We start from the raw sequence: 114,775 nt of genomic DNA on the forward strand, positions 1-114,775 counted from the left end.
CCCGTAAGGGGCGCGGGGAACTGCGCGACCAGCCCCCACCGGCCCGCAGCAAACGAACCGCGGTGCGCCACGCAAAAGGGCGGGGCCCCGGATGAAAATCCGGGGCCCCGCCCTGAACGCCGCCGACGCCTAAGGCGTACTAAAGGCCGTCAGTTGTCGTCCTCGTCGATCAGGAACCCACGCATCGGCGAGGGAGCCTGACCCATCGGGGACGGGCCCTGCGGCCGGACCGGAGCCATGGGCTGGGTCATGGCCGGGGACATCTGCTGCTGGCCGCCGTAGGACGGAGCAGCCGGGCCGGGGCCACCCATGCCCTGGTTGCCGCCGTACGACTGGGCGCCTGCGCCGGCCGGAGCCATCGAGGGCGCCGGGGACGGCGGCAGGGAGGCCGTGGCCGGAGTGCGCGGCGGGGCCAGCGAGTCGTCGGCCTGGGTCTCCAGCTGACGCAGCTGCGACTCCAGGTAGGACTTCAGACGGGTGCGGTACTCGCGCTCGAAGCCGCGCAGATCCTCGACCTTGCGCTCCAGCGTGGCGCGGGCGGACTCCAGGGAGCCCATCGCGACGCGGTGCTTCTCCTGCGCGTCCCGCTCAAGCGCGTCGGCCTTGGCGCGGGCGTCACGCTCCAGGCCCTCGGCGCGGCTGCGGGCCTCGCCGACGATCTTGTTGGCCTCGGAACGGGCCTCGGCGATCGCCTGGTCGGCGGTCTGCTGGGCCAGCGAGAGAACACGCGCGGCGCTGTCGCCACCGGGACCCTGACCGGGGCCGCCCATCTGCGGGGGGCCACCCATGGGACCGCCCATCGGGCCGCCCATCTGCTGCATCTGACCCTGCATCTGCTGACCGGGCATCTGCTGCATCTGGCCGGGCATGCCGCCCTGGCCCATCTGACCCTGCATCGGGCCCTGGCCCATGGGGCCACCCATCTGACCCTGCATCGGGTTCTGACCCATGGGGCCCTGACCCATCGGGCCGGGACCCTGCGGGCCGCCCTGGCCACCGGGGCCGGGGGGCAACTGCGGCGCACCGCTGGGCAGCTGGGGCGGGCCGCCCATGGGGCCGCCCATCTGCTGCTGCGGCGGGCCCGATATGCCGGCGGGCACCGGGCCGCCCGGTCCTCGCATCCCCTGCTGGGGCATTCCCTGCTGAGGCATGCCTTGCTGGGGCATGCCCTGTTGCTGCATGCCCTGCTGCTGATCCTGTTCCGGAGGCTTGCGCATGCCCTGCTGCTGGTTCTGCGCGGCTGCGCGCGTGGCAGCGGCCAGCTTGGCGCGCAGATCCTCGTTCTCGCGGAGCAGGCGGGTCAGTTCGGCTTCGACCTCGTCGAGGAAGGCATCGACCTCGTCCTCGTCATAGCCTTCTCGGAGGCGGACGGTCGTGAACTGCTTGTTCCGCACATCCTCGGGGGTCAACGGCATCTCTTCACCTCAACGTAGTCATCGGCAGTCGGCAAGACCGTATCGTCCACACTCACCCCGCGAGATTGGTCACGACGGTGATCAGGATGTAGACGATGATCATCAGTACGAAGAAGGACAGGTCAAGTGCCACGCCCCCGAGACGCAGCGGCGGGATGAACCGCCGCAGAAGCTTGAGCGGTGGATCAGTGACAGTGTAAGTGGCCTCAAGAACGACCACCATCGCCTTGCCAGGTTGCCAGGAGCGGGCGAACTGGAAGACGTAGTCCATGACCAACCGGAAGATCAGCACGATGAGGAAACACATCAGCGCGACATAAAGCACTTGCAAAACCACGCTCATGATCCGTGCTTCCCTCTCCCCTGTTCGGTACTGCTGTCTGGCCTTGCGTATCAGCTCTGGTTGAAGAACCCGCCCTCTGCGATGCGGGCCTTGTCCTCCGCCGTGACATCGACGTTAGCAGGCGACAACAGGAACACCTTCTGCGTCACCCGCTCGATGCTGCCGTGAAGACCAAACACCAAACCGGCCGCAAAGTCGACAAGTCGCTTCGCATCTGTGTCATCCATCTCAGTGAGATTCATGATCACCGGCGTGCCCTCACGGAAGTGTTCCCCGATGGTACGGGCCTCGTTGTAGGTCCGGGGGTGGAGTGTGGTGATCCGGTAAGGCTCTCGTTCCGACACGACCTTGGGCATGATCACCGGTGCGTTCTTCTCCATGCTTTGACGTTCTTGTGTGATGGACGCCACGGGCGCGATCCGCGCCGGACGCCCGGATTCCGCGCCCAACGAAGCGGAATGCGGCACCGGATCACGCGGTGCGGACGGCTGCACCACTCGTACCGATTCGTCCCTTTGGGACTGATGAGGCTGGTGGGACTGGTGCGAACCGTGCTGCTGGTGCGAGGGCTCACGCCGCCGCAGGTCGCGCTCGGGCTCCGGGTCCAGTTCGGGTTCGAAGTCGTCATCGGGGTCGAATCCCCGGCCGTCGTACCCATCGTCCTCCACGAGGCCGAGGTAGACCGCCATCTTGCGCATCGCGCCGGCCATGCTCCGAGTCCTCCGCTCTGTGGTGGATCGACTGACGAATGCCAAGTGCCCGCGATCCACGAGGTCGTTATGACCGCCCATCGGCGGTAATGACCATATTTTCTGCTGTGGTCCGACTTCCTGGCGACGTTACCCGAGCCTGGGACGGACTCCGAGTACCGCACTGCCGACGCGCACATGTGTCGCCCCGGCTGCCACGGCCTGTTCGAGGTCCGCACTCATCCCTGCGGACACCATGTTCGCAGCCGGATGCGTGCGGCGCATAGCAGTCGACAAATCCATCAGCCGCTCGAACGCCGCCAGTTCACGTCCCGCGTACGGTCCGGTCAGTGGTGCGACGGTCATCAGACCGTCGAGCCGGAGCCCCTCGGCCCCGGCGACGAGGTCGGCCAACTCCCCGATCCCGCCCGGTCCCACGCCTCCACGCTCCCCTCGCCCGCTCTCCTCCGCGTCGAGCGCTACCTGGATCAGACAGCCCACCTCGCGCCCCGCCCGTACGGCCTCCTTCGACAGCCCGGAGACCAGCCGGTCACGGTCGACGGACTGCACGACTGAGGCGTAACCGACCACGGAACGCACCTTGTTGGTCTGCAACTGGCCCACGAAATGCCAGGTGAGCGGCAGATCCGCGCACGCCTCGGCCTTGGGTGCCGCGTCCTGGTCCCGGTTCTCGGCCACATGACGCACACCCAGCTCGCACAGAATCCGCACATCGCTCGCGGGGTAGGTCTTGGTGACGACGATCAGCGTCACCTCCTCGCGCTTGCGGCCCGCCGCGGAGCAGGCCGTCGCGATCCGTTCCTCGACCACCGCCAGATTCGCGGCGAGTTCGTCCCTGCGTTCCGTCATGTCCTATCAGTCCAGCCAGACATAGCCTGCGAGCCGCCCGGTCGTGCGGTCGCGGCGGTACGAGAAGTGGTCGGCGGACTCCCGCGTGCACACCGGCGACTGCTCCCGGTCGCGCACCCCGAGCCGCTCCAACTGCGCGTGCACCCCTGCGGCCACGTCGACCGCCGGGGTGCCCCAGCTGGTCTCCGCGTACGCCGCCGGTTCGACGGCGGCGACCTCGGCGCGCATCTCCTCCGGCACTTCGTAGCACCGTCCGCAGACGGCGGGGCCGGTGCGGGCGACGATCCGGGCGGGGTCGGCGCCGAGCGATTCCATGGCGTCCACGGCGGCGGGGACGATTCCGGCGACCATACCGGGCCGGCCCGCGTGGGCCGCGGCGACCACCCCGGCCACCGGGTCGGCCAGCAGGACCGGTACGCAGTCGGCGGTGAGGACGGCGAGCGCGAGACCGCGAGTGGCGGTCACCAGGCCGTCCACGGGCGGGGTGAGACGGGTGGTCCACGGTCCGTCGACCTCGGCGACGTCGTTGCCGTGCACCTGGTTCATCCAGACCACCCGGTCCGGGTCGAGACCCAGGGACTTGGCGGCCAGTTCACGATTCGTACGGACGGCGGCCGGGTCGTCGCCGACCGCTCCGCCGAGATTGAGCCCCTCGTACGGAACGGCGCTCACCCCGCCCCACCGGTCGGTGAAGGCGAAGTGCGCGCCGCTCGCGTCGCTCGTTCCGGAGCGCTGTCCTATCACTTCAGGAAGTCCGGCACGTCCAGCTCCTCGGCCGCGCTGTCCGAGTAGGACCGGGACGGCGGGACCGGAGGGGAGACCGGGAGTTCGTTGACCGGCTCCGGGGCGGGTGCCGGGGTCTCCTTCGGCGTGACGCTGCCGAGCGAGCCGAACGACGGACGGCTCTCCGCGGACCGTACCGGCGTGGGTTCGTCGCGCTTGGCGCCGGCCGAGCCGAGGATGTTGTCGCGCTTGGCCGGGGGCTGGCCCCCGTCGAAGCCGGCCGCGATGACCGTCACCCGGACCTCGTCACCGAGGGCGTCGTCGATGACGGCGCCGAAGATGATGTTGGCCTCCGGGTGTGCGGCCTCGCTGACCAGTTGGGCGGCCTCGTTGATCTCGAACAGGCCGAGGTCGGAGCCGCCGGAGATGGAGAGCAGGACGCCCCGGGCGCCGTCGATGGAGGCTTCGAGGAGCGGCGAGGAGATCGCCATCTCGGCAGCCGCCACCGCGCGGTCGTCGCCACGGGCCGAACCGATGCCCATGAGGGCCGAACCCGCCTCGGACATCACGGACTTGACGTCCGCGAAGTCGAGGTTGATCAGACCGGGGGTGGTGATGAGGTCGGTGATGCCCTGGACACCGGAGAGCAGGACCTGGTCCGCCGACTTGAAGGCGTCGAGGACCGAGACCTGGCGGTCCGAGATGGACAGCAGGCGGTCGTTGGGGATGACGATGAGGGTGTCGACCTCTTCGCGGAGTTCGGCGATGCCGTCCTCGGCCTGGTTGGCCCTGCGCCGGCCCTCGAAGGTGAACGGGCGGGTGACCACGCCGATCGTGAGGGCGCCCAGGGAGCGGGCGATGTTGGCCACGACGGGCGCGCCGCCGGTGCCGGTGCCGCCACCCTCGCCGGCCGTCACGAAGACCATGTCGGCCCCCTTGAGGACCTCCTCGATCTCCTCGCGGTGGTCCTCTGCCGCCTTGCGGCCGACGGCCGGGTTGGCTCCGGCGCCGAGTCCGCGGGTGAGTTCGCGGCCGACGTCGAGCTTGACGTCGGCGTCGCTCATCAACAGCGCCTGCGCGTCGGTGTTGATGGCGATGAACTCGACGCCCTTCAGACCGACCTCGATCATCCGGTTGATGGCATTGACACCACCGCCGCCGACACCGATGACTTTGATGACTGCGAGGTAGTTCTGCGGTGCTGCCACGTCGAAGGCCTCTCGCCTCGAGTTACGTGTCGCCGCCTCGCGGTGCCGCGAACCGACAACTCATGCCGAAGTGGGACGGTCCGAACGCCGACCCGAACCCTAACGTTGAAGTTTAGGGTTACCAGTGTGTCTGTTCCTTGGACTCTTCCGAACAGGACACTAAGTCGACAAGTGGCGCACGTTCAACGAACACGCCGAACCTCCCGTTTTTCTTTTCACCCTATGTGATCAGGCATAGCCATGCCCAACCAGGGTGCTGGCCTGCGCGGATGTGCGTCAACTCCCTGATGACGCAGGGGCGGTGGGAACGCTCACGTCGAAGTGCCGCGCCCCTGGAGCCGCTTTCATGAGAGCCGTGAGGGCCCGCGCCTTCGCATCGCCCTGCTCACCGCTCCCCCACGCGACGGTCCGGCCGTCGCCCAACTCCAGCGAGATGGAGTCGTACGAACGGACCTTGACGGCCCTGGTGAGGCGCGCGACGGTACTCGGCAGGTCGCCCGCCACCCGCACCGCCTCCCGCGTCAGCCGGTCGCTGCCGAAACGGCGCAGACTCGCGGTCTGCGAACCGGTCCGGGACAGCGTCAATTCCAATGCGGGTACACCTTCCGGGGCGCGTGAAACCGTCGCGAATCGCACGCCTTTCGCGTCCACTTCGACATACTTGCTCCCATTCCCGGAGCTTTTGACAATCAGGACAGGGGTACGTTCGACCACTTTCAGCCCGATTCCGTGCGGCCAGGATCGAGTGACCTCAACCGAGTCAATTCGGTGCAATTTCCTGAGCAGTCGGGACTCAATGGCACCGGTGTCGACGGAAACGAGCGGATCCCCGACCGGCACGTCGGCGGCCTCGCGCACCTGTGCCTGCGTCAGAACCCCGGTCCCCGACACCGATACGCGCTCCACGCGCGTCCACCGGGACCCGTAGAGCACCCACAGGACGCCCCCGAGGAGGACGAGCAGGGCGAGGGCCAGGATGACGATCGTACGAACCCTGCGCGGCCCCAACCGCCGGAGAAGGCCCGGCAGGCGGGGCGGGCCGGAGGTGTCCTGCTGTCGTTCGCCGCGTTCGGCAGTCGTCGCTCCGGCCACTGGCCCCTGGCCCGCCTTCCCTCGTCTCGCCTATCGGTGGCGTGAGGCGATCGCCTCGTACACCATGCCGACGAGCAGGTCGTCGGCGTCCCGGCGGCCGAACTCGCTTGCCGCGCGGGACATCTCGTACAGCCGGTGCGGGTCGGCGAGCACGGGCAGGACCTGGCGCTGCACCCACTCGGGCGTCAGGTCCGCGTCGTCGACCAGGAGTCCACCGCCGGCCTTGACCACCGGCTGGGCGTTCAGCCGCTGTTCGCCGTTGCCGATGGGCAGCGGGACGTAGGCGGCCGGGAGTCCGACGGCGGAGAGTTCGGCGACGGTCATCGCGCCCGCGCGGCACAGCATCATGTCGGCCGCGGCGTACGCGAGGTCCATCCGGTCCACGTACGGTACCGGGATGTAGGGGGGCATTCCCGGCATCTGGTGGACCTGCGGCAGTTCGTTCTTCGGGCCGACCGCGTGCAGCACCTGGATGCCGGCCTGCTGGAGGTACGGCGCGACCCGCTCGATCACCTCGTTGAGGTGCCGGGCGCCCTGCGAGCCGCCCGAGACCAGCAGCGTCGGCAGGCTCGGGTCGAGCCCGAACGCGGCGCGCGCCTCGGGGCGTACGGCGGCCCGGTCCAGGGTGGCGATGGAGCGGCGCAGCGGGATGCCGATGTAGCGGGCGTCCCGGAGCTTGCTGTCCGGGGTGGAGACGGCGACCTGGGCGGCGTACCGCGAGCCGATCTTGTTGGCGAGGCCGGGGCGGGCGTTGGCCTCGTGGACGACGATCGGCACGCCCAGGCGCTTGGCGGCGAGGTAGCCGGGCAGGGCCACATAGCCGCCGAAGCCGACGACGCAGTCGGCCTTGGTGCGCTCCAGGATCTGCTCGGCGGCCTTGATCGTGCCGCGCAGCCGCCCGGGGACGGTGATCAGTTCGGGGGTGGGCTTGCGTGGCAGGGGGACCGCGGGGATCAGCGCCAGGTCATAGCCCCGCTCGGGAACGAGCCGGGTCTCCAGACCGCGTTCCGTGCCCAGGGCCGTGATCCCCACGGTGGGATCAGCCCTGCGCAGGGCGTCCGCGAGGGCGAGCGCGGGCTCGATGTGGCCGGCGGTCCCCCCACCGGCGAGTACGACATGCACCGAAATTCACCGCTCTCCGGACGAACGCGCCGCCGAGGCACGCCGTCGCATCGTGTTCCATCTCCGGGGGCTCCGATCGGACACCGGACCCCCAGCCCCCCGCTTTCTACCAAAGCGGGGTTGCCGCAACGAAAGCGCCGCCCGCGCACCCGGTTCGTCACGTGCGAAGGCGATCAGCAGTCCGATGGCGAACATGGTCGGAAGCAGGGCGGAACCCCCGTAGGAGAACAGCGGGAGCGGGACACCGGCGATCGGCAGCAGGCCGAGCACCGCACCGATGTTGACCACCGCCTGAGCGGTGATCCACGTCGTCACGCCTCCCGCGGCGTACCTCACGAAGGGGTCCTCCGTGCGTCCGGCCACGCGGATACCCGCATAGCCTAGAGCCGCGAAGAGGGCGAGCACCGACAGCGTCCCCGCCAGGCCCAGTTCCTCACCGGTGACGGCGAAGATGAAGTCGGTGTGCGCTTCGGGGAGTTGCCCCCATTTTTCCACACTGGCGCCGAGGCCCGAACCGAACAGGCCACCGGAGGCGAGCGCGTAGATCCCGTGCACGGCCTGCCAGCAGGAGGTGGCCCCGGTGCCCGGCTCGGTGGCGCCGATGCACTGGAAGCGGGCCATGCGGTTGGGGCTGGTCTTGATGAGGACGAGCCCGATGAACGCGGCGACGGACAGCACCCCCACGAACAGCCGCGTGGGCGCCCCGGCCAGCCACAGCAGCCCGAACAGGACGGCGGTGAGGATGATCGCCGTCCCCATGTCGCCGCCGAGCATGATCAGGCCGAGCAGCATGAACGTCACCGGGACGAGCGGCACCAGCATGTGCTTCCACTGCGTGAGCAGCCGCTTGTCCTCCTTGCGGGCGATCAGGTCGGCGCCCCACAGCACCAGGGCGAGCTTGCCGAACTCGCTCGGCTGGATCAGGAAGGAGCCGCCCAGCGAGATCCAGTTCTGGTTGCCGTTGATGGACACCCCTATCCCCGGCACCTGTACGAGGACCATCATGAAGACGGACCCGGCGAGGATCGGATAGGCGAGCGCCCGGTGCAGCTTCACCGGCATCCGGGAGGCGGCGAACAGCAGCACACCGCCGATCGTGGCGGCCAGCAACTGTTTGCGGAAGAAGAACGTCCCGGGCTTGGACAGCTGAAGCGCGGTGATCTGAGAGGCCGAGTAGACCATCACCAGCCCGAGCACGGTGATCAGCAGCGACCCACCAAGAATCACGTAGTAGGCGGTCAACGGCCGATCCCAGGCCCGCTGCAACCGCCTGCGGAGGCTGCGTACGGGATTGTCGCGGGGCGGGCGGGGGGCGGCAGGCCGCCGAACCCGAACGGCCCGCTGAACGGGCGCCCGACCGGTACGACTACTGGCCATCAGACCCTCCCGCACGACTGATGAAGGGCGCGCGGAGCGCCCCCTTCAGGGGCGCGGGGCTGTGTCCGATCTGCGGCTCCGCCGCGGGGCGCGACGCGACCGAGAGTGGCGCGCAGCGCCCTCGAAGGGGCGCGGGGAACTGCGCGACCAGCCCCCACCGGCCCGCAGCAAACGAACCGCCGATGATTCCCGAGCCACATCCCCGTCACGCGTCCCTCCAAGAGCGACCGAAGACACCGCGGCCGAAGACCGACCGTCAGGTCCCCGCCCCGAGTTCGCGAACCGCCTGCGCGAACGCGTCACCGCGCTTGTTGTAGTTGGCGAACATGTCCATGGAGGCACAGGCCGGAGCCAGCAGCACCGTGTCGCCCGCCGCGGCCAGCCGCCGGGCCTCCTGAACAGCCGCGAGCATCGCCCCAGTGTCGGTCCGGTCGAGGTCGACGACGGGTACTTCCGGCGCGTGTCGCGCGAGGGCTTCGCCGATCAGCGCACGGTCGGCGCCGATCAGCACCACCCCGCGAAGTCGCTTTGCCGACTTGGCGACCAGTTCGTCGAAGGTCGCGCCCTTGGCGAGCCCGCCCGCGATCCACACGATCGACTCGTACGCCGCCAAGGAGGCCTCGGCCGCGTGCGTGTTGGTCGCCTTGGAGTCGTCGACGTACGCGACCCCGTCCACATCGGCCACGTGCGCGATACGGTGGGCGTCCGGGGTGAAGGCCCGCAGTCCGTCCCGTACGGCCGCCGCAGGCACCCCGTAGGCCCGTGCGAGGGCAGCCGCGGCAAGGGCGTTGGCGATGTTGTGCGGGGCCGGCGGATTGACGTCCGCGACCTCGGCCAGTTCCTGGGCGTTCTGCTGCCGGTTCTCGACGAAGGCGCGGTCGACCAGGATGCCGTCCACGACGCCGAGTTGGGACGGCCCGGGCGCGCCGAGCGTGAACCCGATCGCTCGGCAGCCCTCCTCGACGTCCGCGCCGCGCACCAGGTCCTCGGTGGACGGTTTGTCGGTGGCATCCACGTTGTAGACACAGGCGACCCGATTGCCCTCGTAGATACGGCCCTTGTCGGCGGCGTACGCCTCCATGGAGCCGTGCCAGTCGAGGTGGTCGGGGGCGAGGTTCAGGACGGCGGCGGAGTGGGCGCGCAAGGAGGGCGCCCAGTGGAGCTGGTAGCTGGAGAGTTCCACGGCCAGGACGTCGTACGTCTCCTCGCCGAGGACCACGTCGATGATCGGCGTGCCGATGTTGCCGACGGCGGCCGTACGCAGGCCCGCCGCGCGCAGGATCGAGGCGAGCATCTGGGTCGTGGTCGTCTTGCCGTTGGTGCCGGTGATCGCCAGCCAGGGAGCGGCGTCCGGGCCGCGCAGCCGCCAGGCGATCTCCACGTCACCGACGACGTCCACGCCCGCCTCGGCCGCCGCCGCGAAGAGCGGTGAACTCGGCTTCCAGCCGGGCGAGGTGACGACGAGTCCGGTGCCCTCGGGCAGCGTCTCCGCGTCGCCGAGGCGGACCTCGATGCCCTCCAGGGCTGCGGCGCGTTCCCGGTGGGCCTCGGAGTCGCCGCCGTCCACGACGGTGACGGAGGCGCCGAGGGTGGTCAGGGCGCGGGCGGCGCTGATGCCGCTCACGCCGAGTCCGGCGACGGTGACACGCACGCCGTTCCAGTCGCTGCCCTGACCGGATGTCACTTGTCGGCCGCCCATCCCGCGTAGAAGATGCCCAGTCCGACGATCACGCAGATGCCCTGGATGATCCAGAAGCGGACCACGATGAGCACTTCGGACCAGCCCTTGAGCTCGAAGTGGTGCTGGAGTGGCGCCATCCGGAAGACCCGCTTGCCGGTCATCTTGAACGAGCCGACCTGGATGACCACCGACATGGTGATCAGCACGAACAGGCCGCCGAGGAGCGCGAGGAGCAGCTCCGTACGGGAGCAGATCGCGAGACCGGCAAGTGCGCCGCCCAGGGCCAGCGAACCGGTGTCGCCCATGAAGATCTTGGCGGGTGACGTGTTCCACCACAGGAAGCCGAGACAGGCACCCATCAGCGCCGAGGAGACGACGGCGAGGTCCAGTGGATCTCGTACCTCGTAACAGGCGGACGGGTTGGTCAGGGTCTGCGCGTTGGCGCAGGACTCCTGGAACTGCCAGACGCCGATGAACGTGTAGGCGCCGAAGACCAGGACGGAGGCGCCGGTGGCGAGGCCGTCCAGACCGTCCGTCAGGTTCACGCCGTTCGACATCGCGAGGATCATGAAGAGCGCCCAGACGACGAACAGCACCGGGCCGATCGACCAGCCGAAGTCCTGGACGAAGGAGAGCTTCGTCGAGGCCGGCGTGTTGCCGCGGTTGTCCGCGAACTGGAGCGAGAGCACCGCGAAGGCGATACCGCCGGTCAGCTGACCGGCCATCTTCGCCTTGGCCCGCAGACCGAGCGAGCGCCGCTTCACGATCTTGATGTAGTCGTCCAGGAAGCCGACCAGGCCCATGCCGCCCATCAGACCGAGCACGAGCAGCCCGGAGAAGGTCGGCGGCTTGCCGGTGATCACCTTGGACAGGAAGTACGCGACGATCGTCGCCAGGATGAAGGCGATACCGCCCATGGTCGGCGTACCGCGCTTGGCGTGGTGCTCGCGCGGGCCGTCGTCACGGATGTACTGGCCGTAGCCCTTGCGCGCCAGCAGCTTGATCAGCAGCGGGGTGCCGACCAGCGTCAGGAACATCCCGATGACGCCCGAGAACAGGATCTGGTTCATCATCGGGCGGCGACCTCACCCTCGACGCCGCCGACGAGCAGCGCCTGCGCCACCCGTTCGAGCCCGACCGACCGGGACGCCTTCACGAGCACGACATCCCCTGGGCGCAGCTCGCTGCGCAACAGGTCGACAGCCGCCTGTGCGTCGGACACGTGCACCGACTCCTCACCCCACGAACCCTCGTTATATGCGCCCAGTTGGAGCCAGGACGCTTCCCTGCCCCCGACCGCGACGAGCTTGCCGACATTGAGCCGGACGGCGAGCCGTCCGACCGCGTCGTGCTCGGCGAGCGCCTCGTCCCCGAGCTCGGCCATCTTGCCGAGCACCGCCCACGTACGACCCCCCTTTGCCCGTGAGGCTGTACCCATGGCAGCAAGCGCGCGCAAAGCCGCTCTCATGGACTCGGGGTTCGCGTTGTAGGCGTCGTTGACGATCGTCACGCCGTCCGGGCGCTCGGTGACCTCCATCCGCCAGCGGGAGAGGGAGCCCGCCTCGGAGAGCGCGGTGGCGATCTCGTCTGCGGACATGCCCAGCTCATGGGCGACGGCGGCGGCGGCGAGCGCGTTCGACACGTGATGCTCACCGTACAGGCGCATGGTCACGTCGCTTGCACCGGAGGGTGTGTGGAGCCTGAAGCGGGGCTGTCCCCTGTCCGTGAGTCGTACGTTCTCGGCGCGTACGTCCGCTTCGCCGGACTCTCCGAAGAAGATCACCTTCGCCTTCGTCCGAGCCGCCATGGCCCGTACGAGGGGGTCGTCGGCGTTGAGGATCGCGGTGCCGCCGTCCGCCGCCGAGGGCAGCGCCTCGACGAGTTCGCCCTTCGCTTGTGCGATCTGCTCGCGTCCGCCGAACTCGCCGATGTGGGCGGTGCCGACGTTGATGACGAGGCCGACCTTCGGGGGCGTCAGATCGGTCAGGTAGCGGATGTGACCGATTCCGCGGGCGCCCATCTCCAGGACCAGGAACCTGGTCTCCTCGGTGGCGCTGAGCGCGGTCAGCGGCAGCCCGATCTCGTTGTTGAGGGAGCCGGGCGTGTAGACCGTCGGCGCCTTGTGCTGGAGCACCTGGGCGATCAGGTCCTTGGTGCTGGTCTTGCCCGCGGAGCCGGTGAGGGCCACGAGGGTCGCGCCGAGCTTTCGGACCACGTGCCGGGCGAGGGCGCCCAGCGCCCGCTGCACGTCGTCCACGACGATCGCGGGCACGCCGACCTGACGGGACGCCAGTACGGCGACCGCGCCCGCCTCGACGACCTGGGCCGCGAAGTCGTGGCCGTCGACGTGCTCACCGGCGAAGGCGACGAAGAGGCTGCCGGGCTCCACCTCACGGGAGTCCCTGACGACCTGTCCGGTGACCTGGACCGACGGATCCGGTATGTCGTACGTCTGCCCGCCGACGACTTCTGCGATCTCGGCGAGAGAGAGGGCGATCACAAGTTCATCCCTGAGTCTTCTGGATGGCTTCTCGAAGCACCTGGCGGTCGTCGAACGGACGGACCACCCCGGCGATGTCCTGGCCCTGCTCATGGCCCTTGCCCGCGACCAGCACGGTGTCCCCGGGCCGTGCGCGGGCCACGGCGGCGGCGATGGCCGCGGCTCGGTCCTCGAACACCTGGACCTCACCGCGCTCGTGCGCCGGCACGGAGGCCGCGCCCTGGAGCATCGTCGCGAGGATCGCGAGGGGGTCCTCGGAGCGGGGGTTGTCGGACGTGAGTACGGCGGTGTCGGCGAGCCGGGCCGCGGCGGCGCCCATCGGCTCGCGCTTGGTCTTGTCCCGGTCGCCGCCGCAGCCGAGCACCACGTGCAGTCGGCCCTCGGTGACCTTGCGGAGAGCCCGCAGGACCGACTCGACGGCGTCCGTCTTGTGCGCGTAGTCGACGACCGCGAGATACGGCTGGCCGACGTCCACCCGCTCAAGACGGCCCGGCACTCCCGGCACGGTGGCGATGCCGTCGGCGGCGGCCTGCGGGTCGAGCCCGGCCTCGGCGAGGGCGACGATCGCGGCGAGGGTGTTGGCGACGTTGAAGGTACCCGCGAGCGGCGACCGGGCGCGGATCCGCTGCTCCTTGGGGCCGACCGCCGTGAACGTCGAGTCCATCGGGCCGATCCGGACGTCGTCGGCGCGCCAGTCGGCGTCCGGGTGCCCCTCGGCGGAGAAGGTGACGACCGGTACGGCGGCCTCCTGGGCGAGCCGTCGACCGTAGGCGTCGTCGAGGTTGACGACCCCGAGTTTGCTGCGTCCGGGAGTGAACAGCGCCGCCTTGGCCTGGAAGTAGTCCTCCATGCCGGAGTGGAACTCCATGTGTTCCGGGCTGAGGTTGTTGAACACGGCGATGTCGAAGACGCAGCCGTCGACCCGGCCGAGGACCAGCGCGTGGCTGGAGACCTCCATGGCGACCGCCTCGACCCCGCGCTCGCGCATCACCGCGAACAGAGCCTGGAGGTCGGTGGCTTCGGGCGTGGTGCGCTCGGACTTGATGCGCTCGTCGCCGATGCGCGTCTCGACCGTGCCGATCAGTCCGGTGGCCCGGTCCGTCTTCAGACCGCCCTCGACGAGGTAGGCGGTGGTGGTCTTGCCGGAGGTGCCGGTGATGCCGATCTGGAGCAGGTCGCGCCCCGGACGGCCGTAGATCGTGGTCGCCAGTTCGCCCATCCGCGCGCGCGGGTCGTCGACCACCAGCACCGGGAGCCCGGTGGCGGCGGCGCGCTCGGCGCCCGTCGGGTCGGTCAGCACGGCGGCTGCGCCGAGGCCGGCCGCCTGCGTGACGAAGTCGGCGCCGTGCAGCCGGGCGCCCGGGAGGGCGGCGTACAGATCGCCGGGGCGGACGGCGCGCGAGTCGTGGGTGATCCCCGTGATCCCCGTGGCCCCGGTGTCCTCCGGGGTCCGGGGCTGTGGGGCACCCAGCTGTCCGGCCAGTTCCGCGAGGGGTGTGGCGGACACGTGAACCGGCCTCGGCGGTCCTGGATATGTCACAGGAACGCCCTTCTGGGTGGATTGGTACTGATCGGCGTTTGGCACGGCGGTGAGCGTACCGGGCGCACCCCCGGACGAGCGAAGTGAGGGCGCGGCCGGGGCGTGCGCCGGGGCGCTGCGCCCCGCGTCGGGAGAGTCTGTGGTCACTAGCGGTTTCCTGGCTGGTTTCCGTGCTGATCAGGGTGTGAAGGTCACGGGGAGATTCGCGGCCTTGCCCCCGGTGGGCGGTACCTGAAGGGTCTTCAGGGCGAACTCCATGACCTCCTTGTAGATGGGGCCACAGATCTGGCCGCCGAAGTAACTGCCCTTGGTGGCGTTCTGGATGGCGCAGTAGACAGTGATGCGGGGGCTGTCGGCGGGCGCGAACCCGGCGAACGACGAGGTGTAGCCGTGGTAGCGGCCGGTGGCCGGATCCACGCGGTTGGCCGTACCCGTCTTGCCCGCCACGCGGTAGCCGGGGATGCGCGCCTTGGTGCCGGTGCCCTCCTCGTCGTCCACGACGGACTCCAGCATCCTGGCGAGGGTCTTCGCCGTCTTCTCACTGACGACCCGGGTCTTCTTGGGCTCGGCGGCGGGGGTGAACCGGCCGTCGGCGCCCTTGGTGCCCCGGATCAGGCTCGGCTCCACGCGGACGCCGCCATTGGCGATCGTCGAGTAGACGGAGGCCGCCTGGAGCGCGTTGAGGGAGACGCCCTGGCCGAAAGGAATCGTGAACTGCTGCGAGGTCGACCAATCGCCGGGCGGCGCGAGGATGCCCTTGGTCTCGCCGGGGAAGTCGATCCCGGTGTAGCTGCCGAGGCCGAACTTGCGCAGGTAGGAGTAGAGGACCTGGTTGGACTGCGCCTGTGTCTTGCCCAGCTGGCCGGTGGCGAGGATGGTGCCGATGTTGCTGGACTTGGCGAGCACGCCGTTGAGCGTGAGGTACCAGGTCGGGTGGTCGATGTCGTCCTTGAAGAGCCGGTCACCCCGGTGCAGCCGGTTGGGCACGACGACATGCGTCGCGGGCGTGGCGACGTTTTCTTCGAGTACGGCGGCCATCGACATGACCTTGGCGGTGGAACCGGGCTCGTAGGCGTCCTGGAGGGCCGCGTTGCCGAGCGCGTCCGGGCTCGCCTGGGTGAGGTCGTTGGGGTCGAAGCCGGGCGAGTTGGCCATGGCCAGGATCTGTCCGGTCCGGGTGTCCTGCACTATCACGTACCCGCGGTCCGCCTTCGACTCCTTCACCTGCTCGGTGATGGCGTTCTGCGCGGCCCACTGGATGTCGCGGTCGATGGTCAGTTCGACGTCGGTACCGGGCACCGCGGGCGTCTCGGTGGAATCGGCGGTGGGCACCTGCCGTCCCCCTGACTGCGCGTACCGGATCTTGCCGTCCTGCCCGGCCAGTTCGCCGTTCAGCTGCTGTTCGAGGCCGCCGCCGCCCTTGCCGTCGGCGCTGACCCAGCCCAGCAGTCCGGCGGCGAGCCCGCCGTTCGGATAGACGCGCTTGCTCGCGGGCACGGCCAGCACACCGGCGAGGACGTTCACGGTGTCCGGGTCGGTTCCGGACTTGGCGGCCAGGGTCGACTTCAGGTCCTTGATCTGCGTCCACACCTGGGGGGTCTGGCGGTGCGCGAGCAGCGTGTAGCGCGTGTTCGGCGTCTTGAGCTTCTTGGCGACGGCGTCCGCGTCCTGCCCGAGGATCGGCGCGAGAAGAGCGGCGGCCTGCTCGGGGGCGTCGGCCAGTTTCGTGGTCTTCGGCGTGAACATCGTCGGGTCGGCGGTGATGTCGTACGCGTCCACGCTGGTCGCCAGTTCGACGCCGTTGCGGTCGGTGATCTCGCCGCGCTCGGCGGCCAGGGTGCGGCCGACGTACCGGTTCTGCTCGGCCTTGGCGGCGTACACGCTCGCGTCGACGGCCTGCACCTGGAGCAGCCGTACGACGAAGGCGGTCAGCACCAGGGCCAGCGCGAGGCTGACCATGCGCAGCCGGGGCCGGGGGCTGCCGAGCCGGATGACCTTGGGCCCGCCCGGGCGGGGGGCCGCGGGGCGGCGGGCGGGGCGGGCGCCGGGGCCCGGACGCCGGTCGGCGCCGGGGCGGGCGGACCTGGCCGGGGCGGGCACGCGGCGGCGCGGGGGTTCCCTGTCGGACACTTCCGTCACCTGCCGGGGGTCGTGGAGGGGAGGGTGGGGGTGGCTACGGGGACCTGCGCGGGGGACGCCGACGCGGAGAGGGTCGGCGAGGGCGTAGGCGTCGGCCCAGAGGTCGGAGTGGCGGTCGGCGTGGGCGTGGGCGTCGGCGTAGAGGTGGGCACCGGCTCGGGCACGATCGCCTCGGGCGGGACCACCTCGGGGATCCGCAGCGCCGCCTGCTCCGCCGGCCCCGGGACGCCTTTGACCGTGCCGTCGGGGTTCAGGAAGGCCGGGTCGCCGCCGGGCACCATGCCGAGTTCCCTGGCCCGGCGCTGGAGGGCGTCGGGCGCCGCGTAGGCGTCCACGTCCCGCTGGAGGGCCTGTTCCTCGTCGGTGAGGCTCTTGGTGTCCTTCTGGAGGTCGTCGAGACGGAACCCGCCTTCGCTGAGCGCGGAGTTCAGCACAAGGAGCCCGATGAGCCCGCCGCCCAGCAGAAAGACGACGAGCAGGACGAAGGGGGTACGGGCGGCCTGCCCCGGCCCTGTGGGAAAGAGCCGGGCGAGCCGGGCGGCCCGGCCCTTGAGTTCGGGATTCCTGCTCACTCGACCCTCCCCGCGATGTCCACGCCGGTCATCGCGGCCGGCCTGCTTCTCTGCTGGGGGTCCGGGGATCGTCCCCCTGGACGATGCAGTCACCCGTCGTCCCCTCCGTACACCTCACTCGGCGTCCTCCCTGATGCGCTGGGCCCCGCGCAGTCGCGCCGGGGCGGCTCGCCGGTTCTCGGCGACCTCTTCCTCGGTGGGAAGTTCGGCACCACGGGTGAGCAGCTTGAGCCGCGGCTGGTAGCGCTCGGGCACGACGGGCAGTCCGGGGGGCGCTGTGTTGGCGGCGCCGGCCGCGAACACCTGCTTGACCAGCCGGTCTTCGAGCGAGTGGTACGACAGGACGGCGATCCGCCCGCCGACGGCGAGCGCCTTCACCGCGGCCGGGATCGCCCGTTCCAGGACGGTCAGTTCACCGTTGACCTCGATGCGCAGTGCCTGGAAGGTGCGCTTGGCGGGGTTGCCGCCGGTGCGCTTGGCGGCCTGCGGCAGCGAGTCGCGGATCAGTTCGACCAGCCGGGCGCTGTTGCTGAACGGCTCCTTGGCGCGCTCGCGCACGACCGCGGAGACGATCCGCTTGGCCTGCTTCTCCTCGCCGTACGCCCGCAGGATCCGGACGAGTTCGCCGGCGGGGTAGGTGTTGAGGACCTCGGCGGCGCTGATCCCGGTCGTCTGGTCCATGCGCATGTCGAGCGGCGCGTCCTGGGCGTAGGCGAACCCGCGGTCGGCCTCGTCGAGTTGCATGGAGGAGACCCCGAGGTCGAAGAGGATCCCGTCGACCTTCGGCAGGCCCAGGCGGTCGAGTACCTCGGGCAGCTCGTCGTACACCGCGTGCACCAGCTCGGCCCGTTCGCCGAAGGGGGCGAGCCGCTCCCCCGAGAGGCGCAGTGCCTCCTTGTCGCGGTCGAGGGCGACCAGCCGGGCCTCGGGGAAGCGGGCGAGCAGCGCCTCGCTGTGGCCGCCGAGGCCGAGGGTGCAGTCGACGACGACCGCTCCGGGCCGCTCCAGTGCGGGGGCCAACAGGTCCAGGCACCGCTGGAGCATCACCGGGACGTGTCGACTCTGGCTCAAGGGGCCCTCTCAGGTCCGGCACGGCCAGCCATACGTACGCGCCGCGCACGCGGGAAATCAAACTTCGCGTCACTTTAGTCCACGGTGACTGCCGGTCAATCAACCGGCCCTGCGCGTCGCGGCACCCCGTGCGCCGAAGCCGTAAATCGTCAGCAATCACCCGTACGGGTACACTCGCACCACCCGTGTGGGTTACCTCACAACAACACTCATTGATGTTCTTTGTCCCCTCTCACAGCGGGCCCGGAAGAGCCGTGACCAGTACCGTCATGGTTATGACGACTTCTGCATCAGTTCCCACCGGACCCGAAGGCGCCATATCCACCGAGGGCACCGTCATCGACCGTCTCGTCGAGGCCAACGAGCGCTATGCCGCCGCCTTCACCGACCCAGGGATGGACGCCCGTCCGGTGCTCCGGGTGGCGGTCGTGGCCTGCATGGACGCCCGTCTCGACCTGCACGACGCGCTCGGTCTTGAGCTGGGCGACTGCCACACCATCCGCAACGCGGGCGGTGCGGTGACCGACGACGTGATCCGCTCCCTGACCATCAGCCAGCGAGCGCTCGGCACCCGCAGCGTCATCCTCATCCACCACACCGGCTGCGGCCTGGAGTCCCTCACCGAGGACTTCCGGCACGAGCTGGAGGTCGAGGTCGGGCAGCGGCCGGCGTGGGCGGTGGAGGCCTTCCGGGACGTCGACCAGGACGTACGCCAGTCGATGCAGCGCGTGCGCACCAACCCGTTCCTGCTGCACACCGACGACGTCCGCGGCTTCGTCTTCGACGTGAAGTCCGGCCTGCTGCGTGAGATCGACCCCGCGTAACCGAACCGGAACGCGCATCCTTACGTATGTCTCTACGAAATTTACCCTGCACTTCAGGGCCGAAAAGGCTGGAAAACCAGACATAGCCTTGCCAGTTATCCACAGGCGAGTGACACGAACCGGTAACGGCAACAAGAATGCGGGTGTGACGTCACGCGGAACTTCTCCCGCGTGCCGTCCGTGTTTCGGGGTGGGCCGGTCCGCATCGCAGAGGGTCGGCCCGGAGAAAGAACGGGCCTAGGAGGGCCGTGTGACGACCTATGACGATCGAGCGAGCCTCACTGATCTGACCGCCACTGTGGAGCGAGTCCGCAGTTCGGTGGAGGGAGTGATCGAGGGCAAGCCTGAGGTCGTACGGCTTTCGCTGACCGTGCTGCTCGCCGAGGGGCATCTTCTGATCGAGGATGTCCCGGGCGTCGGCAAGACCATGCTGGCGAAGACGCTGGCCAAGTCCATCGACTGTTCCGTGCGGCGCATTCAGTTCACGCCGGACCTGCTGCCCTCGGACATCACGGGTGTGTCCATCTGGGACCAGCAGCGCCGCGACTTCGAGTTCAAACCGGGGGCGATCTTCGCGCAGATCGTGATCGGCGACGAGATCAACCGTGCCTCGCCGAAGACCCAGTCCGCGCTGCTGGAGTCCATGGAGGAACGCCAGGTCACCATTGACGGGACGACCTACGAACTGCCCAGCCCCTTCATGGTGGTGGCCACCCAGAACCCGGTCGAGATGGAGGGCACCTACCCGCTCCCCGAGGCACAGCGCGACCGCTTCATGGCCCGCGTCTCCATCGGCTACCCGAGCCCGGAGGCCGAACTCCAGATGCTGGACGTGCACGGCGGTGTCTCACCGCTGGACGACCTCCAGCCGGTGGCCCACGCGCACGACATCGTGAAGCTGGTCGAGGCCGTCCGCAACGTCCACGTCGCGGATTCGGTCCGGCGGTACGCCGTGGACCTGGTCGGCGCCACGCGCAACCACCCCGACCTCAGACTCGGCGCCTCGCCGCGCGCGACACTGCATCTGCTGCGCGCCGCGAAGGCGTCCGCCGCCCTGAGCGGCCGGGAGTACGCGCTGCCGGACGACGTCCAGGCCCTCGCCGTGGCCGTCCTGGCCCACCGACTGCTGCCCACCGCCCAGGCCCAGCTGAACCGCCGGACGTCCGAGCAGGTCGTCCAGGAGATCCTCCAGCGCACCGCGGTGCCCGCGGCACCCCAGCAGCAGAGCGGCTTCGGCATGGGCCGCTCGGCGCCCGACTTCGGCCAGCAGCCGCCCCGGAGGCTTGGATGAGCGCAGGGGCGCCGGGGCACCCGGAGGACGACGACAAGGGTGACAAGGGCGGGGTGCGCACGGCGCTGGCCGGTCTCACCACCCGTGGTCGCTCCTTCCTGGCCGCCGGAGTCGCCGCCGCCATCTGCGCGTACGTCCTGGGGCAGAGCGATCTGCTCCGGGTGGGCCTGCTGCTCTCCGTACTGCCGCTGGTCTGCGCGACCGTCCTGTACCGCACGCGCTACCGGGTGGCGGGCAGCCGCAGGCTCTCCCCCGCGCGCGTGCCCGCCGCCGAGGAGGCCCGGGTCCATCTCCGCATGGACAACGTCTCGCGGCTGCCCACGGGCCTGCTGATGCTCCAGGACCGGGTGCCGTACGTGCTCGGTCCGCGCCCCCGGTTCGTCCTGGACCGGGTGGAGGCGGGCGGGCGCCGCGAGGTGTCCTACCGCGTCCGCTCCGACCTGCGGGGCCGCTATCCGCTGGGCCCGCTCCAGCTGCGGCTGACCGACCCGTTCGGCATGTGCGAGCTGACCCGCTCCTTCTCGACGTACGACACCCTGACGGTCATCCCGCGCGTGGAGGCCCTGCCGTCGGTGCGGCTGACCGGCGAGGCCAAGGGGTACGGCGAGGGACGGCAGCGCTCGCTGGCACTGGCCGGCGAGGACGACGTGATCCCGCGCGGGTACCGCTACGGCGACGACCTGCGCCGCGTGCACTGGCGCTCCACCGCCCGCTACGGCGAGCTGATGGTGCGCCGCGAGGAGCAGCCGCAGCGCGCCCGCTGCACGGTGCTCCTCGACACCCGGGGCATCGCCTATCTGGGCGCGGGCCCGGACTCGGCCTTCGAGTGGGCGGTCTCGGGTGCCGCGTCCGTCCTGGTCCACATGCTCGAACGGGGCTTTTCCGTACGGCTGTTGACGGACACGGGCAACTCCGTGCCCGGCGAGGGCGGTGAGGGTTTCGCGGGCGCCAGCCAGGAGTCTGCGGACGCGGCCGGACTGATGATGGACACGCTCGCGGTGATCGACCACTCGGACGGCATGGACATCTCCCGCGCCTACGACGTGCTGCGCGGCGGCGGTGAGGGGCTGCTGATGGCGTTCTTCGGCGACCTCGACGAGGAGCAGGCCCAGGTGGCCGCGAAGATGCGCCAGCGCAGCGGCGGAGCGGTCGCCTTCGTGCTGGACAGTGAGACCTGGGTGCGCGAACCCAACGATGTACCGGGTCCGGAGGACCCGGGCGAGGAGTCGCTGCGGATGCTGCGCGAGGCGGGCTGGACGGCGGTGCGGGTGCCGCGAGGGGCCGCGATGAGCGACCTGTGGCGCCAGGCGGACCGGGAGCGTTCCGGTCTGGGTGTCGTCGGTGGCGGGGAGGTGCGGTGATGAGCGGGCGCGCACGACTGGCGCTGTGCGCCTGGGTGGCGACCATGCTGGCGGCCTGTGCCCTGCTGCCGCTGGTCGAGGACGTGAGCTGGCTGCTACAGGTGGCCTTCCTGCTGGGCGTGCAGACGGTCGTCGGCGCGGGGGCCCGGCGGGTTCCGCTGGCCTGGCCGCTGACGGTGGCGGCGCAGCTTCTCGTCACGCTCGTCCTGATGACCCTGGTCTTCGTCCGGGAGCAGGCCTTCTTCGGCCTGATTCCCGGCCCCGACGCCTTCCAGCAGTTCGGCACGCTGCTCCAGACCGGCGCGGACGACGTCGGGCGGTACGCCATCCCGGCGCCGCTGTCCGACGGCATACGCCTGATGCTGGTCGGCGGTGTCCTGCTGATCGGGCTCATGGTGGACACCCTCGCGGTGACGTTCAGGGCCGCGGCTCCGGCCGGCCTGCCGCTGCTCGCGCTGTACTCGGTCGCGGCCGGACTGGCCGACGGCGGTGGCGCCTGGGTGTGGTTCCTGCTGGCCGCCGCGGGCTATCTGATGCTGCTGCTGGCCGAGGGCCGGGACCGGCTGTCCCAGTGGGGCCGGGTCTTCGGCGGCGCCCCGCGCTCACCGGGCGAGCAGTCGTCCGGCGGTGCGATCGCCCCCGTGCGCACGGGACGGCGGATCGGCGCGGTCGCGCTGGGCGTCGCCCTGGTGGTGCCGCTGGCGCTGCCCTCGCTCGACGGCGGCCTGCTGGACGCCACCGGGACCGGTGTGGGCCCGGGCAGCGGAGGCGGCGGCACGATCTCCGCCGTGAACCCGCTGGTGTCGCTGCGCGACAGCCTGAACGTGGACGAGGACCGCCAGGTCATGTCCGTGCGCAACAGCACCGAGGACACCCAGGACCTGTATCTGCGGATCGTTTCGCTCGACTCCTTCGACGGCACCGCGTGGAAGCCGTCCCAGCGGCAGATCAAGGATGTGCCGGACACGTTCCCGACCCCGCTCGGCCTCAGCGCGGACGTGCGGCGCACCGAGATCACGACCACCATCTCGGCGGCGGACTGGTACGCCCAGGACTGGCTGCCGATGCCGTACCCCGCGACCGGGGTGAAGATCGACGGCAGCTGGCGCTTCGAGCCGGTGGGCCGCACCCTCGTCGGTGACCACGGCCAGAACACGCGCGGTGTGCGGTACACGGTGACGAGCCTGGACGTGCAGCCGACCGCGGAGCAGCTCGCCGAGGCGCCGGAGCCGGACCCGGCGCTGGTGCGCGAGTTCACGCAGGTTCCGGAGTCGCTGCCGGCGATCGTGGCGCGCACCGCGCGCGAGGTCACCGCCGGTTCGACGAACGCCTATGAGCAGGCGGTCAAGCTCCAGGACTACTTCTCGGTGAGCGGCGGCTTCCGCTACGACACCCAGGTGCAGGTCGGCAGCGGCTCCAACGCGATCGCGCGGTTCCTGAGGGACAAGGAGGGCTTCTGCGTCCACTTCTCCTTCGCGATGGCCTCGATGGCCCGCACGCTGGGCATTCCGGCCCGGGTCGCGGTGGGCTTCGCGCCGGGCACGCCGGAGCCGGACGGCACGGTGTCGGTGGGGCTGCGCGACGCGCACGCCTGGCCGGAGCTGTACTTCGAGGGCGTCGGCTGGACCCGTTTCGAGCCGACCCCGACCCGGGGTTCGGTGCCCGAGTACACGCAGTCCCAGGCGCCGGGCAGCACCATCCCGGACCCGGAACTGCCCTCCCAGAACGCCTCCGTGGCGCCCTCCGACTCGGCCTCGGCGAACGAGACCTGCACGGCGGCGCAGCGGCGGCTGGACGGTGGGTGCGCGAGCGAGTCCGCTGAGGTGGCGCTGAGCCAGGGCGACGACAGCGGCTGGTGGTCGGCCGCTCTGGGCTGGACGCTGGGCGCGCTGGCCCTGGTGGGTCTGCTGCTGTTGCCGATGCTGTGGCGGCTGCGGATCCGGGCCGTACGGCTCGGGGCGCACGGCCGCAGTGAGGCCGACGCGGCGGTCCACGCCCTGTCGGCCTGGCAGGAACTGACCGACACCGCCTGGGACTTCGGCATCAGTCCGGAGGAGTCCCAGACACCCCGCAAGGCGGCTGCCCGGATCGTGCGTCTCGGCGAGCTCGATCCACCGGCGGCGGAGGCGGTGCACCGGGTCGCGGACGCCGTGGAACAGGTCCTGTACGCGCCGAGTCCACGCCCGACGGCGGGCCTCGCGGAGGATGTGCGCCGGGTGACCGAGGCCCTGCGCACCACGGTGAGCCGGGGCACGCGACTGCGCGCGATGTTCGCCCCGCGTTCGACCGTACGAGTGGTGTGGGCGCTGTCGGCACATCTGACGGCGCTCAGCGAGCGTGCGTCGGCGGCCAGGCCGAACCTGCGCAAGCCGTGGGGTCAGCACAGCTGACGGCACGACGGCCGGAAATGGCCGGTGGCCCGAAACCTCTGGGGTTTCGGGCCACCGGCCATTTCTCACGTCTCGCGGTCGGTCGTGATCGACGCCGGGATCAGCGCCCCCAAGGGCTACTGGCCACCCTGCTGTTCGTCACGGCGCCGCTGCCAGCGCTCTTCGATGCGGTCCATCATGGAGCGCCGCTGCCGACCCTGTCGGCGAGCGTGCGGGGCTCCGGGGGCGGCGGCACCCGCGGCGGGCTGTTCACCCGGCTTGGGGGCCTTGCGCCAACCTGTCACGGCCAGGACCGCACAGCCCAGCATGACGAGGAACCCCACCACGCTGACCCAAATCTGCTGTGCGACCATTCCGGCCATGAGGAGCGCGATACCCACGAGGAATCCAGCGACCGCCTGGTACACCCGTCGCCGGGTGTACGTGCGCAGCCCGCTTCCCTCAAGCGCTGTCGCGAACTTGGGGTCTTCGGCGTACAGCGCTCGCTCCATCTGCTCAAGCATTCGCTGCTCGTGCTCCGAGAGCGGCACGGAGTCCTCCTCATCGTGCAGTCGCCGGGGCGACCGGGGGTCCCCTTCAGGATAGGCAGGGAATCGCCCCCGTGAAACCCGCCCCTCTACGCCAATTGGCAACCGGAATCCGCCATGGCCGTCCCGGTTCGCTGAAGCGTTCATTCCCCAGCAACCGGCCCGTCATGCCGAGCGGTCTCCCTCGATCATACGGCTCCGGGCGCCCGATCGGGGGGCCTGTGGCGTACTCCATGTGCGGCCGAGCCCCTGATCAGCGGTCCGCCGCCGGAGGGGGCTCAGGCCTCGGCGGCACCCGACGTCTCGCCGAGCACGTGAAGCTGCGTGGCCACGGAGTGGAACGCGGCCTGTTCGGCCGCCGCTGCCTCCAGTTTCAGCAGGGCGTCCAGGGCCCCGGGCTCGGTGTCCACGAGGACGCCGGGCACCAGGTCGGCGAAGATCCGCACGCCGTGCACGGCGCCCACGCTCAGGCCCGCGCCCTCGACGAGCGCGGTGAGCTGTTCGGCGGTGAAACGGTGGGGTACGGGGTCACCCTCGCCCCAGCGGCCGTTCGGGTCGTCGAGCGCCCGCGTGGCCTCCTTGAAGTGCCCGGCGAGGGCCCGCGCGAGCACGGCGCCGCCGAGGCCCGCGGCGAGCAGGCTGAGGACGCCCTCGGAGCGCAGGGCGGCCACCACGTTGCGGACGCCCTCCGCGGGGTCGTCCACGTACTCCAGGACGCCGTGGCAGAGCACCGCGTCGTAGCCGCCGCGCTCGACCACGTCGAAGAGGCCGTGGGCGTCGCCCTGGACGCCCCGGACGCGGTCGGCGACGCCGGCCTCGGCGGCCCGGCGCTCCAGCGCGAAGAGCGCGTTGGGGCTGGGGTCGACGACGGTGACCCGGTGGCCGAGGCGGGCGACGGGCACCGCGAAGTTCCCGCTGCCGCCCCCGGTGTCGAGGACGTCCAGCGACTCGCGCCCCGTGGTTTTGACCTGCCGCTCCAGGGCGTCCTGAAGGACGTCCCAGACCACGGCTGTACGGAGAGAAGCGCGGGGGCGCATCGGGTCCGACACGGCAGTTGACTCCTCGGCGCGGCACCGCCACGTGTGCGGCGGAGCGAAACGGGGCGCCTTCCCGGCCCCGGTGGGCTGCGGAAAGGCTGCGGCTTCCCCACCCTATTGCCTCCGGTGACATACCCGGTCATCCGTCTCAGCCCGCGTCCGGGACGTCCCGCTCCCCGCCCTGTGGGCGGCCCGACTCCGGGGGCATGTCCGGGTCCTGGCGGGGCTGTGGCAGCACCGGCTGGAGGACGAGCATCCGCTCGACCAGGCGCAGGAACATCGCCACATCGCGTATCAGGTCGTCGGCGTCGCGGTTGCTGGCCGCGCCCTGGATGCCCGCCTCGGCGCGGGCCCGGCGACGGGCGCCTGAGGCGAACAGCACGCTCCACTCGGCGAGTTCGGGCGCTATCTCCGGGAGCACCTCCCAGGCGCTGCGGATGCGTGCGCGGCGCCTGGAGGTGGGTTCGGGGCGGCCCCGGGCGGCGAGCACAGCGGCGGCGGTGCGCAGGGCGGCGAGGTGGGCGGTGGCGTACCGCTCGTTCGCAGTCTCCAGGACGGCCGCCTCCTCGAGTCCGGCGCGAGCCTGGGCTAGCAGGTCGAGGGCGGCGGGCGGGGCCGTGGCCCGGCGGAGCACCGGGTGTACGTCGCCCGCCGGTCCGGTCAGTGAGGGGGCAGGGCCGGGGGCGCGGCGCCGACGGGCGGCGGCTGCGTTCGAGCTGGCCATGACGAACCTCCTGTCGTCTGTGTGACGGCACGTCCCGACGGGAGGTGCCGTATGTGCCCATCGTGAGGTATGCCACTGACAATCCGTTCTGACCTGGTCTTTTGCTTCGATCGAAGGTTCAGGTTAGCTTTTGCACTGACCAGTCAGTGCAAAAATGTCGGTGAAAAATCTGGGGGAGCTGTGGACGGTCCGCACGGCCTCGGGGTGAGCACCCGGGGCTTCGGACTCAAGGGGCCTCGCGGCTGGGCGTTCCGTGAGGTGTCCTTCGACTCGGAGCCGGGCTCGCTGATCGCAGTGGAGGGGCCGTCCGGGTCCGGGCGTACCTGCCTGCTGCTCGCGCTCACGGGCCGGATGAGGGCCACCGAGGGGTCGGCCGCGATCGGGGACTGGAGCCTGCCCAAGCAGTTGGCGGCGGTGCGTCGTGCGAGCGCGCTCGCGCACGTCCCCGGTGTCACCGACCTCGACCCCGCCCTCACGGTCGGGGAGCACCTGCAGGAACGGGCGCTGCTGGAGCGCCGGTTCGGCGGTTCCCTGCGGGGGCTGCTGCGGCCACGGGCGGAACGGGTGGCCGGGGCGAGGCTGCGCGTCGACGCCGCGCTGACGGCCGCCGGTCTCGACCGCGAGGCCCTGCCCAAGGGCTCCCGGACCGCCGTACGCGATCTGGAGCGGCTGGAGGCGCTGCGGCTGTCCGTGGCGCTGGCGCTGGTCGGCGGGCCGCGGCTGCTGGGGGTGGACGACACTGATCTGAAGCTGTCGGACGCCGAACGGGCCGAGGTGTGGGCGCTGTTGCGGTCCCTCGCCGAGGCCGGGACGACCGTCGTGGCGGTGTGCAGCGAGGCTCCCGAAGGGGCGGTCGTCATGTCGACGGCGCCGTACGGGAAGCCGACGGAGACTCACGAGAAGGAGACGGTGGATGCGCTCCCCGCGACTGGCCGCGCTTGAGCTGAGGCGTTTCGGCCGGGGCAGGCTCCCGCGCGCGGCCCTGGCCTCGCTCCTGTTGCTGCCGCTGCTGTACGGCGCCCTGTACCTGTGGTCCTTCTGGGACCCGTACGGCAGGCTCGACCGGATCCCCGTGGCGCTCGTGAACGACGACAAGGGGGCGAGCGTCAGCGGGAAGAAGCTCGCCGCCGGTGCCGACATCGTCAAGGGGCTGCGCGACAGCGACACCTTCGAATGGCACGAGGTGAGCGCGGCCGAGGCCCGGGAGGGCGTCGAGGACGGCACGTACTACCTGTCGCTGACCATGCCGGCCGACTTCAGCTCGCGGATCGCGTCGAGTTCGGGCGACTCCCCGGAGACGGGCGCGCTCCAGGTGCGGACGAACGACGCCAACAACTACATCGTCGGGCAGATCTCCCGGACGGTGTTCGGCGAGGTGCGTACGGCCGCCTCCACGAAGGCGTCGCGGTCGTTCCTGGACCGGATCTTCGTCTCGTTCTCCGACATCCACGGGGAGACCGTGAAGGCCGCCGAGGGCGCCGACACGCTCACGGGTGGCATCGACAAGGCCGAGCAGGGGTCCAAGGACCTCGCCGACGGGCTGAAGGACGCCGAGACGGGCAGCGGCAAGCTGGTCACGGGGCTGAAGAAGCTCGACACCGGGGCGGGCGATCTGGCCGACGGTTCGCGGCAGGTCGCGGCGGGCACACAGACGCTCGCCGACAAGGTCGACGGGGTCGCGGACCGGCTGGGGCCCTTCCTCAGGGACAACGAGAAGACCATTGGGGACACCGCTCAGCTCGTCGCCGACTCGGCCGGTACGGTCCGGCGCAACCTCGGCACCCTGGTGAAGGCCGCCCCGGCCGCCGCCAAGGGCGCCCACGCGGCCTCCGACACCCTGGACGGGGTCTACAGGGCGCGTTGTGTGACCGCGGTGCTGCCCGACGCCGCATGCACCGACCTGAAGAAGGCCCGGCAGGCCGCGGCGGACGTGGCGACGGTCGCCGACGACGTCGACACGCTGATCGCCGACCAGAACGGCGATCTGGACAGACTTGACCAGCACCTCGCCACGCTCCAGAAGCAGGCCCAGGCGCTCGCCGACCGTGCCCCGCGCCTCTCCGAGGACCTCGACGACGCCGTCCGCAAGGTCGACGAGCTGAACGAGGGGGCCGCGCAGGTCGCTGCAGGAGCGAGGAAGCTGCACACCGGGCTCTCCACCGCCAAGGCCGGCGCGGTCGCCCTGGACACGGGCGTCGGCGACCTCAAGGCGGGCGCGGACACGCTCTCCGGAGGCATGTTCAAGCTCGTCGACGGCTCCGGGAAGCTCGCCGGCGGGCTGCACGACGGCGCCGCGCAGATCCCCGACTACGACCGCCAGGACCGCGACGCGCGCACCGAGGTGATGTCCGACCCGGTCCAGCTCGCCTCCCAGGACCTGCACAAGGCGCCCAACTACGGCACCGGGTTCGCCCCGTACTTCATCCCGCTGTCCCTGTGGGTGGGCGCGATGGTCGCCTACATGCTGATCCCGCCGCTCAACCGGCGGGCGCTCGCCACGGGCGCCTCGGCCTGGCGCATCACGCTGGCGGGCTGGCTGCCGGTGGCCGCCCTGGGCGTGCTCCAGACCGTGGCCCTGATGTCCGTACTGCACTGGGCGATCGGCCTGGAGATGGTGCGGGCGGCCGGGACGGTGGGCTTCCTGTTCCTGGTCACGGCGTGCTTCGCGGCGATCGTCCAATGGCTGAACGCGCGCTTCGGGGCGGCGGGCCGGATCCTCGTACTCGCCTTCCTGATGCTCCAGTTGACGTCCGCGGGCGGCACCTATCCCGTGCAGACCAGCCCGGACTTCTTCAACGCGGTCCATCCCTTCATGCCGATGAGTCACGTCGTCGAGGCGCTGCGCAGGCTCATCACGGGCGGTGGGCTCGGCCCGGTGTGGCAGGCGTGTGCCGTGCTGGCCGCGTTCACGGCGGGCGCCCTGGCGCTGACCGCCGTGTCGGCCCGGCGCAGGCAGGTGTGGACCCTGGACCGGCTGCGCCCGGAGCTGAGCCTGTGACGTCTCGTCAGCGTGGGCCCGGTGTTCCTGTGAGAATCAGGGCCATGGAACGCAGCAGCACCCCGTCGGGCGGCAGTACGCGCCGCGAGGCCACCCGGCAGAAGCTCTACGAGGCCGCCGTCACGCTCATCGCCGAACAGGGCTTCTCCGCCACCACGGTGGACGAGATCGCCGAGCGGGCCGGGGTCGCCAAGGGCACGGTCTACTACAACTTCGCGAGCAAGTCCGTCCTCTTCGAGGAGTTGCTGCGGCACGGCGTGGAACTCCTCACCGCCTCCCTTCGGGAGGCAGCGGAGCAGACCGCGCGGGACGGCGGCACCAAGGTCGACGCCCTGGACGCGATGATCCGGGCCGGGCTGGTCTTCATCAGCCGCTACCCGTCCTTCACCCAGCTCTACGTGGCCGAGCTGTGGCGCACCAACCGGAGCTGGCAGTCGACCCTGATGGTGGTCAGACAGCAGGCGGTGGCGGTCGTCGAGGGCGTCCTGCGCGAGGCGGTGGCGGGCGGCGAGCTGAGCGACGAGATCGATGTCCCGCTGACCGCGGCGGCCCTGGTCGGCATGGTCCTGGTCGCCGCCCTGGACTGGCAGTCCTTCCAGCCGGAACGCTCCCTGGACGACGTCCACTCGGCACTGTCCCGGCTCCTCCAGGGACGGGTGGGCGGCAACCGCTGAGCGAGCGGGTCCGGGCGCACAGGAAAGCGCCGGTCCGCTGTGGCCGCGTCCCCCGCGGGCCACCTCGAACCGGCGCTTCCTTCCTGCTCCCCCGTTTTCCCCGTTCCCCCGTGTTTCCCCCGTTGGTCCCCGTGCGGTCGCTTCCCCGGGTCCCCCGGTGTCTCGCTCCCGCCGACGGATCGGCGGAAGGAGCGGTCCAGGGCGCCGGCACCGTTCCGCCGCCCCGTGTCGGCGGTACCGGAGCCGTGCCCCTTTCCGTGTCTCCACTCTCTCGTTCCCGCAGGTCGCGGCCCATCCGTGCGCGTACTCATCTCTCTGCCTAGGTACGTGTACTCAGCACTGCGCACTCAGCCCCAGGACGCGCCGTTGCCGACTGGTTACGATCGCGGACGTGTCCGTACTCCCTTTGGTCTTCACGAGCGGCTGGGCCAGCGGCATCAACGCGTACGCGGTGGTGCTGCTCCTCGGTGTCTTCGGCGCGACCGGGCTGACGGACGAGGTCCCCGAGTCGCTGCAGCGCCCCGAGGTGCTCGTCGCGGCGGGCGTGCTGTTCCTGTGCGAGGCGGTCGCCGACAAGATCCCGTACGTGGACTCGATGTGGGACGCGGTGCACACCGTGATCCGGCCGGTCTCCGGGGCCGTCGTCGGGGCGCTGCTGGCCGGGCAGAGCGGTTCGCTGTCCGATCTGGCGGCGGGCGCGATCGGCGGTTCGACGGCGCTGGCCAGCCACGCGGTCAAGGCCGGGACGCGGATGGCGGTCAACACCTCGCCGGAGCCCTTCAGCAACGTGATCGTGAGCTTCGCCGAGGATCTCGGGGTCGGCGGCATCGTGACGTTCGCGATGTTCCAGCCGGAGGCGGCGGCGATCATCGCGGGCACGCTGCTGCTCGCCGGGCTGGTCCTGCTGTTCTTCCTGGTCTCCCGGATCAGACGGTTCCTGCGGCGCCGGGCCCAACGACGCGAGGAGCGGCGGCTGGCGGCCCGGACCGGGCGGCCACCGGGCTGAGCCGGGTCACCCAAATCGCCGCAAACGACCTGGTCACAGCCCCGCGGCCGGATTGTCAGTGGGGGCCGATAAAGTCCCTGGCATGGCACGGATTGCGGTGATCGGCGCCGGCATGGGCGCGATGGCGGCCGCTGCCCGGCTGGCCGTCGCGGGCCACCGGGTGGCGGTGTACGAGCGTGGGGAGACGTACGGCGGAGCGGTGCGCCGCTTCGAGCGCGACGGCTTCTCGTTCGACACGGGTCCGGGGCTGTTCACGCTGCCCGCGGTCTACCGCGACCTGTTCGTCAAGACCGGCAAGCAGCCCCTGGAGGACTGCGTCGAGCTGGTCCAGGTCGACCCGTCCTCGCGACACGTCTTCCCGGACGGCACGGCGGTCTCCCTGCCGAACGCGTCCCGCGCGGGCGTCGTCCAGGCCCTGGACGCGGCTCTCGGGGCCGGGACGGGCGACCGCTGGGGCAGCTTCCTGGTCAGGGCGCGCGATGCCTGGGACCGCACCCGCAGACCGCTCCTGGAGGAGCCCCTGTGGGACGAGTGGCATGTGCTGGGCGGGCGCGAGCCCTATCCGGCGGTCCCCCAGAAGCGGCTGCTGCGCAGCACCCGCAGGGCCGGCACGCTCGCCGAGGTCGGCGCCTGGGAGCTGCGCGACCCGCGTCTGGCAGCCCTCCTGGAGAGCCACGCCCTGGAGTTCGGCCTCGATCCCCGGGACACCCCGGCGAGCGCGGCCGTACTGCCGTACATGGAGCACGCCTTCGGCACCTGGTATGTCCGGGGCGGCATCCGGGAGTTGGCGCGTGCCGTGTACGAGCGGTGCGTGGACCGGCGGGTCGAGTTCGTCTTCGGCGCCGAGGTCACGGGCATCGTCGAGAAGGACGGCCGGGCGGCGGGGGTCGTTCTGGCCGACGGCACGGTGACAGAGGCGGACCATGTCGTCGCGGGGGTGGATCCCGTACGGCTGAAGGGGCTGACGGAGCATGCGCTCGACGAGGAGGGCGATGTGATGTCCGACACGTCGACGCCGTCGCCGGGGACGTTCACCGTGCTGCTGGCCCTGCGCGGGGCCTGTGAGGCGGGTACGGCGCATCGCACGGTCGTGCACACGCCCGGCCGCGAGGCCGAGTTGGACTGGGTGAGCGGGGAGGGACCCGGACCGGTGTCCCCCACGGTCACCGTGCTGCGGCCCGACGATCCGGCTCAGCTCGACTGGGAGCACGAGTCCGTGGTCCTGACGGCGGTGGCACCGCCCAAGGGCGACTGGACGGCGGACGGTTCGGCGGAACGCTTCGCGGAACTGATGATCGACGCGGCGGGGACGGCCGTCCCCGGGCTGCGCGAACGCGTCCTGTGGCGGGAGATACGGACGCCCGGCCGGAGCGGTGACGAGACGGGCGCCTTCTGCGGGGGCGTTCCGGCGCCGTCCCTCGCGAGCGGAAAGGGCGACTTCCTGCATCCCGCCAACAGCACCCGGCTGCCGGGGCTGTACCGCGTGGGCGGCTGGTCTCACCCCGGGGGCGGACTGCCGCACGCGGGGATGTCGGGCGCGCTGGTGGCGGGGCTGATCGTGGAGGGACCGGACTTCATGGGCTCGCAGTGAGCCCATGAACACGCCCCGGCGGGGCAGCCCTCGGCGGGGCGGCGGTCCTCAGAAGCGGTACTGCTGCTCGTCGTACCCGTTCCCGTGCGTCTGCCCGTTGCCGTTGTCCTGGCCGTTGCCGTTGTCCTGGTAGTACTGCTGCTCCGGCGGGAGTTCGCCGCCGAACATCGGGTCGTCGGTGTTGCGCTGCTGCGGGACCCAGACGCCGTTCCCCGGGGTCTCGCCGTAGCCCTGCTGGGCGTACTGGTCCTGGCCGTAGCCCTGCTGGCCGTACTGCTGCTGGTCGTAGCCCGCGTCGTACGAGGTGCCGCCGTAGCCCTGGCCGATGTACGGGTCGGAGTAGGCGGCGTACTGCTGCTGGCCCGAGGCGTCGTAGCCGTACTGCTGCTGGTCGTAGCCGGTGTAGCCGTCGTACCCGTAGTTCTGGTCGGTGCCCTGGGCCGCCGTCGCGTACGACTGGTCCTGGCCCGCGCCCGCGTAGGACTGGTCCTGGCCGGCCGCCGCCGCGTAGGCCGCGTCGCTGTATATGCCGTACGAGCCGGTGTCGTCGGGGAGGGGCTGCGGTTCGTAGACGGCCGCGCTGTCGGCCGCCATGGGCCGGTCGGAGCGGGCGGGGGTGAAGACGTCGTCCCGGTCGTAGTCGCGGTCGAAGTCCTCGGCCTGGCGGTACGTTCCGGCACCGGTGTCGTAGGCGTCGTTCCCGAAGCCGTCGGCGGGGGTGCCCGCGAAGTCCGTGTCGGCGCCGTTGCCCGGTCCGTACGCGCCCTCGGACGCTTCGAGGTCGGAGACCTCCAGGCTCGGGTCCTTGTACTCCCCGTCGCCACGGTCCTTGCCCTTGCCGAAGCGCGCGAGGAAGCCCGGGCGGCCCGCGACCGCCCAGCCCGCCGAGAAGCCGCTGCGGAACGACAGGGTGACGTAGGTCTGCCCGACCGCGAAGGCCGCGGCGCCCAGACCGATGACCAACACGTTCGGGATGAGCACGCCGAGGACCACGCCGAGGAAACCGACGAAGGCCAGCAGTCGCCAGCGCAGCCGCGCCTTGTACTGCAACAGCACTTCGCCGAGCAGCCACAGCGCGACGACGCCGAACGCGATGTAGAGGACCGTCCAGCCCATGTACGCCCCTCTCCCAGTGGCCGCTACGCAGTGTGTCGTACGCCGGTGCGGCCGGTCTAGGCCCGCTGTGGGTGGTGCAGACCCAGGTTCTCGTAGATTTCCAGCGATGCCGTGGAGTTGTTCAGCGTAATGAAGTGCAGTCCGGGGATTCCCTCGGCCAGCAGTCGCGCGCAGAACTCCGTGGCGAACTCGATGCCAATGGAGCGTACAGCCGCCGCGTCGTCTTTGGCTGTGAGGATCCGCTCTTTCAGGGCCGAGGGGATCGCCGCGTTGCTGAGCTGCGGCAACCGCTCCAGCATCCGCACGCTGGTCACGGGCATGACCTCGGGGATGACGGGGGTCGGGCAGCCCGCCGCCGCGACCGCGTCTCGCAGCCGCAGATACGACTCCGGGTGGAAGAACATCTGGGTGATCGCGTAGTCGGCGCCGGCCCGGCACTTGTCGACGAAGTGCGTGACGTCCGTCTCCCGGTCCGGCGAGCGCGGGTGTGTCTCGGGGAAGGCCGCGACACCTACGCAGAAGTCGCCCGACTCCTTGATGAGGCGCACGAGTTCGGCGGCGTACGTCAGACCGCTCGGGTGCGGTACCCACTCGGCCATCGGGTCGCCTGGCGGGTCGCCGCGCACGGCCAGGATGTTGCGGATGCCCGCGTCGGCGTACTGGCCGATGATGTTGCGCAGTTCGGCGATGGAGTGGTTGACCGCGGTGAGGTGGGCGACCGGGGTGAGCGTCGTGTCGGAGACGATCTGCTGGGTCTCCTTGACCGTGCCCGCGCGGGTCGACCCGCCTGCGCCGTACGTCACGGACACGAAGTCCGGGGCGACCGCCTCGACCCTCCTGAGCGCGTTCCACAGGTTCCGCTCGCCCTTGGGTGTTTTCGGCGCCGAGAACTCGAAGGAAAACGTGGTCTTGCCGGACGCGAGCATGTCACGCACCGTGCGCGCGTGGTCAGTCCTGGTGGACGCGGTTCCGAGGGCCATACCCGCAGGTTAGTCAGGGGGCGGCGGTCCCCCAACCGGATGGCGGAAATTTGCCCGGATTGTCGACCTGTTGTCCACCCCTCGGACACCCCTACACCCCTCGGACGCCCCTACAACGAACGCAGGCGCTTGGCGAACTCGGCCGCCGCCGCACCCGGGTCGTCGGCCTCCGCTATCGCCCGTACGACGACGACCCGGCGGGCGCCCGCCGTCAGCACCTCGTCCAGATTGCCCAGGTCGATGCCGCCGATGGCGAACCAGGGGCGCTCGGTGGCGAGCCCGGCCGTGTACCGGACCAGGTCGAGGCCGGGGGCGTGGCGGCCCGGCTTGGTGGGGGTCGGCCAGCAGGGGCCCGTACAGAAGTAGTCGACGCCCTCCTGGACGGCGGCTGCGGCGGCCTCGGACTCGGCGTGCGTGGAGCGGCCGACGATGGTGTCCTCGCCCAGGATCGCGCGGGCCGCCGGGACGGGCAGGTCGCCCTGGCCGAGGTGGAGGACGTCGGCACGGGCGGCGTGGGCGACGTCCGCGCGGTCGTTCACCGCGAGGAGCCTGCCGTGTCGCGCGCAGGCGTCGGCGAAGACCTGGAGGTGGTCCAGCTCCTCGGCGGCCTCCATGCCCTTGTCGCGCAGTTGCACGATGTCGACCCCGCCGGCCAGGACGGCGTCCAGGAACTCGGCGAGGTCGCCCTGGCGGCGGCGGGCGTCGGTGCAGAGGTAGACCCGGGCGTCGGCGAGCCGCGCGCGGGCGGTGCCGGCGTCGGCGGTCGCCCCGGGCACGGTGTCGGTCGTCTCGGGCATACGTGTGTCCCCCATGGGCGCGCCCCGGGGGTTCTCCCCGGGCGCGCCCCTGTGTGGCGGCGTGCGGACCCTGCCCGCGCGCCGAACGGCTGGTCGGATCAGACGGCGAGCGCCTGGGCGCGACGCTTCACCTCCGTGCCGCGATTCTCGCTGAGCGCCTGCGCGGGGGTGCCGGGCAGGCTGGGGTCGGGAGTGAAGAGCCACTCCAGCATCTCTTCGTCGGAGAAGCCGTCGTCCCGCAGGAGCGTCAGGGTGCCGGTGAGGCCCTTGACGACCTTCTGCTCGACCCCGTCGATGAAGGCGGCGGGTACGTGCAGCGCGCGGTTCTCACCACGGCGTACGGCGATCACTTGGCCCTCCTTGACCAGCTGCCGGACGCGTGTCACCTCGATGTCGAGGATTTCCGCGATGTCGGGCAGCGTGAGCCAGGCGGGGACGAGAGCATCGATCTTTGCGTCAATCTCGGTCACGGGACAAGCCTGCCATCCCGCACTGACAGTCGGAAGCCAGACCCCTCCGACCTGTGCCGATCCGGTGCCGCTGAGCCCCCGTCACGCTATGCCGTGGCCGCCTTCAGGGGCCGGGACGGGTCCGTCAGCGCCTCGGCGTCCATCAGGGCGCCCGCCTCGATCAGCCGGCGGCCCTGGGCCAGGTCCCGGGGGCGGCCCACGGCCAGCAGGGCGACCAGTCGGCCCTCCAGCAGCCAGCAGACCGTCCAGGCGGGGCCGGCCGGGTCGCCGCGCCACAGGGTGGTGTCGGCGGACCCGTGGTGGCCGACGTACTGGACGAAGCGGCCGAACTGCTCCGACCAGAAGTACGGGACCGGGTCGTAGACCTCCGGAGACTCCCCGATGATGTTCGCGGCGACCGTGCGGGGTCCCTGGAGGGCGTTGTCCCAGTGGTGGACCAGAAGGCGCCGGCCGTACCTTCCCGAAGGGAAGGAGGCGCAGTCGCCGACCGCGTAGACGTCCGCCGCGGAGGTGCGCAGGTGGTCGTCGGCGACGACCTCCCGGTGGTCCCCCAGGGCGATCCCCGAGTCCGCCAGCCAGGCCGTGGCCGGGCGGGCCCCGATACCGACGACGACGGCACCCGCGGGCAGCCGCGAGCCGTCGTCGAGCACCACCGCGCCGGGCTCGACGCGCGCCACGCGCGCGCGGGTGCGCAGCGAGGCGCCGCTGTCGGCGTACCAGGCGGCCATCGGCGCGGCCACCTCGGCGGGCAGGGCGCCCGCGAGCGGCCGGTCGGCGGCCTCGACGACGGTGACCGCGCAGCCGGCCTCGCGCGCGGCCGTGGCGAACTCGGCGCCGATCCAGCCGGCCCCGACGACCACGATGTCGTGCTGGCGCGCGAGTACGGGCCGCAGCCGTTCGGCGTCGTCGAGGGTGCGCAGCAGATGCACTCCGGGTACGCCCTCGGTGCCCGGCAGCCGGATCGGTTCGGCGCCGGTCGCGAGGACCAGGGCGTCGTACGGGACGGGCCCCTCGGCGGTGTCCAGTTCGTGTACGCCGGGGCGGACGCCCAACACCTCGCGCCCGAGCAGCAGTTCGATGCCGAGGGCCTCGAAGTCGATGTCGAAGGCGGAGCCCTCCGCCTTGCCGAGCAGCACCGCCTTGGACAGCGGCGGCCGGTCGTACGGCTGATGGGGTTCGGCGCCGATCAGGGTGACGGTGCCGGTGAACCCCTGCTCGCGCAGGGCGACCGCGGTCTGCACCCCGGCCATGCCCGCGCCCACGACGACCACGCGCCGCGGCTGCGGCACGCCCCGCGTGCCCTGTGCCTGCGTCTGCTCGCTCACCCGATCACCATAGACAACTGACAAATTGTCAGTCAGTGGGCGCGGTCGGTGACCTACTGCACACCCACCCGCTCGACCTGCTCCACCACGCTCGTCCCGCTGCCCGGCTGCGACTCCCACTCCCAGGTCTCCGCCAACCGCAGCCGTCCGTCCGGCAGTTCGAGCACCTCGGACACGCAGTGACCCGAGGACGTCGTCCCGTCCCGCTTCAGCTGCACGTACCGGAAGTCGAGACGGTCGCCGTCCCGCGTCCCCACGAGATGGCCGCGTACGACGTCGCCGCCCGCGTACTCGGCCCAGATCTCGCCGTCCTTCTCGTGGTAGGTGAAGCGGGTCCGGGTGCCGACCTGGCCCGGGGCCTGGTCTTCGACCGGGGCGAGGACGAGACCGTCGAGCGAGCGGGGCATGGGCGGAGGCTCCCTTACGTGGGTGTCGGACCGCGGGCTAGGGTGGCCAGCGTAAGCACTCGCGGGAGCCCGGACGCACCGGGCTGAGAGGGAGGCTGGCGGCCTCCGACCGTACGAACCTGATCCGGGTCATGCCGGCGAAGGGAGGGGCTGGACGCCCATGTCGCGTACACACACCTCGGACGTCGTTGTCGTCGGAGGCGGGATCATCGGGCTGGTGACGGCCTGGCGGGCCGCGCAGCGCGGGCTCGCCACGACCGTCGTGGATCCCGCGCCGGGCGGCGGGGCCGCGCAGGTGGCGGCCGGGATGCTGGCCGCCGTCACGGAGCTGCACCACGGCGAACAGACCCTGCTGGGGCTGAACCTGGAGTCGGCCCGCCGCTATCCGGACTTCGTCGCCGAACTCACCGAGCTGACCGGCCACGACCTCGGCTACCGCCGCTGCGGCACGCTCGCCGTCGCACTCGACGCCGACGACCGCGCCGAGCTGCGCGAACTGCACTCCCTGCAACGGCGTTCGAGCCTGGAGTCGGAGTGGCTCTCGGGGCGCGAATGCCGGCGCCTGGAGCCGATGCTCGCGCCGGGCGTGCGCGGGGGGCTGCGGGTGGACGGCGACCACCAGATCGATCCGCGGCGGCTGGCCGGGGCGCTGGTGGACGCGTGCGAGCGGGCCGGGGTGGTGCTGCGCCGGACCTGGGCCGAGCGGCTCGACGTACGGCGGGGGCGGGCCGTGTCGGTGACGGACTCGGACGGCGACGAACTGGCCGCCGGTTCGATCGTGCTGGCCGGGGGCAGCCTCAGCGGGCGGCTCGCGGGGGTCCCTGAGGCCGTTCTGCCGCCCGTACGGCCCGTGAAGGGGCAGGTGCTGAGGCTCACCGTGCCGGAGCGGTACGCGCCGTTCCTGAGCCGTACCGTGCGGGCCGTGGTGCGCGGCAGCCAGGTCTATCTGGTGCCGCGCGAGAACGGCGAGCTGGTCGTCGGGGCGACGAGCGAGGAGCTGGGCTGGGACACGACGGTCACAGCGGGCGGCGTGTACGAGCTGCTGCGCGACGCCCATGAACTGGTCCCCGGGATCACCGAGTTGCCGCTGACGGAGACGCGGGCCGGTTTGCGCCCCGGGTCCCCGGACAACGCCCCGCTGCTCGGCCCGACCGCGCTGGAGGGGCTGCTGCTGGCGACCGGGCACTTCCGGAACGGTGTGCTGCTGACGCCGGTCACGGGAGACGCGATGGCGGCGGTTCTGGCGACCGGTGAACTGCCGGACGAGGCACGGGCCTTCACGCCCCGGCGGTTCGACGCCGTACGCAGGGAACGTATGGAGCAGCTCGTATGAATGTTCTGGTCAACGGTCGGCCGCGCGAGGTCTCCCCGGGTACCGCGCTCGACGTCCTCGTGAAGTCCCTCACCGCGACGCCCTCCGGAGTGGCCGCCGCGCTCAACGAAACCGTCGTCCCGCGCGCGCGGTGGTCGTCGACCCGCCTCTCCGAGGGAGACCGCGTCGAGGTCCTCACCGCCGTCCAAGGAGGCTGAACCATGGCCGACGATCCCTTTGTCCTCGGTGGTACGTCATTCACGTCCCGGCTGATCATGGGTACGGGGGGTGCGCCCAGCCTCGATGTGCTGGAGCGGGCGCTGGTGGCCTCCGGCACGGAACTGACGACGGTCGCGATGCGGCGCGTCGACCCCTCGGTGCACGGGTCCGTGCTGTCGGTGCTGGAGCGGCTCGGCATCCAGGTGCTGCCCAACACGGCGGGGTGTTTCACCGCCGGGGAGGCCGTGCTGACGGCTCGGCTGGCCCGGGAGGCGCTCGGTACGTCTCTGGTGAAGCTGGAGGTCATCGCCGACGAGCGGACGCTGCTGCCGGATCCGATTGAGTTGCTGGACGCGGCGGAGGTGTTGGTCGAGGACGGGTTCACTGTGCTGCCTTACACGAATGACGACCCTGTGCTGGCTCGGAAGCTGGAGGACGTGGGGTGTGCCGCCGTCATGCCGCTCGGGTCGCCCATCGGGTCCGGGTTGGGGATTCGCAACCCGCACAACTTTCAGCTGATCGTGGAGCACGCGCGTGTGCCGGTGATTCTGGATGCGGGGGCCGGTACCGCGTCCGATGTGGCGTTGGCGATGGAGTTGGGGTGTGCGGGGGTGATGCTGGCGTCGGCTGTTACTCGGGCCCAGTCGCCGGTGCTGATGGCGGAGGGGATGCGGTACGGGGTTTCCGCGGGGCGGTTGGCCTACCTGGCGGGTCGGATTCCTCGGCGTCATTTTGCTGCGGCTTCGTCTCCTGTGGCTGGGCTCGCCTCGTTGGATCCTGAGCGGCCTGCCTTTTAGGCGCCCCGGGTTTCACTCCCGTTTGTTTTCCCGCCCGCACCACCCGTTTCCAGCCCGTTAACCAGTGGAACTCTCCTGTGGGGGTTCTCGCCATCGGCGGCTGCGGGTGGGGTTCGGCGGCAGCCGGCTGCTTTCCGACCGTGCGATCTGCGTCACAGGTCGGCTTCAGTCCCGCTGCTTTCCCGGCCGAAACCGTGGGCTTGTCAGCGGCGGCTCGTACACTCACCTGCGTGGATACGACCCTTCAGGACCCTCTCGTCGGGCAGGTGCTCGACGGCCGCTATCGCGTGGACGCGCGGATCGCGGTCGGCGGGATGGCCACGGTCTACCGGGCCGTGGACACCCGTCTCGACCGCGTGCTCGCCCTCAAGGTGATGCATCCGGGGCTCGCGGCCGACGTGTCCTTCGTCGAGCGGTTCATCCGGGAAGCGAAGTCCGTGGCCCGGCTCGCCCACCCCAATGTCGTGCAGGTCTTCGACCAGGGCGCCGACGGGTCGTACGTCTATCTCGCCATGGAGTACGTCGCCGGGTGCACCCTGCGTGACGTGCTGCGCGAGCGCGGCGCGCTCCAGCCGAGGGCCGCGCTCGACATCCTGGAGCCCGTGCTCGCCGCGCTCGGCGCCGCCCACCGCGCCGGGTTCGTGCACCGCGACATGAAGCCCGAGAACGTCCTGATAGGGGACGACGGGCGGGTCAAGGTCGCCGACTTCGGGCTCGTGCGGGCCGTGGACACCGTGACGAACACCACGGGTGCCGTCCTCGGCACCGTCTCCTACCTCGCCCCCGAGCAGATCGAGAGCGGCACCACCGACCCCCGGGTCGATGTGTACGCCTGCGGCATCGTCCTCTACGAGATGCTGACCGGCGACCAGCCGCACTACGGCGACTCCCCCGCGCTGGTGCTCTACAAGCACCTGCACGAGGACGTGCCGCCGCCGTCGGCCCTCGTACCGGGACTGGCCTTCGAGCTGGACGAGCTGGTCGCCCTGGCGACCGCGCGCAACGCCGACATCCGCCCGTACGACGCCGTGGCGCTGCTCGCGCAGGTCCTGGAGACGCGCGGCTCGCTCGGCGCCGAGCAGCTGGACGCCGTACCGCCGCAGGCCGTCGCCTCGGGGCACGACAACGCCGAGGACCTGACGAGCGTCATCCCGCGCGCGCTGTCCGCGCAGCGACCCCTGTCCGTACAGCGGCCTCTGCCCGTCAACGAGGACGAACCGCCCGTCGACGAACGGCGGTTCAACCGGACCAGCCGGCTGGAGTCCGTGGCCACCGCTCCCCCGGCGTCCGCCCCGCCCTCCCGGCGGGCCCCGCGGAACCGGAAGCGGCGGGCGCCGCTCGCCATCCTCGTCGCCCTGCTGCTCGTCCTCGGTGTGGGCGCGGGCGTCTGGTACATCAACTCCGGGCAGTTCACTCAGGTCCCGGCGGTGCTGGCGCAGACCGAGGAACAGGCCAAGGCTCGGCTGGCGAACGCCGGGCTCGACCTCGGCGATGTCGAGACGGCCTACAGCGACACCGTGAAGCGTGGCACCGTCATCAGCACTGACCCTGACGTCGGCGCCCGCATACGGAACAACGACTCCGTGGACCTCACCGTCTCCCTGGGGCCGGAGACCGTGGCGGTGCCCCAGCTGGCCGGCTACCGCCTCGACAAGGCCAGGGCGCAGCTGAAGCGAACCGGTCTGGAGGCGGGCAGGGTCACCCGGGAGTTCAGCGAGGACGTGCCCCGGGGGTCCGTGATCAGCACGGACCCGGATCCCGGGACCGAACGGCGCGCGGGTTCCGCGGTCGCCCTCGTCGTCAGCAAGGGCAGCCCGGTGGAGGTCGCCGACGTCACCGGCGCGACCCTCGCCGACGCGCAGGCCGAGCTGGAGGAGGCCGGGCTCAAGGTCAAGGTCGCCACCGGAACCGTCACCTCGGACGAGTTCGAGCAGGGGCAGGTCGCCGTCCAGTCACCGGCGGGCGGCGCCGAGGCGGCCGAGGGCGACACGGTCACGCTGACGATCTCCAAGGGCCCCGAGATGATCGAGGTCCCGGATGTCGTGGGCGACAGCGTCGCCGACGCCAAGGCGGCTCTGGAAGGCGCCGGGTTCCAGGTCGACGAGGACCGGGGGCTGCTCGGGCTCTTCGGCGACACCGTGAAGAAGCAGTCCGTGGACGGCGGCGACACCGCCGCCAAGGGGTCGACCATCACCATCACGATCCGCTGACCCCGTCGGACAGTGACGGGCAACGACATCGGCATCGGCATCCGCCGACGGGAAACGGAACGCCGCGTGACACCCTGACAGGGTGACCAGCAAGCAGCTCCGCAACCCCGTCGGCGGCCATGTTCCCGTGGCCGGCGGTCTCCACTCCGTCGGCCTGTCCTACGCCCGCGACCTCCTGGCCGAGACCGTCCAGGTCTTCGTCGCCAACCCGCGCGGCTGGGCGACGCCGGTCGGCAATCCCCGCCAGGACGAGGAGTTCCGCGCGGCCTGCGCCGAGGCGTCGATCCCGGCGTACGTCCATGCCCCGTACCTGATCAACTTCGGCTCGCACACCGAGGCGACCGTCGAGCGGTCGGTGGAGTCGCTGCGGCACTCGCTGCGGCGCGGGCGGGAGATCGGCGCGCTGGGCGTGGTGGTGCACACCGGGAGCGCGACCGGCGGACGGGAGCGGTCCGTGGCCCTCCAGCAGGTACGGGAGCATCTGCTGCCGCTGCTCGACGAGCTGACCCACGACGACGACCCGTATCTGCTCCTTGAGTCGACCGCCGGGCAGGGCTCCTCCCTCTGCTCGCGCACCTGGGACTTCGGGCCGTACTTCGAGGCGCTCGACGCCCATCCGAAGCTCGGCGTCTGTCTCGACACCTGCCACATCTTCGCGGCCGGGCACGATCTGACCGGGCCCAGCGGTATGCACCAGACCCTCGACCTGCTCGTCGACACGGTCGGCGAGGGGCGGCTGAAGCTGATCCACGCCAACGACTCCAAGGACGTCGTCGGCGCGCACAAGGACCGGCACGCGAACATCGGCGCCGGTCACATCGGCGAGGACCCGTTCCGCGCGCTGATGACCCACCCCGCGACCGAGGGCGTGCCGCTGATCATCGAGACGCCCGGCGGCAAGGAGGGGCACGCGGCGGACGTGGAGCGGCTGAAGAAGCTCCGGGAATACCCCTAGGGGGTATACGGTTGGCGAGTGCAGGACGAGGCCCACGACACCGTGAGACCGTGACACCCGGGGGTTCCCATGGAGCACGAGACACACGCACACCACCAGCACTCACAGCACCACGCACCGGCCGCCACCTGGTCCGTGGCCGTCCAGGCCACCCTGCACTGCCTCACCGGCTGCGCCATCGGCGAGGTGCTCGGCATGGTCATCGGCACGGCCTTCGGCTGGGGCAACGTACCGACACTGATCCTGGCGATCACCCTCGCGTTCTTCTTCGGGTACGCGCTCACCCTGCGCGGTGTCCTGAAGGCGGGCGTCGGATTCCGTACAGCCGTCCGGGTCGCGCTCGCCGCCGACACCCTCTCCATCGCCGTGATGGAACTGGTCGACAACGGCGTGATCACGCTGTGGCCGGGAGCGATGGACGCCCAGTTGGACGATCTGCTGTTCTGGGGCGCACTGGCGATCTCACTGGCCGTCGCCTTCGTGATCACCACACCGGTCAACAAGTGGACGATCGGCCGCGGCAAGGGCCACGCGGTCGTGCACCAGTACCACCACTGACCCCGCCAACGATCCTTATAGCTCGGGGCCGTCCCCGGGCTCCTCCTGGTACGAGTAGCGCTGTTCGCGCCACGGGTCGCCGACGTTGTGATAGCCGCGCTCCTCCCAGAAGCCGCGGCGGTCGGCGGTCATGTACTCGACGCCGCGCACCCACTTGGGGCCCTTCCAGGCGTACAGATGGGGCACCACCAGGCGGAGCGGGAAGCCGTGTTCCGCGGTGAGGAGTTCGCCGTCCTTGTGGGTGGCGAAGATCGTGCCGTCGGACGCGAAGTCGGCCAGTCGGAGGTTTGAACTGAAGCCGTATTCCGCCCAGACCATGACGTGCGTGACCTCGGGCGCCGGCGGTGCGGCTTCGAGGATCGTCCGGGCCGGAATCCCGCCCCACTCGGCACCGAGCATGCTGAACTTCGTGACGCAGTGCAGATCGGCCACGACGGAGCTGTACGGCAGGGCCGTGAACTCCTCGTGGTTCCAGCAGCGCTTCTCGCCGTCGGCGGTGGCGCCGAAGACCCTGAACTCCCAGCGCTCGGAGCGGAATTTGGGCACCGGGCCGTAATGGGTGACCGGCCAGCCGCGTTGCACTCGCTGCCCCGGCGGCAATTCGGGCTGCGCCGCACCCCCTGAATCGCGCTCTCCCGATTCACGTTCCACCGGCTGACCCATGACTCCATCCTGACAGACCAGGCAGAGTGCGCATGACCAGGCCTGTCCAGACCTGCACGGATTCCAACAAGTCCGGATAACTTGGACTAAGCATGCCCTAACTTACTAAGTACGCACTTACTGGACGATCTTCGGCGGCGGTGCAATCATTCGGCGGCAACCTCCCCAGTTCCCCCCGCTTGGAAGGAGCCTCTGCGATGCAGGGCGACCCCGAGGTCATCGAATTCCTCAACGAGCAGCTCACCGCCGAACTCACGGCTATCAACCAGTACTTCCTGCACGCGAAGATGCAGGAGAACTTCGGCTGGACGAAGCTCGCGAAGTACACGCGGCACGAGTCGATCGACGAGATGAAGCACGCGGAGATCCTCACCGACCGGATCCTGTTCCTGGAGGGCCTGCCGAACTACCAGCGGCTCTTCCATGTGCGGGTGGGCCAGACCCTCACGGAGATGTTCCAGGCCGACCGGCAGGTCGAGGTCGAGGCCATCGACCGCCTCAAGCGCGGTATCGAGGTCATGCGCGGCAAGGGCGACATCACGTCCGCGAACATCTTCGAGTCGATCCTCGCGGACGAGGAGCACCACATCGACTACCTGGACACCCAGCTGGAACTGGTGGAGAAGCTCGGCGAGGCGCTGTACATCGCGCAGCTGATCGAGCAGCCGGAGAGCTGAGAACCGATCCCCGAGCCTCAGGGCTCAAGGCTCAGGCGGCCTCGTCCAGTTGTTCGGCCAGGACCGGCTGCCCCTCGTCCACGAGCCCACGGGTCGGGTACGCACCCCTGCCCAGCAGCGCCTGGATGCGTCGTACGCACGAGCCGCAGTCGGTGCCCGCCTTGCAGGCCGACGCGATCTGGCGGGGGGTGCAGGCGCCGTCCGCCGCGTGCTTCTTCACTTGCGCCTCGGTCACTCCGAAGCAGTTGCAGACGTACACGCGGGTCACCTCCCGACGGGGTCCAGGTCGTGCCGTACCGATGGACTGAATGCCCGTTTAATCGGTGAGGCTAACCTAACCTTACCCGGCTCGTAGGTGCCCGAAAAGTGGTCTGGGGCGCGGATCGTATGTGATCCGCGCCCCACGCCACACTCCTGTAACAGGCGAAAAGCCTGGTGATCTGCTACTGGTCCCGGTACATCTCCGCGACGAGGAACGCCAGGTCCAGCGACTGGCTGCGGTTCAGCCGGGGGTCGCAGGCCGTCTCGTAGCGGTGGTGAAGGTCGTCGACGAAGATCTCGTCGCCGCCGCCCACGCACTCGGTGACGTCGTCGCCCGTCAGCTCCACATGGATACCGCCGGGGTGCGTGCCCAGCTCCTTGTGGACCTCGAAGAAGCCCTTCACCTCGTCGAGCACGTCGTCGAAGCGGCGGGTCTTGTGACCGGAGGCAGCCTCGAAGGTGTTGCCGTGCATCGGGTCGGTCACCCAGGCGACCGTCGCGCCCGACGCCGTGACCTTCTCGACCAGCTCGGGCAGCTTGTCCCGGACCTTGTCGGCGCCCATGCGGACGATGAAGGTCAGCCGGCCCGGCTCACGGTCGGGGTCGAGGCGCTCGATGTACTGCAGCGCCTCCTCGGCCGTCGTCGTCGGGCCGAGCTTGATGCCGATCGGGTTGCGGACCTGGGAGGCGAACTCGATGTGCGCGCCGTCCAGCTGCCGGGTGCGCTCACCGATCCACACCATGTGCGCCGAGACGTCGTACAGCCGTCCGGTGCGGGAGTCGACGCGGGTCAGCGCCGACTCGTAGTCCAGGAGCAGCGCCTCGTGCGAGGAGTAGAACTCGACCGTCTGGAACTCGGCCGGGTCCGTCCCGCAGGCGCGCATGAAGTTCAGCGCGTTGTCGATCTCGCGGGCCAGCTGCTCGTACCGCTGGCCGGACGGGGACGACTTCACGAAGTCCTGGTTCCAGGCGTGCACCTGGCGCAGGTCGGCGTAACCGCCGGTGGTGAAGGCGCGGACCAGGTTGAGCGTGGAGGCGGACGCGTTGTACATCCGCTTCAGGCGCTCGGGGTCCGGGATCCGGGACGCCTCGTCGAAGTCGAAGCCGTTGACCGAGTCACCGCGGTACGTCGGCAGGGTGACGCCGTCGCGGGTCTCGGTGCCCTTGGAGCGCGGCTTGGAGTACTGGCCGGCGATCCGGCCGACCTTCACGACCGGCACGGAGGCCGCGTACGTGAGGACGGCGCCCATCTGGAGGAGGGTCTTCAGCTTGGCGCGGATGTGCTCCGCACCGACGGCGTCGAAGGACTCGGCGCAGTCGCCGCCCTGGAGCAGGAACGCCTCTCCCTTGGCGACGGCCGCCATCCGGGCGCGCAGCTGGTCGCACTCCCCCGCGAAAACAAGCGGGGGATACGACTCCAGCTCCGCAACGACTGCGCGCAGAGCCTCGGTGTCGGGGTACTCGGGCTGCTGCGCCGCGGGCAGGTCTCGCCAGGTGTTGCCAGCGCTCGCGCTGGTCTTAGCGTTCACGGTCACGGCCCCAACATTACGGGGTCGTGTCGGGCGTCCATCCGCCTGCTCATCAAGTGAGACGGGGTTCGCTCGTTCGGGTCCGGTGGGCGGAATGGCCGGTCCGTGCGCCGGTTCGCATCTCGTGTGTCACCCGTGGTGTATGGTCCGTCGCATGTTCGCGCACTCGACCCAGATCCAGAACTGGTGGTGGACCGCTCACCCGGCGGCCCACTGACTGCGCACGAACGCAAGTCTTCGCGAAGGCCGCCCGAGGGGCGGCCTTCGGTGTTTCCGCGGACTTCCGCACCGGGCCGTTCCTCTCACTCGACTGACGATGGATGAGGAACGAGGAACCATGCGACTCGACCGGCTCCTGCACGACACCCGCCCGTTCGCCCTGCTCCGCCGTCGCACACCCGGCCACGATCACGACGTCGTCGAACTGCTGCTCGGCCCGGTGACCACGTACGACCGGCTCGCCGACATCCCCGACGAGGGCCTCGCCCTCATCCCCTTCCGCCAGATCCGCGAGCGCGGCTTCGACGTCCGCGACGACGGCACCCCGCTCGCGGTGCTCACGCCCGAGGAGACGTACGAACTCCCGCTGGAGGAGGCGCTGGACCAGCTTCCCGCGCATGACGTGCGGGTCGAGGGTGGTGGCTTCGATGTCGACGACGAGGAGTACGCGGACATCGTGGGGCGGGTGCTGCGGGAGGAGATCGGGCGCGGCGAGGGCGCGAACTTCGTCATCCGGCGGACGTACGAGGGTGAGATCCCGGGGTTCGGGCGCGCCGACGCTCTCGCGCTGTTCCGGCGGCTGCTGGTCGGGGAGCGGGGCGCGTACTGGACGTTCGTCGTGCACACCGGGGAGCGGACGCTCGTCGGGGCCAGCCCCGAGGTACACGTGCGGATGTCCGGCGGGACGGTGGTCATGAACCCGATCAGCGGAACGTACCGCTATCCGGCCGAGGGGCCCACCCCCGAGCATCTGCTCTCCTTCCTCGCCGACGGCAAGGAGATCGAGGAGCTGTCGATGGTCGTCGACGAGGAGCTCAAGATGATGTGCACCGTCGGTGACATGGGCGGGGTGGTGGTCGGGCCCCGGCTGAAGGAGATGGCCCATCTCGCGCACACGGAGTACGAGTTGCGGGGGCGGTCCTCGCTGGATGTGCGGGAGGTGCTGAAGGAGACCATGTTCGCGGCGACCGTCACCGGCTCGCCCGTCCAGAACGCCTGCCGGGTCATCGAGCGGTATGAGCCCCTCGGGCGGGACGGTGTTGGACGCGGCTACTACGCGGGGGCGTTGGCGCTGGTCGGGCGGGATGTGGGCGGGGCCCAGACCCTCGACTCGCCGATCCTCATCCGGACCGCCGACATCGCGCCGGACGGACGGCTGCGGGTGCCGGTCGGCGCCACGCTCGTCCGTGGCTCGGACCCGGCGGGCGAGGTCGCCGAGACCCACGCCAAGGCGGCCGGGGTACTGGCGGCGCTGGGGGTCGTACCGGGGCGGGCCCGGGAGACGGGCGTACGTCCGATGCTCGCGGACGATCCACGGGTGCGGGCGGCGCTGGACGGGCGGCGGGCGTCGCTGGCGCCGTTCTGGCTGCGGATGCAGGAGCGGACCGAGGAACTCACCGGGCACGCACTGGTCGTCGACGCGGAGGACACCTTCACGGCGATGCTCGCGCACGTCCTGCGCTCGTCGGGCCTCGATGTGACCGTGCGGCGGTACGACGAACCAGGGCTGCGGGAGGCCGTCGTACGGCACGAGGGGCCGTTGGTGCTCGGGCCCGGCCCCGGTGATCCGGGCGATCCGGCCGATCCGAAGATGCGGATTCTGCGCGAACTGACCGCCGAGGTGCTCCGCGATCATCGGCACGGGGTCCTCGGTGTCTGTCTCGGGCACGAGCTGATCGCGATGGAGCTGGGGCTGGAGATCGTACGAAAGGAAGTGCCCTACCAGGGCGCGCAGACGGAGATCGATCTGTTCGGGCGGACGGAGACCGTCGGCTTCTACAACAGCTTCGTGGCGCACTGCGACGACGAGGCGGCGGCGGAGCTGGCGGCGCATGGGGTTGAGGTCAGCCGGAGTGAGGGTGGGGAGGTGCATGCGGTACGGGGTCCCGGGTTCGCGGGCGTTCAGTTCCATCCGGAGTCGGTGCTGACGCTGAACGGGGTCAGTGTCGTACGGGAGTTGGTGGCGAGGGTTCAGTCCCTGCGTGCGCGGTAGTTCTCGACTGCGGCGCCGTCGTGGCTTGTCGCGCAGTTCCCCGCGCCCCTGAAAAGCAGGGGCTGCGCGACCAGCCCCCACCAACCGTCAGCCGAAGAACACACCCACCTCCTCGTACAGCTTCATGTCGACCGTCTTCAGCTTCGCCGTCGCCTCCGCGATCGGAACGCGGACGATGTCCGTGCCGCGCAAAGCGACCATCTTGCCGAAGTCGCCGTCGCGGACCGCGTCGATGGCGTGCAGGCCGAAGCGGGTGGCGAGCCAGCGGTCGAAGGCGCTGGGGGTGCCGCCGCGCTGGACGTGGCCCAGCACCGTGGTGCGGGCCTCCTTGCCCGTCCGTTTCTCGATCTCCTTGGCCAGCCATTCGCCGACGCCGGAGAGGCGGACGTGCCCGAAAGGGTCGAGGGACTGGTCCTTGAGGACCATGTCGCCGTCCTTCGGCATCGCCCCCTCGGAGACGACCACGATCGGGGCGTACGAGGCCCTGAACCGTGAGGTCACCCAGGCGCAGACCTGGTCGACGTCGAAGCGGTGTTCGGGGATGAGGATGACGTTGGCGCCGCCCGCGAGCCCGGAGTGGATCGCTATCCAGCCCGCGTGGCGGCCCATCACCTCGCAGACGAGGACGCGCATGTGCGACTCGGCGGTGGTGTGCAGCCGGTCGATCGCCTCCGTCGCGATGCCGACCGCGGTGTCGAAGCCGAAGGTGTAGTCGGTGGCGGACAGGTCGTTGTCGATGGTCTTCGGTACGGCGACGACGGGCACCCCGTGTTCGTCGGTGAGGCGGGCCGCGACTCCGAGGGTGTCCTCGCCGCCGATCGCGATGAGCGCGTCGACGCCCTGCTCGGCGAGGTTCTCCCGGATGCGGGCGATGCCGTTCTCCTGCTTCAGCGGATTGGTGCGGGAGGAGCCGAGGATGGTGCCGCCGCGCGGGAGGATGCCGCGTACGGCCGGGATGTCGAGGCGCATGCTGACGCCCTCCAGTGGACCTCGCCAGCCGTCCCGGAAGCCGACGAAGTCGTAGTCGTACTCCTGTACGCCCTTGCGGACGACGGCCCGGATGACGGCGTTGAGCCCGGGGCAGTCGCCGCCTCCGGTCAGTACTCCGACGCGCATGGAAATATCCCTTCGCCGCGGATGTCCGACGAAGGATCAGTGTGACGTGCGTCTCACGCCACGTCGAGGCTCCTCACGCGACGTACGGGCTCCTCGCTCGTCGTCGCGTCACTCGTGGTCGCGTCACTCGTCGTCGAGGCCGCGCTGTATCGCGTAGCGCACCAGTTCCACCCGGTTGTGCAGTTGGAGCTTGCCGAGGGTGTTCTGGACGTGGTTCTGGACCGTGCGGTGGGAGATGACCAGGCGTTCGGCGATCTGCTTGTAGCTGAGGCCCTTGGCCACCAGCCGCAGCACCTCCGTCTCGCGGTCGGTGAGTTGCGGGGCCTTGGGTTCGTCGGCGCCCGCGGCCGGAGCCGGTTCGGAGGCCAGTCGGCGGTACTCGCCGAGGACCAGACCGGCCAGCCCCGGGGTGAAGACCGGGTCGCCGACCGCCGTACGGCGCACCGCGTCGATCAGTTCCTCGGTCGAGGCCGACTTCAGCAGATAGCCGGTGGCGCCCGACTTCACCGCCTCCAGTACGTCGGCGTGCTCGCCGCTCGCCGAGAGGACCAGGACGCGCAGGGCGGGGTTGGCGCCGACCAGCTCCTTGCAGACCTGGACGCCGGGTTTGGCGGGCAGGTTCAGGTCGAGCACGAGGACGTCGGGCACGACGGCCCGGGCCCGGCGTACGGCCTGCTCGCCGTCGCCCGCCGTGGCGACCACGTCGAACCCGGACTCGGCGAGGTCGCGGGCGACCGCGTCCCGCCACATGGGGTGGTCGTCCACCACCATCACGCGGAGCCGCCCCTGTGTCTCTTCCCCGCTCACGTTCCCGCTCTCGTTGCCCGTGTCCGTCATCGCTTCTCCGCCTTCCCCCGTGCCGGCCTGCTGTCCTTCGGTACCGTCAGTTCGACCTCCGTGCCCTGACCCGGCACCGAGATCAGCTCGGCGCCGCCGCCGAGGTCGCGCAGCCGGCCGCGGATCGACTGGGCCACGCCGAGCCGCCCCTCGCCCTCGGCCTGCGCGAGCCGCCCCTCCGGGATGCCGGGCCCGTCGTCGCGCACGGTCACGACGACCGAGTCCGGCTCGTCCTCGACCAGGATCCAGGCCCGGGCACCCTCCCCGGCATGCTTGCGTACGTTGTCCAGCGCGGCGCCGACCGCGGCGGCCAGCTCCTTGGCGGCGGCCCGGGCGAGCGGCACGGGAGCACCGGGCTCGGAGAGAGTGATCGTCGAGGTGGCGTACTGGACGAGCAGGGTGCGCAGATCGACCGGGTCCGGCGAGTCCGGGTCGGAATCCGGCTCCCCCGCCAGGTGTACGAGGGTGCCTGGCGCCCCAAGTCCCGTGTGGTCCGGCGTCCTTGGCCCCGACACGAGGCCGCCGGAGACCAGGGCGCGCAGCGCGACCTCCTGCTCGCCGGCCATCCGGCCCAGTTCCCCCGCCTCGCCGCCGAGCACGGCGCCGCGCCGCTGCACCATCGCCAGTACCTGGAGGACGCTGTCGTGGATGTCCCGGGCGAGCCGCTCCCGTTCGCGGGTGGCGGCCTCGATCTCCAGGGCGCGGGCGAGGGTGCGCTCGGAGGCGCGGGCGACCTCGACGACGTACCCGATGGCGATGGAGGCGACCCACACCAGGACCACGTTGTGGACGGTGTCCCGGGCGGGGCTGCCTCGCTCGACCAGGTTCGTGACGGCGACCAGCGTCGAGGCGAAGGCCGCCCAGCGCCAGCCGCCCTTGATGGCGAAGGCCAGCACGGAACCGGCCGTCCATATCGACGGCATCGTCGGACCGCCCGAGGCGACGCGCTCGTGTGCGTCGGCGACGGGCGTGAGGAGGATGCCGGTGAGCGCGACGGTGAGGTCGGCGGTGAGGAAGCGCTTGGTGCAGCTGGCCGCGTTGGCCACCTTGGGGAGGGTCGCGAGGGTCCAGACGAACAGCACGGAGAAGTAGGCGACGGCCACCCAGGGCCGGGCGAACCCCTCGTAGGAGTTGGCGAAGAGCCCGATCGCGTACAGCATCGTCAGGATGCGGTACCCGGTGAGCGCACGCCACAGCGGCTGCTCGACCGACATCCGCATGACGCGCGGACTCGCGGTTTTCTGACGTACGGCCATCTTCCCCACCCCCCGAACCGGACCGACGCTCCTAGGAGCCGGCCCGTTCCCTCTCCAGGCGTTCTCTCTCCAGACGTTCTCTCTCCAGCGCCTTCTGCGCCCGCTTCTCCGCCTGCTTCTCGGCCTTCGCCGCGTCCGCGATCTGGCGCTTGGCGGCCGACGCGTAGATGTCGACGTACTCCTGGCCGGAGAGCTTCATGATCTCGTACATGACCTCGTCGGTCACGGCGCGCAGCACGAAGCGGTCGTGTTCCATGCCGTGGTACCGGCTGAAGTCGAGCGGCTCACCGATGCGGATGCCCGGGCGCATCAGCTTGGGCATCACCTTGCCCGGCGGCTGGATCTTCTCGGTGTCGATCATCGCGACCGGGATCACCGGCGCCCCGGTGGCGAGCGCCACGCGCGCGAGGCCGCCGGGTTTGCCCCGGTAGAGGCGGCCGTCGGGCGAGCGCGTGCCCTCCGGGTAGATACCGAACAGCTCACCGCGCTCGATGACCTCGACCCCGCTCCTGATCGCGGCCTCGCCGGCGCCGCGTGCCCCGGAGCGGTCCACCGGGAGCTGGCCGACGCCCTTGAAGAAGGCGGCGGTCATCCGGCCCTTGAGGCCGGGCGTCGTGAAGTACTCGGCCTTCGCGATGAAGGTGACCTTGCGGTCGAGGACCGCGGGGAGGAAGAACGAGTCGGAGAAGGACAGGTGATTGCTCGCCAGGATCGCCGGGCCGTCGGCCGGAACGTTCTCCAGGCCTTCCACCCAGGGCCTGAAGGCAAGCTTCAGCGGCACCCCGACGGAAACCTTCATCGCGCCGTACAACAACCGAGTTCCTCCTGTGTCTGTCGATCAGACCTTAACCCGCAGCACCGTCAAAGAACCCGACGGCCCTGGTCGGTGTCAGTGCGGTCGCGTACGGTGAAGTACGCCTCGGAGCCTCGGGGCTTCCTCGTGTGATCACCCGCCCCAGTCACCCTTCCCATGAACAGGAGACCGATGGTGCCGGTCCTTCCTGGAGCCGAGCCGTACCGCCATGAGGGCGGGGAGGTCGGAGTCCTCCTCTGTCACGGTTTCACCGGTTCCCCGCAGTCGCTGCGCCCCTGGGCGGAGTACCTCGCCGAGCGCGGACTGACCGTCTCGCTGCCGCTGCTGCCCGGGCACGGCACGCGCTGGGAGGACATGCAGCTCACCGGCTGGCAGGACTGGTACGCGGAGGTGGACCGCGAGCTGCGCGCCCTGCTGGAGCGCTGCACCCAGGTGTTCGTCTTCGGCCTGTCGATGGGCGGCGCCCTGACCCTGCGGCTCGCCGCGCGTTACGGCGACCGGATCAGCGGCATCGTGGTCGTCAACCCGGCGAACAAGGTGCACGGCCTTGCCGCGTACGCCCTTCCGGTACTGCGTCATGTCGTGCCCTCGGTGCCCGGCATCGTGAGCGACATAAAGAAGGAGGGCGCCGAGGAGGTCGGCTACCCCAGGGTCCCGCTGCACGCGGCGCACTCGATGCGACAGTTCTACCGCCTGGTGGACGGTGAACTGCCGCAGGTCACCCAGCCGGTGCTGCTCCTGCACAGCCCGCAGGACCATGTGGTGCCGCCGGCCGACTCGGCCCGGATCCTGAGCCGCGTTTCGTCGACGGACGTGACGGAGATCCTGCTGGAACAGAGCTACCACGTCGCGACGTTGGACCATGATGCGGAGCGGATCTTCGAGGAGAGCCACGCGTTCGTCCTCCGGCTCGCACCCGCGGCCGGCAAGGAAGCCACGGACTCGGGCGAGGACTCGGGGGACGTACAGGTGCCGCACCAGAGCCGGCAGGGAGACCAAGTGGGGCAGCAGGAAGGGACGGCCACGGGTGGCTGAGCACGACTCCGACCGCGAGCCGGAGGAGAAGGGTGTGCCCTTCGACGAGGCCGCGGCGTGGGCCGCGATTGTGGAGGCGTACGGCGACGAGCCGCCGGACCCGCCCGGCGCCAAGCCGTTCAAGTCGGTCGAGGATCTGGCGCTGCTCGAATCGGACACGAACGACGAGACCGGTGACTCCGGCGACCCCGACCCCAAGGGCAACGCCGACAAGGTGGCCAAGGGCGACGGGCAGCCCCCGAAGCCGCTGGGCAGCTCCGTCGCCTTCGCCCCCGGCGTCGGCGGGGGTGGCCCGCGCGACTACACGGCGCCGGACTCGACGGAGGACGACTTCGACGATGACGACGAGGGCCACTTCGTCCCGCCGGAGCCGCCGCCGCTGCCCGCCGCCGACACGACCGCCCGGTTCGCCTGGCTGGCGGTGCTCGGCGGCCCGTTCCTGCTGCTGCTCGCCGTCCTGCTGGGCTGGGACATGACCTGGTGGCTGACGACGCTGGGCATCGGCGGGTTCCTCGGCGGGTTCGCGACGCTGGTGATGCGGATGAAGGGCGACGAGGACGACGAGGAGGATCCGGGGCGGGGGGCTGTGGTCTGACGACCACCATCGTCCACTTCAGGATGCTGGGACTCTGAGGGCGGCCAGGACCGGTAGATGGTCCGTGGCCGCCCTCAGGTCTGTCTCCGTCACGCCTGGGAGGCCCGTCGGCACCCCGCAGCCCAGTACCTCGATGCCCGGTGTGGCCAGGATCGCGTCGATCCGTTGGTGCGGGTCGGTGGGCGTCGACGTGTACTCCGTGCCCCAGGGGGCCGTGGCCCAGCAGTCCTGGAGGCCGGTGGCCAGGCGCTGGAAGCTGCGGCCTGCGGGGCGTTCGTTGAGGTCGCCGCCCGCGACCGCGTGCGGCACGTCCAGTGCGGCGAGCCGGTCGAGGAGCATGCCCGACTGCTCGTACCGCTCGTCCTTCTGCAGGCTGAGGTGACAGCTCAGTACGCCGAGCCGGGCGCTCCCGAAACGGACGACCGCCGTCGCGAAGCCTCGGCGGTGCCGGCCGGGGGTGAGGGGGAGGAGGACGTCCTCGGTGCGTTCGACTGTCGCGCGCAGGGAGCAGAGGAGGGCGGGGCCGGCGGCGGTGGCGCCGCCGGAGAGGAGTACCTGGCCGGAGGCCGCTGCTAGTCGTGCCAGTTTTTTGCGCCAGCGGAAGAAGCGGGGCGCTTCTTGGATGAGGACGAGGTCGGGGGTGCAGGCGGTGATGACTCGGGTGAGGGCGGTGGTGTCGTCTCGCATCGAGCGGATGTTGTAGGTGAGGACTCGGATGACGGCGGAACCGTCGGGGTTTGTGTGGGGGGTGGGGAGCGGGGGGTTCGTCGCCATGCGGGTCAAGATACGGGCGGGCGTTGGTGGGGTGATCGGGAACTCGCCGTGGGTTGTGCGGTAGTTGGCCGCGTGACGGCCGGTGGGGCTTCTCGCGCAGTTCCCCGCGCCCCTAAAAAAACAAGACCGCTCGCCGTCCCCTGCGAGGGAACGGCGAGCAGCCACAGCCATGGGCCTGTTTACATGATCGGGTCTGGTTCTCTCGCCAGGTCTGCCGCGCCCACCATGCCTGCCTTGTTGCCCAGTTGGGCGGCGATGACGTCGGCGACGGGGCGCCAGTTGCCGCCTACCAGCCAGCGTTTGTAGGACTTGCGGATGGGGTCGAGGACCAGTTCGCCCTCGTCCGAGAGGCCGCCGCCGACGATGAAGGCGGACGGGTCGAAGAGGGAGGCCAGGTCGGCGAGGCCGGCGCCGGCCCAGCGGGCCAGTTCGCGGTAGGAGTCGACCGCGACGGCGTCGCCCTGTCTCGCGGCCATCGAGATGTGCTTGCCCTCGATGCCGTCCGGGGTGCCGTCGCCGAGGGAGAGGAGCACCTCGGCGTTCTCGGGGGTCGCGTTGGCGCGCTGCTTCGCGTACCGGACGAGAGCGCGCCCCGACGCGTACTGCTCCCAGCAGCCCTGGCTGCCGCAGCCGCACTGCAGGCCGTCCGGAACCACCCGGATGTGGCCGAACTCGGCGGCCACGCCGAAGTGGCCGCGGCGCAGCTTGTTGCCGATGATGATGCCGCCGCCGAGGCCGGTGCCCAGGGTGATGCAGATGACGTTGCGGTGGCCCTTGCCCGCCCCGAACCTGTACTCGCCCCACGCCGCCGCGTTCGCGTCGTTCTCGACGACGACCGGCAGACCCACGCGGGCCTCGACCTTGTCCTTCAGCGGTTCCTGGCGCCAGTCGATGTTGGGCGCGAAGTAGACCGTGGAACGCTGGCGGTTCACGTATCCGGCTGCGCCGATGCCGACGCCCACGATCTCGTGCCCGGCGCGCGCGCCCTCGACGGCGGCGGCGATGGCATCCACGATGCCCTCGGGCGTACCCGGGGTCGGCACCTTGTGGGTCGAGAGGATGTTGCCTTCCTCATCGACCACACCGGCCGCGATCTTCGTGCCGCCGATATCGACGCCGATGGTGAGTCCCATGAATCCCTCAGTTTCGGTCGAGCCCCGCTACGGCCAACCGTACCCGAGCCCCTGTCGCCGGGTGCCCGTCGTCCGCACGGTGGGCGGGCCCGGCGGGAGGGCGACGGGGACCCGTCGAGGGGGGTGTCAGTCCAGGTCGATGCGCTCGCCGGAGCCGGTGCCCTCGCCCCGGTCCTCGCCCCGGTCCTTCGCGCCGTCGGTCTCCCGGGACGTCCAGCGGCGTTCCTGGGACACGACGGCCGAGCGGTAGGCGGCGAGCAGTTCGTTGCCGGCGGCGGCCAGATGGTCGAAGACGTCCGGATTGCGTTCGATCACCGGTTCGACGGCGGCCTTGGCCTGCTGGACGACCTGCTGCACCACCTGCTGGGCGGTGCCCTGGGCGACCGCGCCGAGCAGCGGTGACTGCAGGGACGACAGCTTGTCCGAGACGGCGTCGACGAGCTTGCGCAGTTCCTCGGCGGCGGAGCCGGGGGGCGGGCCGTACCGGGCCCGGCGGCGCGCCTTCTCCGCTTCGAGGTCCTCGGCGCATGCCTTCGCCCAGGCGTCGGCGTCGGTGGCGGGCGTCTCGTACGGTGCCTCGTCGGCCGCGTCCCCCTGAGCGACGTCGGGTGTGGGGCGCTCTTCGCTCATGGCGGACTCCTGACTACGGTTCGTCTCTCCGACGGTACCCGAACGGGTGCGGACGGTTCACCGTGTCTGCGGCCACAGATCCGGGTCCGGCGCGAAACGGATCATCAGCTCGCCGTCGCGCAGGGCGGCGCCGGCCACCGTGCAGCGGCGCAGTGCCGAGGGCAGCGGAACGATACGGCGGAACGGGCCGACGGTGAGGACGAGATCGTCGCCGCGCCGGACCAGGTCGAGGTCGTCGCGTATCGCGCCGGGCAGCGGGATGTGCCAGACGAGCACACCGTCGTCGGCGAGACGGTCGGTGACGGGCCACTCGACGGTGGCGGGGGTCCGGTTGACGCCGGGGGCGCGGAGCGCGGCCAGGTCGTCGGTGCCACGCGGGTCGCGCCCGAGGTGCGGGACCTGCTGGAGAGGGAGGGCGTACGTCTCCGGCCAGTCCTCCAGGGCCTTGCGCTGCTGGGCGGTGACGGAGGCGAGCCAGGGGTCGATGGAGGGTTCCGGCAGGACGCGGTTGGCGATCAGCGTGTCCGCGCGCAGGCCGCGCAGGGCGATTCCGGTGGTGGCGGCGCGTACGGCGTCGGTGCCGGCCGGGCCGGGTTCGGCGACCAGTCGTACGACGGTGTCCGGGTCCTCGACGACCGCGGTGACGGCGGCCAGTTCCACGTCCCAGCGGGCGGCGGCGTCGTACAGCCACTCCGCGGGCATCGGGACGCCGGCGAGGCGGCCGAGTACGGGGCGCAGGGCGCGGGCGGCCTGGCGTTCGGCCGGGAGGAGGCGGCGCAGATAGCGGCGGAGTTCGTCGGGGAGCGTGAGGAGGGCGAGTGCCTGCGGGGTGGGCGGGAGGTCGACGACCAGGAGGCCGTACGCCTCGGAGAGCGCGGCGTCGCGCAGGGCGCGCAGGAGGGCGAGTTCCTCGGCGCCGGGGAGGGGGGTGAGTTCCTCGGGGTCGAGCCGGGAGGCACCGAGGAAGTCGAGGACGTTCGCGGCACGTTCCTGGAAGGCGGTGAGGTCGGCGCGGAAGCGGTCGGCTGCGTCGGGGCGCCAGGCGGTGAGGTGGGGGGTGCCTGGTACGGAGACGGGGTTGGGGCCGGTCTGGATGCCGAGGGCGGCGCCGAGGGTGTCGGTGCGGTCGGTGCTGAGGACGAGGGTGGGGGTGCCGTCGCGCGCCGCGGTCAGTGCGGTGGCCGCGGCGAGGGTGGTGCGGCCGGAGCCGCCTGGGCCCGTAAGGAGGATGGTGCGCATGAGGGTGAACGGTATCTCGCCCCCGCCGCCCTTACCCGTCCCATCCCCTGGGGGCTGCGCCCCCAGACCCCCCTATCGGCCTGAACGGCCTCGTCCTCAAACGCCGGACGGGCTGGATGGTGCCGGCCGGGGCTTGATCTTTTAGCCCGTCCGGCGTTTGAGGACGAGGCCGTTCAGGCCGAAAGGGGGGTCTGGGGGCGCAGCCCCCAGAAGGATGGGACGGGTAGGGGCGGCGGGGGCGAGAAAAACGACTACCTACCGCCCAGCTCCACCGCCACCAGCTCCGCAATCTGCACCGCGTTCAGCGCAGCGCCCTTCCTCAGGTTGTCGTTCGAGACGAAGAACGCCAGCCCGTTCTCCGACGTCTCGTCCACGCGGATGCGGCCCACGAAGGACGGGTCCTGGCCCGCCGCCTGGAGCGGGGTCGGGATGTCCGACAACACCACACCCGGCGCCGAGGACAGCAGCTCCGTCGCCCGCTCCACCGACAGCGGACGCGCGAACCGCGCGTTCACCTGGAGGGAGTGGCCCGAGAAGACAGGAACCCGCACACACGTGCCCGACACCTTCAGCCCCGGGATCTCCAGGATCTTCCGGGACTCGTTCCGAAGCTTCTGCTCCTCGTCCGTCTCGAACGAACCGTCGTCCACCACACTGCCCGCCAGCGGCACGACATTGAACGCGATCGGCCGCTTGTACACCTGCGGCTCGGGGAAGTCGACCGCCGAACCGTCGTGCGTCAGCTTCTCCGCGTCGGCGACCACCTTCTGCGCCTGCCCGTGCAGCTCCGCCACACCGGCCACCCCCGACCCGGACACCGCCTGGTAGGTCGCGACGACCAGCGCTTCGAGCCCCGCCTCCGCGTGCAGTGGACGAAGGGCCGGCATCGCGGCCATCGTCGTGCAGTTCGGGTTGGCGATGATGCCCTTGGGGCGGTCGGCGATCGCGTGCGGGTTCACCTCGGAGACGACCAGGGGGACCTCCGGGTCCCGGCGCCACGCCGACGAGTTGTCGATCACGACAGCGCCCTGCGCGGCGACCTTCTCCGCCAGCGCCTTGGAGGTCGCGCCGCCCGCCGAGAACAGCACGATGTCGAGGCCGGTGTAGTCGGCGGTCGCCGCGTCCTCCACCGTCACACCGTCGAGGACCGAGCCTGCCGAGCGGGCGGAGGCGAACAGGCGCAGCTCGGTGACCGGGAACTCGCGCTCGACGAGGATCCTGCGCATGACCGTGCCGACCTGACCGGTGGCTCCGACGATTCCGACCCTCACGGCGACTCCTTCTGTATTGCGTGACCGGGGCATTTCCATCATGCGTCCCCTACAGGGCACCCTGTCCAATTCTTTGCCGGGCACGCCCGAGGAATGGGACGGGACACGAGCGGCGGTGGCTTGCGATCCTCCCGCCACACCCCTCCTGAGCTGGAGAAACCCGCCCGAGGGGGACAGCCGGGCGGAAGCTGTACGGGCCGGGCCGACTGGAACCGGGCGGGACCGGGGTCTCGCTTCGATAACGGTGTGACGTAGGTCTCCGCTGTGGCCGAACGTTCTGGGCGCCCTCGGCGTCGTAGGAGAAACGCGGCGAGGGGGAGGGTGCTGTGCTGCGCAGAAAGGCCCGGCGCGTCCAGGAGGACGAACACGGCGACCCGCTGGATCCGGTGCAGGAGCGCCGGGTCCGGGCGGTGCTCGCGCTCGGCGGCGTGCCGCAGGCGGACCTGCTGGACGGGGTACAGCAGGTACGTCTGCGGCTGCTGGAGCGGACCGCGAGCGGGCGTGAGGCGCCGCGTGACGTCTCGGCGTGGGTGGCGGTCGTGGCCTCCAACCTCGCCATGGACTGGCACCGGGCCAAGCGCCGCCAGGAACGGCTGGGGGAGCGGCTCGCCTCCCTGCGCCAGCCGGTGGCCCACCCCTCCGGCGAGGAGACGAGCCTGCTCTCCCTCGCCGTCGCCCGGGGGCTGGACGAACTGCCCGACCCCCAGCGTCAGGTACTGGTCCTGCGCTTCTACGCCGATCTGCCGGTGCGCGGGATCGCCGAGGAGCTGGGCATCCCGGAGGGCACGGTCAAGAGCAGGCTGCACGCGGCGGTACGGGCACTGCGCACCCGCCTGCACGAGGACGAGGTGGTGTGACGTGGCCGCCGAACACGACGGCGTGGATGCCCTGATGGCCGCGCTGACCGACGATCCGCTGCCCGAAGGGGCCCTCACGGACGCCGACTTCATGGCCGAGCACTGGTCGGCGGCGGCCGATGTGGCCCTGCTGCGCGAGCAGTTGGGGATCATCGGAGGCGCGCTGGCGACGACGCGGGAGCATACGGAGACGGAATCGGCGGCTGTGCGCAAGCCCGCCCCGGCCCGGGTTCTCGTACGGGAATGGCGGTACTGGCGTCCGCTGCGCACCCTCGCCCTCGGTGTCGCCGCCGTGACCGCCGCGGGGTCTCTGGTCACGGGCGCGGGGTGGCTCCTGTCGCAGGCCGGACGCGGGACCGGCGACTCCTCGCAGTCGGCCGTCGACGGCGGAAGGGACACGAGCGCCGCCGACGGGGGCGCCAAGGCCACCGAGGGCGTCCCGCACGCCACGAGTGGCCTGGACAGGGCGGAATACGTCGCCTGCGCCCGCCTGGTCGTCGAGGGCACGGTCACCGCCGTCACCCCCGAGACCGGCACCGGCCAGGACCGGATCACCCTGCGCGTGACCCACTACTACAAGCCGGACAAGGGCCCCGCCGAGGTGACGTACATGATGGACCGGGACGCACGCCCCCGGCCGGTCGTGGGCGGCCCCATGCTGGTCACCATCCTGAAGGGCACCCAGGCTCCCGCCCTCTGGGACACCGATGAGAGGCAGATCGCCGCCGAGCGGGCCTCGATCACGGCCGCGCTGCCGAAATCGCGCACCCTCCAGTGCGACTGAGCCACGAGTGAACCGGGAGAAGGCGAGAGAAGGGCGGGCGCCCGGTACCTGGTACCGGGCGCCCGCCCCCATCACCTCACCGTAGGAACTACGGCGTGACCTTCTCGATCTTCACGTTGCCGATGCCGGCCACCGTGCCGTGCGCGTTCACCAGGGACACCTGGCCGAAGAACTCACGGCCCTCCGGTGCGACCGCCGAGGCGACGATGTTGCCGGAGACGGTCGTCGAGGCGCCCGTGCCGAGCTTCACCGGGGTGTCGGCGACCTGGATGGAGCCCAGGGCGGACGAGTAGAAGACGTCCTGGTAGTCGTACGCGGTCGTGCCGGCCGGGATCGCGTAGCCGACGACCTGGACGGTGTACGTACCGGCGGCGGGCGAGGCGATGGAGACCGCCTCCTCCGAGTCGCCGTCGGCGGAGAGGGCGACCTCGTTGCCGTCCGCGTCGTACACGTACAGGTCGAGGTCCGCGGCCGTGTCCGAGACATTGCCGATGGAGACGTCCAGGGAGGCGGCGCCCTCGGGCACCTCGACCGTGGTGGTCTGGACGGCCAGGTCCTCGATGGTCGGACGGGCGTTCAGGGCCGAGCCGAGCGGGCCGCCGGCCAGCTTGCCGTCGACCGCGGCGAGGTTGTTCGTCACCTTCCAGGAGGCGGCGATCGGGGTACCGACCTTGGCCTCGGGAACGGTCACGACGTCCGGGTCGAAGGTGGCGCCCAGGACGGTGGCGTCCAGCTTGTACGGGTTGTCGAGCAGCGGCGACGTACGGCGCGACTCGACCTCGACCTCCCAGACACCGGGCTGCGGGTTCGGGTACGAACGCACGTCGGGCGCGCAGCCGTTGGTGTTCGGGTAGTTGCTGTAGCAGTACGGCGTGCCCGTGTCCTCGACCGGGACACCGTACGGGTGGATCGAGATGAACCGGGTCTGGCTGGTGGCGGCCAGGCCGCTGATCGCGACCTCAAGGGTCGTGGCGCCCTCGGGCACGGTCACGAAGTAGGACTGGGTGCTGTTGCGCTGCACCGAACCCGACGCGGAGAACGTGTACTTGAGCGGCTTCGAGACCACGACCGTGGTCAGGATCTGCTTGTCGACGCCCTCGGTCTTCGGGTCGTCGACCTCAAGGATGGCGCTCTTGATGCCGGCCGTGGCCGACTTCGCGGCGACCTTGACGGTGACCGGCTTGTTCAGCTCCAGCTTGACCTCGTCGGAGCCGACGATCTTGAAGGTGTCACCGGCGTTGTTCTCGAAGTGCAGCTCGTGCCGGACCGCCTTCGCGGGACCGGACGTACGCGTCACGGTGATCTCGTACGACTTCTTGACGCCGGCCTTGAGGCCGCCCTCGCGGTCGTACAGGCCGGTGCCGAAGCCCGGGGTCTTCAGCGCGAAGTCGATCGCGGTGTCGACCGGGGCCTTGACGGTGTAGTCGTGGGCGGTGGCGCCGGACTTGATGGCCTTCCACGCGTCCACGATGTTGATGAGGCCCGCGCCCTCCTCGTACGCCTGCACACCCTTGATGTGGTCGGCGGTCGAGCCCAGGGCCGTGCGGAGGTCGGCCGGGGTGAGGGCGATGCCCTTCTCCTTGGCGGCGGACAGCAGCAGCGCCGAGGCGCCGGCGGCCTGCGGGGAGGCCATCGAGGTGCCCTGGAGCATCGAGTAGCCGGCCGGGAGGGTGTAGCCGGCCTGGGCGACCGGGGAGCCCGGCAGCCAGGTCTGCGTGGTGTTGATCGCGGCGCCGGGCGCGGTGATCGTCGGCGTGAAGCCGCCGTCCTCACGCGGGCCGCGCGACGAGAACGGCATCATGGCGTACTTCTTCGCCACGGCCGAGCCGTAGTTGGCCGCCCAGGTCTCCTTGGAGATGGACGCGCCGACCGAGATGACCTTGTCGGCCAGACCGGGGTCGCCGATGGTGTTGGCGCCCGGACCGGAGTTGCCGGCCGAGATCACGAGCTGCACGCCGTACGTGTCGATGAGACGCGTGTACAGCTCGGCGCGCGCGTTGTTGCCGTCGTTCAGCGCCGGGAGGCCACCGATCGACATGTTGACGATGTCGACGCCACGGTTGACGACGAGGTCGATCATGCCCTCGGTGAGCGCCACGTTGGTGCAGCTCGGGCCGAAGACACAGGCGCGCGAGGAGACGAGCTTCGCGCCGGGGGCGGCGCCGTTCATCTTGCCGCCGAACAGGCTGTTCGCGGCGGTGATGCCCGCGACGTGGGTGCCGTGCTCGCTGCTGATGAGACCGATGTTGGCGAAGTCGGCCGTCTTGCCGACCCAGTCGCCGCCGTACGGGTCCATCGGGACGTCCTTGCGGATCTCCACGACGAAGGGCTGGCGCTCGACGACATCGGTGGCCGGGTTGTCGGTACCGAAGTAGCCGATCTGGTAGCCGTCCTTGTACGGCTTCATCGGTGTGTCGTCGGTGAAGTCGTTGTTGCCGTTGACGTCGACGGTGACCGTGCCGGCCGCGGCGTCGTAGAGGACGCCCCAGGTGTCGGTGGTGTCGCCGTCGCGGTTCACGTCACCGGCGGCGTCGCCGCCCGCGGTCGCGGACTCGCGGAACAGGTTCACCTCGTAGTTGCCCGCGGGCGCGGTCCACGTCTTGCCACCGAAGGCGAAGGTGGGTCCGGCGACCGGGGTCACCATGGCCCGCCAGCTGGCGTCGCCGTCCAGGATGGGGTCGGTCGAGGTCACCCAGTCGACGATCTTGCGCTCGCCGGTGGTGGTCTTCTGCAGCGCGGGGTGCGCCAGGTCGATACCGGAGTCGAGGATGCCGATGGTGATGCCGCGGCCGTCCGCCTTCGGGTTCTTCTTCACGAAGTCGACGGCGCCCGTCTCGAAGGACGGGTTGTACGGGTTCTCGGCGGGCGTGTTCTTGTTCGGCGCCGCGTAAGTGGTGGTGGCACTCGCCTGGGGGGCGGAGGCGGTGTCGGCACTCGGCGACGGGTCGTCCAGCGGGATGTCCTGCCGCAGGTCGATGCCGTGCACGGAGGACAGCTTCGCGGCGGCGGAGATGGCCGAGTCGGCCTTCCCCGTGGGGACGGTGGCGCGGACGTACCCGAGCTTGTCGTAGGTACGGCCGACCGAGCCGCCCTTGACCGCGTCCAGCTGCTCGGCGACCTGCTCGGTCTGGCCCGGCGCGGTGGCGATCATCATCGTGACGTTCTTGACGCCGTCGGCCTTGGCCTCGGCCAGCAGGTCGGCGTCGGAGGAACCGAGCTTGTCGTGCGCCGACTTGACGGAACCGTCGGCCGGAGCGGCGTCCGCCGCCGTGTCCGCGGAGAAGGCCATCGGTATGGGCCCGGCTGCGGAGAGCGCGGCCACCAGTCCGGCGGCCACGGCTATGCGCGCCACTCGTCTCGCGCCCGAGATCGGTTCGCGCTGAGGGGTGAGGGTCATCGGCATCCCTTGTAGGTAAAGGAGCGTGCGTAGGTGAGGGGGCGTGCGTTGGGCGGCCGAGTTGATCGACCTTGGCCAAGAGAGTCCGGAATTAAGACGCCGGACGATCACATAGCTTTACGTAAGGGACGGATGTTTGGGGATGGTTGACCGAAACTATATGAACGAGTGGGGAAAACCCGCGATGCGCTTTGGCTGGATGACGTCCGAATTGCGCCGCTTCGTTCCCGGTGTCGTTCGGGGCTAATCCACCTGAACATTCCCGCCCCGCGCGCTAGCGTCCCCATATGCGAGAAACGCTGAGGGTCGCGGCGTACGCCGTCGTCGTCCGCAACGGCCAGATCCTGCTCGCCCGCAGTCCCGACGGCGAGGGCGGCCACGAGTGGGTGCTGCCGGGCGGCGGCATGGAACACGGCGAGGACCCGTACGACACGGTCCGCCGCGAAGTGCTGGAGGAGACCGGCTACCGCATCGACGTCACGGGTCTGCTGGGCATCGATTCCCGCCGCCGTACCTTCACCCGCCGACTGCGCCGTCCGAAGGACCACCAGGGGCTGGCGCTGGTCTACGAGGGCCTGGTCTCCGGTGGCGAGCTGCGCCCGGAGGCCAACGGCTCGACCGACCTGGCCGCCTGGCACGACCTGGGCGCACTGGCGAAACTGACGAAGGCGCGGATGGTGGACATCGGCCTGGAACTGTGGCTGGAACGGCCGCGCACGGGACGGGCGGAGAAGGCGGGCACGAAGGGCTGAGGAGTGCGCCCGGTGGAGTGGGGTTACCCCGTCAGATGAACGCGGAGTGACTGACTCCGGGCCGTTCGCCGTGCGGTCGTGAACGGGCCGGGTGGCCCAAGATCCACGTACGGTGATCGGTGTCGCGCGTTGCTGTCGAGTTCACGCGCAGGTCATCCCCGGTGCCAAGCATCCAGAGTGAGCGGGACGTTCGCGACTGCGATCGCCCGTGACCACTGCCGACGCGTTCGCACTCGGGGAGACCGCGCCATGTCGCGCACACGCTCTGTCGCCGGCTCCGTGCCGGGGCTCAATCGACGTTCCGTACTCGCCGTGGCCGGGGCGGTGTCCGTCTCGGCGGGCGTCGGCTACGCGCTGCGGCCCAGTGACAGCCAGGCCGCGACGGCGGCCGAATCAGCGGCGGCCGAGGGCCCGGTGGCCGTGTCCCGCCAGGCGGCACCGGCCGCGCTCGCCCCCTTCACCCGGGGCACCACGCTCAACACGGTCTCCGCACCCTTTGGTGCGGGCGGCTACCGCCGACTGGGTGAAGGCCGGGCGTGGGGACGGGTGGTGCGTACGGAGCTGGCGTCGGCGCACGCGGCCCGGGCCGCCCGCCGGACCACGATGGCGGCCTTCGTCCAGTTCACGGACCTGCACCTGACCGACGTACAGCACCCGCTGCGTCTGGAGTACATGCGCTCGGCCGACGTCCACGCCTGGCGCCCGCACGAGGCGCTGTCGGTGCAGGGCGCGGTCTCCCTGGTGGAGCGGATCAACGCGCTGCGCGGAGCCCCCGTGACCGGCTCCCCGCTCCACTTCGTGATGACCACCGGCGACAACACGGACAACAACGCGCGGTCCGAGCTGGAGTGGTTCATGAAGGTGATGAGCGGCGGACGCATGACGCCCAACACCGGTGACCCGCGCCGCTACGAGGGCGTCCAGAACAGCGGCCTCCCGCTCTACTGGCAGCCGGACACGACCACCCGCGACACCGACAAGCAGCACGGCTTCCCGCACATCGAGGGCTTCCTCGATGCGGCGATCCGCGAGGTCCGCAGCCCCGGCCTGAACCTGCCCTGGTACTCGACGGTCGGCAACCACGACTCCCTCCCCCTCGGCTGCTACGCCTCCCACAGCGACCCGTTCCTGACCGACTTCGCGGTGGGCGGCAAGAAGCTGATGGATCTGCCGGCGGCACGCAGCAAGGCCCTCCAGGACGAGATCAGAAGCTCCGACGACCCGAGGGGCATCCGCTTCCGGGAACTGATCCAGGCCCACACCCGCGACCTGCGCTCGGTCACCCCGGACGAGAAGAGGGCCCCGTTCACGAGGGCGGAGTACCTGAAGGCACACCTGGACCCGGCGTACGCGGGGGTGGGCCCGGTGGGCCACGGCTACTCGTCGACGAACCTGGACGCCGGCACCCAGTACTACACGTTCCGCATCTCGGATGACGTGATCGGTATCAGCATCGACACGACGGACCCGGGCGGCCACTACCAGGGCTCGATCGGCTCGGCCCAACTGCGCTGGCTGGACCGGACGTTGCGGGAGCACGCGAAAGACGGCTCGTACGCGATCGTCTTCAGCCACCACACCAGCGAGTCGATGACCAACACGCACAGGGACCCGGCCCACCCGAACGAGCGCCGCCACGACGGCGCGGACGTGGTGTCCCTCCTGGGCAGCCACAGCAACGTCCTGGCGTGGGTGAACGGCCACATCCACCGCAACGTGATCACCCCGCACTCGGCGCCGGAAGGTCGTTCGTTCTGGGAGATCTCGACGGCATCGCACATCGACTTCCCCCAACTGGCCCGCGTGATCGAGCTGACGGACAACAAGGACGGCACGATCTCGCTGTTCACCACGCTGGTGGAATCGGCGGCCCCGCACGCGACGGACTACACGGACCTGTCCCAGACGGGGCTGGCGGCGCTGTACCGGGAGCTGTCGTTCAATGCGCCGGGGGCGCGTGTGGATCTGTCGGGGGGTGCGGGGGACCGGAATGTGGAGTTGGTGTTGAGGAAGGGCTGAGCCCCCTCTTCTACGGCTTCCCGCAGCGGACGTGGTCGAGGAAGGGGGACCACGCCGTGGCGGGGAGCAGGAGGGCGGGGCCGGTGGGGTTCTTGGAGTCGCGGACGCCTATACGCGACGCCAGGTGGGCGGCTTCGAGGCAGTTCTGGCCCGCGTCGCTGTACGCGGACTTGAACCAGGCGTAGGCGGAGGGGCGAGTCGGCACGGCCTACAGCTCTCCCTCGCGTACGTGGGTGACGAAAGCGGACCACGCCGTGGCGGGGAGCAGTAGGGCAGGCCCCGCCGGGTTCTTGGAGTCGCGGACGGCTATGTCGACGGCCGGAACGAGGTCGGTTGTCTCGACGCAGTTGTTGCCGGTTCCGTCGCTGTAGGACGACTTGCGCCAGGCTTCCTGGGGCGCGAGGTCGGAGGCGGTCGGGTGAGTGGGCATGGAATCTACAACTCTCGTTCTAGTCGGTGGAGGAAGGCGGAGGTGTCCTCGGGAGGCAGTGCCGAGGCCACCATCGAGTCGAAGCGGCGGGTGAAGCGGTCGACTTCGCGAGGCTTGTCCGACGTGGACATGGCCCCCCAGGCGTTGTCGGCCTGGACTCGCGGAGGCAGTTGGTCGCCGAAGTCGAGAATCGCGAAGTCGTGCGCGGCGCGATAGCTCGATCGGAACGGCAACACCTGAATGGAGATGTGGTCCCAGGCGGACAATTTCTCGATCCGCGCGTACTGCTCGCGCATCACATCCGCACCCCCAACCGGGTACCGCAGAGCAGCCTCCCCAAGGATGACGCGGAGCCTCACTGGGTCCTCCCGGGTGAGCACTTCCTGGCGCTTCATCCGTACCTCCACGCTGCTGCGGATGAATTCCGAGGTGGTCTCCTCGACGGGCTTGTGCAGTTCGAGCACTGCTTGTGCGTACCCCGCCGTCTGGAGCAGGCCGTAGACCAGTGTCGGGTGGTACGCCCTCATGCTGCGGGCCTCGGGTTCGAGCCCGACGAAGCCGGGCATCCCCGCTGGCATTACGCCTCGGTACTGCGTGATCCAGTCACGGTTGGCGGACTCCTTGTTGAGGTTGATCAACGACTCGATGACATCGTCGTCGGTGACGCCGTACCTGTCCAGCAGCTTCCGAAGGTCGCCCACGTTGCGAAAGTTGAGGGAACCGGTCTCGATCCTCTGCAACGCGGCCTCGGAGATCCGCGTGCCCTGGATCGCCTGCTTGCGCGTGAAACCGGCTCCCCGGTCTCCGAGGCCGCAGTTCTCGCGCAACTGGCGTAGCTGAAGCCCAAGTTCGAGTCGCTGCCCCGTCCGCCCGCGCTTGGCTGCCATGTGCACCGTCCTTGTGTCCCTGCGCGTGTTGCTAACGTTGTGCAGCGAGTCTGGCACGCTGTGTGCGCGCCGCGCAGGCGATTGCGCAGAACTCCGCATAGTCCAATTTCATCCACTCTGAATATTCGAGTGGGTTTCGATTGCAGGTGGGCCAGTACTGGGGCCACCTTGGTTGGGCATCCCAAGCCGAAAGGTGCCCCCATGCTTGACCTTCCCCAACCCTTCCCTGCCGTCCTCACTCACAACTGGACCTTGGGCTACCCCATGACCCCGCGCAGCGTCCGCCTAGCCCGCCTCCACGTCCGCCGTCGCCTCACCATGTGGAACTGGCCCGGCGACATCGAGGACGCCGTTCTGGTCACCTCGGAGCTCGTCGCCAATGCCGTCGTGCACGGCAGAATCCCCGGCCACGAACTGCGCCTGCGCATCGTCGAGTTGGACGACAACGCGCTGAGCATCGAGGTGTCCGACCCGGTGCTCGCGTTCCCCGAGGTCAGGCCCCGCACGCTCAGTGAGCGAGGGCGTGGACTGGCCGTCGTACAGCAACTCACCGACTCTCTCGACTGGTTCCTGCGCGCCGGCGTAGGCAAAACCGTCCGCGCCCGCCTCAACTCACCCAAAGGCTGAAACGCGCCCAACCACCCCGACCCTGTCAACCTCCGGTCAGGTCCCCGTGTCCCTCCCCCCGACTGTCAGGAGCAACCGCAACAAGGGGGAACGGCATGTCAGCCAACAAGAGGCCGGTCAACAAGAGGCTGGTCGGGATGGCCGCCGCACTCGCGGTCGCCGCAGGCGCGTTCGCGGCGCCGGCGATGGCCGCACCAGCCGAACGCGGCGGCGCTCACGGGGCGACCCGCAACGCAATCAACACCACCGTCAAGGACGGCGTACCCGGTGTGGCCCTTCAGGCCAAGGATCGGCACGGGGTCTGGAAGGCGACCGCGGGGGTCGGCAACCTCAAGACGAAGCAGCCGCGCAGCGCGCACGACAACTTCCGCGCCGGCAGCATCACGAAGACCTTCATCGCGACCGTCCTGCTCCAACTGGAGGCCGAGGGACGGGTGTCACTCGACGACACCGTCGACAAGTGGCTGCCCGGAGTCGTGCGCGGCAACGGCCACGACGGACGGAAGATCACCCTCCGCCAGCTCCTCAACCACACCAGCGGCATCTTCAACTACACCGACGACGAGTACGTCCAGAGCGAGATCTTCCTCCCGGAGAACTTCTTCAGGAACAAGTACCGCACCTGGACCCCGGACGAGATCGTCGGGATCGCCATGGGGCACCGGCCCGAGTTCGCCCCGGGGGCCGCCTGGGGCTACTCCAACACCAACTACACCCTCGCGGGGATGGTCATCCAGAGGGTCACCGGCAACTCGTACGGCGACGAGGTCCGCGCGCGCGTCATCGAGCCGCTCGGCCTGCACGGCACGTACATGCCGGGTACGGACCACCGCGTCCCCCGGCCCAGCAGCCGCGCCTACTCGCAGCTCGCCGAGAACACCACCGGCAAGATCTACGACGTCACCGAGTTCAACCCCTCCGCCGCCAACTCCGCGGGCGAGATCATCTCCAACCCCGGTGACCTGAACCGCTTCTACTCGGCGCTCCTGCGCGGCAGGGTCCTGCCCGCGAAGCAACTCGCCGAGATGAAGACGACCGTCCCCGCCGAGGTGGTCGACGGGCGTTACGGCCTCGGGCTCATCGAGAACGAGCTGAGCTGCGGGGTGAAGATCTGGGGTCACAGCGGCGGCATCCACGGCTCCAGCTCCTTCGCCGGCACCACGGCCGACGGCAAGCACTCCCTCGCCTTCAACTTCAACGGCGACTGGAGCGGCGACCCGGTGAAGGTCGTCGAGGCGGAGTACTGCGGCAAGAAGTAGAGCTGACGGGGCATTAATCACACAAAGGCCGAAAAACTCCTAACCGTCACAATCCTCGCAACCTTCCGACCGCTCACCCCGTCACACCCCCTGAGCAGCAAGAACAGCAGACCAACAGAACGGCAAGAACAGCAAGATCCGCAAGGGGGAACGACATGTCAATGCGCAAGGAGCTGGTCGGAATCGCCGCAGCGGTCGCCGTCGCGGCGGGGGCGCTCACCGCGCCCACCGCCGTGGCGGCGCCCACCGAACGACAGGCCCGCACCGAACAACAGACCCGCACCCACGACGCCACCCGCAAGGCCATGGACGAGGTGGTCAAGGACGGCGTCACGGGAGTCGTCGTCCAGGTCGCGGACGAGCACGGCGTCTGGAAGGCGACCGCAGGGGTCGGCAACCTCAAGACCAAACAGCCGCGCAACGCCGACGACCGGTACCGCGCCGGCAGCATCACGAAGACCTTCATCGCGACCGTCCTGCTCCAACTCGCCGCCGAGGGACGGCTGTCGCTCGACGACACCGTCGACAAGTGGCTGCCCGGAGTCGTGCGCGGCAACGGCCACGACGGACGGAAGATCACCGTCCGCCAACTCCTCAACCACACCAGCGGCATCTTCGACTACACCGAAGACGGCGCCTTCCAACTGGCGATCTTCCTCCCGGAGACCTTCGCCGAGAACCGCTACCGCACCTGGACACCCGCCGAACTCATGGCCATCGCCATGAGCCACCGGCCGACCTTCGCGCCGGGCACCTCCTGGTCCTACTCCAACACCAACTACCTCCTCGCCGGGCTGGTCATCAAGAAGGTGACCGGCAACTCGTACGGCGACGAGGTCCGCGCGCGCGTCATCGAGCCGCTCGGCCTGCACGGCACGTACATGCCCGGTACCGACCCCACCGTGCCGCAGCCGAGCAGCAGGGCGTACTCGAACTTCTTCACGCCCACCGGCAAGATCTACGACGTCACCGAGATGAACCCCTCGTGGGCCAACTCGGCGGGCGAGATCATCTCCAACCCCGGTGACCTGAACCGCTTCTACTCGGCACTCCTGCGCGGCGAGGTCCTGCCCGCGAAGCAACTCGCCGAGATGAAGGTGACGTTCCCGGCGCCACTGGTGGAGGGCGACTACGGCCTCGGCATCTACGTGCGCAAGCTGACCTGCGGTGTCGAGGTCTGGGGCCACGGCGGCGGCCTCCACGGCTCCAGCTCCGAGGCGGTCACCACGGCCGACGGCAAGCACTCCCTCGCCCTCAACTTCAACGACGACTGGGGAGTCGGCAGCACGAAGATCATGGAGGCGGAGTTCTGTGGAGATTCGTAGAGGGAGAAGCTCGTAAAGCAGGAAATAATCCAATACCTCTTATCGTGATCGGCGCAGGGCCTCAGCACCGGTGCACCGGACACCCCGGAGCACGCACAACCGCATGCGTCCACCCCATGGATCCACCGCATGCATCACGGAAAGGCCGCTCCAAGCCGATGAAAATCGACATGTTCAGCGAGATCCAGGACCCGCGTCCCTGGCAGCGCGACGATCACGAACACCTGCGCATCAGCCAGACCCTCGAACAGGCCGTCCTCGCCGACGAGTTGGGCTACGGCTGCTGGTGGCAGGTGGAGCACCACGGGGCGGAGGAGTTCAGCCTCTCCTCCGCCCCCGAACTCCTCCTCGCCGCGATCTCCCAGCGCACCAGCCGGATCCGCCTGGGCCACGCCGCCGTACTCGCCCCGCCCCAGATCAACCACCCCATCCGCATCGCCGAACGTGCCGCCATGCTCGACCAGTTGAGCGGCGGACGCGCCGAGATCGGGTTGACCCGCTCCACCCCGCCCGAGTGGCGGCTCTTCGGCGCCGACCCGGAGACGGTAAGGGACCGCGTACAGGACGCCTTCGAGACCATCCCCCGCATGTGGACAGGCGACCGCACCGCCAGCAACGGCGTCCCGGTGCTCCCCGCCCCGTACCAGCGCCCCCATCCGCCGCTCTGGCAGGCCGCGTCCAGCCCGGTGTCCTTCGAGGAGGCCGGACGGCGCGGCGTCGGAGTCCTCGGTACGACCCTCTGGGAGCCCCTCGACCGGGTCGCGCGCCTCGTCGACCTGTACCGGGCCGCCGCCGCCAACTGCACCGACCCCGTAGGCGCGTTCGTCAACAACCAGGTCGCCTTCTTCACCTTCGTGCACTGCGCCGAGACCGACGAGGAGGCCATGAGGAGCGGCGCCGCAGCCGCCGCGGCCTGGTACACCGCCCGCGCGCTCACCTTCTTCGAGGCCGCCGGCGCCTTCATGGAGACCATGGAACGTGAGCAGCGGATCGCCGCAGACCCCTCCGGCGGCGGCCTCGCCGGTGAGTTCATCAGGCAGGAGACCGCTGCCGCCGGTGCGCCGAGCCCCGCCCTGATCGCCATCGGCCGCATCCTCCAGGGCGAACAGGTCCCCGACGACGAGCTGTTCGACGCACTCGCCGCCCAGGACTCCCTCATCGTCGGCAGCCCCGAAACCTGCCGCAAGAAACTGCGCGCCTACGCCGACCTGGGCATCGACCGCCTGATGTGCTTCCACCAGGTGGGAGCGCTCCCCACCGACGCGGTGACCCGCAGCATCCAGCTGATCGGCGAACTGATCCCGGAACTCGACCAGGGGTGATGGGATTTGGGCGGTACCGAGTACCGCGGTACCGCCCAAATCCGCCACTGACCCATTCGATCGAGCCAGGTACCTATTTGGCCAACTCGTGGAGAAATAAAGGTTGTTACGTTGCTCGCGCCGCCGATCCACGGCAGCAGCACACTTCGCCCGCAACGTAAGTCACAAATACATGTCCATGAAGGAATCGGCATCCATCGTCCACGGGTTGGCTTCGGCGACTGCGGTCGCAAGCCTCCTCGCGGCGACAGCCGTCATCGTGCTCGGTTTCATCGCGCGGGAACGGATGTCGAAGTCGTCACGAGTACGTCGTCGCGGGCAGGAAAGCGGACAGGAAGACGGTCAAGCGGCCGGCGAAGGTACGCGAGCGGCCCTGTTCGGCGGCCTTGCCGCATTACTCGGCCATGGTGTCGGTTCCGCCATGAACGGAGAGTGGACAGCCTCCTTCTCCATCGCACTCGGCGTCCTGATCCATGCCACCGCCCTGCAATTCCTCACCACGTCATTGATCTGGCGCGGCTGGGGAGCGAAGGCACGCGGACGCGCGGTGGCGGTCGCCGCACTGCTCGTCCTTTTAGGCAGCGCGGCCTGGGCCTACACCGGTTGACATCGGTGGCCTCGCGCGAGGAGGGGCCCCCGGTCTCCCGGTGGCCCCTCCTCTCCCCTCCTGGTGCTGCCCGGTCCGTCACTACCGGGGCAGCACCACGACGTACGCCGCCGGCTCGCGGTCCCCCGACGCCATAAGAGCCGTACGTACGACAGTCGCCTGCTGTTCGATCGTCTCGCGGAGCTTGCGCGGGGTGATGTGGACGACCGTGATGCCCAGCCGCTCCAGGTGCTCGCGCTTGCGGGCGTACTCCGACCACAGCGCGTCGTCCTCCTCGCGGTGGCCCGGGCGCGGGGCGCGGGTGTCCAGCTCGATCGCCACCGCGTGGTCGGGCCAGTAGGCGTCGACGCCGCCGAGACACGGGCCGCCGGGCAGGCGCAGATCGACGTTCCAGACCGGGTCCGGGAGGCCGTGCTCGCGCACCATCCGGTACAGCCGGTCCTCCGCGATGGCCCGGCCCTCCGCGAGGAGGGAGTCGACCGCGTCCACGACATGCGGCCGGCTCAGCAGCCGCGCCTGGTGCAACTCCCGTACCACCGCCGCCGGTTCACAGTGCCCGCCGCGCACCGCGTCGGTCAGCAGCCGGCGTACGGCACCCGCGTCCGCGAGACCGGCCACCGCGTCGGCGAGGGCGCGCGCGACCGGGGCGACCGGGAGCCCCTCGATCACCTCGGGCGTCGGCAGGGCCGAGGTGCGGACGATGCGGACGCAGCCCGTCGAGCGCAGCCGGCGCAGCCGGGGGACCAGGACGTCGAAGGCGTCGAGGGAGAGGAGTGGCGGCGCGGACGAGAAGCCGTGCAGGGCGAGTGCGGCCAGGCCGGTGATCATGGCCTCGGTGTAGACCGGCCGGCCGCGCTCCCGGTACGGCTCCTCGCAGTCCGGCTGGGCCGGGATCCCCGTCGTCGCCGCCCGCTCCTTCGCCGCGTACAGCAGCACCGCGTGCAGCCGCTCCTCGCTGGTGGGCGGCGCCGGGTGCAGCAGGAACACGCCCGGCAGGAGCTGCTGCCAGGGTCCGCCGGACCGGCACTGCTCGTTCGCCTCGGCGGCCGGGACGCCGTGCGCCCGCAGTTGAGCGGCGGTCAGCACCCGGCGCTGTACGTGCGACAGGTGGCGGAGGGGGCGGGGGCTCGGGGAGAGCGGGGTGTTGTGGGTCATGACTCCGGCTTTCCCGTGTCCGATCCGTCCCCTAACCGCTGTTACACGGCCGTTGACAATTCCGGACAAGATCGCCCTAAAGTGCAAGCGTTCGAGTGCCGAAAGGCGCTGGTCCATCCGGGGGTTACGGGGGCGAGTGACCGGGTTCGGTAACGGTGGGGTCGGCGGGGGCGGCGGGGCCGGAGGGGCCGGAGGAGTCCGTGCTGCCGGGCGGCCAGTGGCGGATCAGGGCGCCGGCGCCGTGCAGGGCGTCGGCGAGGCGGCCCTCGGCGGTCGGGGTGGCCGGTCTGGTGCGGTACAGGTCGTCCAGTTCCAGGATGGCGCGGGCCAGTATCTCGAAGTCCCGCAGGATCGTTTCGAGCTGGGGCAACGCCGTGTCACCGCGGCGGGCGGCCAGCACGGCGGCGTTCCACTGCGCCCGCTCCAGCTTCCGCTCCAGTTCATGCCGGTCGGGCAGCTGTCCACCGCCGAACAAGTCCCCCCGCACGGCACGGGTTTCGAGGATCGCCCGGGAGGCGTGGAGCATCCGCTGCACCAGCCGGCCCGCATGGCTGTCGAGGTCCCGCATGGTCACGTAGTGATGCCGCATCCGCCGTACGACCGTGGCGCTCGACGCCACTCCCCAGCGGACGGGTCTGCCGAGGTGGGGAGTTGGATCGTTCCAGTAGGGCGCGGAGTCGAAGGCGGCCGGGCGCCGGTAGGTGAGCCGGTGCAGATGCCGCCACTTCTCGTACGGCAACTCCGGGTCCAGTAAGACGGGTTGGGCCGAGTGGTGCGCGTGGTCCGGCGGATAGCGCTCGACGAGCGTGCCGATCGCCGTCGAGCCGGTGGTGGCCGGGGAGGACGGTAAGACGTCCTCCCCGGCCACCACCGGGACCTCCCTCGCGCCCCCGGCGTCCTCGTCCAGCCGTGGCAGCACGTCCGTGGTCAACACGTTCGCCGCCACCGCGAGTTCGCGTGCCCTTGCCGCGTCCGGATGGGCGGACGCCATCACCAGCAGTGCCCCCGTGATACGCCGTAGTCCGCGCACCAACTCGTCCACGCGCGCGTCGACTTCGGACTCGAACACTTCGACTTCCCCCCTTGCAGGTCCTTCACTTCTTTCTCAACATCACCGTCCCCGGCACCCCAGGGGCACACCTGCTCCAGGGGTGCTTTCTCAAACCACCAATTTGTTCGGTCATCGCACTGCTGTCACGTCGCACGCCTGTGCCCGCAGCGCCCGCGCCAGGTCGTCCCGCGCCTCCAGAACCAGGCGCCGCAGGGCAGGCGCCGCGTCCGCCCGGTCCGCCAGCCACTCGTCCGTCGCCGCCAGCGTCCCCGGCGAGTCCTGGAGCGACGGGAACAGGCCCCGTACGACATCCATCCCGATCTGGATCGAACGGTCGGCCCAGATCCGCTCGATCACCGCGAAGTACCTCTCCGCGTACGGCGCGAGCAGCTCCCGCTGCGAGCCCTGGACGAAGCCCGAGATGGTGGCCTCGACAAGGGCGTTGGAGAGGGAGTCCGACTCGACGACCTGCGCCCAGGCCTGTGCCTTGACCGCCGCCGAGGGACGGGCGGCGAGGCAGCGGACCTGGTGGCGCTTGCCGGACGCCGTGTCGTCGCGGGCGAGTTCGGCGGCGAGCGTCTTCTCGTCGGCGACGCCGTGCGAGGTGAGCGGTTCCAGGAACGCCCACCGCAGCTCCTGGTCGACGTCCAGACCGTCGATCTTCGCCGTGCCCTCCAACAGCCCCTGGAGCAGCTGGAGATCGGCCTCGCTGGACGCCACCGCCGCGAGGAAACGGGCCCACGTCAACTGGTGCTGGCTGCCCGGCTCGGCGAGCCGCAGTTCCTTCAACGCGCCCTCGGCGAGCAGACGTTCACCGGTCGCCCGCCAGTCGGGGGCCACGTAGTGGGTGAGCGCGGAGCCCGCCCAGGCGTGCAGCATCTGGAGGACGCCGATGTCCGACTCGCGCCCCGCGAACCGCAGCACCAGGTCGACGAAGTCCCGGGCCGGCATCAGCGCGTCCCGCGTGAGGTTCCACAGCGCGGACCAGCACAGGGCGCGGGCGAGCGGGTCGGTGAGGTCACCGAGCTGCGCCCGGAGCGTGTCCAACGACCCTTCGTCGAACCGGATCTTGCAGTACGTGAGGTCGTCGTCGTTGACGAGCACCAGCTCGGGTGCCTCGCTCCCGACCAGCTCACCGATGACCGTACGGGGCCCGTCGACATCGACCTCGGCACGCGCGTACCGCTCCAACGCGCCCTCGGGGGACCGCCGGTAGAGGCCGACGGCCACCCGGTGCGGGCGCAGCTCGGGGTGCGACTCGGGGGCCTCCTGGAGCACGGCCAGCTCGGTGATCAGCCCGTCCGCGCTCAACAGCACCTGCGGGGTGAGGGAGTTGACCCCGGCGGTCTGCAGCCAGGCACGCGACCAGGAGGTCAGGTCCCGCCCGCTGGTCTCCTCCAGCGCCGACAGCAGATCGCCGAGGCGCGTGTTGCCGTACGCGTGCCGCTTGAAGTACCGCCGCGCGCCTTCGAGGAACGCGTCCCGCCCGACGTACGCCACCAACTGCTTGAGTACGGAGGCGCCCTTGGCGTAGGTGATGCCGTCGAAGTTGAGCTTGGCGTCCTCCAGGTCGCGGATGTCGGCCGTGATGGGGTGCGTGGAGGGGAGCTGGTCGGCGCGGTAGGCCCAGGACTTGCGGTTGTTGGCGAAGGTGACCCAGCCGTTGGTGAAACGGGTCGCCTCGACGAGCGAGAAGGCGCCCATGAAGTCGGCGAAGGACTCCTTGAGCCACAGGTCGTCCCACCACTCCATGGTGACGAGGTCGCCGAACCACATGTGGGCCATCTCGTGCAGGATGACGTTCGTGCGCCGCTCGTACGCCGCCTGTGTCACCTTCCCCCGGAAGATGAACTCCTCGCGGAAGGTGACCAGTCCAGGGTTCTCCATGGCACCCAGGTTGTACTCGGGCACAAACCCCTGGTCGTACTTCCCGAAGGGGTACGGGTAGTCGAAGTGGTCGTGGAAGAAGTCCAGCCCCTGCTTGGTGACGAGGAAGACGTCGTCGGAGTCGAAGTAGGGGGCGAGACCCTTGCGGCACATGGCACCGAGGGGGATGTCGAGCGTCGTACCGTCGGCGAACGTACGCGAGTACGAGTCGGTGACGTAGTGATAGGGCCCGGCGAGGATGGCGGTGATGTAGGTGGAGATCGGCTTGGTCTCGGCGAACCGCCACACACCATCGACCAGTTCCCCGAGCCCGTTGCTCCACGCGACCCACCCCTCCGGAGCACGCACCTCGAACCGGAACGGGGCCTTCAGGTCGGGCTGCTCGAAGTTGGCGAAGACGCGACGCGAGTCGGCGGGCTCGTACTGCGTGTACAGATACACCTCGCCGTCCTCGGGGTCGACGAAGCGGTGCAGGCCCTCGCCGGTGCGGGAGTAGGCGCACTGGGCGTCGACCACCAGCTCGTTCTCGGCGGCGAGATCCTCCAGCAGGACGCGCGTGCCGTCGAAGACGGCCCCCGGGTCGAGATCCCGCCCGTTGAGGGAGACGGCGGTGACAGCGGGCGCGACAAGGTCGGCGAAACTGGCGGCACCGGGCTCGGCACACCGGAACCGGATGGTGGTCACGGACCGAAAGGTCCGACCCCCGCTACCGTTCGCCGCATCTCCCACGGCGGACCGCACGTCGAGGAACACCTCGTACCCGTCGACGGACAGCAGGGCGGCCCGCTCCCGGGCCTCGTCGCGGGACAGATTCTCACCGGGCACCGAGCACTCCCTCGATTGTCATCAGTACGGCCGACCAGCACCGATCCTGCCACGCACCACTGACACCGGACACCCGGGAATGCGACGGTGGCGGGGATACGTTCCCAGTTGAAGGCCCACTTTCCTAGGAGACCCATGTCCGAGACGACCTCGACCAAGACCCCCGTCGACTTCTGGTTCGACCCGCTCTGTCCCTGGGCCTGGATGACCTCCCGGTGGGTCCTGGAGGTGGAGAAGGTCCGCGACATCGAGGTCCGCTGGCACATCATGAGCCTGGCGGTGCTGAACGAGGACAGGCTCGACGAGCTGCCCGAGGAGTACCGCGAGATGCTCGCGGTGAAGGCATGGCAGGGCGTACGGGTCGTGACGGCGGCCTGGCAGAAGCACGGCGCCGACGTCGTCGGCCCCCTCTACACGGCCCTGGGCACGCGTGCCCACAACAACGAAGAGGGCCTGACCCTGGAATCCATCGCGGGCGCCCTCGCCGACGTCGGCCTCCCCGCCGACCTGATCGACTACGCCGAGCAGAAGGACTTCGAGTTCGACGCCGAGCTGCGCGCCTCCCACAAGGAGGGCATCACCAAGGTCGGCCAGGACGTCGGCACCCCGGTGATCGCGGTCCCCGGCGCCGACGGCGAGCAGATCGCCTTCTTCGGCCCGGTCGTCACCCCGGCCCCGAAGGGCGAGGAGGCCGCCAAGCTGTGGGACGGCACCCTCCTGGTCGCCTCGGTCCCCGGCTTCTACGAGATAAAGCGCACCCGCACGAAGGGCCCGGACTTCAGCAACCTCTGAGTCCCCGGCGGCCGTCCGGCCGTCCGGCCGTCATGGGGGAGGCCCCCGCGAGTCACGTCCTCGCGGGGGCCTCCCGTCATTCCGCCTGCCGGTGAAGGTTGAGAAGACGATCACGAGGCAGGACGCTTCACCACTGCCGGCTCAGGGCGCCAACAGCAGGACATCCGTACGGGACTTGGCGGCCTCGTAGCGCTTCGCCACGTCCTGCCAGTTGACGACGGCCCACATGGCGTCGATGAAGTCGACCTTCTGGTGCCGGTACTGGAGGTAGAAGGCGTGCTCCCAGGCGTCGAACACGAGAATCGGGGTCGACCCCTGACCGGTGTTGCCCTGGTGGTCGTAGACCTGCTCGACGATCAGACGACCGGAGAGCGGCTCGTAGGCGAGGACGCCCCAGCCCGAGCCCTGGGTGGTCGCGGCGGCCTTGGTGAGCTGCGCCCTGAAGCCGGCGAACGAACCGAAGGACTCGGTGATCGCGTCCGCGAGGTCACCGACACCGTCGGCGGCGAGCGGCTCACCGCCGCCCTCACCGGTCATGTTGTGCCAGTAGATGGAGTGCAGGATGTGCCCGGAGAGATGAAAGGCGAGGTTCTTCTCCAGGCCGTTGACCGACCCCCACGACTCCTTGTCGCGCGCCTCCGCGAGCTGCTCCAGGGTGTCGTTGGCACCCTTCACATACGCCGCGTGGTGCTTGTCGTGGTGCAGCTCGATGATCTCCGGGCTGATCACGGGCGCGAGCGCGGAGTAGTCGTACGGCAGCTCGGGAAGCGTGTACACGGGCATGCGGGGTCCCCTCGACCTCTTATTGCACATAACTTGCAAGTACACGCTAACAACAAAAAGACCCTCGCGTGCGTCACACGAGGGTCTTTTTTGTTGCTGACAGGCAGGCCTAGGCGGCGACCGATGTGTAGTGCGAGGCGTCCCCGGTGATCGAGTAGCTCTCCTTGCCCTCGACGCCGACCGGGATGTCCCCGGCGATGGTCACGCGGTGCAGACGGCGCGGCTGCCCGTCGTAGTTGTCGATGGCGTAGTGCTGGGTGATGCGGTTGTCGAAGAGGACGAGCTGGTTGGGGGACCAGCGGTGGCGCAGGACGTTCTCCGGGCGGGTGACGTACGCCTGGAGGATGTCCAGGATCTTGCGGGACTCGCCCACCGACAGCCCGACGATCCGCTGCGCGAACCCCCCGATGAACAGCCCGCGTTCGCCGGATGGGGGTCCCCCCGCTTCGAGCGAAGTCGAGAAGTGGGGGAGGGTGGACGCGGACCACCGGGTGCGCGGTGCGGAAGTTGATGGACGTGAACTGGGCGCGCTGGGCGGCCTGTTGCTCGTCGAGGTCCTCGTCCGGGACCGCGTAGTCGTAGTCGTTGGTGTGCTTGGCCCACAGATTGTCGGCCAACTGCCGCAGGGGCTCCGGCAGATCGCGATACGCAGCCGCCGAACTGGCGATGAGCGTCTCGCCACCGTACGGCGGGATCGTGATGCTGCGCAGGGTGCTGGCCTGCGGCGGGTTGAGGACGAAGGTGACGTCGGTGTGCCAGTGGTTGGCGGCCCGGCCGCGCTCGCTGTCGACCGGCAGCACGTTCGGGGCGCCGTCGACGGCGGACACGGTGGGGTGGGCGGTGGTGAGGTCGCCGAAGTGGCGGACGAAGGCCTGCTGGCCCTCGTCGTCCAGGTCGACCTCGTCGAAGACCAGTGCCTTGTGGACGTTGAGGGCCTCGCGGATCGCGGTGATCTGCTCCTCGTCGAGGGGCTTGGCGATGTCCACACCGGACACCCGGGCGCCGATGTTGGCGGTGACCTTCTGGATTTCAATTGCCGGACATGTGCGGGTTTCCTTCCGGATCGGGGTTCGTCGGACGAGATCAGACGAGAGCGGGCTTGGCGGTGTACTGGTTGGCGGGACGCGGGAGGCCGTACCTCTCGCGCAGGGTCCGGCGCGGCCCGTACTCGGTGCGGAGCAGACCGCGGGCGCGCAGGATCGGGACGACGTGGTCGACGAAGGCGTCGAGACCGGACGGCAGCACCGCGGGCATGATGTTGAACCCGTCGGCGGCACCGCGCGTGAACCAGGTCTCGATCTCGTCGGCGACCTGCTCGGGCGTACCCGCGAAGGTGAGATGCCCACGCCCGCCGCCGAGCCGCCCGATGAGCTGCCGTACGGTCAGCCGCTCGCGCCGGGCCAGCTCGACGACGAGCGTGTAGCGGCTCTTGGCGCCTTCGACGGCGCTCTCGGGAGGCAGATCGACGGGGAGAAGGCCATCCAACTCCAGCGTCCCGGCGGGCAGTTGGAGAAGCCCCTCCAGCCGCTCCACACCATGCGCGTACACGATGTGGTCCTCCAGGACCTGCTCGTTGGCCAGCGCCTCGGCCTCCGTGGAGCCCAGCACCGGAACAATCCCGGGCAGCACCTTGATGTGGTCCGGGTCCCGACCGGCCGCCGCCGTACGGGACTTGAGGTCGGCGTAGAAGGCCTGCGCGTCCTCGATGGTCTGCTGGGCGGTGAACACGGCCTCGGCGTACCGGGCGGCGAACGCCTTGCCGTCCTCGCTGGACCCCGCCTGCACGAGCAGCGGGTAACCCTGGGGCGCACGCGGCACGTTGAGGCCGCCCTCGACGCTGAAGTACTTCCCCTTGTGCCTGGGCGGGTGCACCTTCGAGTCGTCGCCCCAGATGCCGGCCGCCTTGTCGGCGACGATCGCGTCGTCCTCCCAGCTGTCCCAGAGCTTGCCCGCCACATCGAGGAACTCGGCGGCACGGGCGTACCGCTCGGCATGCGCGGGCTCCGCCTCCAGCCCGAAGTTGCGGGCGGCCTCGGCCCCGGCGGTGGTGACGATGTTCCAGCCCGCCCGGCCCCCGCTGATGATGTCGAGCGAGGCGAACTTACGGGCCAGGTTGTAGGGCGAGTTGTAGGAGGTGGAGGCGGTGGCGATCAGCCCGATGTGCGTGGTCGCCGTGGCCAGCGCGGTGAGCAGAGTGAGCGGCTCCAGGGCACCGGCCGGCCGCTGGGCGATATTGCCCCACAACTGCGGACTGTCGGCAAGGAAGAGGGAGTCGAAGGTGCCACGCTCCGCGCTCCGCGCGAGACGTATGTAGTGGTCCAGCTCGACGTGGGCGTAGGGGTCACTCTCGGGGAGCCGCCAGGAGGCTTCGTGATGGCCGGTACTCATGAGGAAGGCGTTGAGGTGGAGTTGACGGATTGTCATGGGAGGTCCTTTGCTTCGGACATGTGCGGGGGAGGACGGGGAAGGGGTGGACTTTCGAGCGCTGGCCGGCACCATCCAGCCCGTCCGGCGTTTGAGGACGAGGCCGTTCAGGCCGAAGCGGGGGTCTGGGGGCGGCAGCCCCCAGGAACGGGATGGGACGGGTAGGGGCGGCGGGGGCGAAAAAATCCGCTCACCGGACGTCCTCCGCCACGCCAAGCGCCGCAAGCAACCGCGCCCTGTACTCCCCCCGCGCAGCCGCCTCCCGGTCAATGGCGAGATCGAGCCCGATCCGCCCGTCCTCCAGCACCAGCACCCGCTCGGCCAGAGCAACAGCCTCGTCCACGTCATGCGTGACCAACAGCACCGACGGCTGATGCCTCCGCCACAACTCCCGAAGCAGCGCATGCATCCTGATACGCGTCAACGCGTCCAATGCCCCGAACGGCTCATCGGCGAGCAGCAGTTCGGGCTCCCGCACCAACGACCGCGCCAGCGCCGCCCGTTGCGCCTCCCCACCCGACAGCTCACTGGGCCAGGCCCGCTCCCGCCCCTTAAGACCCACCTCCGCAAGAGCCTCCCGCCCCTTCGCGGCAGCCTCCTTGCCCTCCAGACCCAGCAGTACGTTGTCCAGCACCCGCCGCCACGGCAGCAGCCGCGCGTCCTGGAAGACCACCGACACCCGCTCGGGGGCGACGAGCCGCCCGCTCCCCACCACCTCGTGATCGAGCCCCGCAACCGCCCGCAACAAGGTGCTCTTGCCGGACCCGCTGTGCCCGAGCAGGGCGACGAACTGCCCGGCGGGGATGTCGAGATCGATACCGTCGAGGACCGTCCGCCCGTCGAACGACCGGGTCAGACCCCGGAGTTGGACGGCGGGCCGGGTCAGTTGCTCAGCGTGCGTCGCCATGACAGCACCCTCCGTTCGATGAGACGGACCGCGCTGTCGGAGGCCAGGCCGAAGACGCCGTAGACGACCAGGCCGACGAGGATGACATCGCTCTGGCCGTAGTTCTGGGCCTGGAACATCATGTAGCCGAGTCCGCTGGTGGCGTTGATCTGCTCCAGGACGACCAGCCCCAGCCAGGAGCCGGTCACCCCGAGCCTGAGGCCCACGAAGAAGCCGGGCAGCGCGCCGGGAACGATGATCTGCCGGACGAACTGGAGCCTCGACAGCCCCTGCACCTCGGCGAGTTCGACGAACCGGCTGTCGATGCCGGACAGCGCGGAATGCGTGTTGAGGTAGATCGGGATGTAGACGACGATGGCGATGATCGCGACCTTGAACGTCTCGCCGATGCCCAGCCAGAGGATGAACAGCGGGATCAGACCGAGGGTCGGGATCGCCCGGTTGAGCTGGACCGTCCCGTCGATCAGCGTCTCGCCGACCCGGCTGAGCCCGGAGGCCAGGGCGAGGACGATGCCGGCGGTCAGCCCGATCGCGAAGCCGGAGGAGGCCCGTCGCAGCGAGGTCAGGATGTCGGTCGGCAGGGTCCCGTCGGTCCACAGATGGACACCGGTCTTCAGCACGGTCCAGGGCGCCGGGATCGCGGCCGGGTCGAGCTGTCCGGCGGCGGAGGCGGCGGCCCACAGGGCGAGGAAGAGGACCGGCCCGATGAGCTGGGCGGCGGGCAGCCGCTTGCCGGGTGAGAGCCGTCGCCGCCGCCGGACCTGGGCGAGTTCCCCGCCGCCGGTGACCGGCACGGCTGCGATCGTGGTCGTGGTCGTGGACGTCGTCACGGCGGTCACCTCCGGTACTCCGCAGCCACGGACTTCGCCGCGATGCCCTCGAAGCGATGGTCGAAGAGCGAACTCACGTCGAACTTCTTCACGAAGCCGCCCTCCGCGAGCAGATCGGCGGTCTCCTGCTCCCACTTGATCGCCTCGTCCCAACTCGGCGGGAACAGCGGCTTGTTGGCGAGCGCCGTGATTGCCTGCGCCTGGGGGAGGGTCAGGTTCTGCGTCTTGACGTAGAACTCCTCGTTCCAGGCGTCCGGGTTCTCGTACGCCCACACCTGGCCCTTGGCCCAGTACGGGATGTACGCGGCGATCGCGGCGGCCTTCGCGGGGTCGTTCAGCACGGAGACCGGCGCCCACAGCAGGTTGAGCAGGTCGACCACGTCCGTCTCGATGGTCCGGGCACCCTTGGCGCCGTACTGCGCCAGGTACGCGGGCGCCTGGCTGTTGCCCAGCGGAGCGACGTCCACCTGGCCCGACTGCAGGGCGGTGAAGAACTGGTTGCTGGTCAGCGGGACGAGTTCGACCTCGTCGTAGGCGAGCCCGGCCTCCTTCAACGCCCGCAGGAGGACGACGCCCTGGGCCTGCCCCTGCGAGAAGGCGAGCTTCTTGCCCTTGAAGTCGTCGACGGTCCGGATGTCGCTGCCGGGCTTGGTGGCGAAGAGATAGTTCGGCTTGCGGGTGACGTTGATCGCGACGATCTTCGTGTCGTATCCCTGGTAGTGCGCCTGGATCGGCGGAATACCCGCGTTGTTGGCGACATCGAGGGAGCCCGCGCGGAATGCGTTGATGACATCGGGACCGGCGCCGATGTTCGCCCAGCTCGACACCTTGAACGGCAGGTCGCCCAACTTGGCGAGCTTGAACTGGAGTTGCTGGGTGTTCAGATACGAGGAGATCTTCAGACTCGTACCGGCCGGAACCTTTTCGGCGAGCGGGGCGGTCGAGGCGCCCTTGGTACTGGCGGCGGCACTGCTGTCGGCGCAGCCGCTCAGCCCGGCGACACCGGCCGCGGCGCCGAGCAGGGAGCTGAGGAAGAGTCGTCGGTCGGGGCCGGACGTACGGGAATAGGGCATGGGAGGACTCCCTGAATCAATGCCGAGGCAGTACCGAACAAACGCCTGAGAAAGGCATGGCGAGGAAAATCACGCAGCAGAAATGAGCGATTCACACGGGGCAACGAGTCAGCAACAAAGGGTGCGACAGTGCAGGTGAGGGCTCATGAAAGGATGCTCGCGGGTATGCGGAACCCCTGTCAACATTCGGAGTTTCTGAATTAAATAGCCACAGGTGAAGCAGCCACAGGTGAAGCGGCCAGCGGATCCCGGTACAGCACATCGAGAGCTACCGAACCGCCCGCCACCGCGAGCACCGAGTCCGGGAAACTCGTCGGCACGACAGAGGCCGCGCGGTCGGCGCCGACCCCTTCGCGCAGCGCGGCGAGGCAGTCCTCGCGGTAGATGGTCCCGACCTCGGTCACGACCACCGTCTCCGGGTTCAGCACATCGAGCAGCAGCCGCGCCGCCCGCCCCACGGCACCCGCCCGCCGCACCAGCAGCCCCACGGCATCCTGGTCGCCCGCAGCCGCCGCCGCGACCACGTGCATGGGGTTCGTGCCCTCGACGACACCCGCCTCCCGCGCCCGCCGGCACAGCGTCCGCTCGCTCAACTCGGCCTGGAGGCAGCCCGTACGACCGCAGTCGCAGATCTCCATACCGCCCGGCACCGGCAGATGGGCGATGGCGCCCGCCTGGGAGCGCGGCCCGTGGTGCACCTCGTCGTTGGTCGCGAACGCCGCGTCGACCACATTGCCGACGAACAGATGCAGCACGCTCCCGCTGCCCCGCGCCGGCCCGAACAGCCGCTCCCCGTTGACCAACGCCCGCGCGTGCCCGTCCACATGGACCGGCAGCCCGGTACGGGCGCCGAGCACCTCGCGCACCGCCACGTCCCGCCAGCCCAGCATCGGGTGCTCGACGACGGTCCCGGACTCCCGGTCCACCCAGCCGCCGACGGCCACGCCGACACCGAGGGCCCGGCAGGCGGGGGCGCCGTCCAGCAGCGCCCGCAGCCCCTCGGCGGCCCGCGCCAGCACCCACCCGGGATCGGTGCGCTCGTGCTTCAACTCCCGCTGGGCCACCACCCGTCCGCGCAGATCGAGCAGCGCGACCGTCGTGTACGGCACGGCCACATGGACTCCGCCCACGACGAACCGGGAGCTGTCCAGGTCGACGGGGACGTGCGGACGACCCACCCCGTTCGACCGCCGGGGCGCGGACTCCTCACGGATCAGGCCGAGTTCGGCGAACCGCGCGCAGTAGTCCGTCACCGACGCCGGTGACAGCCCCGTCAGTCGGGCGATGGTGCTGCGCGCCACGGGCCCGTGTTCCAGCACGGACCGCAGCACGACACTCGCGCTGGTCCGGCGCCGGTCGGGATCGGCGGCGCGAGGTATGCGGGAAGAGGAGGGAGTAGGAGAAGGGGAAAGGGTGGGTGCCGCGGCACGGGGCATGGCGATCATCCTCGGGGAACGGGTCCGACACTGCGCCGTCTCGTAGGGACTCGGGGAGTCCTGTGGAGCGAGGCGCGCCGGAGCCGCCTCACCCGGGGCGGCGACAGGTGGCCGTGCCCACGCGTCGCAGGTCGACATAGCGACGCGACGAGAAGTACCGGGACTGGGCGACCATGCGCACGAAGCTAGCAAAACGGTCCGCCGCTGCCCAGATGGCGACCAGCGGGCGAGACGGCACGAATCCGAGCAGCTGGCGGTATTGGCGGAACCCTACAGAGGCCGCCCGCCACGCCCCGTAGCCCGAACCACTCCACCTCAGTGACCGGCATCACGCCGTACCGGGTGTAACCCCCACCGTTTGTCCGGAGCCCACCAAGCCGCCGTCGCCCCCTTTGTCGAGCGCTGACGGTGATCGGCCCGAGGGCGCTGGGATAGCGTCACGATGTCCCTTGCCGCTCACCCACATCCCCGCGGAGTCCCCATGGCAACCGCCGTCGCCCCCGCCCGCCCCGGCCAGGTCCTCGCCGACCTGCTCCCCGCCTCCCGCGTCCGGGACGCCGCGCTCGTGCTCGGCGGTGCCGGGCTCGTCGGGATCGCCGCCCAGATCGCCGTCCCCGTGCCCGGCTCGCCGGTGCCGGTGACCGGGCAGACCTTCGCCGCGCTCCTCGTCGGCACCGCGCTCGGCGCGGGACGCGGCCTCGCCGCCCTCGCCTTCTACGCCCTGGCCGGTCTGGCGGGCGTGCCGTGGTTCGCGGAGGGCGGCTCGGGCGCGTCCGTGTCCTTCGGCTACATCCTCGGCATGCTGCTCGCGTCCGCCGCCGTGGGCGCGCTGGCCCGCCGCGGCGCCGACCGCTCGGTGCTGCGCATGGCGGGCACGATGCTGATCGGCGAGGCGATCATCTACGCGATCGGCGTCCCGTACCTCGCCCTGGCGGCCGGCATGAGCGCGAGCGCGGCGATCGCCGCCGGCCTCACCCCGTTCCTGCTGGGCGACGCGTTGAAGGCGGCGCTGGCGATGGGCGTACTGCCGACGGCCTGGAAGCTCGTCAACAAGAGCTGAAGAACAGCGGGTTGGAGGAGGGGGAGGCGGAAACCGCCTCCCCCTCCTCCATTTACCGATCAGCCCTGCGGCTGCTGCAGTTGCCGCGACTGCTGCTGAGGCCGCCGCTGCGACCACCACATGCCCGCCGCCCCCGCGGACAGCAGCGCCGCGCCGACCGCGCCGAGCGGGAGCAGATCGCGCACCGGGCCGGTCCTCGGCAGTTCGTCGCCGCCGGGCGCCACCGGCTTGTTGTCGGTGCCGAGCAGCAGCGGCGTGGCCGGGGCGTTCGGCGAAGGGTTCGTCGTACCGAACGGGACCGGGCCCTGCTGCCAGTACGTCTTCGAGCCGTCGGCCGTCTGTACGGGCAGGCAGATCTTGCCGGTCTTGCCCAAGTCGTACGTCGCCTCCACGTCGTACGACTTCGACTTACCGGCCGCGAGATTGCCGACGGCGCAATTGAAACCGCTGTTCGAACCTTCCGGAAGATCCCCTTCGGCAATCTCCGAACAGCCCTGGACGTTCTTGACCGTCATACCGTCGAATCCGACGACCAGAAGCCGGATATCGCCGCTCTCCTTGCTCCCCTCGTTCTTTACCGTGGCGGTAAGCGCGGTTTCCTTCGAACTGTTGTCGACCGAGATGCTCTCGGGCAGCTCCGTGGTCAGCTTGACGCCCGCCGGCGCCTCGTCAACGGCCTTTCCCCCCTTGCTGCTTCCGGGTCCCTGGTCATCCGCGCTGGCGGTGAAGGAAAGGATCATCACGGCCGAGAAAGATGCCGTGAGCAGCGATCCCGCGATGACCGTCGTGCGACCAGAACTCATGTTCGTCCCCCTTGGATCCCCCTGGACTGCGCCTGAATTCGCAGTCCATGAAGAGGTACCACAAGATTTGTCGCCACTATGCTGGTACAGCACGAAGTGTGACCATTGTGGTTCTGGTGGGGCGTGCGTTGAGGGGGTGCAGGGGATTGCCGGGGAATAGGGGCGGCGGTGCTCCAGGTCTGTTGGTGACGGGCCGATATCGGCTTGTCGAAAGTATTGGCCAGGGGGGAATGGGGCGGGTGTGGCGGGCTGCCGACGAAATGCTCGACCGGCCGGTGGCCGTCAAGGAAATGCGGATCGACGGACTCGACGCGGAGGACACCCGCACCCGCCGCGAACGCACCCTCCGCGAGGCGAGGGCGACGGCCCGGATCGACCACCCGAACGTCGTGCGCGTGTACGACGTCGTGGACGAGGGCGAGCGACTGTGGATCGTCATGGAGCTGGTCGCCGGCCGCTCCCTCGAACAACTCCTCGTCGAGGACGGCCCGTTGGCCCCGGCCGACACGGCCCGCCTCGGCCTCGGCCTGGTCTCCGCACTGCGCCAGGTGCACGCCGGGGGCGTACTGCACCGGGACATCAAACCGGGCAACGTCCTCGTGGAACGACGCGATGAGCGGGTCGTCCTGACCGACTTCGGTATCGCCGCCATCCAGGACGCGAAGGCCCTCACGATGGTCGGGATGCTCGTCGGCTCCCCCGACTACATGGCCCCGGAGCGGGTGTCGGGCGGGCACCAGGGCCCGCCGTCCGACGTGTGGTCCCTCGGCGCGACACTCTGCGCGGCGCTGGGGGGCCGCTCCCCGTTCTCCCGCGAGACGACCCTGGCGACGCTCCACGCGGTCCTGTACGAGGACCCCGAACTCCCGGCCGCCGCAGGCCCGTTGCACGACATCCTGGCCGCCCTCCTGGAGAAGGAACCGTCGGCCAGGCCCGCACTGGAGGACGTGGAACGGGTACTGCGGCCGGTGGCCTATCCGGCGCCCGAGCCCGAACCGGAGGAGGGGGAGAGGGAGGGCGAGCCGGATCCGGAGGCCCCGGAGATACCGAACGGGCGTCCGGACACGGCCCCCCTGACCCCCGTACAGACGCCCCAGGACACCCCGACCCCCGCATACCTGGACGCGCCACTCGTACGGGCCGCACGACAGCCACGCGAGGAGCGGGAGCAGAGGGAACAGCGGGCGCCCGAGCCCGCACCGCCGACACCGCCCCCGACGGACGCGGTCCCCGTCGCCCGTACGGCCGCCACCCCGGTCCTGGGAACCCCGACCCCGCCCCCTTCCCCGACTCTCTCCTCTCCGGAGGCATCCAGCGCCTCCACCGAAGTCCCTTCCGAAGTCCCCTCCGAGATACGGTCCGAGGCCGGTTCGGCGATCCCGGCCCGGAGCGAGGCCCCGGCGGCGGGCCAGGGCGGAGCGGGAACACGCAGGGCGGGCGTCTCCCTGGTACGAGCGCAGGCGGTGACCGAGCGGCGGCCGTCGGAACGCCACCTGGAACAGCACCCGGACCGGCGGGCAGCAGCCCTCCCGACGGCCCCTCGGCCGGTGCCGCCGCAGCTGCCGCCCGGTGAACTCCCGGGCCCCGCGCTCCCGTCCGACCCCGGGCGGGGCCGTGACAGGCGCCGGGGCCGCCGCCGTACGGGCCTGGTGGCGGCCGGAGTGGTCACGGCAGGGGCGGTGGTGGGGATAGTCCTGGCCTCAACGGCCGGCTCACCCGACGACAAGAACACGGCGACTCCGGGATCGTCGCTGGAGACCTCAGCTCCCCCCGCCACCCCCGAAACCACCCCCGAAACAACTCCCGCACCCACCCCCGAACCCACGGTCGAGGGCACATCCCGCCCGCGGAGCCTGCCGCCAGGCGCGCACGAGGAGGCGGGCGGGTACGCGTGGGCGACGCCCAAGGACTGGCGCCGGGACGTGAAGACAGGCGCCGAGGTGCACTACACGTCCCCCGACGGCAGGCAGGAACTCCTGGCCAAGTCCTCCCTCGCCCGCGGCGACCTGCTGGAGACCTGGGAGGAGTCGGAGCGCAACGCCCGCCAGGGCCAGGACTACCGGAAGATCACCCTCGCGGAGACGACGTACCAGGGTCACCCGGCGGTCGTCTGGGAGTACACCTTCACCCTGGACGGCACCCACTGGCACGCGCGGCTGCTCGGATTCGACGTGGAGGGGAAGTCGTACCAGATCAGCACCTGGTACCACGAGGAGATCGAGAAGCAGGCGGTACGGACCTACGAACGGGTCAGGGAGTCGTTCACGGTGCTGTGAACGACTCCCTGACCACGGGGACCACTCGGACTGTCAGCCGACCTTGACGACATCGTTGACGTCGTCGCCGTCATCGGCGGCGGCCGGGGCCGGACCGCCGGCCGCGACGACGGTTCCGCGTCCGGTCTTCTGCCGGACGACGGCGATGGCGAGCACCACGGCCGCGACCAGCAGCGACAGAAGCACGGTCTCGCGTCCGTCGTGCTCGGTGTCGGTGAGCATGTAGCCGAGGACGAAGACGATGAGAGCGGCGGTCGCCCAGGTCAGATAGGGGTACAGCCACATCTTCACGACGAGCTTCTCCGGGGACTCGCGCTCGATGATCTTCCGCATGCGCAGCTGCGAGAAGCAGATGACCAGCCAGACGAACAGGGCGACGGCGCCGGAGGAGTTGACGAGGAAGAGGAAGACCGAGTCGGGGAACTTGTAGTTGAAGAAGACGGCGACGAAGCCGAAGACGACCGAAGCGACGATCGCCGCGAGCGGTACGCCACGGGACGTGGTCCGCGCGAAGGCCTTGGGCGCGTCCCCGCGCTGCCCGAGCGAGAAGGCCATGCGGGAGGCCGTGTAGAGCCCGGAGTTGAGGCAGGACAGCACCGAGGTCAGCACGATGAAGTTCATGATCTGACCGGCGTGCGCGATACCGAGGGAGTCGAGGGCGGCGACGTACGAGCCCTTCTCCTTGATCGAGGGGTCGTTCCACGGCAGCAGCGTGACGACGACGAAGATCGACCCGAGATAGAAGACGGCCACACGCCAGATGATGCTGTTGGTGGACTTGGTGACGGCCCGCTGCGGGTCCTCCGACTCACCGGCGGCCAGCGTGGCGATCTCGCTGCCCATGAAGGAGAAGACGACGAGCAGCACACCGGTGAGGATGGCGCCGGGCCCGTTGGGCAGGAACCCGCCGGAGTCGGTGAGGTTGGAGAGCCCGGCCTTGTCGCTGTCGACACCCGGCAGCACACCGAACACGGCAAGCCCGCCAACAATGACAAAAGCACTGATGGCGACGACCTTGATACCGGCGAACCAGAACTCGAACTCACCGTAGGAACCGACGGAGACGAGGTTGGTGGCGGTCAGCACGACCATCACGATCAAGGCCCAGGCCCACTGCGGTACGGCGGGAACCCACCCTTCGAGAATGCTGGCCCCGGCGGTAGCCTCCACCGCCAGCACGACAACCCAGAAGAACCAGTACAGCCAGCCGATGGAGAACCCGGCCCAGCGCCCGAGCGCCCGGTCGGCGTGCGCGGAGAACGATCCGGAGGTCGGGTTGGCGGCGGACATCTCGCCGAGCATCCGCATCACCAGCACGACGAGCGTGCCGACGAGCGCGTACGAGAGAAGGATGCCGGGCCCGGCGGTCTGGATGCCGGAGCTGGACCCGACGAAGAGCCCGGCCCCGATGACACCGCCGATGGCGATCATCGAGAGATGCCGGTTCTTGAGCCCTGCCTGAAGCCCTGGGGATGGGGAGGAGGTCGGCTGCGAGGCCATGGGGGAATTCCTTTGCGCCGGGTGAACGGGGAAGCGCGCCGGTGGGGACGGCGTAAACAGTCGGTCCAGTGAATCTGAGGCAAAGGGATTCCTGAACCTTTGAATCCAGATTGTTACTTGAGGTTTCCTTGAGGTTCCGCAGTGTTGCGTTGAGTTTTCGCGATCAACCCCCGAGGCTGCTGCCCCGAAACAGGCATGTCACACTCGTCCCATGCGCGTGTATCTCGGCTCCGACCATGCGGGCTTCGAACTCAAGAACCACCTCGTCGAGTGGCTCAAGGAGGCCGGTCACGACCCCGTGGACTGCGGCCCCCACATCTACGACGCCCTCGACGACTACCCGCCCTTCTGCCTCCGCGCCGCAGAGCGCACGGCAGCCGACCCGGACGCCCTCGGCATCGTGATCGGCGGCTCCGGCAACGGCGAGCAGATCGCGGCGAACAAGGTGAAGGGCGTGCGCGCGGCCCTCGCCTGGAGCGAGGAGACGGCGTCGCTGGGCCGCCAGCACAACAATGCCAACGTGGTCGCGGTGGGCGCACGCATGCACACCCAGGACGAGGCGACGAAGTTCGTGGAGACCTTCCTCGCAACACCGTTCTCGAACGACGAACGCCACCAGCGCCGCATCGACATGCTGACGGCGTACGAGACGACGGGCGACCTGCCGGCAATCCCGCCGCACCACCCTCAGGACCAGTAGCCGGCGGGGGGCTGCCCTTCAGCCCGTCCGGCGTTTGAGGACGAGCGCGTTTTAGCGCGACAGGGGGGTCTGGGGGCGCAGCCCCCAGGGATGGGACGGGTAGGGGCGGCGGGGGCGAAAAACGTCCGACAGCACCCCCACCCACCCGCGGAAAAAGAAGGAGCACCCGTGCCGGAAGGGCACACGATCCACCGCCTGGCCCAGGACTACAGCGCCGCGTTCCTCCACACAGAACCCCAAGTAACCAGCCCCCAGGGCAAGTTCTCCGACGCCGCTGCCCTCCTCGACCGCGCGGAACTCACCCACACCGAAGCCCACGGCAAACACCTCTTCCTGGGCTTCCGCGAAGCCGACTGGATCCACATCCACCTAGGCCTCTTCGGCAAGGTCAACTTCGGCGACGCCCCCGCCCCACCCCCCACGGACACGGTCCGCCTCCGCCTCGCGAACGACACCGCGTACGTGGACCTCCGAGGCCCCACCACCTGCGCCCTGATCACGGACCCCGAGAAGCAGGCGATACACACCCGCCTGGGCCCGGACCCCCTACGCCAGGACGCCGACCCCGACACGGCGTACAGCGCCCGCATCAGCCGCAGCCGTACGACGATCGCCGCTCTCCTCATGGACCAGAAGGTCATCGCGGGCGTCGGAAACGTCTACCGCGCCGAGGTTCTCTTCCGCCACGGCATCGACCCGTACCGCCCCGGCAGGGACATCACACCCACCGAGTGGAACGCACTCTGGACCGACCTGGTCGACCTGATGCGCGAGGGCGTACGCAACAACCGCATCGACACCGTCCGCCCGGAACACACCCCGGAGGCGATGGGCCGCCCGCCGCGCGTCGACGACCACGGCGGCGAGGTCTACGTCTACCGCAGGGCCAACCTGCCCTGCCACCTCTGTGGCGGCGAGATCCGCACCGCCGACCTCGCCGCCCGCAACCTCTTCTGGTGCCCGGCCTGCCAAAAGAAGTGACCGAGCGCCAGAGGACGAACCGCGCCAGATCGTAACGAAATGGGACGAATCTGGTCTGATCGGATCCGATCGGATCAGAAGCCGTGCGACAGCCAGGGAGTCACCACGGACCCGAACGCCGCCGAAGCCTCGGCCAGCGCCCCCTGCCGAACCTCCCGCACCCGCCCGGCGGCAGCCAGCCCGGCCAACGACAGACCGCCCAGATACGCGGCCCCCAACTCCCGTACGGACAAGGCGAGATCAGTCGCGTCCTCGGTACGCACGCACACGGCCCCCTTGGCATCGCCGCTCAGCCGCCAACGCCCCGAGTTCCACGGACAGAACGCGTCCTCGACGTCGAACACGACGTCCACGGGCGCCAGATACGTCCGCGCCTCCAGCGCGGCCCCCAGGTCCACCAGCCGTACGTACAACGCGTCCCGCCTGCGCGGCCCGCACCGCCGGATGTCCGACACCATGTGATGCCAGGGCTCGTCGACCGGCTGCCCGCGCGCGATGATCTTCGAGGTCAGGTCGAGATCGAAGAGGAACCGCCACAGGGCGGCGTGCGAGGGAGCGTCAAGCGCATGCACCTCCTCGACGACGACCGCGCTGTTGGACCCGGTGACATCCCAGTCGGGCTTGACCCGGAACCGCGCGAACCCCACGACATCCCCGCCCCGCTCGGCGACAACGCACTGCAAGGGCGAAGCCCCGTCCCGCTCACTCTCCGGATCGAGCACCGCGACCCGCTCCCAGCCGGGCATCCGCGCCAGCATCCCGGGCCGCTCCGGCACCCGCCGCGCGTACACCGCCTCGCACACATCCAGGGCCTCGGTCGGTACGGCGTACCGCAGCCGTACGTCATCGGTCCCGTCCGGCACCGACAGCCGTACCCGCGTCGTGTCGATCTCGATGGTCAGCGAGTGCGTGGCGAGGCCGTACCCGAACCGCCCGTAGATGGAGGGCTCGGAGGCCGTCAGCACGGCCAGGGGCTCACCCCAGCTCCGTACGTCGTCCAGCTGCCGCCGCATCATCGACGTGAGCACGCCGCGCCTGCGGTGCGTGCCGGCGACGCCGACCATGGTCACGCCCGCGGCCGGCACGGAGGCACCACCCGGTACGGTTAGCTGGAAAGTGAAAGCGCTCGCACTGCCGACGCACACGTCACCGTCCCAGGCGCCCACGGAACGGTCGAGCTCGGTAAGTGATTTCCACAACTCCCGTTCCTCGGCGGACTCGGCCATTCCGCCGAAGGCTCGGAGCAGGTTGTCGTACCACTGATCCCAGTCGTCGGGCCGAAGAACCCGGAGATCGGTCGTGCCGGAGGTCCTGGAGGTCGTCATAGACCATGACTACCAGGGCATTGCGGGACGAGCGAGGGAATTTCTCCCTCGTGGCCTCGGACCGGCTCTCGGTGGGTTTCACTGTGAAGTTGAACCTCGGACGGGGGACAAGTGGGACCTCCCGTGCCAAGCAGCTGGTCCGATGGATAGGGTCCCGAACTAATGGCAGCAGGACGAGAGCGGCGCGCGGAAGCCGAGACGTTCACGGCCCGGTTGAAGAAGCAGGCTCACCGGGTCCGCACCGGCCTGCGCAGATCCGCCGTGGACTACTTCCGGGGCGATGGTTCGGACTGGATCGCGCTCGCCGGCCTGCTCCTGACGATCCCGATCATCGCGGCCACGACCCTGGCCAACTCGGTGTGGTGCTCCCCGGCCGCACTGGTCCTCCCGATCGTGGCGGGCGGCCTCCTGCTGCGCCCGGCCAGCCTGCTGAGCCTGTACGCGGCGGCGGCCACGGCACTGATCGTGGAGTCGGTGAAGCTGGGCCCGTACACGGAGGGCCCGAGCAGAGTCACACCGGGAGTGGTCCTGGTAGTGGCGGCGTGCGGCTTCTTCGGCCTGCTGATCGCCCAGTTCCGCAGCCGCGTAGGAGTCCCTTGGCGACGCGGCGGCACGATGTTGTTCGACCTGCGCGAACGTATCCGCGTCCAGAGCAAGCTGCCGCAGCTGCCGCAGGGCTGGCACCGGGAGATGGCGCTGCGCCCTGCGGGCGGCCAGTCGTTCTCGGGCGACTTCGTGGTGGCGGCCCGGACGAACGGGGGCCGCACGATGGAGGTAGTCCTGACGGACGTCTCGGGCAAGGGAATGGACGCGGGCTCCCGAGCCCTCCTCCTCTCAGGAGCCTTCGGAGGCCTACTGGGCTCCCTCCCGCCCCACGCCTTCCTCCCGGCGGCGAACGGCTACCTCCTCCGCCAGGACTGGGACGAGGGCTTCGCGACCTCGATCCACCTGGTCCTGGACCTGGACTCGGGCGACTACGAACTCTTCTCGGCCGGCCACCCTCCGGGCCTCCAGCTCAGCGCGGGCACGGGCCGCTGGGAGGAAAAGGCAGCGGAGGGCCCGCTGTTGGGCGTGTACGACGGCGCCCAGTTCGACCCGGTGAAGGGATCCCTCCGCCCCGGCGACGTCCTGATGCTGTTCACGGACGGCCTGGTGGAAACGTCGGACCGGGACATCGTGGAGGGCATCGACCGCCTGACAGGCGAAGCCGACCGCTACGTCGCAGGCGGCTTCCACGGCGCGGCCTGGCACCTCATCGAGGCAGTCGCCAAGGACGTGAACGACGACAGGGCCCTCCTCCTGATCTGCCGAGAGGGCCCCACGGCGCAGGCGACGATCTGACGCGGTATTTCAGCCCGTCCGGCGTTTGAGGACGAGCGCGTTCAGCGCGAAGGGGGGTCTGGGGGCGCAGCCCCCAGGGACGGGATGGGTCGGGTAGGGGCGGCGGGGGCGAAGAAACCAGGCACCCACCCCGCAACCACAGGCCCCAACACCGCCAACACCAGCACATACCCCGCGATGAACGGCGACAGCCGCGAATCCAACCCCGCCCCCGCCGCCATCGTCGCCAGAATCAACGCGAACTCCCCCCGAGCCAACAACGTGGTCGAGATCACGGAAGCCCCCCGCGCCCCGAACCCGTACACCCGAGCCGCCCCCACCCCCGCCAGCACGTTCATCACCAGCGTCACAGCCACCGCAGCCAGCACCGGCCACACCACCACCGGCAGATCCCCGGGATCGATCGACAACCCGAACGCGAAGAAGAACATCGCCCCGAACGCGTCCCGCAACGGATGCACCAGCTTCCGTATGCGCTCCCCGGACGCCGTACTCCCCAGCATCAGCCCCACCATGAACGCCCCGATCGCGTCCGCGACCCCGAACCACTCGGACACCCCGGCCACGAACACCGCCGCGCCCAGGAACGAGATCACCAGCAACTCGTCGTCCTCGACGGCGAACAGCCGCCCCACGACCCGCGTACCGAACCGAGCCGCGAGCGCCAGCAGCAAGAGGAACCCGAAGGCCTTGCCCCCGTCGAGAACCGCAGCCCCCAGCGAATCCGCCCCGGACAACACAGGCTGCAGCGCGGCGAGATACAGCGCGAGGAAGACGTCCTCGACGACGATGATCCCGAGGATCGGCTTCGCCTCGGGACTGCCCAGCCGACCGGTGTCGACCAGCACCTTCGTGACGATGGCGGACGACGATATGCCCAGCACCCCGGCGAGGACCAACGCCTCGGAGGTGCCCCACCCGAGGGCGAATCCGAAGCCCAGGCCGGCGCCGACGTTCAGCGCGAGATACGTGCCCCCGGCCAGCGCCATCCGCCGGCCACCTGCCCTGAGGTCGTCCAGGTGGAATTCGAGGCCGAGGTAGAAGAGCAGCAGGACGAGCCCGAGAGCCGAGAGCATCTCCATGTCGTGCGGGTCCGAGACGAGCACGATGCCGGGGGTGTGCGGGCCGAGGAGTATTCCGGCCAGGATGAAGAGGGGGATGGTCGGCAGCCCGATCCGGCTGCCGAGCCGGGCGAGAACGGCGGCGGCGAGAAAAGCGCCGCCCATGGCGATCAGTGTGTCCGCGTGTCCGATGAGCCTGCCTCCAGAGTCAAGAGAGCGTCAAGAAAGCGTCAATACTTACTTTACCAAACGATTTCTGAGTCCCGCCGAGCCACCCACAACCCCACACTGACCGGATGACAGAAACCCCTCCGAGCCCCCCAGCGCCCTCAACACCCCTGACCCTGGCCGAAGTGGAGGCGAAGGCCCGAGCCGCGCACGCCACCCAGACGGACAAGGCGGGCCGCCCGTACGCGGAGCACCTCCAGGCGGTCGCCGAGGGTGTACGCGCGCGTGGCGGCGACGACGAGCAGATCGCGGCGGCCTGGCTGCACGACGCCGTGGAGGACGAGGCGCTGCCCGGGAGTTGGCTCGAAGAGGCCGCACTGTCCCGCCGTACGAAGGACATCGTGCTGGCCGTCACCAAGCTCGCGGGGGAGGCCCCCGAGGCGTACGCCCGGCGCATCCTCGACACCCCGGGCGCGCTCCTGGTCAAGGAGGCGGACCTGGCGCACAACGCGGATCCGGTCCGCCTGGCGGCACTTGATGCCCCGACCCGCACACGCCTGATCGAGAAGTACGCCAAAATGCGCGCACTTCTCGGTTTGTAGGGGTGTAAATGTCAGCCTAATCACCAATAAAGAACACATTCCTGTGCCCTTGGTTTCTCTATGGTGACAAATCGATCCGGTGGGGCCGATGATGCGTCACCGGCCGCATACGGTGGCCTGGTTGGTGGCACGATGGATCTGGCGGGGGTGCGAGGGAACGCATCCCTGGGCCGGTAGAGCGGACCGACCATAGGGTGTGATCAGTGTGGCCATTTCGTTGTCAGTGGTGCTGATGTTGGGAATCATCCTGGTGGTGCTGATTCGTGGAGGCACGATCAAGGCGGGCCCGGCGGTCGTCGCCATCCTCTTCGGCTTCTTCCTCGCCTCGACCGGCATGGCCGACGACATCCAACGCTTCCTGAACTCGATAGCCGACACGATCAACGAGATCCAGTTCTGACCGCCGTGGGGAAACGCGATCGGCCCGGTTCCAGGGGAACCGGGCCGACGGCGAAGACAGAGCGGGCGACGGGAATCGAACCCGCGTAGCTAGTTTGGAAGACTAGTGCTCTACCATTGAGCTACGCCCGCACGCATGCGCCGCAGGTCAGGCGACCGCGGCACAGAAGGCATCGTAGCGGGTCGGGGCCCCTGGGTGCACACCCCGTTTCCAGTCTTGAAATGCGGCAACCCCACGGCCTGCGGGCATGTACCCTACGTGTCGCACCAGACGGGGTGTGGCGCAGCTTGGTAGCGCGTCCGCTTTGGGAGCGGAAGGCCGTGGGTTCAAATCCCGCCACCCCGACCACCTGCCGGACCACCGGCGAGATCACCTTTTGGGGCGAGTACCGCCTGCGGCTACTATGCAAGCTGCGCGCCCGTGTGTCTGCGTTGTTACGTCCCTCAAGGGCCGCGAATCCGCTGAGGCTCAGCCACGTCCGGCAGAGGACATCAGCAGAACCCTCAGCAGAACCCCAAGAAGTCAGCCCCCAAGGAGACCGAACCGTGAAGAGCGCCGTGGAGACCCTGAACCCGACCCGGGTTCGGCTCAGCATCGAGGTGCCCTTCGAGGAGCTCAAGGACAGCCTCGACGCGGCGTACAAGAAGATCAACCAGCAGGTCACGGTGAAGGGCTTCCGGAAGGGCAAGATCCCGGCGCGCATCATCGACCAGCGGTTCGGCCGCGGTGCGGTGCTGGAGGAGGCCGTCAACGACGCGCTTCCGAAGTTCTACACCGAGGCGGTCAACAACTCCGAGCTCAACGTGCTCGGCCAGCCCGAGGTCGACATCACGGAGCTGAAGGACGGCGAGACGCTGAACTTCACCGCCGAGGTCGACATCCGCCCGGCCATCGAGATCCCGGACTACTCCGGCATCGAGGTCGAGGTCGACGCGATCGAGGTCACCGAGGAGGACATCGACGAGTCGGTCGAGCAGCTCCGTGAGCGCTTCGCCTCCACCTCCCCGGTCGAGCGTGCCGCCGAGGACGGCGACGTCGTGACGCTGGACCTGGAGGCCAAGGTCGACGGCGAGGTGCTGGAGGACGGCGTCGCGAGCGGCGTCTCCTACACCATCGGCTCCGGCGAGCTGCTGGAAGGCGTCGACGCCGCTGTGACGGGCGTGGAGGCCGGTGGCGAGGCCACCTTCACCTCCGAGCTGAAGGGCGGCTCCGCGGCTGGCAAGGAGGCCGAGGTCACCGTCAAGGTCACCCAGGTCGCCGCCCGCGAACTCCCGGCCCTGGACGACGAGTTCGCCCAGCTCGCCTCCGAGTTCGACACCCTGGAGGAGCTGCGCGCGGACAGCCGCAAGCGCCTCGAGAACATGAAGCAGTACGACCAGGCCACGCAGGCCCAGGAGCGCGTCCTGGAGAAGCTGCTTGAGCTCGTCGAGGTGCCTGTCCCCGAGAAGCTCCTCGAGGACGAGATCAACACCCGCAAGCACAACCTGGAGCACCACCAGCTCGGCCAGATGGGCCTCGACCTCGAGAAGTACCTCGAGATCCAGGGCAAGACGGCCGAGGAGTTCGACACCGAGACCAAGGACGCCGCGGTCAAGGGCATCAAGACCCAGTTCGTCCTCGACGAGCTGGTCAACAAGGAGAAGCTGAACGTCAACCAGGAGGAGCTCACCGAGCACCTCATGCGGCGCGCGGCCTCCTCCGGCATGTCCCCCGACCAGTTCGCCCAGGCGGTCGTCGAGGGCGGCCAGGTCCCGATGCTGGTCGGCGAGGTCGCCCGCGGCAAGGCTCTCGCGGTCGTCGTCGAGGCCGCCACGGTCAAGGACACCAACGGCGAGATCATCGACCTCGACGACGAGGAAGAGGACGAGACCACGGAGCCCGCCTCCGAGGAGACCCCGGCCGCAGAGGCCGAGGCTCCGGAGGCCAAGCCCGAGGCCTGACACCAACGGCACCTCTGACAGACGTACGACAGGCCCCCGGGAACATTTGTTCCCGGGGGCCTGTCGCGTCCCTGAAGGCACGCGGGCCCGTCGTCATCCCACTCCCACAGGGACGCGCCCCAAAGGGGCGCGGGGAACTGCGCGAGAAGCCCCACGGCCCCGCACCCGCCCACTCCCGGCAGAGCCACGGCGAGGAAGCGACCGGGGCCCGGGGCGGGAGCCCCGCGACGCTCACCCAAACCCCCGCCACCGCACGGCCGACCCACACCGGAAACCCTGCTCAACCCAGCGGAGCGCATGCGCTCACAGCGAACAGTTCCATTCCCGGGATTCCCCGGAGGGACCCGCGCGTTAGGGTCCATGAGTACGAGGGCAGGGGAGTCCCCGAATAACCGCCGGACGGCCCCACGCCCCGGCAGAACACGTGAGACGGCCCGGCGCCGTCGTAATACGAGCAGGTGGATACGACGTGACGAATCTGATGCCTTCCGCCGCCGGCGAGCCTTCCATCGGCGGTGGCCTCGGCGACCAGGTCTACAACCGGCTGCTCAACGAGCGGATCATCTTCCTCGGCCAGCCGGTCGACGACGACATCGCGAACAAGATCACCGCGCAGCTGCTGCTTCTCGCCGCCGCTGACCCGGACAAGGACATCAACCTCTACATCAACAGCCCCGGCGGCTCGATCACGGCCGGTATGGCGATCTACGACACCATGCAGTTCATCAAGAACGACGTGATGACGATCGCCATGGGCCTCGCCGCCTCCATGGGCCAGTTCCTGCTCAGCGCGGGTACGCCCGGCAAGCGCTTCGCGCTGCCGAACGCCGAGATCCTGATCCACCAGCCCTCCGCCGGCCTCGCCGGTTCGGCCTCGGACATCAAGATCCACGCCGAGCGGCTGCTGCACACCAAGAAGCGCATGGCCGAGCTGACGGCACAGCACACCGGCCAGACCGTCGAGCAGGTCACCCGGGACTCGGACCGCGACCGCTGGTTCGACCCCGAGGAGGCCAAGGCGTACGGCCTCATCGACGACGTCATCGCCACGGCCGCCGGCATCCCGGGCGGCGGCGGCACAGGGGTATAAGCGCCCTCAACGCCCTCCAGCCCCCGCCTAAGCCCCTTTCAGGAGACATCGTGAACGACTTCCCCGGCAGCGGCCTCTACGACCGTACGAGGGCGGCACAGGCCGCCCAGGCGCAGTACACCGGCCCCAGCGCCGAGTCCCGCTACGTCATCCCGCGCTTCGTCGAGCGCACCTCGCAGGGCGTGCGTGAGTACGACCCGTACGCGAAGCTCTTCGAGGAGCGCGTGATCTTCCTCGGCGTGCAGATCGACGACGCCTCCGCCAACGACGTGATGGCACAGCTGCTGTGCCTGGAGTCGATGGACCCCGACCGGGACATCTCGGTCTACATCAACAGCCCCGGTGGCTCGTTCACGGCCCTCACGGCCATTTACGACACGATGCAGTTCGTGAAGCCGGACGTCCAGACGGTCTGCATGGGCCAGGCGGCCTCCGCCGCCGCGATCCTCCTCGCGGCCGGTACGCCGGGCAAGCGGATGGCGCTGCCCAACGCGCGCGTGCTGATCCACCAGCCCTACAGTGAGACCGGCCGTGGTCAGGTCTCCGACCTGGAGATCGCGGCCAACGAGATCCTCCGGATGCGTGCCCAGCTGGAGGACATGCTGGCCAGGCACTCCACCACGCCGATCGAGAAGATCCGCGAGGACATCGAGCGCGACAAGATCCTCACGGCCGAGGACGCGCTCGCGTACGGCCTGATCGACCAGATCATCTCCACCCGGAAGATGAACAACTCAGCGGTTGCCTGACGTATATCTGTATCGTCTGCTGCCCCTTGGCACGGTTTGACACGGAGCACGTCAAAGTGAACCGCGCCAAGGGGGGCCCGAACCGGGGGGCAGGCAAGGTACCGTCGGACATAAGGCAGCACCAGGAGCCGCTGGACCTAGGCGTCTCCCAGGCGAAGGGGAAGCACACCGTGGCACGCATCGGTGACGGCGGCGATCTGCTCAAGTGCTCGTTCTGTGGCAAGAGCCAGAAGCAGGTCAAGAAGCTCATCGCAGGCCCCGGTGTGTACATCTGCGACGAGTGCATCGATCTCTGCAACGAGATCATCGAGGAAGAACTCGCGGAGACCAGCGAGGTCAGGTGGGAGGAACTCCCCAAGCCTCGCGAGATCTACGAGTTCCTCGAGGGGTACGTGGTCGGTCAGGAGTCGGCCAAGAAGGCCCTCTCCGTCGCGGTGTACAACCACTACAAGCGGGTCCAGGCCGGTGAGAACGGCGGCGGTCAAAGCCGCGAGGACGCCATCGAGTTGGCGAAGTCCAACATCCTCCTGCTGGGCCCCACGGGCTCCGGCAAGACCCTCCTCGCGCAGACTCTGGCGCGCATGCTCAACGTCCCGTTCGCCATCGCCGACGCGACGGCGCTGACGGAGGCCGGGTATGTCGGCGAGGACGTCGAGAACATCCTGTTGAAGCTGATCCAGGCGGCGGACTACGACGTCAAGAAGGCCGAGACCGGGATCATCTACATCGACGAGATCGACAAGGTCGCGCGGAAGAGTGAAAACCCGTCGATCACGCGTGACGTGTCCGGCGAGGGCGTCCAGCAGGCCCTGCTGAAGATCCTCGAAGGCACGACGGCCTCCGTCCCGCCGCAGGGCGGACGCAAGCACCCGCACCAGGAGTTCATCCAGATCGACACGACGAACGTCCTGTTCATCGTGGGCGGGGCCTTCGCGGGCCTGGAGAAGCTCGTCGAGTCCCGCGCGGGTGCCAAGGGGATCGGCTTCGGCGCCACGATCCGCTCCAAGAAGGAGCTGGAGGCGAAGGACCGCTTCGAGGACGTCATGCCCGAGGACCTGGTGAAGTTCGGCATGATCCCCGAGTTCATCGGCCGCCTCCCGGTCATCACGTCCGTCCACAACCTCGACCGCGAGGCCCTCCTCCAGATCCTGGTGGAGCCGCGCAACGCCCTCATCAAGCAGTACCAGCGCCTCTTCGAACTCGACGGCGTGGAGCTGGACTTCGAGCGCGAGGCCCTGGAGGCCATCGCCGACCAGGCAATCCTGCGCCAGACCGGCGCGCGCGGGCTGCGCGCCATCATGGAGGAGGTCCTCCAGGCGGTGATGTACGAGGTCCCGTCCCGCAAGGACGTGGCCCGCGTCGTCATCACGGCGGACGTCGTCCTGTCGAACGTGAACCCGACCCTGATCCCGAGGGACGCGCGAGGGCGCGGCCCGGGCGAGCAGAAGACGGCGTAACAGCCGAGTATTTCCGAACGACTGCGAAGGGGCCCCGGTCAACAGACCGGGGCCCCTTCGCAGTTGATGTGTGTCAGGCCTTGACGCGCACGTCCGCGCGGAGCTTGGCGGCGAGTTCGGCCGCCTCCTCCATCGTGGCGGCCTTGCCCGAGGCCAGGGAGGCGATGTCGTACGTCAGCACATAGCTGAGCGTGCTGTGGTCGCCCCAGATGCAGAACGGCATCTGCGTCGTCGTGCCGGACTCGGTGCTCTCGATCTGCTGGCACTTCATGATGCCGTTGTCGAAGCCGGCCGGCGTGAACTCCTGCGGGCTGCCGACGAGTTTGCCGTCGTCGGAGGACGAACTCTTCGCCGACTCCGACTTCATCTGGGTGAACATCGCGTCGACGACCTTCTCGGGGTCGTCGATGGTGCCGTACACGCCGGCGAACATCAGGGTCTTGGCGGTGAGGCTCTCGCCCGAGGCGTACACGGCGCTGACGTCCTTGGGGTTCTCGACCCCCCAGGCCTCGGCGTCCTTGATCTCGTCCTCGGTCAGCCCGTCGGCCGCCGAGTCCCCGCTCTTCTTGTACGCGCCGTCGAGCACGGTCGCCGGCGCCGTCAGCTTGTGCGCCCCGTCGTCCGCGATGCCGGATCCACCGCTGGAACCGCTCCCGCTGCCGAGCACGAAGTACGCCCCCACGGCGATGGCGGCCACGACGGCCACCGACCCGAGGACGATCGCCGTCGTCTTCTTCTTGCCGCCACCCGGCGGCGGCTGCGGAACCCCGTACGGGGCCTGGCCGTACGGCGGCTGCTGACCGTAGGCGGGCTGCTGACCGTACGGGTTCGGGGCACCCTGCGGGCCGGGCTGCTGCGGATAGCCGTAGCCGGGCTGCGGGGGCGGGGCCTGCTGGGGGTAGCCGTAGCCGGGCTGCGGAGCCGCCGGAGGGGCCTGAGGTGCTTGGGGCGGCTGGCCGTACGGACCCGGCTGGGCGGCCGGCTGGCCGTACGGTCCGGGCTGCTGGGGTGGTCCGCCGTACGGGCCCGGCTGGTTGTAGCTCATCTCTGGGTTCCCCTCCAGATGCTTATGTGTTCCTGACATCCTCGCGCAGGCCAGGTGCCCGAGTTGCCCCGGGTGTCCCACCGTTACGAAAGAATCGTGTTTCGGGACACGGCGGTGACGCCTCTAAACTGACCGGGTGACCGAGAACGCTCAGCAGCAGCCAACAGCGCCCATCACCGAACTGCCGACCCAGTACGCGCCGGCCGAGGTAGAGGGGAAGCTGTACGAGCGCTGGGTGGACCGGGGTTACTTCGCCGCCGACGCGAAGAGCGAGAAGCCGCCGTACACCATCGTCATCCCGCCGCCGAACGTCACGGGCTCCCTCCACCTGGGCCACGCCTTCCAGCACACGCTCATGGACGCCCTCACCCGCCGCAAGCGCATGCAGGGCTACGAGTCCCTCTGGCTCCCCGGCATGGACCACGCGGGCATCGCCACCCAGAACAAGGTCGAGCAGCAGCTTGCCGAGGAGGGCAAGTCACGCCACGACCTGGGGCGCGAGGAGTTCGTCGAGCGGGTCTGGCAGTGGAAGGAGGAGTACGGCGGCAAGATCCTCGGCCAGATGCGCCGCCTCGGCGACGGCGTCGACTGGAACCGCGAGCGCTTCACGATGGACGAGGGCCTCTCCAAGGCCGTCCAGACGATCTTCAAGCGCCTCTACGACGACGAGCTGATCTACCGCGCCGAGCGCATCATCAACTGGTGTCCGCGGTGTCTCACGGCCATTTCGGACATCGAGGTGGAGTACCAGGACGACGCGGGCGAACTCGTCTCGATCAGGTACGGCGAGGGCGAGGACAGCCTGGTCGTCGCCACCACCCGCGCCGAGACGATGCTCGGTGACACCGCCGTCGCCGTCCACCCCGACGACGAGCGCTACAAGCACCTCGTCGGCCGGCAGATCAAGCTGCCGCTGACGGACCGGACCATCCCGGTTGTCGCCGACACCCACGTGGACCCGGAGTTCGGCACCGGCGCCGTCAAGGTGACCCCGGCCCACGACCCGAACGACTTCGCCATCGGGCAGCGCCACAACCTGCCCAACATGACGATCATGGACGAGCACGGTGTCATCACCGTCCACGGCCCCTTCATCGGCCTGGACCGCTTCGAGGCCCGCTCCGCAGTCGTCGGCGCCCTGCGCGGACAGGGCCGGATCGTCGCCGAGAAGCGCCCCTACACGCACTCCGTCGGGCACTGCTCGCGCTGCTCCACGACCGTCGAGCCGCGCCTGTCCCTCCAGTGGTGGGTCAAGGTCGAGACACTGGCCAAGGCCGCCGGTGACGCGGTCCGCGACGGCCGGGTCTCGATCCACCCCGAGGAGATGTCCAAGCGCTACTTCGACTGGGTCGACAACCTCAACGACTGGTGCATCTCACGCCAGTTGTGGTGGGGCCACCGCATCCCCGTCTGGTACGGCCCGGACGGCGAGGTCGTCTGCGTCGGCCCCGACGAGCAGCCGCCGACCGGCGAGGGCTGGACCCAGGACACCGACGTCCTCGACACCTGGTTCTCCTCCGGCCTGTGGCCGTTCTCCACCCTCGGCTGGCCCGAACAGACCCCGGACCTCAAGAAGTTCTACTCGACGGACGTCCTGCTGACCGGCCACGACATCATCTTCTTCTGGGTCGCCCGGATGATGATGTTCGGCCTGTACGCCATGGACGGCGAGGCCCCGTTCAAGACCATCGCGCTGACCGGCCTGGTCCGCGACGAGCGCGGCAAGAAGATGTCGAAGTCCTTCGGCAACGTCGTCGACCCGCTGGACTGGATGGACAAGTACGGCTCCGACGCCGTCCGCTTCACCCTCGCCAAGGGCGCCAACCCCGGCACCGACGTCCCGATCGGCGAGGACTGGGTCCAGGCGTCCAGCAAGTTCGCCAACAAGATCTGGAACGCGACGCGCTTCGCGCTGATGAACGGCGCCACGATCGAGGGCGACCTCCCGCCCGTCGAGAAGCTCTCGGCCACGGACCGCTGGATCCTCTCCCGCCTGAACAAGACGGTCGCGCAGGTCGACGCGTACTACGACGACTTCCAGTTCGCGAAGCTCAGCGACGCGCTCTACCACTTCGCGTGGGACGAGGTCTTCGACTGGTACGTCGAACTGTCGAAGACCACGTTCTTCGCAGGCGGCGAGCAGGCCAAGGTCTCCGGCCGGGTCCTCGGCGAGGTCATCGACGTCATGCTGCGCCTCCTCCACCCGGTCGTCCCCTTCGTCACCGAGACGCTGTGGACGACCCTGACCGGCCGTGAGTCCCTCGTCATCGCCGAGTGGCCGAAAGACAGTGGCTTCCGCGACGAGGCGGCCGAGGCCGAGATCGGTACCGTCCAGGCCGTCGTCACCGAGGTCCGCCGCTTCCGCAAGGAGCAGGGCCTCCAGGACGGCCAGAAGGTCCCCGCCCGCCTCACCCTCGACGGCACCGCGCTGGCCGCACACGAGGCGGCCATCCGCCAGCTCCTCCGCCTCCAGCCGGAGGGCGAGGGCTTCGCGGCCACCGCGACCCTCCCGGTCGCCGGCGCCACGGTCGCCCTCGACCTCTCCGGCACGATCGACGTCGCAGCGGAACGAAAGCGCCTCGCGAAGGACCTCGCGGCGGCACAGAAGGAACGCCAGCAGGCAGAGGCCAAGCTGGGCAACGAGGCCTTCCTGGCAAAGGCCCCGGACCAGGTGGTGGACAAGATCAAGGCCCGCCTGACAAAGGCGGACGAGGACATCACCCGCATCCAGACCCAGTTGGAGACCCTGCCGCAGGCGTAGAGGTTTGCAGGGCGCGAGGGCCCCCCCGGGACATGTGATCCCCGGGGGCCCGTTGTGTTTTCAGGGGCGCGGGGAACTGCGCGACCAGCCACAACGCACCCGCACCCGCCAACGAACCCCCACCACCCCACCCCATAGGCGCCCCGTCCGTAGACTGGCGCTCGTGAGCGACACCGACCCCTTCGACGAGATCATCGACGCCGAGACCGACCGAGACCCAGACCTCGCGGTCATCGAGGCCGGCAGCCGCACCCTGCGAACGCAGGCCGGCGGCGCGCCGCAGACCGACGTCCCCGGGCGCCCCGCCGACCCCGAGGTCGACAAAGCCCTCCGCACCGTCGAGGCGGACCTCGCCACCCGCTGGGGCGAAACCAAGCTGGAGCCCAGCGTCAGCCGTATCGCCGCGCTGATGGACGTCCTGGGGGAACCCCAGCGCGCGTACCCCTCGATCCACATCACCGGCACCAACGGCAAGACCTCCACCGCCCGCATGATCGAGGCCCTCCTCGGCGCCTTCGACCTGCGCACCGGCCGGTACACCTCGCCGCACGTCCAGTCGATCACCGAGCGGATCAGTCTCGACGGGGCGCCCATCCCGGCCGAGCGGTTCGTGGAGACGTACGACGACATCAAGGCGTACGTCGAGATGGTCGACGCCCAGCAGGAGTTCCGGCTCTCCTTCTTCGAGGTGCTGACGGGCATGGCGTACGCGGCCTTCGCCGACGCGCCTGTCGACGTGGCCGTCGTCGAGGTCGGGATGGGGGGCAGCTGGGACGCCACCAATGTCATCGACGCCGATGTGGCCGTCGTGACGCCCATCGATCTCGACCACACCGACCGGCTCGGCGGGACGCCCGGTGAGATCGCCGTCGAGAAGGGCGGGATCATCAAGCAGGACGCGACCGTGATCCTCGCCCAGCAGCCGGTCGACGCGGCCCAGGTGCTGCTGAAGAAGGCCGTCGAGGTGGACGCCACGGTGGCCAGGGAAGGGCTGGAGTTCGGCGTCGTCAGCCGGACGGTCGCCGTCGGCGGGCAGATGCTGACGCTGCGCGGGCTCGGCGGGGAGTACGAGGAGATCTTCCTGCCGCTGCACGGCGGCTACCAGGCCCACAACGCGGCCGTCGCCCTCGCCGCCGTCGAGGCGTTCTTCGGCGTCGGCACCCAGCGGCCCGAGCCCCTCGACGTCGACACCGTGCGCAAGGCGTTCGCCGCGGTGACGTCCCCGGGGCGGCTGGAGATCGTACGGCGCTCTCCCACCGTCGTGCTCGACGCCGCGCACAACCCGGCGGGCGCGCGGGCCACCGCCGAGGGGGTCGGCGAGGCCTTCGACTTCAGCCGGCTGATCGGTGTGGTCGGGGCGAGCGGCGACAAGAACGTACGTGGGCTCCTGGAGGCCTTCGAGCCGATCTTCGCGGAGGTCGTGATCACGCAGAACTCCAGCCAGCGCGCGATGGACGTCGACGAACTGGCCGCCATCGCCGTCGAGGTCTTCGGCGACGACCGGGTCCAGGTCGAGCCGCGGCTCGACGACGCCCTGGAGGCCGCGATCACCCTGGCCGAGGAGGACGGGGAGTACTCGGGCGCCGGCGTGCTCGTCACCGGCTCCGTCATCACCGTCGGCGAGGCCCGACTGCTCCTGGGGAGGGGCTGACTTCCGTGCGTACGCTCTGTGCTTCGACCCTGATCGGCGAGGTCTTCGTGATCGGTTTCGCCGGTCTCGTCGCCATGAAGGACCCCGACCTGTCCACGTCGACCGTGTGGACGGTCAGCGGCATCGCCATGCTCCTGTGCGTGCTGCTCTGCGGTGTGATCACCCGGCCCGGCGGCATCCAGCTCGGCTGGGCCCTGCAGATCGCGCTCATCGCGTCCGGCGTCGTCGTCCCGACCATGTACTTCATGGGCGCGATGTTCGCCGCGCTGTGGTGGGCGTCCGTGCACTACGGCAGGAAGATCGACGAGGCCAAGGCGAGATTCGCCGCGCAGGCCCAGCCGACCGGAACCAGTCCTGACGCTGCGTGACACCCGCTCAGGGCGGCCCTGTAGCCTCTGTGCACCGCACATACGTGACCTCGAATGGAGCCACCCCCGTGACTCAGCGCACCCTCGTCCTCCTCAAGCCCGACGCCGTCCGTCGCGGCCTGACCGGCGAGATCATCGGCCGGATCGAGCGCAAGGCCGGCTGGCGTATCACCGCGCTGGAGCTGCGCACCCTGGACCAGGAGACGCTGGAGCAGCACTACGGCGAGCACAAGGGCAAGCCCTTCTACGAGCCCCTCGTCGAGTTCATGGCATCCGGCCCCGTCGTCGCCCTGGTCGTCGAGGGGGAGCGGGTCATCGAGGGTGTGCGCGCGCTCGCCGGGCCCACCGACCCCATCGCCGCCGCCCCCGGTTCCATCCGCGGTGACTACGGCGTGATCGTCCGCGAGAACCTCATCCACGCCTCCGACTCCGAGGAGTCCGCCGAGCGCGAGCTGAAGATCTTCTTCCCCGGCCGCGACTGAGCACCCGGGCATCCGGCCGGTGAAGTTCTTGCGCAGTTTCTGTACACACCGTTTCTGAGGAACCGTCACCTCACTCGGATGCCCGAGGATTGTCTGACCTGGGACGGCCGTCGAAAACCGGCCGTCCCCCGGCATATGCGTGCCGATCGGGGGAACGCCTACCCCCGAACGCTCGTCTCCAGAAGCGAGACGGCACATCGCATGCTGACAATGGCGAAGACCCTCGCGCGGTGTTCGTGCAGGCGAGACTACGATGTAAGCCTTGCAAGCCTTCACGTCACCGCACCCACTTCGCCGCCCCAAACCAAAGCCCTCACACGCTTCTCTTGGGAAGGCCAGACGAATCCTGATGGGGAACTCAATGTCGTTCATCGGCCGCGACATGGCAATCGACCTGGGGACCGCCAACACGCTGGTGTACGTCAGGGGTCGCGGGATCGTACTCAACGAGCCGTCCGTCGTCGCGATCAACACCAACACCGGTGGCATCCTCGCGGTCGGATCGGAAGCGAAGAAGATGATCGGTCGGACGCCCGGCAACATCGTTGCCGTGCGCCCGCTCAGGGACGGCGTCATCGCCGACTTCGAGATCACCGAGCGGATGCTCCGCTACTTCATTCTGAAGATTCACAAGCGGCGGTATCTCGCCCGTCCCCGTGTCGTCGTCTGTGTGCCCTCGGGCATCACGGGCGTCGAGCGCCGCGCCGTCATCGAGGCCTCGTCCCAGGCCGGCGCGCGTCAGGTGCACATCATCGAGGAGCCCATGGCCGCGGCCATCGGTTCCGGCCTGCCGGTCCACGAGGCCACGGGCAACATGGTGGTGGACATCGGCGGCGGCACCACGGAGGTCGCGGTCATCTCCCTCGGCGGCATCGTCACCGCCCAGTCCATCCGCGTCGCGGGTGACGAACTGGACAACGCGATCATCCAGCACATCAAGAAGGAGTACTCGCTCCTCCTCGGTGAGCGGACGGCCGAACAGATCAAGATCACGATCGGTTCGGCGTACGACCTCGACGCTGACGAACACACCGAAATCCGCGGCCGGGACCTCGTATCCGGCCTGCCCAAGACCGTCGTGATCTCCGCGGCCGAAGTCCGCAAGGCCATCGAAGAACCGGTCAACGCGATCGTCGACGCCGTGAAGACCACCCTCGACAAGTGCCCGCCCGAGCTGTCCGGCGACATCATGGACCGCGGAATCGTTCTGACCGGCGGCGGCGCCCTGCTCCGCGGGCTCGACGAGCGGCTGCGCCGGGAGACCGGTATGCCCATCCACATCGCCGAGGACCCGCTGGACAGCGTGGTGCTCGGCTCCGGCAAGTGCGTGGAGGAGTTCGAGGCGCTCCAGCAGGTGCTGGACGCGCAGCCGCGCAGATGACGTAACTCTTCGATTCCGCCGTACGAGATGATCTCCTCTCGTGCGGCGGATCGTTGGTATAGAGGCATAAGCTCCCCCAAAGAACTCCATTGCCGCCAAAGACTCCCAAAGACTCTGTTGCCCAAAAACTCTATTGAGGAAGGCACGGCCGCCGCACGTGAGGGACACACGAGAGAGCCGGCTGCTCCTGGTGCTGCTGATCGCCATCGCGTTCGCGCTGATCACGGTGGACATCCGCGGTGGGGAGGACTCACCGGTCGACGGTGCCCGGCAGGCCGCGGCAGCCGTCTTCGGGCCGGTCGAGGACGGGGTGGCCACCGTGGTCGACCCGGTCGGCGACGCGGTCTCCGCCGTACGCGACTCCGGTGAGCGGCACGACCGGCTCGCCACGCTGGAGAAGGAGAACGCGGCGCTCAAGGCCCGTCTCGGCAGCGACGACCGCAACCGCAGCCGCCTGGGCCAGCTCGACAAGATGCTCAAGTCGGCCGGTGCCGGGCAGTACGGCATCAAGGGCGCCGAGGTCATCGCCATAGGAGCGGCCCAGGGCTTCTCCTGGACGGTCACCATCGACATCGGCGCGAACGACGGCGTCAAGCGCGACATGACCGTCCTCAACGGCGACGGACTCGTCGGCCGCATCACCACCGTCGGCCCCGGCACCTCGACCGTGCTGCTCGCCAACGACCCCGACTTCACCGTCGGCACGCGCATGGAGGGCAGCGACGAGCTGGGCTTCGCCTCCGGGCAGGGCGACCGGCCGCTGCGCGTCCAGCTCCTCAACGGCAAGGCCAAGGTGCAGAAGGGCGACCGGCTCGTCACCTTCGGCTCGCAGGCCGACAAGCCGTTCGTGCCCGGCGTACCCGTGGGTGTCGTGTCCCGGGTCGATCCGTCCGGCGGCGACCTGACCCGCACGATCTACGTCACGCCGTTCGTCGGCTTCACCAAGCTCGACATCGTCGGCGTCGTCGTCGAGGCCCCGCGCACCGACCCGCGCGACACCGTCCTCCCGGCCAAGCCGAAGCCGACGCCCACGCCGACGGTCACCGTCACGGTGACCCCGTCCGCGCCGGCGGCCGACGGCCAGTACCAGCAAGAGCAGTAGGAGCTGAACTCCCCATGCGTTTCAACCGGATGCTCCTCTCCACCACCCTGGTGGTCGTCGCCATGGTGGTCCAGGTGAGCGTCCTCGCCCGCCTGCACCTCCCGGGCGCCGTCCCCGACCTCCTCCTGCTGACCGTCCTCGGCCTCGCCCTGGTGTACGGCCATGTCGGCGGCGCCCTCGTCGGCTTCGGCGCCGGACTCCTCGCCGACCTCGCCCCGCCCGCCGACCACGCGGCAGGCCGCTACGCCCTCGTGCTCTGCGTCATCGGTTATCTGGCCGGACTGGTCAAACCCGAGAACGGGCAGCTCAAGTCGGCCACCGGCCCGATGGCCGTCGTGGTCGCCGCCGCCGTCGGCACGACCCTGCTGTACGCCGGTGTCGGCGCCCTCGTCGGCGACACCGCCGCCCGCAACGTCGGCCTCAGCAGCCTGCTGTTCACGGCCGCGCTGTACGACCTGCTGCTCGCGCCCTTCGTGGTCCCCGGCATCATGTTCCTGGCGCGCAGAGCGGAGAACGATCCGCTCGCCGAGACCAACTCCTCGGCCAAGAAGGCCGACATCTCCTCCGGCTGGCTCTCCTCCGGCACCGGCCTGCGCATCGGCAGCCAGCGCGGCGGCCTGAAGGTTAAGGCGGCGAGGTCGAAGGCGGCCCGGGCCGGCCGTATCAAGGGGGTCAAGCGCCTGTGACCGCATCGGAGTTCACTCGAACGGGTTCACCGGGCCGGAACGCCGCCTCACAGCTCAGGCGTTCATCATTCGTACGCGCACATACGTCTACGTCACACACGTCGGCGCGCTGAGAGGGGGAGGCAGCACCAGTGACCAACATTCCCGAGACCGGCCGGACGCCACGCGTCCAGATCCGGCTCGTCGTCATCCAGATCCTCGTCCTCTCCCTCCTCGGCACCCTCGGCGGCCGGCTGTGGTACCTCCAGATCCGGGAGGGCGACGCCTACGCCAAGGAGGCGTCCGGCAACCATGTGCAGCAGGTCGTGCAGCCCGCCGTACGCGGGTCGATCCTCGACGCGCGCGGGGTGCCGATCGCGGACAACGAGACACGTCTCGTCGTCTCCGCGTCGCGCACCGAGCTGCTGAAGATGGCGGACGACGGCGACGCCGTCCTCACCAAGCTCGCCGGGGTCCTGGGCATG

The 114,775-nt window shown here is 69.9% G+C and carries 104 protein-coding genes, 2 tRNA genes, 1 pseudogene and 1 riboswitch (1 of these 108 cut by a window edge); of the genes and pseudogenes, 50 read left to right on the forward strand and 57 right to left on the reverse strand.

All coding sequences use genetic code 11. The features are described 5' to 3' along the window. Positions 1-149 precede the first annotated feature (149 nt). From ACWDR4_RS18210 to rsmH, 16 genes are all read right to left on the reverse strand, one after another. Positions 150-1,415: a DivIVA domain-containing protein gene (locus ACWDR4_RS18210; RefSeq protein ID WP_450409608.1), complete on the reverse strand. Its 1,266-nt coding sequence runs from the start codon at positions 1,413-1,415 to the stop codon at positions 150-152. 52 nt (positions 1,416-1,467) lie between these two features. Next, positions 1,468-1,758 (reverse strand): YggT family protein, encoded by a 291-nt coding sequence (locus tag ACWDR4_RS18215; protein WP_450409609.1) that lies wholly within the window; start codon positions 1,756-1,758, stop codon positions 1,468-1,470. Between the two features lie 50 nt (positions 1,759-1,808). Beyond that, on the reverse strand, positions 1,809-2,468 hold the full coding sequence (locus ACWDR4_RS18220) for a cell division protein SepF (protein WP_450409610.1): 660 nt from the start codon (positions 2,466-2,468) through the stop codon (positions 1,809-1,811). A gap of 129 nt (positions 2,469-2,597) precedes the next feature. Further along, the gene (locus ACWDR4_RS18225; protein ID WP_450409612.1) at positions 2,598-3,317 is read right to left on the reverse strand and encodes a YggS family pyridoxal phosphate-dependent enzyme; all 720 of its coding nucleotides are present in this window, start codon (positions 3,315-3,317) and stop codon (positions 2,598-2,600) included. 6 nt (positions 3,318-3,323) lie between these two features. Then, complete coding sequence (gene pgeF / locus ACWDR4_RS18230) at positions 3,324-4,061, reverse strand: peptidoglycan editing factor PgeF (RefSeq protein ID WP_450409613.1); 738 nt, start codon at positions 4,059-4,061, stop codon at positions 3,324-3,326. Further along, a complete protein-coding gene (ftsZ, locus tag ACWDR4_RS18235; RefSeq protein WP_450409614.1) occupies positions 4,058-5,248 on the reverse strand; it encodes a cell division protein FtsZ in 1,191 nt (396 codons plus the stop codon). Before ftsZ ends, pgeF begins: the two co-directional genes overlap by 4 nt. Positions 5,249-5,524: 276 nt before the next feature. Further along, on the reverse strand, positions 5,525-6,340 hold the full coding sequence (locus ACWDR4_RS18240; RefSeq protein ID WP_450409616.1) for a cell division protein FtsQ/DivIB: 816 nt from the start codon (positions 6,338-6,340) through the stop codon (positions 5,525-5,527). 30 nt (positions 6,341-6,370) lie between these two features. Beyond that, positions 6,371-7,462 (reverse strand): undecaprenyldiphospho-muramoylpentapeptide beta-N-acetylglucosaminyltransferase, encoded by a 1,092-nt coding sequence (gene murG, locus ACWDR4_RS18245; RefSeq protein ID WP_450409617.1) that lies wholly within the window; start codon positions 7,460-7,462, stop codon positions 6,371-6,373. A 6-nt stretch (positions 7,463-7,468) separates the two neighbouring features. Next, the gene (gene ftsW, locus ACWDR4_RS18250) at positions 7,469-8,839 is read right to left on the reverse strand and encodes a putative lipid II flippase FtsW (protein WP_450409619.1); all 1,371 of its coding nucleotides are present in this window, start codon (positions 8,837-8,839) and stop codon (positions 7,469-7,471) included. Between the two features lie 256 nt (positions 8,840-9,095). Further along, on the reverse strand, positions 9,096-10,523 hold the full coding sequence (murD, locus tag ACWDR4_RS18255; protein WP_450409621.1) for a UDP-N-acetylmuramoyl-L-alanine--D-glutamate ligase: 1,428 nt from the start codon (positions 10,521-10,523) through the stop codon (positions 9,096-9,098). Then, positions 10,520-11,593, reverse strand: coding sequence for a phospho-N-acetylmuramoyl-pentapeptide-transferase (gene mraY / locus ACWDR4_RS18260; protein ID WP_450409622.1), 1,074 nt, complete (start codon positions 11,591-11,593; stop codon positions 10,520-10,522). Before mraY ends, murD begins: the two co-directional genes overlap by 4 nt. Next, positions 11,590-13,020 (reverse strand): UDP-N-acetylmuramoyl-tripeptide--D-alanyl-D-alanine ligase, encoded by a 1,431-nt coding sequence (locus ACWDR4_RS18265; protein ID WP_450409624.1) that lies wholly within the window; start codon positions 13,018-13,020, stop codon positions 11,590-11,592. The genes mraY and ACWDR4_RS18265 overlap by 4 nt, the downstream gene beginning before the upstream one ends. Before the next feature lie 4 nt (positions 13,021-13,024). Beyond that, the gene (locus ACWDR4_RS18270) at positions 13,025-14,560 is read right to left on the reverse strand and encodes a UDP-N-acetylmuramoyl-L-alanyl-D-glutamate--2,6-diaminopimelate ligase (RefSeq protein WP_450409625.1); all 1,536 of its coding nucleotides are present in this window, start codon (positions 14,558-14,560) and stop codon (positions 13,025-13,027) included. Positions 14,561-14,737: 177 nt separating this feature from the next. Next, a complete protein-coding gene (locus ACWDR4_RS18275) occupies positions 14,738-16,690 on the reverse strand; it encodes a peptidoglycan D,D-transpeptidase FtsI family protein (protein WP_450409626.1) in 1,953 nt (650 codons plus the stop codon). Between the two features lie 5 nt (positions 16,691-16,695). Next, the gene (locus ACWDR4_RS18280) at positions 16,696-17,271 is read right to left on the reverse strand and encodes a septum formation initiator family protein (protein ID WP_450409628.1); all 576 of its coding nucleotides are present in this window, start codon (positions 17,269-17,271) and stop codon (positions 16,696-16,698) included. Between the two features lie 114 nt (positions 17,272-17,385). Beyond that, positions 17,386-18,342: a 16S rRNA (cytosine(1402)-N(4))-methyltransferase RsmH gene (rsmH, locus tag ACWDR4_RS18285; RefSeq protein WP_450409629.1), complete on the reverse strand. Its 957-nt coding sequence runs from the start codon at positions 18,340-18,342 to the stop codon at positions 17,386-17,388. A gap of 269 nt (positions 18,343-18,611) precedes the next feature. Here rsmH and ACWDR4_RS18290 point away from each other — a divergent pair, with 269 nt between their 5' ends. From ACWDR4_RS18290 to ACWDR4_RS18305, 4 genes are all read left to right on the forward strand, one after another. Then, the gene (locus tag ACWDR4_RS18290) at positions 18,612-19,166 is read left to right on the forward strand and encodes a beta-class carbonic anhydrase (protein ID WP_450409804.1); all 555 of its coding nucleotides are present in this window, start codon (positions 18,612-18,614) and stop codon (positions 19,164-19,166) included. Positions 19,167-19,416: 250 nt separating this feature from the next. After that, positions 19,417-20,457: an AAA family ATPase gene (locus tag ACWDR4_RS18295; protein ID WP_369035396.1), complete on the forward strand. Its 1,041-nt coding sequence runs from the start codon at positions 19,417-19,419 to the stop codon at positions 20,455-20,457. Continuing rightward, complete coding sequence (locus tag ACWDR4_RS18300; RefSeq protein ID WP_450409631.1) at positions 20,454-21,818, forward strand: DUF58 domain-containing protein; 1,365 nt, start codon at positions 20,454-20,456, stop codon at positions 21,816-21,818. Before ACWDR4_RS18295 ends, ACWDR4_RS18300 begins: the two co-directional genes overlap by 4 nt. Next, positions 21,818-24,208 carry a transglutaminase TgpA family protein gene (locus tag ACWDR4_RS18305; RefSeq protein WP_450409632.1) on the forward strand — a complete coding sequence of 797 codons (2,391 nt, stop codon included), beginning with the start codon at positions 21,818-21,820 and terminating at the stop codon, positions 24,206-24,208. Before ACWDR4_RS18300 ends, ACWDR4_RS18305 begins: the two co-directional genes overlap by 1 nt. Positions 24,209-24,324: 116 nt before the next feature. Here ACWDR4_RS18305 and ACWDR4_RS18310 read toward each other — a convergent pair whose 3' ends face one another. The 3 genes from ACWDR4_RS18310 to ACWDR4_RS18320 form a co-directional block, all read right to left on the reverse strand. Further along, positions 24,325-24,738 carry a DUF3040 domain-containing protein gene (locus ACWDR4_RS18310; RefSeq protein WP_369035393.1) on the reverse strand — a complete coding sequence of 138 codons (414 nt, stop codon included), beginning with the start codon at positions 24,736-24,738 and terminating at the stop codon, positions 24,325-24,327. A 275-nt stretch (positions 24,739-25,013) separates the two neighbouring features. Next, the gene (locus ACWDR4_RS18315; RefSeq protein WP_450409634.1) at positions 25,014-25,784 is read right to left on the reverse strand and encodes a methyltransferase; all 771 of its coding nucleotides are present in this window, start codon (positions 25,782-25,784) and stop codon (positions 25,014-25,016) included. A gap of 136 nt (positions 25,785-25,920) precedes the next feature. Beyond that, entirely contained in the window at positions 25,921-26,496 is a 576-nt protein-coding gene (locus ACWDR4_RS18320; RefSeq protein WP_450409635.1) for an SAV_6107 family HEPN domain-containing protein, read from the reverse strand. 180 nt (positions 26,497-26,676) lie between these two features. On the opposite strand from ACWDR4_RS18320, the gene ACWDR4_RS18325 reads away from it, so the two are divergent. The 5 genes from ACWDR4_RS18325 to ACWDR4_RS18345 all read left to right on the forward strand — a co-directional run bounded on the left by ACWDR4_RS18325 (position 26,677) and on the right by ACWDR4_RS18345 (position 32,765). Next, the gene (locus ACWDR4_RS18325; protein WP_450409636.1) at positions 26,677-27,438 is read left to right on the forward strand and encodes an ATP-binding cassette domain-containing protein; all 762 of its coding nucleotides are present in this window, start codon (positions 26,677-26,679) and stop codon (positions 27,436-27,438) included. Continuing rightward, positions 27,410-29,494, forward strand: a complete 2,085-nt coding sequence (locus tag ACWDR4_RS18330; RefSeq protein ID WP_450409637.1) for a YhgE/Pip family protein — start codon at positions 27,410-27,412, stop codon at positions 29,492-29,494. The genes ACWDR4_RS18325 and ACWDR4_RS18330 overlap by 29 nt, the downstream gene beginning before the upstream one ends. A 44-nt stretch (positions 29,495-29,538) precedes the next feature. Continuing rightward, positions 29,539-30,168, forward strand: coding sequence for a TetR/AcrR family transcriptional regulator (locus tag ACWDR4_RS18335; RefSeq protein ID WP_450409639.1), 630 nt, complete (start codon positions 29,539-29,541; stop codon positions 30,166-30,168). Positions 30,169-30,559: 391 nt separating this feature from the next. Then, complete coding sequence (locus ACWDR4_RS18340) at positions 30,560-31,174, forward strand: DUF4126 domain-containing protein (RefSeq protein ID WP_450409640.1); 615 nt, start codon at positions 30,560-30,562, stop codon at positions 31,172-31,174. Positions 31,175-31,256: 82 nt separating this feature from the next. Then, on the forward strand, positions 31,257-32,765 hold the full coding sequence (locus tag ACWDR4_RS18345) for a phytoene desaturase family protein (RefSeq protein WP_450409642.1): 1,509 nt from the start codon (positions 31,257-31,259) through the stop codon (positions 32,763-32,765). Positions 32,766-32,813: 48 nt separating this feature from the next. Here the strand turns inward: ACWDR4_RS18345 and ACWDR4_RS18350 are convergent, their stop codons facing one another. The 6 genes from ACWDR4_RS18350 to ACWDR4_RS18375 form a co-directional block, all read right to left on the reverse strand. Then, on the reverse strand, positions 32,814-33,881 hold the full coding sequence (locus tag ACWDR4_RS18350) for an SCO2102 family sporulation regulator (protein WP_450409644.1): 1,068 nt from the start codon (positions 33,879-33,881) through the stop codon (positions 32,814-32,816). 56 nt (positions 33,882-33,937) lie between these two features. Next, on the reverse strand, positions 33,938-34,861 hold the full coding sequence (gene metF / locus ACWDR4_RS18355; protein WP_389350166.1) for a methylenetetrahydrofolate reductase [NAD(P)H]: 924 nt from the start codon (positions 34,859-34,861) through the stop codon (positions 33,938-33,940). A 110-nt stretch (positions 34,862-34,971) separates the two neighbouring features. Beyond that, a complete protein-coding gene (gene thiE, locus ACWDR4_RS18360) occupies positions 34,972-35,658 on the reverse strand; it encodes a thiamine phosphate synthase (RefSeq protein WP_450409646.1) in 687 nt (228 codons plus the stop codon). Positions 35,659-35,756: 98 nt separating this feature from the next. Next, positions 35,757-36,128 (reverse strand): Rv2175c family DNA-binding protein, encoded by a 372-nt coding sequence (locus ACWDR4_RS18365; RefSeq protein WP_055531479.1) that lies wholly within the window; start codon positions 36,126-36,128, stop codon positions 35,757-35,759. 86 nt (positions 36,129-36,214) lie between these two features. Further along, positions 36,215-37,453, reverse strand: coding sequence for an NAD(P)/FAD-dependent oxidoreductase (locus tag ACWDR4_RS18370; RefSeq protein WP_450409648.1), 1,239 nt, complete (start codon positions 37,451-37,453; stop codon positions 36,215-36,217). Between the two features lie 53 nt (positions 37,454-37,506). Continuing rightward, complete coding sequence (locus tag ACWDR4_RS18375; RefSeq protein WP_450409650.1) at positions 37,507-37,860, reverse strand: hypothetical protein; 354 nt, start codon at positions 37,858-37,860, stop codon at positions 37,507-37,509. A gap of 51 nt (positions 37,861-37,911) precedes the next feature. Further along, a riboswitch (TPP riboswitch) is annotated at positions 37,912-38,023 on the forward strand. Here ACWDR4_RS18375 and thiO point away from each other — a divergent pair. The 6 genes from thiO (at position 38,021) to ACWDR4_RS18405 (ending at position 43,911) form a co-directional block, all read left to right on the forward strand. Then, positions 38,021-39,193 carry a glycine oxidase ThiO gene (gene thiO, locus ACWDR4_RS18380; protein ID WP_450409652.1) on the forward strand — a complete coding sequence of 391 codons (1,173 nt, stop codon included), beginning with the start codon at positions 38,021-38,023 and terminating at the stop codon, positions 39,191-39,193. Its footprint overlaps the riboswitch before it by 3 nt. After that, complete coding sequence (thiS, locus tag ACWDR4_RS18385) at positions 39,190-39,390, forward strand: sulfur carrier protein ThiS (protein WP_450409654.1); 201 nt, start codon at positions 39,190-39,192, stop codon at positions 39,388-39,390. Before thiO ends, thiS begins: the two co-directional genes overlap by 4 nt. Positions 39,391-39,393: 3 nt before the next feature. Next, on the forward strand, positions 39,394-40,188 hold the full coding sequence (locus ACWDR4_RS18390) for a thiazole synthase (RefSeq protein WP_450409656.1): 795 nt from the start codon (positions 39,394-39,396) through the stop codon (positions 40,186-40,188). Positions 40,189-40,418: 230 nt separating this feature from the next. After that, on the forward strand, positions 40,419-42,398 hold the full coding sequence (gene pknB / locus ACWDR4_RS18395; RefSeq protein WP_450409658.1) for a Stk1 family PASTA domain-containing Ser/Thr kinase: 1,980 nt from the start codon (positions 40,419-40,421) through the stop codon (positions 42,396-42,398). Positions 42,399-42,480: 82 nt separating this feature from the next. Then, positions 42,481-43,353, forward strand: a complete 873-nt coding sequence (locus ACWDR4_RS18400) for a deoxyribonuclease IV (protein WP_450409660.1) — start codon at positions 42,481-42,483, stop codon at positions 43,351-43,353. Between the two features lie 69 nt (positions 43,354-43,422). Further along, positions 43,423-43,911, forward strand: coding sequence for a DUF4396 domain-containing protein (locus tag ACWDR4_RS18405; protein WP_450409661.1), 489 nt, complete (start codon positions 43,423-43,425; stop codon positions 43,909-43,911). Positions 43,912-43,926: 15 nt separating this feature from the next. On the opposite strand, the gene ACWDR4_RS18410 is transcribed toward ACWDR4_RS18405, so the two are convergent. Continuing rightward, positions 43,927-44,574: a sulfite oxidase-like oxidoreductase gene (locus ACWDR4_RS18410; protein WP_450409663.1), complete on the reverse strand. Its 648-nt coding sequence runs from the start codon at positions 44,572-44,574 to the stop codon at positions 43,927-43,929. A 197-nt stretch (positions 44,575-44,771) separates the two neighbouring features. Between ACWDR4_RS18410 and bfr the strand changes: the two genes are divergently transcribed. Further along, a complete protein-coding gene (gene bfr / locus ACWDR4_RS18415; RefSeq protein ID WP_450409664.1) occupies positions 44,772-45,251 on the forward strand; it encodes a bacterioferritin in 480 nt (159 codons plus the stop codon). A gap of 31 nt (positions 45,252-45,282) precedes the next feature. On the opposite strand, the gene ACWDR4_RS18420 is transcribed toward bfr, so the two are convergent. Both ACWDR4_RS18420 and ACWDR4_RS18425 read right to left on the reverse strand, forming a co-directional pair. Beyond that, positions 45,283-45,519, reverse strand: coding sequence for a (2Fe-2S)-binding protein (locus tag ACWDR4_RS18420; protein ID WP_450409666.1), 237 nt, complete (start codon positions 45,517-45,519; stop codon positions 45,283-45,285). A 175-nt stretch (positions 45,520-45,694) separates the two neighbouring features. After that, a complete protein-coding gene (locus tag ACWDR4_RS18425) occupies positions 45,695-47,047 on the reverse strand; it encodes a class II 3-deoxy-7-phosphoheptulonate synthase (protein ID WP_330291667.1) in 1,353 nt (450 codons plus the stop codon). A gap of 148 nt (positions 47,048-47,195) precedes the next feature. Here ACWDR4_RS18425 and ACWDR4_RS18430 point away from each other — a divergent pair, with 148 nt between their 5' ends. Beyond that, positions 47,196-47,258 carry a trp operon leader peptide gene (locus tag ACWDR4_RS18430; protein WP_384770181.1) on the forward strand — a complete coding sequence of 21 codons (63 nt, stop codon included), beginning with the start codon at positions 47,196-47,198 and terminating at the stop codon, positions 47,256-47,258. A 120-nt stretch (positions 47,259-47,378) separates the two neighbouring features. Beyond that, positions 47,379-49,253 (forward strand): anthranilate synthase family protein, encoded by a 1,875-nt coding sequence (locus ACWDR4_RS18435; RefSeq protein ID WP_450409668.1) that lies wholly within the window; start codon positions 47,379-47,381, stop codon positions 49,251-49,253. 87 nt (positions 49,254-49,340) lie between these two features. Here ACWDR4_RS18435 and ACWDR4_RS18440 read toward each other — a convergent pair whose 3' ends face one another. From ACWDR4_RS18440 to ACWDR4_RS18455, 4 genes are all read right to left on the reverse strand, one after another. Further along, positions 49,341-50,369 (reverse strand): 6-phosphofructokinase, encoded by a 1,029-nt coding sequence (locus ACWDR4_RS18440; RefSeq protein WP_450409670.1) that lies wholly within the window; start codon positions 50,367-50,369, stop codon positions 49,341-49,343. A gap of 123 nt (positions 50,370-50,492) precedes the next feature. Beyond that, positions 50,493-51,206, reverse strand: a complete 714-nt coding sequence (locus ACWDR4_RS18445; protein ID WP_450409671.1) for a response regulator — start codon at positions 51,204-51,206, stop codon at positions 50,493-50,495. Beyond that, positions 51,203-52,462 (reverse strand): MacS family sensor histidine kinase, encoded by a 1,260-nt coding sequence (gene macS / locus ACWDR4_RS18450; RefSeq protein WP_450409673.1) that lies wholly within the window; start codon positions 52,460-52,462, stop codon positions 51,203-51,205. The genes ACWDR4_RS18445 and macS overlap by 4 nt, the downstream gene beginning before the upstream one ends. Positions 52,463-52,493: 31 nt before the next feature. Then, positions 52,494-53,261 carry a lysophospholipid acyltransferase family protein gene (locus ACWDR4_RS18455; protein ID WP_450409675.1) on the reverse strand — a complete coding sequence of 256 codons (768 nt, stop codon included), beginning with the start codon at positions 53,259-53,261 and terminating at the stop codon, positions 52,494-52,496. A 189-nt stretch (positions 53,262-53,450) separates the two neighbouring features. Here ACWDR4_RS18455 and ACWDR4_RS18460 point away from each other — a divergent pair, with 189 nt between their 5' ends. Both ACWDR4_RS18460 and ACWDR4_RS18465 read left to right on the forward strand, forming a co-directional pair. After that, the gene (locus ACWDR4_RS18460; protein ID WP_450409805.1) at positions 53,451-54,311 is read left to right on the forward strand and encodes an alpha/beta hydrolase; all 861 of its coding nucleotides are present in this window, start codon (positions 53,451-53,453) and stop codon (positions 54,309-54,311) included. Next, complete coding sequence (locus ACWDR4_RS18465; RefSeq protein ID WP_450409677.1) at positions 54,304-54,906, forward strand: hypothetical protein; 603 nt, start codon at positions 54,304-54,306, stop codon at positions 54,904-54,906. The genes ACWDR4_RS18460 and ACWDR4_RS18465 overlap by 8 nt, the downstream gene beginning before the upstream one ends. 18 nt (positions 54,907-54,924) lie before the next feature. Here the strand turns inward: ACWDR4_RS18465 and ACWDR4_RS18470 are convergent, their stop codons facing one another. From ACWDR4_RS18470 to ACWDR4_RS18490, 5 genes are all read right to left on the reverse strand, one after another. Beyond that, entirely contained in the window at positions 54,925-55,680 is a 756-nt protein-coding gene (locus tag ACWDR4_RS18470; RefSeq protein ID WP_450409679.1) for an endonuclease/exonuclease/phosphatase family protein, read from the reverse strand. A 179-nt stretch (positions 55,681-55,859) separates the two neighbouring features. Then, the gene (locus ACWDR4_RS18475; RefSeq protein ID WP_450409681.1) at positions 55,860-56,813 is read right to left on the reverse strand and encodes an ROK family glucokinase; all 954 of its coding nucleotides are present in this window, start codon (positions 56,811-56,813) and stop codon (positions 55,860-55,862) included. Positions 56,814-56,939: 126 nt separating this feature from the next. Further along, positions 56,940-57,443, reverse strand: coding sequence for a DUF5304 domain-containing protein (locus tag ACWDR4_RS18480; protein WP_450409683.1), 504 nt, complete (start codon positions 57,441-57,443; stop codon positions 56,940-56,942). Between the two features lie 57 nt (positions 57,444-57,500). Further along, positions 57,501-58,682 (reverse strand): ArsA family ATPase, encoded by a 1,182-nt coding sequence (locus ACWDR4_RS18485; protein ID WP_450409684.1) that lies wholly within the window; start codon positions 58,680-58,682, stop codon positions 57,501-57,503. Between the two features lie 251 nt (positions 58,683-58,933). Further along, positions 58,934-59,953, reverse strand: coding sequence for an aspartate-semialdehyde dehydrogenase (locus tag ACWDR4_RS18490; protein ID WP_450409686.1), 1,020 nt, complete (start codon positions 59,951-59,953; stop codon positions 58,934-58,936). A gap of 326 nt (positions 59,954-60,279) precedes the next feature. Here ACWDR4_RS18490 and ACWDR4_RS18495 point away from each other — a divergent pair, with 326 nt between their 5' ends. Then, the gene (locus tag ACWDR4_RS18495; protein ID WP_235479097.1) at positions 60,280-60,810 is read left to right on the forward strand and encodes an RNA polymerase sigma factor; all 531 of its coding nucleotides are present in this window, start codon (positions 60,280-60,282) and stop codon (positions 60,808-60,810) included. A 1-nt stretch (position 60,811) separates the two neighbouring features. Further along, positions 60,812-61,594, forward strand: coding sequence for a hypothetical protein (locus ACWDR4_RS18500; protein WP_450409688.1), 783 nt, complete (start codon positions 60,812-60,814; stop codon positions 61,592-61,594). 88 nt (positions 61,595-61,682) lie between these two features. Here ACWDR4_RS18500 and ACWDR4_RS18505 read toward each other — a convergent pair whose 3' ends face one another. Then, on the reverse strand, positions 61,683-64,991 hold the full coding sequence (locus ACWDR4_RS18505; protein ID WP_450409690.1) for a S8 family serine peptidase: 3,309 nt from the start codon (positions 64,989-64,991) through the stop codon (positions 61,683-61,685). A gap of 287 nt (positions 64,992-65,278) precedes the next feature. Here ACWDR4_RS18505 and ACWDR4_RS18510 point away from each other — a divergent pair, with 287 nt between their 5' ends. Next, complete coding sequence (locus ACWDR4_RS18510; RefSeq protein WP_450409692.1) at positions 65,279-65,743, forward strand: NUDIX hydrolase; 465 nt, start codon at positions 65,279-65,281, stop codon at positions 65,741-65,743. 249 nt (positions 65,744-65,992) lie between these two features. Further along, on the forward strand, positions 65,993-67,762 hold the full coding sequence (locus tag ACWDR4_RS18515; RefSeq protein WP_450409694.1) for a TIGR03767 family metallophosphoesterase: 1,770 nt from the start codon (positions 65,993-65,995) through the stop codon (positions 67,760-67,762). 10 nt (positions 67,763-67,772) lie between these two features. Here the strand turns inward: ACWDR4_RS18515 and ACWDR4_RS18520 are convergent, their stop codons facing one another. Genes ACWDR4_RS18520 through ACWDR4_RS18530 form a run of 3 tightly spaced genes read right to left on the reverse strand, consistent with a single transcriptional unit; the run spans position 67,773 to position 69,079 of the window. Beyond that, a complete protein-coding gene (locus ACWDR4_RS18520; protein WP_450409696.1) occupies positions 67,773-67,967 on the reverse strand; it encodes a DUF397 domain-containing protein in 195 nt (64 codons plus the stop codon). Between the two features lie 3 nt (positions 67,968-67,970). Beyond that, a complete protein-coding gene (locus ACWDR4_RS18525; protein WP_450409697.1) occupies positions 67,971-68,192 on the reverse strand; it encodes a DUF397 domain-containing protein in 222 nt (73 codons plus the stop codon). Positions 68,193-68,197: 5 nt separating this feature from the next. Next, the gene (locus tag ACWDR4_RS18530; RefSeq protein ID WP_389353468.1) at positions 68,198-69,079 is read right to left on the reverse strand and encodes a helix-turn-helix domain-containing protein; all 882 of its coding nucleotides are present in this window, start codon (positions 69,077-69,079) and stop codon (positions 68,198-68,200) included. A gap of 201 nt (positions 69,080-69,280) precedes the next feature. Here ACWDR4_RS18530 and ACWDR4_RS18535 point away from each other — a divergent pair, with 201 nt between their 5' ends. The 5 genes from ACWDR4_RS18535 (at position 69,281) to ACWDR4_RS18555 (ending at position 74,219) form a co-directional block, all read left to right on the forward strand. Then, entirely contained in the window at positions 69,281-69,706 is a 426-nt protein-coding gene (locus ACWDR4_RS18535; RefSeq protein WP_450409699.1) for an ATP-binding protein, read from the forward strand. Between the two features lie 95 nt (positions 69,707-69,801). Further along, a complete protein-coding gene (locus ACWDR4_RS18540; RefSeq protein ID WP_450409704.1) occupies positions 69,802-70,965 on the forward strand; it encodes a serine hydrolase domain-containing protein in 1,164 nt (387 codons plus the stop codon). Positions 70,966-71,120: 155 nt separating this feature from the next. Then, positions 71,121-72,290, forward strand: coding sequence for a serine hydrolase domain-containing protein (locus ACWDR4_RS18545; protein ID WP_450409706.1), 1,170 nt, complete (start codon positions 71,121-71,123; stop codon positions 72,288-72,290). Positions 72,291-72,448: 158 nt separating this feature from the next. Continuing rightward, on the forward strand, positions 72,449-73,612 hold the full coding sequence (locus ACWDR4_RS18550) for an LLM class flavin-dependent oxidoreductase (protein WP_450409708.1): 1,164 nt from the start codon (positions 72,449-72,451) through the stop codon (positions 73,610-73,612). 172 nt (positions 73,613-73,784) lie between these two features. Next, positions 73,785-74,219, forward strand: coding sequence for a hypothetical protein (locus ACWDR4_RS18555; protein ID WP_450409710.1), 435 nt, complete (start codon positions 73,785-73,787; stop codon positions 74,217-74,219). An 81-nt stretch (positions 74,220-74,300) separates the two neighbouring features. Here ACWDR4_RS18555 and ACWDR4_RS18560 read toward each other — a convergent pair whose 3' ends face one another. From ACWDR4_RS18560 to pepN, 3 genes are all read right to left on the reverse strand, one after another. Further along, positions 74,301-75,374 (reverse strand): hypothetical protein, encoded by a 1,074-nt coding sequence (locus ACWDR4_RS18560; protein WP_450409712.1) that lies wholly within the window; start codon positions 75,372-75,374, stop codon positions 74,301-74,303. Positions 75,375-75,498: 124 nt separating this feature from the next. Further along, positions 75,499-76,443 (reverse strand): hypothetical protein, encoded by a 945-nt coding sequence (locus tag ACWDR4_RS18565; protein ID WP_450409713.1) that lies wholly within the window; start codon positions 76,441-76,443, stop codon positions 75,499-75,501. Positions 76,444-76,554: 111 nt separating this feature from the next. Next, a complete protein-coding gene (gene pepN / locus ACWDR4_RS18570) occupies positions 76,555-79,137 on the reverse strand; it encodes an aminopeptidase N (protein ID WP_450409715.1) in 2,583 nt (860 codons plus the stop codon). 135 nt (positions 79,138-79,272) lie between these two features. On the opposite strand from pepN, the gene ACWDR4_RS18575 reads away from it, so the two are divergent. Continuing rightward, positions 79,273-79,929 (forward strand): mycothiol-dependent nitroreductase Rv2466c family protein, encoded by a 657-nt coding sequence (locus tag ACWDR4_RS18575; protein ID WP_450409717.1) that lies wholly within the window; start codon positions 79,273-79,275, stop codon positions 79,927-79,929. A gap of 141 nt (positions 79,930-80,070) precedes the next feature. Here ACWDR4_RS18575 and ACWDR4_RS18580 read toward each other — a convergent pair whose 3' ends face one another. From ACWDR4_RS18580 to ACWDR4_RS18610, 7 genes and pseudogenes are all read right to left on the reverse strand, one after another. After that, positions 80,071-80,712 (reverse strand): superoxide dismutase, encoded by a 642-nt coding sequence (locus ACWDR4_RS18580; protein WP_450409719.1) that lies wholly within the window; start codon positions 80,710-80,712, stop codon positions 80,071-80,073. A gap of 109 nt (positions 80,713-80,821) precedes the next feature. Then, positions 80,822-81,746: pseudogene (locus tag ACWDR4_RS18585) on the reverse strand (TauD/TfdA dioxygenase family protein). A gap of 49 nt (positions 81,747-81,795) precedes the next feature. After that, positions 81,796-83,136 (reverse strand): LLM class flavin-dependent oxidoreductase, encoded by a 1,341-nt coding sequence (locus ACWDR4_RS18590; RefSeq protein ID WP_450409720.1) that lies wholly within the window; start codon positions 83,134-83,136, stop codon positions 81,796-81,798. A gap of 190 nt (positions 83,137-83,326) precedes the next feature. Beyond that, the gene (locus tag ACWDR4_RS18595; RefSeq protein ID WP_450409723.1) at positions 83,327-84,043 is read right to left on the reverse strand and encodes an ABC transporter ATP-binding protein; all 717 of its coding nucleotides are present in this window, start codon (positions 84,041-84,043) and stop codon (positions 83,327-83,329) included. Continuing rightward, positions 84,019-84,873: an ABC transporter permease gene (locus tag ACWDR4_RS18600; protein WP_450409725.1), complete on the reverse strand. Its 855-nt coding sequence runs from the start codon at positions 84,871-84,873 to the stop codon at positions 84,019-84,021. Before ACWDR4_RS18600 ends, ACWDR4_RS18595 begins: the two co-directional genes overlap by 25 nt. Before the next feature lie 5 nt (positions 84,874-84,878). Further along, positions 84,879-85,946, reverse strand: a complete 1,068-nt coding sequence (locus ACWDR4_RS18605; protein WP_450409727.1) for an ABC transporter substrate-binding protein — start codon at positions 85,944-85,946, stop codon at positions 84,879-84,881. Between the two features lie 200 nt (positions 85,947-86,146). Then, the gene (locus ACWDR4_RS18610; protein WP_450409729.1) at positions 86,147-87,382 is read right to left on the reverse strand and encodes an ROK family protein; all 1,236 of its coding nucleotides are present in this window, start codon (positions 87,380-87,382) and stop codon (positions 86,147-86,149) included. Between the two features lie 481 nt (positions 87,383-87,863). On the opposite strand from ACWDR4_RS18610, the gene ACWDR4_RS18615 reads away from it, so the two are divergent. Continuing rightward, entirely contained in the window at positions 87,864-88,442 is a 579-nt protein-coding gene (locus ACWDR4_RS18615) for a biotin transporter BioY (protein WP_450409731.1), read from the forward strand. 59 nt (positions 88,443-88,501) lie between these two features. Here ACWDR4_RS18615 and ACWDR4_RS18620 read toward each other — a convergent pair whose 3' ends face one another. Continuing rightward, a complete protein-coding gene (locus tag ACWDR4_RS18620) occupies positions 88,502-89,245 on the reverse strand; it encodes a hypothetical protein (RefSeq protein ID WP_450409732.1) in 744 nt (247 codons plus the stop codon). A gap of 230 nt (positions 89,246-89,475) precedes the next feature. Here ACWDR4_RS18620 and ACWDR4_RS18625 point away from each other — a divergent pair, with 230 nt between their 5' ends. Continuing rightward, the gene (locus ACWDR4_RS18625) at positions 89,476-91,521 is read left to right on the forward strand and encodes a serine/threonine-protein kinase (RefSeq protein ID WP_450409734.1); all 2,046 of its coding nucleotides are present in this window, start codon (positions 89,476-89,478) and stop codon (positions 91,519-91,521) included. A 33-nt stretch (positions 91,522-91,554) separates the two neighbouring features. Here ACWDR4_RS18625 and ACWDR4_RS18630 read toward each other — a convergent pair whose 3' ends face one another. After that, entirely contained in the window at positions 91,555-93,021 is a 1,467-nt protein-coding gene (locus ACWDR4_RS18630) for an amino acid permease (RefSeq protein WP_450409735.1), read from the reverse strand. A gap of 211 nt (positions 93,022-93,232) precedes the next feature. On the opposite strand from ACWDR4_RS18630, the gene ACWDR4_RS18635 reads away from it, so the two are divergent. After that, positions 93,233-93,721 (forward strand): ribose-5-phosphate isomerase, encoded by a 489-nt coding sequence (locus tag ACWDR4_RS18635; protein ID WP_450409736.1) that lies wholly within the window; start codon positions 93,233-93,235, stop codon positions 93,719-93,721. A gap of 168 nt (positions 93,722-93,889) precedes the next feature. After that, complete coding sequence (locus ACWDR4_RS18640; protein ID WP_450409738.1) at positions 93,890-94,702, forward strand: Fpg/Nei family DNA glycosylase; 813 nt, start codon at positions 93,890-93,892, stop codon at positions 94,700-94,702. Between the two features lie 74 nt (positions 94,703-94,776). Here the strand turns inward: ACWDR4_RS18640 and ACWDR4_RS18645 are convergent, their stop codons facing one another. Further along, positions 94,777-96,027 carry a GNAT family N-acetyltransferase gene (locus tag ACWDR4_RS18645; protein ID WP_450409740.1) on the reverse strand — a complete coding sequence of 417 codons (1,251 nt, stop codon included), beginning with the start codon at positions 96,025-96,027 and terminating at the stop codon, positions 94,777-94,779. Between the two features lie 162 nt (positions 96,028-96,189). Here ACWDR4_RS18645 and ACWDR4_RS18650 point away from each other — a divergent pair, with 162 nt between their 5' ends. Continuing rightward, positions 96,190-97,368, forward strand: a complete 1,179-nt coding sequence (locus ACWDR4_RS18650) for a PP2C family protein-serine/threonine phosphatase (protein WP_389353428.1) — start codon at positions 96,190-96,192, stop codon at positions 97,366-97,368. Between the two features lie 41 nt (positions 97,369-97,409). On the opposite strand, the gene ACWDR4_RS18655 is transcribed toward ACWDR4_RS18650, so the two are convergent. Beyond that, the gene (locus tag ACWDR4_RS18655; protein ID WP_450409742.1) at positions 97,410-98,594 is read right to left on the reverse strand and encodes a cation:proton antiporter; all 1,185 of its coding nucleotides are present in this window, start codon (positions 98,592-98,594) and stop codon (positions 97,410-97,412) included. 131 nt (positions 98,595-98,725) lie between these two features. Between ACWDR4_RS18655 and ACWDR4_RS18660 the strand changes: the two genes are divergently transcribed. Both ACWDR4_RS18660 and ACWDR4_RS18665 read left to right on the forward strand, forming a co-directional pair. After that, on the forward strand, positions 98,726-99,199 hold the full coding sequence (locus ACWDR4_RS18660; protein WP_450409744.1) for an HD domain-containing protein: 474 nt from the start codon (positions 98,726-98,728) through the stop codon (positions 99,197-99,199). Positions 99,200-99,404: 205 nt separating this feature from the next. After that, positions 99,405-99,599, forward strand: a complete 195-nt coding sequence (locus tag ACWDR4_RS18665) for a hypothetical protein (RefSeq protein ID WP_006383514.1) — start codon at positions 99,405-99,407, stop codon at positions 99,597-99,599. A 60-nt stretch (positions 99,600-99,659) separates the two neighbouring features. Here the strand turns inward: ACWDR4_RS18665 and ACWDR4_RS18670 are convergent. Next, positions 99,660-99,730: transfer RNA gene (locus ACWDR4_RS18670), tRNA-Gly, on the reverse strand. 140 nt (positions 99,731-99,870) lie between these two features. Between ACWDR4_RS18670 and ACWDR4_RS18675 the strand changes: the two genes are divergently transcribed. The 5 genes from ACWDR4_RS18675 (at position 99,871) to clpX (ending at position 104,835) form a co-directional block, all read left to right on the forward strand. After that, positions 99,871-99,947, forward strand: a tRNA-Pro gene (locus ACWDR4_RS18675). Between the two features lie 197 nt (positions 99,948-100,144). After that, entirely contained in the window at positions 100,145-101,539 is a 1,395-nt protein-coding gene (tig, locus tag ACWDR4_RS18680) for a trigger factor (protein ID WP_450409746.1), read from the forward strand. 481 nt (positions 101,540-102,020) lie between these two features. Then, on the forward strand, positions 102,021-102,629 hold the full coding sequence (locus ACWDR4_RS18685) for an ATP-dependent Clp protease proteolytic subunit (protein ID WP_044474085.1): 609 nt from the start codon (positions 102,021-102,023) through the stop codon (positions 102,627-102,629). 50 nt (positions 102,630-102,679) lie between these two features. Next, positions 102,680-103,378 (forward strand): ATP-dependent Clp protease proteolytic subunit, encoded by a 699-nt coding sequence (locus ACWDR4_RS18690; RefSeq protein WP_398394350.1) that lies wholly within the window; start codon positions 102,680-102,682, stop codon positions 103,376-103,378. Between the two features lie 170 nt (positions 103,379-103,548). After that, complete coding sequence (gene clpX / locus ACWDR4_RS18695; protein WP_450409748.1) at positions 103,549-104,835, forward strand: ATP-dependent Clp protease ATP-binding subunit ClpX; 1,287 nt, start codon at positions 103,549-103,551, stop codon at positions 104,833-104,835. A 73-nt stretch (positions 104,836-104,908) separates the two neighbouring features. Here the strand turns inward: clpX and ACWDR4_RS18700 are convergent, their stop codons facing one another. After that, a complete protein-coding gene (locus ACWDR4_RS18700) occupies positions 104,909-105,880 on the reverse strand; it encodes a hypothetical protein (RefSeq protein ID WP_450409750.1) in 972 nt (323 codons plus the stop codon). Between the two features lie 136 nt (positions 105,881-106,016). On the opposite strand from ACWDR4_RS18700, the gene ACWDR4_RS18705 reads away from it, so the two are divergent. The 8 genes from ACWDR4_RS18705 to mrdA form a co-directional block, all read left to right on the forward strand. Then, positions 106,017-108,641, forward strand: a complete 2,625-nt coding sequence (locus ACWDR4_RS18705; protein WP_450409752.1) for a valine--tRNA ligase — start codon at positions 106,017-106,019, stop codon at positions 108,639-108,641. A gap of 163 nt (positions 108,642-108,804) precedes the next feature. After that, entirely contained in the window at positions 108,805-110,292 is a 1,488-nt protein-coding gene (gene folC / locus ACWDR4_RS18710) for a bifunctional tetrahydrofolate synthase/dihydrofolate synthase (protein WP_450409753.1), read from the forward strand. A gap of 5 nt (positions 110,293-110,297) precedes the next feature. Next, positions 110,298-110,660: a DUF4233 domain-containing protein gene (locus ACWDR4_RS18715; protein ID WP_450409755.1), complete on the forward strand. Its 363-nt coding sequence runs from the start codon at positions 110,298-110,300 to the stop codon at positions 110,658-110,660. Between the two features lie 68 nt (positions 110,661-110,728). Next, positions 110,729-111,142: a nucleoside-diphosphate kinase gene (gene ndk / locus ACWDR4_RS18720; RefSeq protein WP_369035915.1), complete on the forward strand. Its 414-nt coding sequence runs from the start codon at positions 110,729-110,731 to the stop codon at positions 111,140-111,142. Positions 111,143-111,503: 361 nt separating this feature from the next. Continuing rightward, a complete protein-coding gene (locus ACWDR4_RS18725; RefSeq protein WP_450409756.1) occupies positions 111,504-112,523 on the forward strand; it encodes a rod shape-determining protein in 1,020 nt (339 codons plus the stop codon). A gap of 157 nt (positions 112,524-112,680) precedes the next feature. Beyond that, positions 112,681-113,625 (forward strand): rod shape-determining protein MreC, encoded by a 945-nt coding sequence (mreC, locus tag ACWDR4_RS18730; protein WP_450409758.1) that lies wholly within the window; start codon positions 112,681-112,683, stop codon positions 113,623-113,625. Positions 113,626-113,639: 14 nt separating this feature from the next. Further along, positions 113,640-114,311 (forward strand): rod shape-determining protein MreD, encoded by a 672-nt coding sequence (mreD, locus tag ACWDR4_RS18735; protein ID WP_450409760.1) that lies wholly within the window; start codon positions 113,640-113,642, stop codon positions 114,309-114,311. Positions 114,312-114,442: 131 nt separating this feature from the next. Then, positions 114,443-114,775, forward strand: the 5' end (the start) of a protein-coding gene (gene mrdA, locus ACWDR4_RS18740; protein ID WP_450409762.1) for a penicillin-binding protein 2. 1,935 nt of this gene lie beyond the right edge of the window; the window shows 333 of its 2,268 coding nt (coding positions 1-333); the start codon lies at positions 114,443-114,445; the stop codon falls past the right edge of the window.

It is taken from the genome of Streptomyces sp. NPDC000878 (assembly GCF_053599695.1).

Coding starts and splice junctions, on each gene's coding strand:
- ACWDR4_RS18555 (WP_450409710.1), top strand. CDS start 73,785: ATGTCCATGAAGGAATCGGCATCCATCGTCCACGGGTTGGCTTCGGCG.
- ACWDR4_RS18660 (WP_450409744.1), top strand. CDS start 98,726: ATGACAGAAACCCCTCCGAGCCCCCCAGCGCCCTCAACACCCCTGACC.
- ACWDR4_RS18625 (WP_450409734.1), top strand. CDS start 89,476: ATGGGGCGGGTGTGGCGGGCTGCCGACGAAATGCTCGACCGGCCGGTG.
- ACWDR4_RS18575 (WP_450409717.1), top strand. CDS start 79,273: ATGTCCGAGACGACCTCGACCAAGACCCCCGTCGACTTCTGGTTCGAC.
- ACWDR4_RS18545 (WP_450409706.1), top strand. CDS start 71,121: ATGTCAATGCGCAAGGAGCTGGTCGGAATCGCCGCAGCGGTCGCCGTC.
- ACWDR4_RS18455 (WP_450409675.1), bottom strand. CDS start 53,261: ATGAAGGTTTCCGTCGGGGTGCCGCTGAAGCTTGCCTTCAGGCCCTGG.
- ACWDR4_RS18435 (WP_450409668.1), top strand. CDS start 47,379: ATGCGACTCGACCGGCTCCTGCACGACACCCGCCCGTTCGCCCTGCTC.
- ACWDR4_RS18525 (WP_450409697.1), bottom strand. CDS start 68,192: ATGCCCACTCACCCGACCGCCTCCGACCTCGCGCCCCAGGAAGCCTGG.
- ACWDR4_RS18330 (WP_450409637.1), top strand. CDS start 27,410: ATGCGCTCCCCGCGACTGGCCGCGCTTGAGCTGAGGCGTTTCGGCCGG.
- ACWDR4_RS18215 (WP_450409609.1), bottom strand. CDS start 1,758: ATGAGCGTGGTTTTGCAAGTGCTTTATGTCGCGCTGATGTGTTTCCTC.
- thiE (WP_450409646.1), bottom strand. CDS start 35,658: ATGCCCGAGACGACCGACACCGTGCCCGGGGCGACCGCCGACGCCGGC.
- ACWDR4_RS18620 (WP_450409732.1), bottom strand. CDS start 89,245: ATGAGTTCTGGTCGCACGACGGTCATCGCGGGATCGCTGCTCACGGCA.
- ACWDR4_RS18390 (WP_450409656.1), top strand. CDS start 39,394: ATGGCCGACGATCCCTTTGTCCTCGGTGGTACGTCATTCACGTCCCGG.
- bfr (WP_450409664.1), top strand. CDS start 44,772: ATGCAGGGCGACCCCGAGGTCATCGAATTCCTCAACGAGCAGCTCACC.
- thiO (WP_450409652.1), top strand. CDS start 38,021: ATGTCGCGTACACACACCTCGGACGTCGTTGTCGTCGGAGGCGGGATC.
- thiS (WP_450409654.1), top strand. CDS start 39,190: ATGAATGTTCTGGTCAACGGTCGGCCGCGCGAGGTCTCCCCGGGTACC.
- ACWDR4_RS18335 (WP_450409639.1), top strand. CDS start 29,539: ATGGAACGCAGCAGCACCCCGTCGGGCGGCAGTACGCGCCGCGAGGCC.
- ACWDR4_RS18225 (WP_450409612.1), bottom strand. CDS start 3,317: ATGACGGAACGCAGGGACGAACTCGCCGCGAATCTGGCGGTGGTCGAG.
- ACWDR4_RS18475 (WP_450409681.1), bottom strand. CDS start 56,813: ATGGGACTCACCATCGGCGTCGATATCGGCGGCACGAAGATCGCGGCC.
- ACWDR4_RS18440 (WP_450409670.1), bottom strand. CDS start 50,369: ATGCGCGTCGGAGTACTGACCGGAGGCGGCGACTGCCCCGGGCTCAAC.
- ACWDR4_RS18580 (WP_450409719.1), bottom strand. CDS start 80,712: ATGCCCGTGTACACGCTTCCCGAGCTGCCGTACGACTACTCCGCGCTC.
- ACWDR4_RS18540 (WP_450409704.1), top strand. CDS start 69,802: ATGTCAGCCAACAAGAGGCCGGTCAACAAGAGGCTGGTCGGGATGGCC.
- ACWDR4_RS18605 (WP_450409727.1), bottom strand. CDS start 85,946: ATGCCCTATTCCCGTACGTCCGGCCCCGACCGACGACTCTTCCTCAGC.
- ACWDR4_RS18725 (WP_450409756.1), top strand. CDS start 111,504: ATGTCGTTCATCGGCCGCGACATGGCAATCGACCTGGGGACCGCCAAC.
- ACWDR4_RS18645 (WP_450409740.1), bottom strand. CDS start 96,027: ATGACGACCTCCAGGACCTCCGGCACGACCGATCTCCGGGTTCTTCGG.
- ACWDR4_RS18320 (WP_450409635.1), bottom strand. CDS start 26,496: ATGGCCAGCTCGAACGCAGCCGCCGCCCGTCGGCGCCGCGCCCCCGGC.
- ACWDR4_RS18510 (WP_450409692.1), top strand. CDS start 65,279: ATGCGAGAAACGCTGAGGGTCGCGGCGTACGCCGTCGTCGTCCGCAAC.
- ACWDR4_RS18595 (WP_450409723.1), bottom strand. CDS start 84,043: ATGGCGACGCACGCTGAGCAACTGACCCGGCCCGCCGTCCAACTCCGG.
- metF (WP_389350166.1), bottom strand. CDS start 34,861: ATGGCCCTCGGAACCGCGTCCACCAGGACTGACCACGCGCGCACGGTG.
- ACWDR4_RS18700 (WP_450409750.1), bottom strand. CDS start 105,880: ATGAGCTACAACCAGCCGGGCCCGTACGGCGGACCACCCCAGCAGCCC.
- ACWDR4_RS18210 (WP_450409608.1), bottom strand. CDS start 1,415: ATGCCGTTGACCCCCGAGGATGTGCGGAACAAGCAGTTCACGACCGTC.
- ACWDR4_RS18655 (WP_450409742.1), bottom strand. CDS start 98,594: ATGGGCGGCGCTTTTCTCGCCGCCGCCGTTCTCGCCCGGCTCGGCAGC.
- ACWDR4_RS18515 (WP_450409694.1), top strand. CDS start 65,993: ATGTCGCGCACACGCTCTGTCGCCGGCTCCGTGCCGGGGCTCAATCGA.
- ftsW (WP_450409619.1), bottom strand. CDS start 8,839: ATGGCCAGTAGTCGTACCGGTCGGGCGCCCGTTCAGCGGGCCGTTCGG.
- ACWDR4_RS18345 (WP_450409642.1), top strand. CDS start 31,257: ATGGCACGGATTGCGGTGATCGGCGCCGGCATGGGCGCGATGGCGGCC.
- ACWDR4_RS18635 (WP_450409736.1), top strand. CDS start 93,233: ATGCGCGTGTATCTCGGCTCCGACCATGCGGGCTTCGAACTCAAGAAC.
- ACWDR4_RS18650 (WP_389353428.1), top strand. CDS start 96,190: ATGGCAGCAGGACGAGAGCGGCGCGCGGAAGCCGAGACGTTCACGGCC.
- ACWDR4_RS18630 (WP_450409735.1), bottom strand. CDS start 93,021: ATGGCCTCGCAGCCGACCTCCTCCCCATCCCCAGGGCTTCAGGCAGGG.
- ACWDR4_RS18485 (WP_450409684.1), bottom strand. CDS start 58,682: ATGCGCACCATCCTCCTTACGGGCCCAGGCGGCTCCGGCCGCACCACC.
- ACWDR4_RS18375 (WP_450409650.1), bottom strand. CDS start 37,860: ATGCCCCGCTCGCTCGACGGTCTCGTCCTCGCCCCGGTCGAAGACCAG.
- macS (WP_450409673.1), bottom strand. CDS start 52,462: ATGGCCGTACGTCAGAAAACCGCGAGTCCGCGCGTCATGCGGATGTCG.
- ACWDR4_RS18300 (WP_450409631.1), top strand. CDS start 20,454: ATGAGCGCAGGGGCGCCGGGGCACCCGGAGGACGACGACAAGGGTGAC.
- ACWDR4_RS18410 (WP_450409663.1), bottom strand. CDS start 44,574: ATGGGTCAGCCGGTGGAACGTGAATCGGGAGAGCGCGATTCAGGGGGT.
- ACWDR4_RS18305 (WP_450409632.1), top strand. CDS start 21,818: ATGAGCGGGCGCGCACGACTGGCGCTGTGCGCCTGGGTGGCGACCATG.
- ACWDR4_RS18685 (WP_044474085.1), top strand. CDS start 102,021: ATGCCTTCCGCCGCCGGCGAGCCTTCCATCGGCGGTGGCCTCGGCGAC.
- ACWDR4_RS18610 (WP_450409729.1), bottom strand. CDS start 87,382: ATGCCCCGTGCCGCGGCACCCACCCTTTCCCCTTCTCCTACTCCCTCC.
- ACWDR4_RS18590 (WP_450409720.1), bottom strand. CDS start 83,136: ATGACAATCCGTCAACTCCACCTCAACGCCTTCCTCATGAGTACCGGC.
- ACWDR4_RS18550 (WP_450409708.1), top strand. CDS start 72,449: ATGAAAATCGACATGTTCAGCGAGATCCAGGACCCGCGTCCCTGGCAG.
- ACWDR4_RS18480 (WP_450409683.1), bottom strand. CDS start 57,443: ATGAGCGAAGAGCGCCCCACACCCGACGTCGCTCAGGGGGACGCGGCC.
- ACWDR4_RS18530 (WP_389353468.1), bottom strand. CDS start 69,079: ATGGCAGCCAAGCGCGGGCGGACGGGGCAGCGACTCGAACTTGGGCTT.
- ACWDR4_RS18290 (WP_450409804.1), top strand. CDS start 18,612: ATGGTTATGACGACTTCTGCATCAGTTCCCACCGGACCCGAAGGCGCC.
- ACWDR4_RS18405 (WP_450409661.1), top strand. CDS start 43,423: ATGGAGCACGAGACACACGCACACCACCAGCACTCACAGCACCACGCA.
- ACWDR4_RS18350 (WP_450409644.1), bottom strand. CDS start 33,881: ATGGGCTGGACGGTCCTCTACATCGCGTTCGGCGTCGTCGCGCTGTGG.
- ACWDR4_RS18535 (WP_450409699.1), top strand. CDS start 69,281: ATGCTTGACCTTCCCCAACCCTTCCCTGCCGTCCTCACTCACAACTGG.
- ACWDR4_RS18615 (WP_450409731.1), top strand. CDS start 87,864: ATGGCAACCGCCGTCGCCCCCGCCCGCCCCGGCCAGGTCCTCGCCGAC.
- ACWDR4_RS18505 (WP_450409690.1), bottom strand. CDS start 64,991: ATGACCCTCACCCCTCAGCGCGAACCGATCTCGGGCGCGAGACGAGTG.
- ACWDR4_RS18445 (WP_450409671.1), bottom strand. CDS start 51,206: ATGACGGACACGGGCAACGAGAGCGGGAACGTGAGCGGGGAAGAGACA.
- ACWDR4_RS18220 (WP_450409610.1), bottom strand. CDS start 2,468: ATGGCCGGCGCGATGCGCAAGATGGCGGTCTACCTCGGCCTCGTGGAG.
- mreD (WP_450409760.1), top strand. CDS start 113,640: ATGCGTTTCAACCGGATGCTCCTCTCCACCACCCTGGTGGTCGTCGCC.
- mraY (WP_450409622.1), bottom strand. CDS start 11,593: ATGATGAACCAGATCCTGTTCTCGGGCGTCATCGGGATGTTCCTGACG.
- ACWDR4_RS18560 (WP_450409712.1), bottom strand. CDS start 75,374: ATGACCCACAACACCCCGCTCTCCCCGAGCCCCCGCCCCCTCCGCCAC.
- ACWDR4_RS18470 (WP_450409679.1), bottom strand. CDS start 55,680: ATGGCGACGAACCCCCCGCTCCCCACCCCCCACACAAACCCCGACGGT.